Raw genomic sequence first — 115,343 nt, forward strand, 5'->3', positions numbered from 1 at the left:
GTATCGTTGTCGCCGACCATGATCGTTTCGTCTGCTGTTGATCCAAGCAACTGCATCGCTTTTTCGAACGGCTCGACGGCTGGTTTTTCTTCCGTTACGTCGTCGGCTGCGATGACCGCGTCAAAGAGTGACGTCAATCCGAACAACTCGATGCCGCGAAGAGCGACACGACGACTTTTCGACGTCACAACCGCCATCTTGTATCCTGCTTCATGCAGACGACGTAATCCGTCAAGCACACCCGGATACTCGAGCACGAGCGCGTCATGCATCGCGATGTTGTAGCTACGGTAAAAAGCGACCATCTCTTTCCACTGTTCCGCATTCATCGCCGAGAACGATTTTTCTAGCGTCGGACCGATGAACGGAAGCAATTCCGCTTCCGTGAACGTCCGGTCCGGATAATAGTAGCTGAGCGTGTGCTCGAAGCTTTTTAAAATTAATGGATTCGTGTCGATCAACGTGCCATCTAAATCAAACAGTAGCGTGCGAATCATCGATTACTTCGCCTCCTTTTTCGAACCGTCCAAGTAACGAACGGCGTTGCGGCGAACGACCATCATAATCACACCGAAGATGATCAGACAGATTGAGACGATTTGTGCCGTCCGGAGTCCATCACCCATCATCAGACTGTCCGTCCGGAGTCCTTCGATATAAAAGCGTCCGATTGAATACCAAACGAGATAACCGAGGAAGACATACCCACGGCGTGGATTGAACTTCATCCGCCAGACGATCAACAGAATGACACCGATGATGTTCCAGATGCTTTCATAGAGGAACGTCGGTAAGTAGTATGTTCCATCAATGTACATCTGATTGACGATCCAGTTCGGTAAGTGCAGCGTATCTTGTAAGTACGACCATGTCGTTTCGCCACCGTGTGCTTCTTGGTTGAAGAAGTTACCCCAGCGTCCGACGGCTTGTCCGAACAAGAGGGATGGTGCCAAGATATCAGCGATTTGCCAGAACGAGATCTTTTTCTTACGCGTATAGATAATGACCGTCAAAATCGCACCGATGATCGCACCGTGAATCGCGATCCCACCTTGGCGGATATTGATGATTTGGTCAAGATGTTGACTATAGTAGTTCCACTCGAACGCGACGTAGTAAATCCGGGCACAGATGATACTGATCGGAATCGACCAGATGACGACATCGACCGCATACTCTTCGTTAAAGCCGATCCGCTTCGACTCGAAGATTGCAATCAACAGACCGACGACCGCACCGAGTGCGATGACGATGCCGTACCAGTAAATCGGTACAGGACCGAGTTCAATCGCCACGCGGTCAAACGTTGGTTGTACAGAGGCTAAAGTTCCCATCAAAGACCACCATTCCCATCTTCAATTGCTTGCGCGAGACGTCCCGCGAATTCTTCTGCTGTGTTGATGCCCATGTTCTTCAGACGATAGTTCATCGCTGCGACTTCGATGATGACAGCAAGGTTTCGTCCGGGACGAACCGGAATCGTCAGGAATGGAATTTCCGTATCGATGATTTGGAGTGTCTCTTGGTCCAGACCGACGCGATCATAGACTTTCGATTGATCCCAAATCTCGAGGTTACAGACGAGGCTGATCTTCTTGTGCGAGCGAACAGCACCTGCACCGAACAACGTCATCACGTCGATGATCCCGATTCCGCGAATCTCAAGCAGATGTTGAATCAACTTCGGTGCCGTTCCGACGAGAATCCCGTCACCGGTTTGACGAATCTCAACTGAGTCATCTGCCACTAGACGGTGACCCCGCTTAACGAGTTCGAGTGCCGTTTCCGATTTACCGACACCACTTGCTCCTTTGATAAAGACACCGACACCATAGATATCGACGAGGACACCATGCATCGCTGTCGTTGGTGCAAGTTCCGCTTCGAGGAAGTTCGTGATCTGTGACTCGACCGATGTCGTATGCCCTTTTGTCGTCAACAGTGGTACGTTCGTCTCATCCGCGGCTTGGATGATCGCTTCCGGTACGTCAAATCCACGTGTGATCAAGATACCAGGTGTTTCATCCGTACAAAGGACATTCGCTCGTTCGCGTTGTTCCTCGTACGTTAAATTATTGAAGAACGTCAATTCTGTTTTTCCGAGAATCTGGAGACGTTCTGCCGGGTAATAGGCATAATAACCGGCAAGCACAAGGCCAGGTCGGCACAAATCAGCCGTCAGAATCGGGCGATGTAAGCCCTCTTCTCCCGTGACGATGTGGAGATTGAATTGTTTTACGATTTCAGCTGTTCGCACTTTTGGTTGCACGCTTCGTCAGCCCCTTTCACTTGAAGTATTGTACCATATTTTTATTCGATTCATGGAATTGGATTAGAAGCATGATTTCTTGGGAATGGAATAAAGAGTTAATATTTTGAAGGAGGTTTTGCCGTGATGTCAGGCGGTGGTATCGGATTGATTTTAGTCATTATCTTATTTGCGGTTCTAGCGATTGCTGGTTTCGTCTATCTCATCATCTCACTGATTGATATGTGGAAAGCGTATTCGCGTAATCAAGATCAAACTGCTCTCTTATTCTTTATCATCTCAATCATCGGAATCTTTATCAGTGGTTCATTCATTTCCTACGTCCTCGCGATCATCTTCTATTGGAATCGCGCACGCGGAAAGAGTTGGCTCGGAATCGGTCTGATTCTCGTTTCAATCGTTCTTGCAATCATCGGTGTCATTGCCTTACTCTCGTTCGGTTACGATATGAATAATATCGAGAACATGAACTTCGACGAGCCGATGATGGATCAGGATTACGATTATTGATGTAGGAACTACACCCATCTTCTTATGAGGATGGGTGTTTTTGTCTATGCAGCTGACGAAGCTCCGCTCGCGTGACTCCTACAGGAAAAAGCGCGGTCATCCGCGCTGTCAGAGACAAACGAGACCCGGCTACTCGTTCCTAGAACGACGTAGCCGCGGCTTGTGTCTCGCCTGAGGAAAGCACGCAAAGCGGATGCGACGTCATAAGAAAAGCGCAACCTCTTTTTCAAGAAGTTGCGCTGGTATGCTTATAACGTTTGTGGACTGAGGTGAACACCATGCGTGACCGAAATCGTACCTGTCTTCGTATCCGCTTCGACCTCAATTTTTGGTGAGCGACCGCGACCTGATACGAAATGGAGCTTCCGGTTGACGATCTCTTTTTGATCCCGGATTAATTCCATGTCATCGAGGTTGCAGTTGAGACCACCGAAGTTCGTCTCAAGCTCACCGTAGACTTCTGCGCCGTGCGGCAACATCAAAGCGATGCTTCCAGCAAGGGACGAAGCTTTGACCTTCGCGTTTTGCACGGTCTTCAGCTCACAGCGGACGTTTCCGTTCGCTGTTTTCAGTTCTGAACGTTCGAAGACACCTGTCGTGATGATTTGTCCGTTGGCTGTCTTCGCCTTCAAGACTTTCAACTCCGACTCTTCGATTTCAATCGAACCGTTCGCTGTCGATACTTTGACATCCTCACTGAACAGATCGCGGACGTTGACTCGACCGTTTGCTGTCATCAGTTGAGCGGATGTCGTATCAAGTGACGTCAACGAAATTTCCCCGTTCAGCGTCTGTAAGACGAATGATTCGTAATGACGGCGTGGTACTTTCAGATGGACTGTCGCACGGACACTCTTATCCTTCAAACGGATCGAGAGTGTGTTTGCCGAGACCGCGTGTTGAACAGCGGCTTGAAGTTGCTCAAGCGCTTGTTCTTCCGTCACCTGTTGGCGGCGAAGCGGACGTCCTGTCACCGTCAATTCGCATTCTTCGAGATCACTCGGTTCAACGACCAAGTTCGCATTGAACAGATCGACGTGAACCGTCTCACCGCTGAACGGGAATTGTTTGACGTAGGTGACGTTCGGACCAGACGCCTGATTAAGCGAAAGATCACTGTCCTTGATCCGGCTGACGAGATTATCGAACGCTGACATGACTTTCGTCGTCAGCGAATCGACGGAATACTGGTCGACCCGATCATACTGTTCTGGTTCATCGACGTACTTATGTTCACTGGCAGAAGTTGCACGTTCGTCGATCGCTTCGAGCCGCTCGAGTTTATCGAGTGCCTCATCAATCGTTAACTTTCCTTCTTTGACTTGCTCCAATATCAATTGACGCATATCTTGCTTCATGAACCGTTCCCTCCTATTCTTGAACCTCAAACGTGTGTTACATGATACTTTCGTTTAAGTTCCCTTAGTTCCTCCCTACGAATCCTCATCCACAAAAGTTTCACGATTCAATTCGTGCCGCATCGCGTTCAAGGACAGGTGCGAGGTATCGTCCCGTGTAGGATGCTTCAACTTCAGCGATGTGTTCCGGTGTACCGGCAGCAACGATCGTTCCGCCACCGTCGCCACCTTCAGGTCCAAGATCAATCAAGTAGTCGGCCGTCTTGATGACGTCCAAGTTGTGTTCGATGACGAGTACCGTATCGCCATTGTCGACAAGACGTTGCAACACTTTCAGGAGACGCGCGATATCATGGACGTGAAGCCCTGTCGTCGGCTCATCGAGAATATAGATCGTCTTCCCAGTCGAGCGTTTATGCAACTCGGACGCCAGTTTAACACGTTGCGCTTCCCCGCCGGACAGTTCCGTCGCGGGTTGACCGAGACGCATGTACGTCAGACCGACGTCAGCGATCGTCTGCAGTTTCCGCGTAATCTTCGGAATGTTCTCGAAGAAGGCAAGGGCATCTTCAACCGTCATCTCAAGCACGTCGGCAATCGTTTTGCCTTTATATTTCACTTCGAGTGTTTCGCGGTTGTAGCGTTTTCCGTGACAGACTTCACACGGAACATAGACGTCCGGTAAGAAGTGCATCTCAATCTTGATGATCCCGTCACCGCGACACGCTTCACAGCGTCCACCCTTGATGTTGAAACTGAAACGTCCTTTTTTGTAACCACGGAGTTTCGCTTCGTTCGTCGAAGCAAAGACGTCACGAATGTCATCGAAGACACCGGTATACGTTGCCGGGTTCGAGCGCGGTGTCCGACCGATTGGTGACTGATCGATATCGATGACCTTATCGATTTGATCCAGACCAGTGATCCCTTTATGAGCACCCGGTTTTTCTTTCGCCCGGTTCATCTCGTGCGCGATCGTCTTATAGAGAATTTCATTGATCAACGTCGATTTCCCGGAGCCCGAGACACCGGTGACGGCGACGAACAGACCAAGCGGAATGTCGACATCGACGTTCTTCAGGTTGTTTTCCGATGCTTTGTGGATATGGAGCATCCGACCGTCTGGCTCTTTGCGTGTCGACGGAACAGGAATGAACTTCTTCCCGGACAAGTATTGACCAGTCAACGAGTTCGCATCCTGCATCAACTCTTCCGGTTTCCCGGCTGCCGTGACGAATCCACCGTGATCGCCGGCACCAGGTCCGATATCGATCAAGTAGTCGGCTGCCATCATCGTGTCTTCATCGTGTTCGACGACGATCAACGTGTTGCCAAGATCACGCATCGCCTTCAGCGTATTGATCAGACGATCATTATCACGTTGGTGTAAACCGATCGATGGTTCATCGAGAACGTAGAGGACGCCCGTTAGACGCGAACCGATTTGTGTCGCGAGACGAATCCGTTGCGCTTCCCCACCGGACAATGTCCCCGCTGCGCGTGAGATCGTCAGGTAATCGAGACCGACGTTCTCAAGGAACGACGCCCGTTCGTGAATCTCACGAACAATCATCCGCGAAATCGTCTTATCCTTCTCACTTAATTTCTCCGGTAGTTCGTCGAAGAACATGACCGCTTGTTTGACAGACATCTTCGTCACTTCACCGATATGGTGGTCAGATACTTTGACAGCGAGCGATTCCCGTTTCAAGCGATGTCCTTTACACGTCGGACAGGCCTTCTTCGCCATGTAGCCTTCCATCTGTTCCCGGATATAATCAGACGACGTCTCCTTGAAGCGACGTTGTAAGTTGTTAAGGACCCCTTCAAAATAGAGGTTCGTATTTCGGACCATCCCGAAGTCGTTCTCGTAACGGAAGTGAATCTCTTCCTTCGTGTTTCCGTTCAAGATCGTTTCACGGTGTTCTTCTGACAACTGTTCGAACGGTGTATCCATATCGATCTTGAAGTGATCACAGACCGCTTTGAGCAATTGTGGATAATACTGCGAGCTTGTCGGTTCCCACGCTACGATTGCCCCTTCGTTCAATGACTTATCGGGATGCGGCACGACGAGATCAACATCGACCTCAAGCTTCGTTCCGAGACCATCACATGACGTACAAGCACCAAACGGTGAGTTGAACGAGAACATCCGTGGTTCAAGTTCGCCGATTGAGAAGCCACAAATTGGACAAGCATGATGTTCACTGAACAACAATTCGTTGCCGTCCATCGTATCAACGATGACCCGACCGTCCGCGAGGCGAAGTGCAGTCTCCAGTGAATCCGCAAGACGGGCTTCGACGTCTGGTCGCACGACGACACGGTCGACGACGACTTCGATCGAGTGTTTCTTGTTTTTCTCAAGCGTGATCTCTTCAGCGAGATCCATCGTCTCTCCGTTGACACGGACGCGGACGAAGCCTTCCTTCTTCAAATCGTCGAGCACCTTGACGTGCGTCCCTTTGCGTCCAGAAACGATTGGCGCGAGGATTTGCAGACGCGTCCGCTCCGGTAACTCCATCACTTGGTCGACCATCTGACTGATCGTCTGGCTCGAAATCTCGATTCCGTGATTTGGACAAATCGGTTTACCAATTCGTGCGTACAACAGACGCAAATAATCATAGATCTCTGTGACCGTTCCGACCGTCGAACGCGGGTTTTTACTTGTCGTCTTCTGGTCGATTGAAATTGCCGGACTCAGTCCCTCGATCGTATCGACATCCGGCTTATCCATCTGTCCGAGGAACTGACGGGCATAGGCTGATAAACTTTCGACATAACGCCGTTGTCCTTCCGCGTAAATCGTGTCGAAGGCAAGCGACGATTTCCCTGACCCGGACAAGCCCGTCAAGACGACGAGCTGATCGCGTGGGATTTCGACATCGATGTTTTGTAGATTATTGACGCGAGCGCCTTTGATGATAATCTGATTCTTCTTTTCTCCCAACTTAGGCACCTGCTTTCAATTCTAATATGAGATCGCGGAGCTCAGCAGCTCGTTCGAACTGCATGTCTTTCGCCGCTTGACGCATCTCTTGATCAAGCTGTTCAAGCAACGTTTCGCGCTCCGGTTTTTTGAGTTTGTTGAACTTCTCGAGTTTTTCGACGGTGTCGTCGCTCTCGATCGTCGTACTGATGACACCACGAACGTCTTTTTTGATCGTCTGCGGCGTGATGCCATGTTCTTCGTTGAACGCCATCTGGATTGCGCGACGGCGTTCCGTCTCATCGATTGCGCGTTGCATCGAATCGGTGACTTTATCAGCAAACAAGATGACGTGTCCTTCCGAGTTCCGCGCCGCCCGACCAATCGTTTGAATCAGCGAACGGTCCGAACGGAGGAAACCTTCCTTATCGGCATCAAGAATCGTCACGAGTGAGACTTCCGGAATATCGAGTCCTTCTCGTAACAAGTTGATCCCGACGAGGACATCGTATTTCCCGAGTCGTAAGTCACGGATGATTTCAATCCGTTCCAGCGTCTTGATCTCCGAGTGCATGTAGTTGACCTTGACACCGTTCTCTTTCAAGTAGTCGGTCAAGTCTTCTGCCATCTTCTTCGTCAGTGTCGTCACGAGAACACGTTCGTTCTTCGCGACCCGGTCACGGATGTTATCCATCAAGTAATCGATTTGTCCCGTGATCGGATGAATCTCGATCGTTGGATCAACGAGACCGGTCGGACGGATGATTTGCTCGACCATCTCTTTCGAATGTTCGAGTTCATACGGTCCTGGTGTCGCCGAGATATAGATCGCCTGACTGACTTTTTCCTCGAACTCCTCGAACCGTAACGGACGGTTGTCTTTTGCCGACGGAAGACGGAAGCCGTGATCGACGAGGACTTGTTTCCGTGCTTGGTCGCCGTTATACATCCCGCGAATTTGTGGCAACGTGACGTGTGACTCATCGGCAACGAGTAAGAAGTCCTTCGGGAAGTAATCGAGCAACGTATACGGTGTTGCCCCTTCCGGCATCAAGTTCAAGTGACGCGAGTAGTTCTCGATTCCGGAGCAATAGCCCATCTCACGCATCATCTCGAGATCGTAGTTCGTCCGTTGTTCGAGCCGTTGCGCTTCGAGCAACTGATTGTCTTCGCGTAGCTTCGCAAGCTGGACCTCTAGTTCCTTCTCGATGTTCGCGATCGCTTTCTGCAGACGGGTATCCCCCGTCACGAAGTGGGACGCCGGGAAGATCGAGATGTGCTCACGGTCCGCGACGATCTCACCTGTCAGCGGATCCATATCACGAATCCGTTCGATCTCGTCACCGAAGAACTCGACCCGGACACACTGTTCATCGCGTGACGCCGGGAAGATTTCGACGACGTCTCCGCGGACGCGGAACCGTCCGCGCTGGAAGTCGATGTCGTTACGCTCATACTGGATGTCGATTAGACGACGGAGCATCTCGTTTCGCCCCATCTCATTGCCGACACGCAGTGACAAGACGTGGTTGTTGTACTCTTCCGGGTTACCGAGACCATAGATACACGAGACAGAAGCAACGATCAAGACGTCTTCCCGTTCGAACAGGGCGGACGTCGCCGAGTGACGTAGTTTATCAATCTCATCGTTGATCGAAGAGTCCTTCTCAATGAACGTATCCGTCGATGGGACATACGCTTCCGGTTGATAATAATCATAAAAACTAACGAAGTATTCGACCGCATTGTTCGGGAAGAATTCCTTGAACTCCGAGTAGAGTTGTCCCGCTAGTGTTTTGTTATGGGCAAGGACGAGCGTCGGTTTCTTGATTTCCTTGATGACGTTCGAGACCGTGAACGTCTTCCCGGTACCGGTCGCCCCAAGCAACGTCTGATGTCGTTCGCCTTGTTTTAGCCCAGTCACCAATTTTTCGATTGCCGTCGGCTGATCACCGCCTGGCTCAAATGGTGAAACGAGTTCAAAATCCATCGTTTGCTTCCCCCTCATCACGTAAAAAATCTATTTTTATTGTACCACTTTACGAACAAACATTCGATTATGAAGTGCTTCTTTTAGGAAGTTACCCTTTTTTTCGAAAATGCAAAAGTTTCTTTTTGCTTCGAGTGTTGATCCTCGGTTTTTCTGCTCACAAAAAAATCCCCGTCACGGCTGTTCCGTGACAGGGATGTACTAATTTAATGCAAAGACCGCACTTTAGTGCGACCATGGACCGGCTCGTTGACGAACAGGATACCAAGTTCATGATGATCTTGTTCATAGAAGGCACGTTGCGCAAACCGGATGTCACCGTTATGGTTCATGACTTCAAGACGCAGATACGGTTTGTGTTTTTGGATGGCTTCGTAGAACGATGCTTCCGAATCGACCTTCTCACCATTGACCTTATAGATCGCTTCACCCGGAATCAAGCCCATCTCGGCAGCTGGTTTATCAGGTAGCGTTCCAAGAATGACGGCACCACGCGTTCCATTGAGGAACAATGGTGTCTGTGCTCGGTTCAAGCGTTTGACCCGCTGATGCAATAGGATATGCAGAACGAGCAACAAAACGATCCCGTACAGCCATTCAGCTTGTCCGGTGACGTATGCAAGAACCGTCAATAGAATCGCGACGAGACTCGTGATCAAACGTCCTTGAACGAGCGGACGCATCAATTCTTTCGGCAACTTACCCGTAAAGAGGAAGCTGAAGCCGATTGGTAACCAAAGCACGATCGGAACGAGCTCTGGGAAGCTGTAACGTGGCCACCAGGCTTCAAGCACGTCGCCCGGAACAAAGACGAGCAAAGGCAATAGCCAAAGTTTATTCGCTGACAGCCCACCGATGAAGCGACCACGCTTCGAGACGACAAGTGACGGTGACAGGCGTCGCTTTCCGCGCCACCAGACGAGGAGACATTCCGCGACGAGCGTTAACGTCGCAAGCAATAAAATCATTTTCGGCTCAACCTGACGAACCGGATCAAGACGTGCATCCATTAGGAACCAACCGGCAAGTCCAAGCAAGACGATCGGCCAAAGCGGTACGTTCAAGCGAACGATACCGACCAACAGCAAGACGCTCGAGAGTCCAAGTAACAACAGAGCGTATTGCGGCGTCAGCGTCAATCCTAGCCAGCCACTGACGACAGACAGGACGAGACCAATTAGTAACCCAGGTAAAAGTGTTTCGAGGACATCGCTTCGTTTACCGTGTGTTCGGGAGCGGAACAATCCACGTTCCCGTTTGACACGCCGGATGCCGATGACCCAACTGACAAGGAGTGCTAACCACAAGGTCGGACTGGCGATGAGACTAATCGCGGTCCAACCAATTTCATCGAGTAATTCCACGCGCATTCAGACCTCTTTCCATTCCTTATTATTGAGCAGCGACCTCAAGTGCTTTTTTCCGCTGGACGTCATTCTTATCGTCCTCGAGTTTCTTCAGGAGACGCGTCTCCATCTCACCCGCTGTCTGCTGATCGATTTTTCCAGTGACGTCAAGCTTCGCATCCTTTTGCAAGGCTTCGACGGCTTGCTTCATCGTGTCACCGAAATACCCATTTTGTCCTTTTGGCTCGAAACCGATTGCTTCGAGGACGAGGTGAGCATTTTCGACTGATTTTCCATAGTCGCCGACTGCGAGTGACTTTTGATCAGTCAAAATCTTCGTGACGTTGAAGTACGCCGGTTGCTTGACTTCAATCGTTGGCTTAACACCTTTTTTATGAATCCAGTTGCCGTCCGGTGTCAGCCATTTGTTCGTCGTTAACTTCAAATCGCTACCGTCCTTCAAATCATAGGCACTTTGGACGATGCCTTTACCGAACGATTTCGTACCGACGACCTCGGCTCCAGCTCCTTCTTTCAGACCAGCTGCCAAAATCTCAGATGCTGACGCGGATCCGCCGTCTTCGAGCACGACGATGTTATACGGTTTCTTCTCGTCTGCCTTCCCGAATTCCTGCTGACGCTCTCCCTTATTGTTCTCGACTTGATAAATCGGAACGTCCTTCGGAATGAACGGTGCAATCATGCTTGAGACAGCCGTTAAGAGACCGCCCGGATTTCCGCGAACGTCGATGACGAGTCCATCGATATTCTGACTCTCGAGTTTCGCGAGCCCCTTCTCGAACTCTTTAGCCGTCGGTTCTGAGAACTGTGTCACTTGCAAGACACCAATTTTCTTCCCGTTGACGTCCTCGGTCGACGTATAGACTGTCTCGATTGGAATCGTATCCCGTTTGATCGTGATGTCCATCGCGTCTTGTCCACTGCGTTGAATCGTCAGGACGACGTTCGTTCCTTTTTCACCACGGATTTTCTTGACCGCCTGATCCGTCTTTTGCCCTTTCGTCGACTTGCCGTCGATTTCTAAGATGACGTCACCCGGTTTGATGCCAGCTTTTTCAGCGGGTGATCCTTTGATTGGTGAGACGATGACGATCGACTCGCCCTTTTGTTCAAGCGTCGCACCAATCCCTTCGAAGGAAGACGATAGATTCGTATTGAACGATGCCGTTTCCGACTCATCCATATAGACGGAATACGGATCGTCAAGCACTTCCGCCATACCGGACAACGCACCGTCCAGCAGTTCTTTATCCGTTACGTCCTCTAGATAGTTCTGTTCGATCATTTGACGGACCTGATCAACTTTTTTCCAATCACCCGTCGCATTCGCCGACGACGATGACGTCGAGACAGAATCCGTTCCGCCAGCCGCTAGCATCCCGACGGCACCTGCCCCTAAACCAAGCCCGAAGGTACTGACCGCGATGACTGCTGTTGTAGATTTTTTCACGCTTGATTCCCCACTTCCGTTAAAAAACGCAGTATTTTTTTCAGTATAGCAAAAAAAGATAGGTTACCCTATCTTTTCGGTATTCTATGGGATGTCAAAAGATGTACGGTGCCGGGTCGACTGCATTCGGTTGTCCGACCGCCCACTCTCCCTTATGCAATTCGAAATGCAGATGCGGTCCTGTCGACCAGCCGGTTGATCCAAGTGTGCCGACGGTTTGACCAGGCATGACCGTTTGACCGGCTTTGACATCGATTGACTCCAGGTGGGCATAAACGGTCGTATAGACCTGATCATCAATTAAGTGAGTCACCATGACGACATTGCCGTACCCCGTCGCACTGCCTGCACGCAAAACAATTCCTCCGGCTGCCGCATGAATCGGTGTCCCTTTCGCATTGACGAGATCGATTCCCTTATGAATCTCCGGCTTTCCAGTCAACGGATTGTTTCGTGGACCGAACGGTGATGAGACATAGCCTTGCACCGGTAAATGAAATGGACGATTCGAATCGACGTCTGCTGGTGTATCGGGTGTTTCAGAAGGTACTTCGACTTCATGGACGGGTGGCTTCGTTTTCTCAGCATCCGCTTCCTGTTGTTTCGCTGCAGCAGCACGCGCAGCTTCGGCTTGTCGTTTGGCTTCCGCTACTCGCTTCGCTTCGGCTTGACGTGCTGCCTCGATTGCCCGTCGCTTTGCCTCTTCTTTTGCTTTTCGTTCTGCTTCTTTCAGTGCAGCCAGTTCATTTTGAATCAACTGTCGCTGATCAGCGAGAATTTCTGCCTCTTCAGCTTTTGAGAACTGCTCTTGTTGCAACGCTTTTACCTTCGTGTTCAACTGGACGACCAGCTTTCGCTTCAACTCCGATTCCGCGATGATTTGCGTCTGCAGGACAAGTAATTTCCGTTGCTCCCGCTTCAGACTTTCGAGCAACAACGCTTGATCGGATCGCTGTTCGTTCAACTGAATGACGTTCGCCTTATATGTTTGCAGGACATCATCATCTTGCTTCATGATCTCACTGACTGTGCTGAAGCGCGAAATCAAATCACCGAAGTCTTTCGCGTCAAGCAAGACCTCGATGTAGGTAACGTCTCCTTTTTGCTGGACGGCACGTAAGCGACTGCCTAGTAAATCTTCTTGTTGATGTAATTCCTTCAACGTTTCGGAAATGGCTTCTTCCGTCAGACGTAATCGTTCCTTAGATGCAACAACAGCCGCTTGTTGATCGGCTATCTTACGCGCTAAATCATCCAAACGGCTGTTGACTTCATCCAGTTGCGCACGGGCTTCCTTGCGCTGCTGTTTCGTCAAGATCAACTTCTCTGATGTCTGATTCTGTGATCGTTCCGTCTCTTTTAGACGGCTTTCGACCTCCTGTTGTTCCTTCAACAAATCTTCTTTCGACGTGGCATGAACGGACACGCTAGTTCCAATCAAAGCTAAGCTCAGGACGACAGAATAGAATCGGACTTTCATGAGAAGCATCTCTCCTCTATTTTATTTTTAAATGAATCGATTAAATCTTCAAGAAACGACCGAGTGACGTTGTCGATCCCCAGACACCGATAAATGCACCGAGACCGAGTAAGATTAAGACGACCTCTAGTGATAATTGTCCTGGCGGAATCAGTGAGAAGATTCCTTCGTTAATCGTTGCCAGTTGAGGTTGAATCACATTATACGAGGCTTCATAACCAAAGTAGACAACGACAATTGGGATGATCGCACCCAATATCCCCATCAACAACCCTTCAACGAAGAACGGTGCACGGATGAATCCGTTTTTCGCTCCTACGAGACGCATGATCTCGATTTCCCGACGACGGGAGAAGATCGTGACTTTGATCGTATTCGAAATGAGGAACATCGCCATGAACGTCAAACCGACGATCAGGATGATTCCACCGATCCGAACTCCTTCAAGGAAGTTAAACATCTTTTTAACATAGTCCTTACCATATTCGACACTATCTATATTTTCCATTTTATTGATGGAATTTGCAAGTGTTTCTGTCTCTTTTGGTGAGGTAGCTTTGACGATGTATCGATCGTGAAGCGGGTTATCTTTTTCAACAGACCGATACGCTTGTGAACCTTCGCCAAGTTGCTCCTTGAAGCGGTCCAGTTCTTCTTCTTTCGAACTATAACGGACAGAGGCGACACCCGGTAATTGCTTCAATGAATCGCCAACTGAATCAATTTTTGCTTGGTCTGCTTCCCGTTCAACAAAGACTTGGATTTCGACATCTTTTTCGACGTTATCAGAAATCTTGTTGACGTTGAACATGAGCATTGCGAATATTCCTACGAGAAGTAGTGTGACGGTAACGGCACTGACTGAAGCGAATGTCATCCAGCCGTTCCGGACGAGACCTTTTGCCCCTTCCCGTAAATGACGGAATCCATTAAACTTCATAGCCGTACATTCCTTTCTCTTCGTCTCGGACGATTTTTCCACCGTCGATCGCTAAGACACGATGACGCATCTTGTTGACGATGTCTCGGTTGTGTGTCGCCATTACGACCGTTGTCCCACGGCGATAGATCTCTTCGAATACTTCCATGATCTCCCATGCAGTATCCGGGTCCAGGTTTCCTGTCGGTTCATCGGCGATGACGAGTGACGGACGGTTGACGATGGCTCTCGCGATCGAGATTCGTTGTTGTTCGCCCCCAGATAATTCATCCGGATAGTTCCGTTCCTTATGCTTGAGCTTGACGAGATCGAGTACCTCGAGCACCTTCTGGCGGATTTGTGACTTGTCTTCTCCTACGACCTCTAATGCGAAGGCGACATTTTCATAAACCGTCAATGACGGGAGTAGTTTGAAATCTTGGAAGATGACGCCGATTTGGCGACGAAGTTCGGGGATTTGACGGTTCTTCAACTTACCGACTTCGATTCCTTTAAATAAAAATGAACCGCTCGTTGGTTTCTCTTCGCGGTACATCATTTTCATGAATGTTGACTTACCCGCACCCGACGGACCGACGATATAGACGAATTCGCCTTGATCAATCGTCAAATCGACCTCACGGAGTGCCGTGACGCCGTTCGGATAAATCTTACTGATTCGTTGCATCTTGATCACGTACTTCACATCCTTACTTATTTACTGATGCTGAATGGATAGGTCTAAAAACCTACCGACCACCATTATAACAGGGACGAAATTGAACGCACATTACAATCAAATGTCATTTCAAGCGATGATACCATAAAAAAGAGGTACGAGATGACGAACACATGTCGTGTCTGTCATCTCATACCCCATCATATCCCATAATTACTTTTTATCCGCGAGCCAGTCAGCAACGGCAACGATTTCTTCATCCTCTTTGAGGATTCCAGCAGGCATTTGCCCTTTCCCGTTCTTGATGATCTCTTGAATCTCTTCTGAAGAGTACTTCGAGCCGACCTTCGTCAGATTTGGTCCGACATTTCCTTCAAGGTTGTTCCCGTGACACGATGCACAATTGTTCGCGAAGATTTTTTCCGCATCAACAGCTGTTTCCGTCTTCGACGAATCATCGTTCATCGTCGACTCTTCCTTCGTACTTGACGAATCGCTAGAGCTGGAGTCGTCACTACCACCACATGCTGCGAGTGCAAGCGTTGTTCCTAACCCTAACGCGAGTAACAAGTTTTTCAGCTTCATCCGGATATCCCCCTCTTGTAAGTATCTAAGTAAACACTTCTGACCTAGTTAGAGTATAACCGTTATCCGGAAGAGTTAAGCATGATTTCACAAAAACTTCACGAGTTTGGAACAATTACGGCACATTCCGGTAGCGTTTGTCGTCCGTAAAACCGAGTCCCAGCACCTCATGCGCCTCGCTGACGACGAGGAACGCTGACGGATCGATGTGTTTGACGATCTCTTTAAGCGTTGTGATTTCTCCTTGGCGGACGACGACCATCAGCATCGGTTTCCGTGTCCGCGTAAACGCACCTGCCGCCTCGATCTCCGTCGCTCCGCGATCGAGCGTTTCGAAGATTTCCTTCACTAACGCTTCCCGTTGATCGGAGATGATATAAGCGAGCTTGTCGTTCGTGATCCCGAGTTGGACGACGTCGATCATCTTGATCGTGATGAACAAGGCGACGAGCGCGTACAGTCCGATCTCAAGCGAGAAGATTGTCGCTGCACTGATGACGATCGTTCCGTCGAGCAAGGCGATACAGAGATGAAGCGGCAATTTCGTGAAGCGATGCAAAATTTGCGCAATCAAATCCATTCCCCCGGTCGAGGCACGTCCCCGGAAGATTAGACCGAGTCCGATCCCGACACCGGCACCACCGAAGATCGCGGCAAGCATCGGATTCATCGTCGCAGCCGGAACATCGAACCGCTCGTAGACAAGGATGACGACCGGTAAAAAGATCGACCCGACGAGTGATTTGACACCAAAACCCATCCCGAGGATCATCCACCCGATCGCCAGCAAGACGACGTTCGCGACGAGTTGGAACAAGCCGGGTGAGATCCCGAACAGATCGTTCAAGACGATCGATAAGCCACTAACGCCTCCTGAAGCGAGTTGATTCGGTGCTAAAAATAAACTAAAGGCACTTGCGACGAACAAGGACCCGATTAACAAATACGCATAATCGCGCACGACTTCCTGACGTGTCGATGTCATGACATTCCATTTCCCCTTATCGATTGATTCTCGTGTTTCATTTTAGCGGAAAAGTCAGACAACGACTAGAGAGGCGGAACAACTCACAGTGTTCCCTTTATACCGCACTAAAGGGGGGACTGTAGCGGACGATGCCGCTGACGCTACGCAACCCATTCCGTTCGAGTGCAAGGACGAGAAAGACTTCTGGCGGAACGGGGAACGGTGGCTCAATACCGTAGTCGATCGCCCGTTCGAAACCAAACTGTGGATAGTAGCTGTCGTGACCAAGCACGACGATATGTGATTCACCGGCATCCCGTGCATCCTCGATCACTTGGCGGATCAACTCAGAACCGATGCCCTTTCGTTGCCAAGCCGGCAACACACCGACCGGCGCTAAGGCAAGTGACGGTATGTCACCGATATGGATTCGGCTCAAGAGGACATGACCGACGATTTCTCCTTTGTCGGTCATTGCGACGCGACCAAAGACCGGTTGCGCGGTTTCGTCCTCGCGTAACGCATCCACGAGGTTCGCTTCGCTCGGTTGTTCGAACGCTGCCTCATGGACAAGCCGGATTCCCGCTGCATCCTTGAAGCCTTCTTTACGGATAATCATCAGCTATTGCTCCCTTCGAGTGGTTTCGTTGCGAGTAGCGTGAACTCGGACGGGATGTTCTCACCGTTCCAGCCACGATGCTCGTCGAATCGTTCTAATGTGAATCGCGTCGCGATGACGCCGTTTAAAATCTCACTCAGCGTAAAGTAACGGACGGAGACGTCCGGAAAATCGATTTGTTCCGCGTCCGGAAAATGTGTCTTATACGCTAAGTCACCCGCTTGCAACGCTTGATCGAAATAACGCGGTCGAAACGTCAAATCCGCATCGATCCAGCGTCCGACCGGGTGAAAATCGCTAAGGATCAACTGCCCACCGGGTCGCAAGATTGTAAACAGGATCTGCAGAAAACGCTCGAGATCCGCAAAGTAATGCAAAATCCCGCCTTCTAAGTAGAGGAGGTCAAACGTATTGCGATATCGTTCAAGATCGATCGCGTAGAGATCCCCGACGACATAGTGGATTGATGTCTCAGCATGGTGCGCCAGTTCAAGCGCGTACTTGGCATTTTCCTCCGAGATATCGAACACGGTGACGTCTGCTCCGAGTAACGCTAACGGCACCGCCTTGCGTCCGTTCGAACCACAGATGTTCGCAATCGTCTTCCCGGCGATGTCCTCGAAATCATGTCGATGTTTCTTCAAGCATGCGGCTGGATCTTGTTTGATGATTGCAGCATATTCTGCCGGTGTTCCGTCACGCTTTTCCCAAAATTCATATGCCCGGTACTCCCACGCTTGTTTGTTGATCCGACTTTGCTCCTGCATCACTATTCCTCCTTTGACGGTCAAAAAACCAGTCGAACATCGTCCGACTGGTTAGTTGTCTTACATATTCATGAGACGGAGGTACGCATCGATGAAGCCCATGATGTCACCATCCATTGCCCCTTGCGTGTTCCCGACTTCGTAGTTCGTCCGGTGATCCTTGACCATGCTGTATGGGTGGAAGACGTACGAACGGATTTGGCTACCCCATGCGATATCCGATTTTTCACCACGGATCTCGTCGAGTTTCTTTTGTTGCTCTTCGATTTCGCGTTGGTAGAGTTTCGCTTTCAACATCTTCATTGCTGCTTCACGGTTTTTGATCTGCGACCGTTCTTGTTGACAAGAGACGACGACGCCTGTCGGAACGTGGGTGATCCGGACAGCCGAGTCCGTCGTATTGATGTGCTGACCACCGGCACCAGAGGCACGGTACGTATCGATCCGTAAATCTTCCGTCCGGACTTCGATGTCGATGTCATCGTTGAATTCCGGCATGACGTCACACGAGACGAACGATGTATGACGGCGACCTGACGAGTCAAACGGTGATATCCGGACTAAACGATGGATCCCTTTTTCGGCTTTTAAGTATCCATAGGCATTGTGCCCTTGAATACGGAGCGTGACCGATTTAACACCTGCTTCATCACCCGGTTGGTAGTCCATCGTTTCGACTTTCCAGCCTTGCTTGTCGCAGAAACGTTGGTACATCCGCAACAGCATCGATGCCCAGTCTTGCGACTCGGTACCACCCGCACCTGGGTGTAACTCGAGGATTGCGTTGTTTGCGTCATATTCGCCGTTCAAGAGGATTTGGAGTTCGAAGTCTTCGAACTTCTTCTTGAGGTCGCCAAGTTCTGACTCGAGCTCTTCTTGAAGATCCGCATCCGGCTCTTCCTTGATCAATTCGTACGTCAAAGCGACGTTCTCGTGACCTGCTTCGAGTTCTTTGTATTTGTCGACCATCGCTTTTAAGCCATTCGACTCATCGATGACTTTTTGTGCCGATTCTTGGTTGTTCCAGAAGTCTGGATACGTCATCTCGTTTTCAAGTTCTTCGATCCGGGCAATCTTCGACTCGAGGTCGAGTGATGCCTTATATTCGTCGAGTTTCTTTTCCATCCACTCGGCGGTGTTGCGAATTTCTGCTAATTCCATGTGTTCCACCTTCTCTTTCCGTGAAAAGAGGCAGGAATCTCCTGCCTCTCTTTCAGTCGATTCATCACTTATGCCTGACGGCCGTGACAGTTCTTATATTTCTTACCGGATCCACACCAGCACGGATCGTTGCGTCCGATTTGATCGTTTGGATTTTTCCGGACCGGCTTTTTCTTGACCGCTTTATCTTCCTTACCCGAAACCGCGACTTCGTCTTGGACGACTTTTTCGCGTTTGAGGTTTGGATCGAGATCTGCCCGAAGGACGAATTGTGTCACTTCTTCAGCAATCGCAGCGTTCATCGCATCAAACATCATCGAACCTTCCGATTGGTATTCACGGAGCGGGTCGTTTTGACCGTATGCCCGGAGGTGAATCCCTTCACGGAGTTGATCCATTTGATCGATATGGTTCATCCAGTGTTGGTCAACGGCACGAAGAACGATGACTTTTTCGAACTCATCGAATGCTTCGGCTGGTACTTCTGACCGTTTGTGCTCATAGTGTGCGAATGTCCGCTCTTTGAGCAACTCGATGATCTCTTCGCGTTCTTTTCCGAAGAGGTCGCTTTCCGTGACCTTCTCTTCGATCGCAAGCGTCTGGTTTGCCCATTCCGCAAGCGCACCGATGCTCCACTCTTCCGGTACGAACTCGACCGGCGTGTACTGATGGACGCCTGCTTCGATCGTCTGCTCAATCATCGGACGGACGATATCTGACACGGAACCCGCATCGAGAATTGCTGCCCGGTCCGCGTACATGACTTTCCGTTGGTCCGCCATGACGTTATCGTAGCCGAGGACTTGTTTCCGCGCATCAAAGTTGTTGCCTTCGACGCGTTTTTGAGCCGATTCAACGGCACGAGACACCATCCGGCTCTCGATTGGTTGCGAATCATCCATCCCAAGACGATCCATCATCGACTGCAATGAGTCTGAACCGAAACGACGCATCAACTCATCTTCAAGTGACAGATAGAATTGTGATGCCCCTGGATCTCCTTGACGACCAGCACGACCACGGAGCTGGTTATCGATCCGGCGTGATTCGTGACGTTCTGTCCCGAGGATGAAGAGACCACCTTTATCTAAGACACCTTCACCAAGCTTGATGTCGGTACCACGACCGGCCATGTTCGTTGCGATCGTGACCGAGTTCGCTTGACCGGCGTTCTCGATGATTTCTGCTTCACGCGCATGGTTCTTCGCGTTCAAGACTTCGTGACGAATGCCACGTTTCTTGAGGATGTTACTGAGTAACTCCGACGTCTCAACGGCAACCGTACCGACGAGGACAGGTTGCCCTTCGCGGTGGGCACGTTCGATTTCGTCTGCGACGGCAGCGAACTTCCCATTCATTGTCTTGAAGATTAAGTCCGGCATATCGTTTCGGACGACTGGTTTGTTCGTCGGAACCGGTACGACGTGCATGTTATAGATGTTACGGAACTCTTCTTCCTCCGTCTTCGCTGTACCCGTCATCCCGGCAAGCTTCGTATACATCCGGAAGAAGTTTTGGTACGTGATCGTCGCAAGTGTCATCGATTCGCGTTGAATCTCGACGCCTTCCTTCGCTTCGATCGCTTGGTGCAGACCTTCTGAGTAACGACGCCCTTCCATGACACGACCTGTGAACTGGTCGATGATCATGACTTCGTCTTCACGCACCATATAGTCGACGTCGCGATGCATGACGGCGTTTGCTCGCAGTGCGAGGCTCAAGTGATGGTTAAGTGAGACGTGCTCGAGACCAAACAGGTTATCGATGCCGAAATACTTCTCAGCCCGGTCGATCCCTTGCTCCGTCAACAGGACACTCTTCGTTTTGATGTCGACCGTGTAGTCTTCATCTGCTTTCATGATTTTCGCGAACGTGTCCGCTTGCGAATAGAGCGCTGTCGATTTCTCGGCAGACCCTGAGATGATGAGCGGTGTCCGCGCTTCATCGACGAGGATTGAGTCGACTTCATCGACGACAGCGTAATGGAGCGGTCGTTGGACACGGTCTTCTTTATACAGGACCATGTTGTCACGCAAGTAGTCGAAACCGAACTCGTTGTTCGTTCCGTACGTGATGTCACAGCTGTAGGCTGCTTGTTTTTCCTGACGCGACATGCTTGAGAGATTCAAGCCGACCGATAGACCAAGGGCCGCATAAAGAGGTTCCATGATGTCACGGTCACGTTTTGCAAGATATTCGTTGACGGTAACGACGTGAACGCCGTTGCCAGCGAGGGCATTCAAATAAACAGGGAGTGTTGCGACGAGTGTCTTACCTTCCCCGGTCTTCATTTCGGCGATGTCCCCGTTATGCAGGACATATCCACCGATCAACTGAACGCGGTAGTGGCGCATGCCGAGAACGCGTGTTGACACTTCGCGACAGACCGCGAAAGCTTCCGGTAAAATATCATCTAAGTCTTCTCCGTTAGCGAGACGCTCACGGAATTCAACGACTTTTCCTTCGAGTTCTTGATCCGATAATGCACCGATTTGTGTCTCGAATGCTTCCACAGCGTCTGCTGCTTTTTCGGCTTTCTTCAGGACACGTTTCGTTGGTGCAAATAATTCTTTTAGAAAATTAGCCATGCCTTACAGTCCCCTTACTTCGAACGATTCTTTGAACGAACAGAATTCCGAGATTTTTCCTTTATTCAGTGTACCGAATACGACGTCAAATTTCAACAAGCGGACCGAGTAGCGGTCTCGGTCTTTCGTCATAGAGCAAACGTATCGTGTTTAAAAATAGTTTTCCATCATATCAAAAAGGGACTCGCCCGTAAGAGCGAGTCCCTGTTGCATTCATTATTCTGGTTCAATCAAACCGTAACGACCATCCTTACGACGGTAGACGACGTTCGTGTTGCCCGTTTCTGCGTCTGAGAAGACGAAGAATGCGTGTCCGAGCATGTCCATCTGAAGAATCGCTTCTTCCGTGTCCATTGGTTTGAGTGTGAAACGCTTCGTCCGAACGAGTTCGAGTTCTGCCTCGTCCTCTTCATAGACTGGCGCTTCCGCTTCCGGTCCTTCGAGCGTTTTGAAGTACTCTCCGATGCCGCCTTCTTTAGCGCGTCCTCTCCGGTTCAACTTCGTTTTGTGTTTCCGGATTTGACGTTCGAGCTTATCGACGACGAGGTCGATGGCTGCATACATATCGCCATTGATATCCTCTGCGCGGAGCAAGAGGTTTGGCATTGGAATCGTCACTTCGACTTTTTGCTTCTCATTGTTGACTTTGAGATTGACATAAGCCGTTTGCGCTTCCGTAGGAGTTGTAAAATAACGAGTTAACTTTTCAAGCTTTTTCTCGACGTAATCCTTGAGAGCATCTGTGACGTCCAAGTTTTCACCGCGAATGTTGTAGATCATGTAAACTCCTCCTTAAGTAACCGGTTGAACCTATGAATTCGAGATGATCCAGTCGTTTCCTTCTGAATATTCGAAATTCTTTTGGTTCGTTTTTATTATAGCACGATAAGTGAAGGAAGACCATGAAAACGATGACATTCTCATGAACGTTCACTCCGATTCTTAGCGTACGATAATATTGAAGCATGTTGATGTTAACGTATATACCCGTTTCAAATAGATTCAAAACAAAAAACCGCTTTTAGGCGGATGGCCTAAAAACGGTGGCGGCTGCTATTGGATTAGATCTTTGAAACGTTCGCAGCTTGTGGACCACGATCGCCTTCAACGATTTCAAATTCCACTTCTTCGCCTTCTTCAAGTGATTTGTAGCCATCGACTTGAATCGCTGAGAAGTGTACGAAGACGTCTTTCGCGTCAGACGTTTCGATGAATCCATAACCCTTTTCAGCATTAAACCATTTGACTTTACCTTGTTCCATTCGAATTCACGTTCCCTTCGCAAACCAGAGTACGAGAGCAAGCTCTCACGAATTAGTCTATCAAAAGAAGGAATTATTGACAATTAAAAATTCTGATTATTTAGAAACCATTACCACGTAATTATCAATTTCCACCAAGACATTGTTCTATATTTCAAAAAATTACATTGTCATTACATTTGTAATATTGTATTATATCGTTAGTAATTACCTGTTTTATCCATTGTCCCATTTGAGGAGGATGTAGTCGACATGCGACCATTCCATAATGATGAAAAGTATCGAATCACGAAGCGGACCGTAGCGATCTTACCTTGCTACGACATGATGAAGCAGTCCATCATCGTGCTAGAAGATGGTTCTACCATCATGACGCCACTTCGACCGTATCAACTGTTGCAATTATCGTGCAGGCAGTACAATAGTTCTATTGAGGAACGGATCGTCACCGCAAAACGTGTCGCATCCGTGAAAGGAAAAGTCCCGATTGTCATCGAACCGTCACTCGGCCTCGTCTTTTTCCCTACCAAATCACCGAAACGTGATGATTGCGAATGGTACGCTTGGAGTCATATGATTGATGTCCTCGAAGAGGATGGACAGACTAAGCTGAAGACCCGCAATGGCATGATCCTTCCCGTGAACGCCTCTCCTTACATCGTCCGCAACCAAATGAAAGCAACAGGTGAGCTTATGGCTCGCTATCAACAATTGAACGCGATGACATTAGAGGAACGCTTTAATGCAATCAAATCTTGAAAAAACGAAGGTTGGGCGATATTTTCGCTCAACCCTTTTTCGTTTCTGCCGATATATAATAAGATGATGTATTTTGAAAAAAGGAGGACGTTTGATGAATATCCAGTTGAATCCAGCTCGTTCGACGGTACCTGCCGGACAAACCGTTCTTTCGGAGACGAAGACATATAAAGGAACCGTCTTGGAACAAACCGGACCGCATACGGCGCTCGTTCAGGTCGGACGGGATAAAATCGAGATGACATTCACTGGAGAAGTTCCGACAGGTGATTTCCAGTTTAAAGTAAAAGGTCAAACGGCAGAAGGTTATCTGATCGAACAGCTACCAGCTGTCTCAGGAACTGACGCTGAAACACCGTCCGCCGTCTCGATTCCGTCAAACGTCGATCCTGCTTTACTCGAAGGCGTGCCAGCAGAACTGAAACCGGCTGTCGCAAAACTTCTTGCGAGCGGTCAGTTGCCTCAAACACCGGAAGTCGTCGCCCAACTGGTAACGGCCCTTCAAGGCAGCTACAAGGATCTTGTCCTTGAACTCGTCTCGCGTCCTGACCACACGCTCCCACCAGAAGCGGAACTATTGATCGATAGTCTGTTAGCGACGACCGAAGAATTCGTCGATGTTCTTCCGGAACGCGACGCCTTACGCGACCAACCGACATTCGAAAAAGCCGTTGCGCTTGACGTCGCACGCGCTACTTTACCGACGCAGCGTGATATCGAAGACGCAACACCATTGCATATGCGTCAGTACATTGAACATTTACCAGCGAAGGAACGCCCCGCACTCATTACAGCGCTTGATCAAGGGGACGTCGAAACGGTCCGAAAACAACTGACGCCTCACTTCCCGCAAGCTCCACTTGAGCCGAAGACGAGTGTCCGCGAACAATTGATTGGTCTGACGGCGCGTGCCGCAAGTCCGGTCGATCCCGCAACGGCAACTGCGACGCGTTCAGCTCTGACGCTCGTCCGAGAGGTGACGCCTCGTTTAGCGGAAGTGACGAACGACTTCAAGAGCCAACAGCGAACGATCGTGTCACAACTACGACAAATCGAACCACTCGTCGAGTCCCGTCCGGTGCAAATGGTTGCTGTCATCGAAAGTACAGCACATCGCTTGAAGCAGATGTTCCAGCAAACGGACGCGATGTTGCATACGACGATGCGGGATGAAAAACAGTTGATTCACTTCTTATCGAAGCTCGAACGCGGCGCTGAACTCGCTTCCCTCGGTCGAGGAACAGAAGCGAAGGCACTACTGAAAGAAGTCCGGACGGGCTTTGAAGCCTTCCGCTACGCGCCAGCGAACGTCCGTCCGACCTATTTACCGGAATGGAACGCACCAAGCACACGAACGCCAAACGACGCACCGGCAAAGCTCATACCGTATGAGCCAAAACAAAATAGTCCACGGGTTCTACAAGAAACGGTTCAAAAAGCACTACAGCTGCAAAGCGCCGAGTTGAAGCTCGCTGCCCCAACTCTCAATCCGGAGGCTTCGAAACTTCAGTCATTCTTGACGACGCAACAGCAAATCAATAAGCCTGACAATCAACAGCAGTTGAATCAGATTCTGTTGTCGCTCCCAGTCCAGATCGTCGAAGCGACAGCCGGTCTTCATGTTCACCTTCAAAACAAGCGACCGGATGAAGTGATCGACTGGGAAAACAATACGTTGTACGTCCAACTGAATACGAAACGCCTCGGGGATATAGGCGTACGTGTCGAAACCGTCAACCGGAAGATGCAAATCACGATTGAAAACGATCTGCCGATTCTCGAGCGACTTGCTGCACCGTTCCTCGAACGAACGACGGATGCCTTAGAAGCGACCGGTTATCAGGATGTCCGGATCCAGTTCCGACCGTTCACGAAAGAAGAACGACAAGATGTCGCCACGCAAAAAGATGAGACACCAAACGGGTACGATTACCGGATTTAAAGGAGGAAGCCATGTACCAGAAAATCGATTTGAAGCACCGAAAATCTGCTGCCGTTCTGCGTTACGATGAAGCATCCGGACAAGCACCTGTCGTTGTTGCTCGCGCGACAGGACAAGCGGCAGACCGGATCTTGCAGGAAGCTCGCGCCAACGGAATCGCTGTTGAACACGATACCTCGTTACTCGGTCACCTGCTCAATCTCGACCTCGGGACCGCGATTCCACCGCAACTCTATGACGTCATGGCAGAACTCCTCTTATTGATCGAAGAACTGGACCACGCGAAAGGACGACAGACATGACAGAACAAGAACTGTATCAGATGACCCCACAACAATTGACGGAAAAGATGTTACAAGGACTCGTCTTTCAGTATGAACAGGCGATCACGGCGATTGAAGCAAAAGCGTTTGATCACATGAATGAACGTCTTCAAAAAGCCTATGCGCTACTGACGAAGCTCTCAGAAGGACTGCATGACGACGGCGGAATTATCACGTCTCAACTCGAAGCGTTGTACTTCTACCTCGGTCAACAGACACTGCTTGCTTACACAGAACATCACGTGCTCACAGAAGCACTTTTTCTTGCTGAAGAACTGCTGGTTACATGGCAAGCAGCAAGTACAAATAAGCGCCCGCTCGCTCGGGCAGCCCATCATGCAGGATATGAAAGGATGGCATACGAATGAAAATCTCAAACAATGTCCAAGCACTAAAGGCGTATCGTAACCTGACGGCGAATCAATTGAGTATTAAGACGACGATGGACAAACTATCGAGTGGACAAAAAATCAATCGGGCTGCGGACGATGCAGCTGGTCTCGCTCTTTCTGAAAAGATGAGGAATCGCTTGCAAGCCCTCGATAAAGCGGAACAGAACGTCCTTGACGGAATCTCGATGGTACAAACGTTAGAAGGTGGTATGACTGAAACACATAGTCTCTTGCAACGGATGCGCGAACTTGCCGTCCAAGCAAGTAACGGAACACTTGCTCCTGAAGACCGTTCTTCACTTCAATCAGAAATTGACCAGTTGACGAATGAAGTGACGCGCATCGCGAAGACGACTCAGTTCAACGGAAAAGATATTTTGACGGGTGACTTCAGTGAAGGAAAGAATGCTATCTTCATTCAATCGAATGCTGGTGCAAATGAAGGAATTTCAATCACTGTAGAAGACATGCGTGCATTATCACTTGGAATCAGTACCACAGTACGCCCTTCACCAACAAGTGCACAGCTATCAGAGACAAGTGGTTCGATAGAATACTCACTGAGTGTAATGACTCGTGAAAGTGCTGATTCAGCTATTTCTTTATACACCAAAGCGATTGATAGTGTCTCCAATCAACGAGCAAAACTTGGGGCTATCCAAAATCGCTTCGAAGCAACAAACTCCGTCCTCGGAATAAGTCGTGAAAATCTGACAGCATCTGAGTCGCGAATTCGCGATACCGATATGGCACAAGAAATGATGGAGTATGCAAAATATAATATCCTCAACCAATCCGGTATGGCCATGATTGCGCAAGCGAACGCGTTACCACAAGGCGTCTTGCAACTACTCAACTAAGAAGGGAGTGTCAGTTATGGACATTCGCCGCATTCAAGAAACCCAACGGCTCCAGGTAGCTCGGTCCGGTACTCGGGAAGTCGAGGCATCGACGACCTTCTCTGCCTTAATGCAGGATAAACGAGAACATAAAGGTTATGAACGTCTTCAGCAAAAGTTACTGCTTGTTGAAGAACATGGTCAACTCCTCGCTGAGAGTCATACGATCGAAAACCTAGAGAGCTACAAGGAGAAGATCAAGGACTTCCTGAAGGATGCACTGGATCAGTCACAACAACTAGAAGAGAAACGCGGCTTCAATCGTCGCGGACGAACAAAAATCTATAAAGTCGTCGAACAAGTCGATACGAAACTATTGCAATTGACGGACACCGTCTTATCCGGAGAATCAAGACGACTTGATATTTTAGATCAAGTCGGTGAAATCAAAGGCATGCTTGTCAACGTCTTTGTCTAATCCGACAACACGAGGAGATTATCCATGCCTGAGTTATATTCAAAAAAATGTAAGTGTACGTATTGCTTAAAAGAAACAGAGACGAAGCGTGTCTTGTCGCGTCATATTCGGGTCGAGCGAACGGATTTTGATAGTTTCGTCCATTACCAAGGATCGAACCCCTACCTGTACGAACCGATTCAGTGCTCCCACTGCCGCTTCATCTTTCATGAGTCGTTTGAAAAGTTGCGGACGGACGTGCGTCAGACGCTCGAAGAGCAAATCTTGCCGACGCTCCCAGTGTTACCGTTCGCAGCCACAGAACGAACGATTGAACAAGCTTTACAGTTGTATAAATTAGCACTCTATACCGCCCAAGTAACGGGACAAAAAGAAGCGATTCTTGCCATGCTCGGCGTCCGGATCGCTTGGATGTACCGGATACTCGGTGACGAAGCACAAGAATTGCAGTGGATGGAACGATCGGTCACAAAGTACGAAGCCCTGTATCTCAACTATACCGATGCGGTTCGTACCGGCATTCCCCACGATGTCCTGTTATTACGCATCAGTGATTTGTATGCTGTCTTAAAACGGACAGATGATGCAAAACAATGGTATGGTCTCATCTTCCAAAGTAAGATCGTGTCGGACCGGACAAAAAAAGAAGCACGGGAACATTGGGAATTGTACCGTGAAACACATAACGTCTAACGAAACTACATAAAAAGGAGGATCACGCATGCGACACATGTCTCGCGTCCAGTGGTATGTCATCGTTACCTACATTGCCATTCTCGGATCAAGCTGGTTTCATGCTGGTCCGATTTTTGCTGTCTTCAGTACGATTGCTGGACTCCTCTACTGCTCATGGGTAGCTCGTTCGTCCGGTACGTTACCGATTATCCGGCGAGCAATCGAGTGGTTCACGATCGGTATCACCTTGAACTTTGCCTTCAGCTTCTTACCAACTGCCTGGCATCCACCGGAGCTCGATACCGTCGTCAACCTGACGATTACCGGCTTTTTTATCCTGACGGCACGGACATTCGCGAAACAGATTAATTGGACGACGGTCCGGCGCTTACCGCTTCTTTACGTCGACGGGATTTTACTCTTCGGTATGACATTCGTCTTCGGCTATACGATCATCTTACGGTATATACCGGATATTGCTCGTTCTTCCATTGAACTCGTTGGGATGAGCGGTTTTGCACTTAGCTTCATTGCACAACTGTTCTTTTTCTTCTTACTTTATACGACCGGCTTACACAATAAATCGCATCGGTTACTGATTCAATCGATGCTGTTGTTCATCTTTGCAATTTTCGGTTACTATACGTTTTTCATCCGGAATCAGCTCGACATCGCCAGCTGGTTCTTCCCGTTGTATCCGGTCAGCTTATACGGTCTCTTGCAGTATTATCGAAAAACACACTCGCCCGAAGCCTCTGAACGATGGACAATCTCGTATCTTCCCTACCTCAGTCTCTTAATCGTCGTCGGTGGGATCTCGTATGTGTCGATCCCATCTACCATCTACTGGAGTAGTCTCATTGGTCTCTTCTCGCTCTTTTTCGTACGCCAATTTTTCTCCGAGCGTCAAAACACACGACTCTTGCGTGAGTTGGGCCTCTCGGAAAATGAGTTGTTGCAACGCGTCAACGAAAAAACGGAGCGCCTTGAACTGCGAAAGGAAGAGTACCGACGGCTATTTTTGAATCATCCGTACCCAATCGTTCGGATGGATGCCAACGGTCATGAAAAAGCGATGAATCCGATTGCGGAACAGTACTTTCCTGCCGGACAGCTTCCGGATCAACTGATGGAACAGATCGTTCCGATCAGTTGGCAAGGAACACCAATCGAACATCAACTAATGCAACTCGACGACGGGCGCGCTTTTGAAGTGACCGTCATTTCGATTCCGCGCGAGCATGACTTCTACATCATCTTAGCGGACCGAACACATGCTTTGACAGAAGAACGGATGCTACGTTCGCTCGGATACCAGGACGCGCTCACTGGATTACCGAATCGTCGTTACTTCGAGGAAGTTCTATCAAATGAATTACCACATTGGCAAGAAGGATCGTTATTGTTCATCGACTTAGATGGCTTTAAAGACATCAATGATCAGTTCGGTCATGACGCGGGGGACTTCGTTCTACAAGAGACCGCAAGACGGCTAGAAGCGGACCTACAGGAAGCGGAGATGGCAGCACGGCTTGGCGGTGACGAATTCATCGTCTTCTTGCATCGGAATCGAGCGGACACGATCCATTACGCAGAAAGTATTCTCAAGCATCTGAATGAGGTATTCCTTTATCAAGCGCAGACGATGCACGTCACGCCTTCGATCGGGATCGCACGTTACCCGGAAGATGGAACGACGACGAGTCTTCTACTGATTCGTGCTGACGAAGCGATGTACACCGTTAAACAAGCAGACAAAAATGCCTATCGCTTCAAATAAAAAGAACGGAATCCGCAGATTCCGTTCTTTTTATCGTGTCATGATTCACGGCGATACTTTTCTTCCTCATACACATCCGGTTGTTCCGAAATCGGACGCTCGAGCGCTTCCCACGATTCGGTCTCGACATCCGGTTCAATGAACTGATCATACGAACCGTCCGATTGGAAATAGGTTTGTGGGACACGGCGTTTACCCTGCTCTTGTTTCTTCACGAAAGATTCCTCCCTCACGCAAAAACATTACTGACGCGAATCAAAATACGGTGAAATCGTACCCTCGACCTCTTCATAGGGGTCAACATAAGACCGACGATTTGTTTGTTTCTTTCGAATGCGACCTAATTGTAATCCTAATTTAGCTGTTTCAGCAGATAATTTCAAGTCAATTTGTCGACTATCATCAACTAGCTCCTGAATGATCGTTTGATTGGCTTCAGCCAACAAGTTAGAATGTGCTGCAATAAACGCTTCGCGTTCATCAAGTAAATGTTGAATCTTATTGATCCAGTCATCATAACTTTCATCGTTAGGTATTTGATCAAGTAATTCCATTAGTCGTTTCGTCTTGAGGCGAAGCGGATCAAGCGGGCTCATCGTTGCTTCGCGAGTTTCATCGCTTCTTTCCAAGTCTCACGGAATTCTTCTGCAAATCCAATGACTTCATCAATCGCAACGATATCATTCTTGATATTCGCATCGATTAATCGTACTTGCATATAATCGTATAAAGCATTTAAATCTTTTGACAGTGCAATCGACTGATTAAGCGTCAATTGAAGTTCACTGATGATCGCTTGCGCCTTTTGAATATTTGTATTTTTTTGTTCAATCATTCCTTGTTCAATTGCTTGCTTTGAAAGCATCGAAAATTTAATCAACCCTTCGTATAACATAAGCGTTAAATCTTGAGGTAACGCAGTAGTTACTGAGTTTGTTTGATAGGATGCGTATGGGTTCATCTAATTCTCTCCTTACTGTCCTAAATAGGAAGCTAACGATGCAGATTGGCTATTCGCCTGATTCATTGCTTTCTCCATAGCTGCAAAACGACGATAATAGGAATTTTCTTTAGTGGTCAACATATCATTTAATCGTTTAATTCGTGAATCCATTTCAGTCATTTCACGTCCCATGGAATACGTAGGCGATCCAGCCCCTTCGAAACCAGCAATACGCGTAATATTAGTTCGTGCGTCAGCAGCTGCATCGCGTATTTGAGGAAGTAGACCTTTTTCTGGATTCGTAAATAATTGATAAACCTCTTCAGGATTGCGTTCAATCGCAGCTTTCAATTTTTCTTCATCTAATTCAATTTTGCCGCCATTCGTAAAATCAGAACCTGTCGCTAAACCAATTTGATACAATTGACTTGCTTCTTTACTGTTTGTCGTTGCTGTAGATGAAGTCCATTTTCCTCTTAACGAATCCATGGCACCTCGAACGATCGTATCACTTTTGAGCATGCCACTCATTGCTTTCTCTTCCCATTTTTTTATCTCGTCTTCAGATAGTTCGTCTCTTTGAGCCTTTGTTAAAGGCGTAAAAGTACGATAGCGCTCTTCACGTGTTTTTTTGTTCATCAAATCAATTGATTCATTATACTTATCAACGAAACCTTTGATATTATCAAAAATCTTTTGAGTATCAGTCGCTGAAGATAAATTTACTGCCTTTCCATCTGTAAATGCTGATTTCAGTGAAATCGTCAGATTATCGATGATGAAGGTATTTGATGATTGGATTAGATCAATACCATTGATCTTCACTAATGCATCTTTTCCAGTAGTATTCGATGGTAAATTGAATAATGTTTTCGAGGCACTATCCGTGAATTCAATAATTGAAGAAGACCCTGTCGACTTCCCGGTAATGGATATCTTTCCTGATGCTTCATCAAAAAAAGCACTAACACCCGTTTTAGCTCCGTTTAAAGCACTAATTACATCTTTAAATGTAGCATCTTGATCAAGAAAAACAGCTTGTGGCTGTCCCGTAGAAGAAGTACGTAATTGTATCTGATATCCGGCTTCATACTGAACAGTTGCCCCTTCTGGAATAACGACTCCATCATCAAATGTTATTTTCCCAGTTGAAGCATCAAATGTATGGGCAAGCGTTAACGCATTTCCATCTTTATCCTTAAAAGAAGGAGCATTATTTGGTAAAGGCTTAATGGTAATCTCCTTTGCGGAAGTAGATAATACCTGACTTCTTTTCCCAACATCTAATCCTAGTGTAGAAACTGCTGTCGTATTTTTAACAGCATTTCCTCCATTGCTCACCGTCTCTACATGCGATGGTGATGTTGCTAATTGTGTAACAGAATCAATTGAGATAGCGGTGTTTCCACTAGATGGTCCACTGACGACCGTAGCTTTACTTTCATCTGAAGAAGTCGCTTTTTTAGCATAAAAGTTACGGCTAAATATCAAATCAACTGCACTACTACGCAAAGTCAAGAGGGAACGATTGATTTCACGATAAGCGTCTCGCTTCCATTCTGTCACTTGCTTTTTCTGCTCTAAGCGATCGACTGGAACACGCTCCGCCTGCATTAACTGCTTAATTACACTATCAGTATCAATTCCACTTGCTAAACCACCGAATCGAATAGGTGATGACATAGTACTCCTCCTTTTGATGTGTTAAATTCGCTGATCAAAAAGATGATTGAATTCCATAAAAGCAGCAAAAAAATCCAACGACTTCTTACTAGGAATTTCACGAATCACTTCGTTTTTTGAATCAACAATTTGAATATAGTAATCGTTTAATTTTTCATGTTTTACGAATTTCAAACCAGTACGTTGCTGTTCTAATACGCTGTTCGCTTTTTCCACAGCTGTTTCTAGTTTTGTAATATGCTGTGGAGTAGGCAACACGATGACTCCTTCTTCAGCGAGTCGATCCTGATTTGCCTCAACAAACACACTTTTAGTTTGTTCATAAGGTAAAACGGAAGACGGTAAATGGAGCCTTACTTCAGATAAGGTCGGATTCATAGATTTCTCCCTCACGTTTTTATTCTCATGTTTTATATCGACCAAAATGTAATTTTTTTAAGTTTTCTTTTTAGTTATCTCAATCAGTGAAAATAAAAAAAGTGATATGCTCCCCAAAGAGTAGACAGTTGAAATATCAAAAACTGTCCACTTTTGAACTGAACCAGAAAAGTTAGACAATAAATAATTTAATCATTTGTCAGGCGACCTTGAGGACCTGAGTCCGGTATTCCACCGGGCTCAGGTTTTTTAGTCGTCTGTTGATACGAAGATGGTTATAGTACTCGATGTAACGCTCGAGCTCACATTTGAAGTGGTCCATGTCATTGAACTCCTTGAGGTACAGGAGCTCTGACTTGAGCACGGCGAAGAAACTTTCGATGGCTGCGTTGTCGAGGCAGTTGCCCTTACGGGACATGCTTTGCGTAATGCCGTGCTCGTGAAGCGTACCGACGAACGCTCGATATTGATAATGCCACCCTTGGTCGGAATGCAGAATCGGTCGGGCTTTCCCGTCGAGCTTCCCGATTGCCTGATCCAACATTTCACCAACGAATTGATAGGTAGAGCGGTCCGATAGGGTATAAGCAATGATCTCACGGTTTCCCAAGTCCATCATCGGCGAGAGGTAGAGCTTCTCCCCGAACAGGTGAAACTCAGTGACGTCAGTCACCCATTTCTAGTTCAGACCGGTGGCCTTGAGTCACGTTGGAAAAGATTCGGTACGACCTCTCCGACTCGTCCTTTATAGGAGCGGTATCGTTTCATGCGGACGGCGTACGGTCTTCGGATCGTGCCGGAAGCCTTGGCGTTCGAGAAGTGCGTGGATGCGACGATAGCCACATCGTCCCTCGTGTTCGTGGAAGAGGGTATGGATAGCTGTCTTCACCTTCGCATACTTGTCCTCGCCCGTCAGGCGCGTCCGCCAATAGTAATAGACGCTTCGTGCCATGCCGAGCACGCGAAGGAGTCCCGGAACAGGATAGACTGACCGCAATTCGTCGATTACTTGTGCCTTGATCCGGTTCGTCGCGCATTCTCTTCTTGAACCAAGGCTTTCAATTTTTTTAACGCAGCGTTCTCCATCTCGAGATACTCGATCCGCTCTTTGAGCTTCTCGACTTCTGTCATCTCTTCAAATTCCTTCTTCTTGCGTCTCGCCATCGGGGCACGTCCTTTCGGTCTGGCTACCAGACCTGCGGTCCCTTCCCGTTCATACGTCGATCGCCATCTCGAGATCATCCCCGAGGAAGAAATTCGGTATTTTACGACCGTCTCTCTATTGGATAGCTTATTGGTCGCCATGTCGTTTAATACCTCCAGTTTAAATGCCAGCGAGTGTGTTGTATAGGAAGGATCGAAGATCGTTTCCCCCAACGCTCATAGAGACGTGACCACTCACGGACCAGGTTACGCGCTATCCCAAATTCTTTCGCCACACCTCGGTATCCGTCTCGTCCTGTCAGATAACGCTCAGCAACCTGGACTTTAAACGTCTTCGTATATTTGACCATAAAAAACACCCCATAAAAGTTGGATTTTTATGTCCAACTTTTATGGGGCAGTTCAATTACGAAATGAGGGTTTATCTACAATCTGAGAAGTAGAATCTACCTCTCTAAAAGATATAATTTATATTTAGTTAATCTGATCCCATTGCAGAGGAGTTCCACGTTCGATATCAAATCGCGCTGTTTTTCCAATAATAGAATTCATGTATTTAGGAGGTAAACCGTGTCCTGGCCGAATCGATCTAATATTTCTTTTGGTAAACTTTTCACCAGATTTGATGTTCTCTACTATAAAAAGTGAACGAGAAAATTTGCGACTTTTAATTTTCTTTTCACTTAAACTATAGTCAACTTTTCCAAGTGATGCTTCTGCATCACGTACAGCATCTACCATAGATTTAAATTCTTCAGGATCAAGAGAAAATGAAGCGTCTGGACCTCCAATTGCTTTATCCAAAATAAAATGCTTTTCGATTACTTTAGCACCTAATGTTGTCGCAACGACTGGTGCTATAATTCCTAGCGTATGATCAGATAAACCAACTTCTACTTGAAACGTTTCCTTCATATTCTGCATAGTTTTTAAATTTGCTTCTTCGATTTTAGCTGGATATTCAGAAGTACACTGTAATAAAATAATTTGGTCATTATTCATTTTACGACATGCTTCAACGGCATCATTAATATCATTTATACTAGCAAGTCCAGTAGAAATCAAAACGGGTTTTCCTTTTGAAGCTACATGTTCAATTAATGGTAGATCAAAAATTTCAAACGATGCAATTTTATAAGCAGGAACATTCAAATTATCTAAAAAGTCAACTGCAGAAATATCAAAGGGACTCGAAAAACAAATAATCCCAATCTCTTTTGCATAATTTATTAACTCTTTATGCCATTCCCACGGTGTATATGCTTCTTTATATAAATCATATAGATAAGTACCATCCCAAATTGAACCATTATTTAACTTAAAGAAATCATTATAACAACGCAATGTAATTGTATCTGCAGTATAAGTCTGTAGTTTTATGGCATTTGCTCCAGACATCTTAGCAGCATATATAGTCTTTTTCGCAATATTTATATCTTTCCCATGGTTAGCCGATAATTCTGCAATTATGAAGGTATTTCCATTATTTATAAGAAAATTATCAATTTTCATAACAATTCACGACTTTCTATTATAGTATTCTGATATTCCATACAGGGTTGATTTCTTCTATTTCCTGACCTAATAACCTCAAGAGCATTTTCGAATCCTATATTAAATAATAAATCTAAAATACTTAGATAAGGAATAAATCTACCTTTATTTTGATCATAAATAGGATGCTCATAAGAATGATAATATAATTTTATATCATTACTCTCGATTTTACCTCCCGGATTTTTCGCCTCTATATAACATGCAGAACCTTTAGGTGATAAATAAGCTTTAGATCCAATAGATTTACAAATAGAAGCTAACAATAAATCCTTATCTCCATATTTATTATCAATTTCTGAGGATTTTTTCATATTTGTATTAATTCCAATTTCTTTACAAATATTAACAATTATATATATATTAAAATCAGCCAAATTACCTTTATATCCTAATATTTTTTCGGTGAAAAAAGGAAGTACTAAATCATAAAATTTTGTTTTTTGATAACAGTGCATAATTGACTTGATATGTTGAATTCTCCACGATATGTCATCATTCGGTTCTGCATTGTTGATGTAAGTGTCTTCCCTCGTTCTTTTTTTCTTAATAGGTACAGTCAACATTAGTTCGCCATTTGAATCTTTGATTTTATTTCTAACTTGCCAACTTCTTTTCGTTAACTGCACATCATCTAAAAATACAAATGTATCTACTTGATCAATCATAGAAAAATATCCTAACCAAGGTAAATATGTAGGTTGCATAATTGCACAAATCATTTTATACCCTCCTTAATTAACCACTCCTCTTTCAATATAGAATATCTAACCTGATTTTTGTAATTATTTTTATAATAGTGAGATTCTCTTTCAATACCCTCTTTAGTAAATCCTAAATTTTCATATAAAGAAATCGCTTTATAATTTGTTGAAAAAACATTTAACCATAAACGATGAAATTTGAGGTGATGAAATACAAAATTCATCATTACAATTAATGATGATTTTGAGAGTCCTTTTTTTCTATATCTTTTATCTCCTATATAAATTTGAAAAAATGCAGATCGGTGATTAGGATTTTTAAATAAAATCAAATTTCCACAGTGTTCATTTGATTGTTTCTCATAAATAGCCCATAAGCAAACATTATTTTGATCCTGTAACCACTTACGATGTTCTTTTAAAGTTATATTTTTTGTTAACCCAAAATCGTGTTTAGTTTCACTATCATTAAGCCATTTTACAGTTTTCTTATTATGTTTTTTATTATATGGAATTAATTCAACATTATCATTGGATAAATAATAATTCACAAATATTCTCCTTAAAATCTTAATATGGAAGTTAAAATTCTATTTGTCCCTAATCCGTCGACACTATTTTGACCAATAACAAACATTTCATTAAGTACTTTTTTTTGGTTAAGAAAAATTCTTGCTTTCAATAGAAAATCTTTTGAATTTATTTTTGAAGCATCTCCTATATAGAAACAAAAGTGATCACTAGATAAATTCTCTAAGATTTTTTTTTGATTTATATTCGTGTATAAATAAGCAGAAGGTAATCCTATACAAGCTCTTTCCCAAGTAGTTATTCCAGGAGATCCGATGGCAACATCACATTCCGACATATATTTAGCCATATCTGAAACATTATGTTCTATTTCAATTTTTTCACCATAAATACTTTTTATATAATCCAATTCTTGACTATACGTATATCCAGACGCGGTAACAACCTTTAAAACTACTTCGTCTATGTTTTTAAGAATCAATTCACTAAATTTACATGTATAATTATTAATATCATTGCCACCAAAAAAAACGTGAATTTTTATTGGCTTACTAATTGTTAAATACTTTTTTCTATATTTTATAAACTCTGGCTTTAAAATAGCGTATTCAGTTCCACATAACAATTTTACATTCTCATCTACTAAGCTATCGTATCTTTTAGTGTTTTTAGAATATGTAGAATCGATAAGCAGATCACATTCATGTTTTCTATCGGCCAAGTCATCTATAACCAATATTTTCCCTGTATGTGGTCTGACTATTTTTTCCCATTCAAAATCTATCATATAATGGTCTACAATTATCCAATCTACAGTTTTAGTTTGTTTTTTTATTATATCGATTGTGCGCATTGCATCAATATTAGCATTAGATACATTTTTATTTTTATTTTTTTCAATTTCCAAATTATTTATAATAAAAACTTTAAAACCTTTACTTTGAATGAATTCTATCAAGTCGCCTATACTTTTTTTACAAATAAAAGAACACTCTATACCGTTTTTAGTTAATTCCTCTGCCAATGTTAAGCATCTTGCTACATGACCAGTACCTATCTTTAGTGATGCATCTACTCTGAACTGAATATACATAAAAACACCTTTTGAACTTTAGATTTTTTTTTGTTCAACATGACAATTGACAAGTAATAAGTTAGGATTATTTTTCAGAAAATTTAGGACATCGTCCAGAAAAAAATTATGCTGTCCATGATATAGTTTTAAATAAATTTTTTCTAATAAATTATAATCTTCCAAAGTATCTAAAGTAAGTCTTAAATTAGAATGATTTACGTCAGACTTATAGATATCAGTTGAGTTACTATTTTCATATATATAAGGAGTAACATGTTCTAATTGATATTTTTTATATGCATTATGAAATGCTTTTTCCAAACTTTCGAAAGGAAAAATTTCCACATCAAGACCTCTTGGATATGTTCTTTCATTTACGTTTACACCCGTATTATTCATTATATCAACATTAATCATTTTATATTTACATATGATATCGTCAATAATTTTATGATCAATTAAAGGACAATCCGAAGTAATCCTAACGATATGATCAGCATCACTTGATACTGCAGCTTGGTAGTAACGTTCTAGTACGTTTTCAGAACTTCCACGAAATACCTTTACCCCATAACGTTTGGCTTCTACTTCCACTACATCATCTTCTTTTAAAACTGTAGTTGCTACAATAATTTCATCTATTTCTCTCGATTGTTGTACGCGTTCAATCACATGATTCAAAACCGTCTTCTCTTTTAACTTCATCATGATTTTTCCAGGTAACCGTGTTGATCCCATTCTAGCTTGAATGATTGCTACTGTTTTCATCAGACCTCTTCACTTTCTATACTGATTCAGAATTTTTATAACTGCGATAATGACATCATTAATATCATCTATACTCATTTTAGGAAAAAGTGGAAGTGTCAAAATTTCTTCGTATAATTTCTCAGCAATTGGATATGTCTCTTTATCGTAACCAAGTTGCTGATAGTAAGGCATCTTGTGAACAGGGATATAATGAACGTTGACCCCGATATTTTCTTTCATTAGTTCTTCGTAGATCACTTTTCTAGAAACTTTCATTTTTTCTGTTTGAAGTCGAATGATGTATAAATGCCAACTTGAATCACCGTCAGGATGTTGAGCAGGAATACGAATCTCATCCCTACTTTCAAATGCTTCATTATATAAAGAAACATAATGTTTTCTTCTCGATAAGAAGCGATCTATCTTTTTTAATTGATTTGCTCCAAGAGCTGCTTGTATATCTGTCATTCGATAATTGAAACCTAAAGACTGCATTTCATAGTACCAAGACCCATGAGATTCGGTCATTAACTGCTGATCTTTGATAATGCCATGTGAACGGAATTGTAATAATTTTTGATAATAGCCGTCATCGTTAGTCGTAATAACACCACCCTCACCCGACGTGATGTGCTTTACCGGATGGAAGCTAAACATCGTCATATCACTTAATCCACCAATGCGCTTCTTTTTATACGAAGCACCTAACGCATGTGCAGCATCTTCAATAACGACTAAATTGTGTTCTTGAGCGAGACGATGAATTTCATCCAACTCCGCTGGTTGTCCAGTAAAATGGACTGGAATGATTGCTTTCGTTTTTGATGTGATTTTTTCTTCAATTTGCTTAGGATCTATATTGTAGGTACTATCATCGATATCAGCAAATACTGGAGTTCCTCCCTGATAGAGTACACAATTCGCACTTGCAGCGAACGTCATAGGGGTCGTAATAACTTCATCCCCTTCTTGAATTCCTGCCGCAAAGCATGCGCCATGTAAAGCTGCCGTTCCATTCGAAAAAGAAACTGCATACTTTGCTCCAACGTAATTAGCAACTGCTTCTTCAAACTCCAATATGGCAGGTCCTGTTGTCAGAAAATCACTTTTCAATATCTTTACGACAGCCTCGATATCATCATCTTCAATCCATTGTCTACCATAAGGTAAAAATGTATCTCTTACTGGTACTTGACTCACTGTAAACATCTCCTCATCAAGCTATTCAGTCTGTCACTAGTGCCCGTAGATCTTCTACACTCAACCAGTCATCGTTCACATTACTTATGTAAGTAAAACCTTCTGGAAGAGATGTGCCGCCATTCATATGTTCATTACTCCACCATGGGAATTCTGGTTGAATTACAAAATGGTCCGCATATTCTAGTGTATGGCGAGCATCATCTTCGGTAATCATTGCCTCATGCAATTTTTCTCCAGGTCGAATACCTACGATTTCAGTAGTACATTCCGGCGCAATCGCTTTAGCTAAATCGAGAATATTCATACTTGGGATTTTAGGAATGAAGATTTCTCCACCTTTCATTCGTTCTAGACTATCAATCACGAATTGTACACCCTGATCCAAAGTGATCCAAAAGCGTGTCATGCGCTCGTCTGTAACCGGAATGATCGTCGCTCCATCCTCTTTCAATTTTTTAAAGAACGGCACCACGCTACCTCGACTACCAACTACATTTCCATAGCGAACTACAGAAAAACGAGTTTCTTTATCCCCAGCGTATGAATTCCCAGCAACGAACAATTTATCAGAAGCTAATTTCGTTGCACCATATAGGTTGATTGGACTCGCCGCTTTATCTGTACTTAAAGCAATGACCTTTTTTACACCACGATCAATAGCAGCTTCTATGATATTTTGTGCTCCATGAATATTTGTCTTAACTGCCTCAAATGGATTATATTCGCATGCTCCGACATGTTTTAACGCTGCCGCATGGACAACAATGTCGACGCCATCAAAAGCACGATATAAGCGATCCTTGTCTCGAACATCTCCGATGAAAAAACGAACTCTCGAATCCGTAAATTCTTGAGCCATTTCATACTGTTTTAATTCATCACGACTAAAGACAATGACTTTTTTTACGTTTTGTTTAAGTACTGATGCTATAAACTTTTTACCAAATGAACCTGTTCCACCCGTAACTAATATTGTTTGATTTGTAAACACCTTTAAATACTTCCTTTCTAATCTAGAGTGGCGCGATTGAACGTTTTATCTTTTATTTTTTGCGTAATTGTTATCCACATAGGTTTGCTTAATCGTATAAATCTGATTTTCGAGTTCTTGAATCGCGTCAAACATTTGCGATAAAATTGACAAGCGCATTGCACTTGTTTGATTATACCGATTATGGAGTTTAATTTTATTTTGTATTATCAATAAGTTAACCAGCTGAAGGGGCATAATGTGTGAGCGAAAAGATGGTGTTTCAATCATCGCATCCCAACCACGTAGTACTTTTTCAAATTCATTAACAGTCACTGCTTTTTGATTCATTATGCGATACAACTTTTGTTTTAAGTTCTGTAATCGTTGAATGACGCTATTTAACAAATCTTGTACATGCTCAATAGGAATGTATATTTCCTTTTCTTCGACTTTTTCGATATTCTGTTTCTGAATCGGTTCTTCTTTAAGCGTTTCAAGAGGTTCGTAAGTAACACCTTCAATAACTGCACCTTGTTCAGCATAATTGATTAACTTTCTAGAAAGTCCAGGATATGTCTTAATTAAAAACTGATAATTACTTAAAAAGCCAAATAAAACTGGAGTCGTTTTTCCTATATCCCCATTATTTAGTTCGATGTCGTATAACATATCATGAAATTGACCATCTGTAGAGGAAGCTTGTTTGACTGATGCACTATAATATTCTCCATTTCTTAATGCTAGATCTTGTCCTATCAGTCCAATTGAATCAAATCCCAAATGGTATGAAAAAGCAACGGCAGCCAAAGCTACAGTTGGATAAGTATTAAACTTTGTTTTCGAGTAAGCTAATAATTCTTTTGTAATTTGTGAATCAGCGTATGGAATAAGAACTCCTTTTGATTGCTTTGGAATTTGATGATTTACTTGTAAAGAATAGACAAGAGGCACATCTAGTTCAATATCTTTAAAAAAGTAAGCATTAGCTTCTCCAGCATCTGTTGATATAACAAAATCAGGTCGAATACCATTTTCAGTTAATGCTTTAACAGTCTGTCCAATAGCAACAATGTAATAAGAATTCTGCGCTTTTTGTAAATAAGGGATAGCTTCCTCTAATGATGGCCCCCCTGCAATCATAAGAGCTTTAGTCCCATTATATTTCTGTTTTAAATAATCGATATTTACAAGACGATCGGTATTTTCTTTTAAGAAAATAGTATTATAAAAATATTCAACATACCATTTTTCTGTATATAATTTCCTAGTGTTTAAATCTATATGGCACTCATTTAAATAGCTTCGGACAAGCTTCAATAATTCTAGTAATTCTAAAGTATTCTTATAAAGAGGATGCTTAATAACCTCAGTTTTCAAGCCAACAAATGATTGAAATTGTGATTGTAATATTGATTTGTTATTTTTTCCAGACTCAATAAAAGATAGGACAGAAGTACTTTTAACTATAGATGGTAATTTAAACGGATCAATTGTTAATACATGATAATTTTTCGACAATCTTTCGTGTAATGTTCCACTTCCATAACCTATTAAAATAATAGCTTCAGTTTCATTAGAAATTGTTGACTTTAAGCGCTCAAATTCTAAGTCTACTTCGTTAAGAAAATAGTAGTTCTCATCATGTTGTTTAACAACTGCCATTTTATTCCCAAGATATACGAAAGGAAACACAATTTGATTTTTATGCTGTATAGCTATTAGAGATTCATACTCCTTAATTAATAATTGTAAATTATCATAAACAATGTTAGCAAATAGCTTCTTATTATCTTTTTTTATATTTTGAAGTTTAAACACATCTTCTTTAGTTCGAATCCCGTTAGAATGTATATTTTCCCCGAACAATCGAATCATCTCAACAATCTCATCGAATACATCCCATGATTCATTTTCGACAAGTAGAACAATTTGATTAGAGATATCACGAAGCTCTTTCATGATGTTTTGTAATTGAGACATAAGGTACTCCTTTATTTTTCAATATATATATATATTATACAATTTTAATATATGAATATCGATAGACTGATCATTTTATTTAAAAGGGGAACAGACAGTGTCTGTTCCCCTTTTAATGTGACTTTAACTTAAACTTAACGTAACAATTGAAGAACAGCTTGTGGCTGTTGGTTAGCCTGAGCAAGCATAGCTTGAGCAGCTTGGTTCAAAATGTTATTTTTCGTGAAGTCCATCATTTCTTTTGCCATATCTACGTCACGAATACGTGATTCAGCAGCTTGGAGGTTTTCTGCACCAACGTTTAAGTTATTAATTGTATGTTCTAAACGGTTTTGTGTAGCTCCAAGTTTAGATCGTTCAGAAGAAACTGTTCCAATTGCTGTATTAATTGTAGTAATCGCTGCGTTAGCACCTGTTTGAGTTGCAATCGTAACTGCGCCTACTCCTAAACCAGTAGCTGTCATGTTCGAGATACGTAGTGAAATATTTTGCCCCGCATTAGCTCCGATATGGAATTTAACGCCTGCAGCTGTAGCTGCGAAAGCACCACTCATTAAAACTTTTGTATTGAACTCTGTATTATTAGCAATACGTGTAATTTCGCTAGTAAGCTCTGATACTTCTTTTTGAAGTTCTGTACGATCAGCATTTGTGTTTGTATCATTTGATGATTGAACTGCAAGTTCACGCATCCGTTGAAGAATCGAGTGTGTTTCGTTTAATGCACCTTCAGCTGTTTGGATGAGCGAGATACCGTCTTGAGCGTTACGTGAAGCTTGATCAAGTCCACGAATTTGTCCACGCATTTTTTCAGAGATCGCAAGACCAGCTGCGTCGTCACCTGCACGGTTAATACGAAGACCCGAAGAAAGTTTCTCCATTGACTTCCCTGAGTTTGCAGTGTTTACTGTCATGTTACGGTGAGCATTCATTGAGTTAAGGTTGTGATTGATAATCATTGTAATTTCCCTCCATAGGATAAGTTTTTTGTCTCTTCGAAGATCCGTCTTCTCCGAGATGTGCCCCCTGGCCGGCCCAAGGGCGACACGATAGAATTAGTCGATGACTGCTTCCACCCTATATATCGTCGTCCCTTCGAAATGTTTAATGCTTTTTTCAAAAAAATCCAAAAAAAATCGTACATCCTGTTTTAGGATGTACGATTTCTCATTACTTAAAGACGCGTCGCGCCTGTTTCTTCCTGTAATTGCTCGGCTACCGCAACTAGTTCTTCCATCGCCCCGTTAACTTCACCGAGCGAAGCTGCTTGATGGCTTGATGCTTGTAAGACTTGCTCTGCGTGTTTTGATGCTTCCTCGACCATCGCGAGAATGTTCGCTGTCGTTAGACCGACTTGATCAATCTCTTGATCCGATTTGACGACGAGTTGGTCGACTGATTTCACGCGTGAGTAGACATGCTCCGTTGAATGATGGATCTCTTCAAATGACGAACCAGCTTGTTCGACGAGTCCGACGCCTGTCGCGACTTCATTTTGGACATCCGTCATCGCATTCGCCGTATCATTAACGAGACGTTTAACGCCTGAAATCAAATCCGTGATTTCTTTTGCTGACGTCGCGGTTTGTTCCGCGAGCTTCTTAACTTCTGCTGCAACGACAGCAAAACCACGACCTGCTTCACCCGCACGCGCCGCTTCGATCGAAGCATTCAAACTGAGTAAGTTCGTCTGAGCAGAGATATCACTGATGACGTCCGTAATGCGTGAGATTTCTCCTGTCATGTCCGTCAATCGACCGTTGAGCGTCGCCGACTGTTCCATCTTCTTCGAAATCATATGCATCGCTTCGACCGAATCCGTCGCAAGTGTTTTCCCGTTCTGCGCTTCCGTCTGCATGACTGTCGCTGATTTCAACGCTTCGTTCATTTCTGCTGCGACTTCATCCATCGTCCGCTTGACCGCACCGAGTGCGTCCATTGATAGATAGGCTTGATCAACGTTTTCGTTCATTTTGGCGGATAGTTCTGCCATCGCTGAACGAATGCTTTCGCCAGACGCGTTACCTTCTTGAACAGCCGCTGCGATTTCTTGCGCTGAAGCCGTCAGTTTATCGCTGGAGTTGCCCATCTGCGTTGCTTGTTTGCGGATATGTAAGACCATTACTTCGAGCTCATGCATGAGCTGATCGACTTCATCTCCACGTTTCGCTTCTTCAAAATCAACATCGAAGTTGCCGTTTGCGACTTCGCGTGCTGTCTCAGTCGCCTTTTCGATCGCTTTGATCGGTTGACGGAGAATGAGTTGTGTCAACGTCGTTCCAATCAATGAGAGGAGAAGACCGATACCGGCTCCGACCCAGATCGCATTCGTATCCGCGACATCGAGCCCTCGGTGTAGATATAAGACGAGTTGTGCTGAGATACCACTTGTGACGGCTGAGATCACCAATACCCAAAAGAACAATCGTAACTTCAAGTTTCTTCGAAATCTTTTCATAACTGCGACTTCCCTTCTTGGTTCTTCTTTTCACCGTTCTCTCTATCGGTTGATAATGAAAGCGATTTTAGTGAATTGACCTGATTTCAGAATAAAATTACCAAATCTCTCCCATACAAAAAATCCTCTTTCCCTTGTGTTATCAGGAAAAGAGGATTCGAGTATCAGTTACGATTGATTTCGACGTATTTATAAGAAATATCCGTTCCGACATTGTGTCGCGCGAGATTTTTCACTTCTGTATTTTGTAAGAAAGCATTCTTTCGTTGATAGACCGGTGAGATCGCTTGATCGTCGAGCAATACGCTTTCGGCTTTACTGAGTAACGCGAGGCGTTTGTCTTGATCAAGTTCACTTTCAGCCTGCTTCAAGAGACGGTCATACTGCTTGTTCGAGTAGTCCATCATGTTGAACGGGTTACCGGTCGTGAACAAGTTCAGGTATGTCGTTGCATCCTGATAGTCTGGTGCCCAGCTCGCGAGTGACAGATCGTAATCCCCTCGCCCTTCACGCGCGAGACGTTCTTTCTTCGGAAGTGACAACAGTTTGACGTCGACGTTCTGTTTCTTCAACGCGCCTTGGATATACTCACCGATTTTTTTCGAGACATCATCGTCTTCAATCAACATCGTCAATTCAAGGTTTTGTTTTGTGAGCACCTTGCTTGCAGCTGCTGCATCATACGATGATTCGATTTGACGCGCGTTGTCATACTTCGGATCGAGTTCTTGCGGCACGATGTAGTCCGCTGGCAGTGATCCGTTTCCGAGCAATGTCTCCGTCAACGCCTTTTTATCGTACGCCGCGTCGATTGCTTGACGTGTTTGTTTATCTTTCAACGCATCCGTCTTTTCGTTCATCCGGATGAAGAACATCCGCGAATCGCTGAACGTGTTGTACTCTTTTTTGCCTTTGTACGTCACGACGTTCTCCGAGTTGAGTGGTGCGACATCGAGTTCACCTGACTCGAATAGGTTGATCGCAAGCATCGGATCCTTGATGATTTTAACGTCGACTTCATCGATTTTGACGTTTTTCCGGTCTGCATATTCAGCGTTTTTCGCAAGCGTATAACCTTGTTCCGCTTGATATTTCTTGAATGTGAACGGTCCGTTGTAAACGTTCGTCTTTGGATTCGTTCCGAACTGGTCGCCTTCAGCTTTGACGATGTCTTCCCGGACTGGCATATACGTGCCAAACGTCGTCATGCTGAGGAAGTATGGTGTCGGACGTTTCAATTCGATCCGGAGTGTCTCATCGTCGACCGCTGTCGTTTTTTCGACCGGCTCGAGCAAGTAAGCGAACGGTGAGTTCGTTTTGATGACGCGCTCGAACGCATAACGGAAGTTCTCTGCTGTGACAGGCTTTCCGTCAGACCATTTCGCATTCGGATCAAGCTTGAACGTATAGACTTTTCCGTCTTCAGACACGCTATGCGATTTTGCTGCCGCCGGAACGAGTTCATTGTTCGCGTCAAAGCGATAAAGTCCTTCGTAGATTTGGTTGAAGATGTTTGACGTGATGGCATCTGCCGGGTCAACCGACAGGAGGTCGTAACTCTCCATCGTATGCAGTACCTTCTTGTCCGCTTGTTTGTCTTCTGCTGGTTCTGTCGTTGCACATCCTGCGAGTAAAACTGCCGTGCTCGCCGCTGCGATCAATGTTTTTTTCATGTGTCGTGCCTCCTGAGAAATATGATGAGCGTTGGATGATTCGGCATTTGACGTACAAAAAAGACGCCCTCTACGCATAGCTAAATAGCTGATGCATAGAGGACGCCTATATCCGCGCGGTGCCACCTCTGATTGAGACGAAGAATCGTCTCCACTTGTCGCTGGTCCAACAACCAGCTAGCCCGGTAACGGGGGCAACCGTCCTGTCTACTCGAAGGTTCAACAGGCTCTCAGCGGTCCATTCTCGTTCAGCTTACCGTGTCAGGCTCTCACCATTCCTGACTCGCTTGGTCGGCAGTGTTGACGATACTTACTCCGCGTCGTCGATGTAATTGATATGGCTTAACTTGTTTTTTACTTTACACGGCTTGTTTTTTACTGTCAACGAAAACAACTCAGAACGGATGGTCTTCTTGTTTTTCTTGTTCCCGACGGACCGGACGTGGTCGAATCGGTTCGACATGTTTGACATGTGTTCGTGTGACGATTCGGTTTCCGAGTGCCGCATCGACGAGAATCGTGATTGCTGCTGCCATGTGTAAGAACATCCCGACGACCGGAATGACCCCGACCGTTGATGCGACGATCCCGACGATGTTCCCTTTTGAGACATTCCCGGCACGTGCCGTCAATACGACGACGACGATATGAAACGCGAGCATTAACCAAAGGGCATTGTAACCTGAGAAAAAGACGATTGAACCACCTAGGAGCGGAATCCCAAGCACCGCTTCCATTCCACCTGATACCCACTTCAACGTCCGCAATGAATCCTGTCGACTCTCCATGACGTCGCCTCCTCTTTTTTTCCATATGTCTAGTATACGACGGATTAAAGAAAAGGTTCCAACGTTTTTGTTTAGTTTCTGTAATAATATCCATAAAAAAGAACGATCCGGAGACCGTTCTTCGATGAGGCTTCACACGTCCACTCGACTCCTACAGGATAAAAGCGCAGTTGCGCTGTCGGAGACAAACAAGACCCGGCTCTGCGTCGAAGACGACAGCGCCGCGGCTTGTGTCTCGCCTGAGGAAAGCGAGTGGAAAAGTCGTGATGCTCATTTCAATTAAACCGCCAGCACGTGGAACTGATAGCCACGATGCACGACGAATCCTGCCTCTTTGTAAAGATCGAGTGCCCGATCATTATCCGTCTCGACGTCGAGCTCGAGTTGTGTCCGACCTGTCCGGAACAACGCTTGAACCATCAGCTTCAGCATCTTTTTCCCGTAACCATTGCCCTGTGCTTCTGGACGAACGGCGAACGCATGAATGCTCGCTTGTGTATCGGAAGCGAGATAAGCACGGATGACACCGACCGATTTGCCTTTCGCAACACCGATGAACGTAATCCGGTCGTCAGATTCGATCGCTTGATAGATCGATTCGGCTTCTTCATCCGTGTTCCCGAACGATTTACCGAGCGTCTCAACGATGAACGGACGATCGTCCGTTGTCGCTTCACGTAATTCGAAATCCGGATCGGCTTTTAAGAACAACTGCGCCTTTTTTAGAATCATGTTGTACTCGGTCATCCGGTACTCGGCACCTAATCCTTCAAGGACAGCTTGACCTGATTCACTTGCGTCGTCAATAACGAACGTGAATGCTTCGACGCCCGCTTCCGTCGCGCGCGTACGTGCCGCTTGAACGAGTGCTGTGAAGATACCTTGTTTCCGGTAATCCGGATCAACGAAGACGTTTAGTTCCCATTCCGTCGGTAAGTACGCGAACGCTTGTAAGTACCCGACGAGTTGCTCACCATCATAGATCGCGAAATCGTTCTCGCCAACCCAATCGGCTGCGACTTTTAATTCAATGCCATCGTGATCGTTGACACATTTTTCGAGTTGTAATACATCTGTTGTTTGTTTGACGTCTGTGACGTTCCATTCCATATTCATTCACCTCATTTTCAACTATACCGAACGAACAAAAGAAGCACTAGCAAAAGCTAGTGCTCATTGCAGTTTAAATGTCTTCATCATCTGCGGGACGTCCTTGACGATCAAGTTCTCAATCGCTTTCTTGCCGACAGCGCCTTTGACGGCTTCCGTCGGTAAGACGTAGTAGTACGTTTTACTCCCTTTCGTCCCGAGATATGTACCATATCCGATTTCACGGTCGAACTGTTTTTTCGAGAGCTTCTTCGGCTCATAGTTCAAGTTGACGAGCAGTTGGTCCGCTCCTTTAACTTTATAGTACAACGCGAACGTGCCGCTCCGCGTGATGACACCGTATTTTGATTTGACTGTCTTGTTCTTGACGAACTCAACTTTATCTTGTTGGATCGCCTTTTTCAAAACATCTGTCGTCTTGACGGTATAGCCGAATGTCTTGTTTTCGACGACTCCTTTGCTATACGTCACGTTACTTGCGGCAAATCCCGTCACCGGAGTCAGACATGCTCCGAGTAAGACCCCTGTCATTGCGATTCGTTTCATGCTGACTCCCCCTAAAATGATTGATAGTAATGGATTCCCTTTTGTGAAATAGGTAAACTCTATTCTCGAAAAAGATTTGACGGAATTGTCTAAATTTCTTACGATAGGGATAACGAAACGAAATGGGGTTAAAGCGATGACTGAACAAGAACAATTAACGCAAGAACAGCTCGATAACTTGCTCAAGAATGCGTTTGCAATGCAGGTTCCGATCCTCGAGAAGTTCATGAAGGATACACACGATCGCTATGCACTTGCAACGACGTCGTTCAAGCGTGATATGGAAGCGATGAAAGAGACGGAATGGCATCAGTTCTTCGCGAGTAAACTGTTACCACACTTCTTCCTCGAACACCTCGGATTCGGTGCCTCGTTCCGCTTCAACGGACACGATAAGGAAGTCGATCTTCCGGAAAACGTCGTACCGGTCCGTAATGATGCCGATGAGCAAATCGATAAAGTCGTCCTTGGGGTCAAAAAGGCGATGCAAGACGAGCATATCAAGAACCACGATCTCGTCGCGAACTTCTATAAAGAAACACTCGAACTCGCTTGCCAGATGGGCAGTCGTGTCGGGATGAGCGATGAGTTCTATACTCTCGTTAAACCAAGTCTCGTTCATGCGAACGAAGGCGAATAATCGTTGAAATTCAAGAGAGGTCAGTTCCGGAAAGCTTTCCGAGAACTGACCTCTCTTTTTGTGTAACGAATTGGTCCAATCAAAACCGAACGTAGAACACCGCTCCCCCACCACTCCGGTCTCGAACACCATAATCAAATTGATGACTATCAAGTATCATCCGACTGATCGCAAGACCAAGTCCATGACCGGCACTGCCTTCTTGTTTGACGTAGACGTCCCAAATCGTCGCCCGGTCTTCTTCTCGGACTCCCGCTCCTTCGTCCTCGACCGTCAATTCGTCATGCGTTAAGCGAACGGTAACCGTCCCGCCGACGGGTGAAGCAAAATGGGCGTTCATCAGAAAGTTCATCAAGACGCGTTCAAACATGCGTAGATCAAGGGACTGCCTAACCGGTTGCAACTCTGTCGCCAGCGTCAGTCCTGCTTGCGTGAACGTCCCGCGCAGGCGTTCAACTGTCGCAAGCACCAGTTCATCGAGTTCCACATCCGTTCTTTCAAGCGGCATTCGTCCACCAGCAAGCTTCGAATAAAGCAACGTCTCATCAATCAGATGACCGAGTCGATCCGTCTCCTCGATGATGCTCGTCGTCACGTCGGGCAGTTCAGCGACGGGAATGACACCTGCCGCGAGTGCCTCGGTCTCGTTTCGAATGATCGCAAGCGGCGTCCGCAAGTCATGGGTGATGCCAGCAATGAACGTCTTCTGTAGATGATCCTTTTGTTTCAGTTGTGTCTGCATCTCGTCGACCGCGTCAATCAACTCTCCGACTTCATCCTTCGGTCGCGCCGGTAAGACGACATCTGTCTCGCCGGCACCAATCTTTTGAGCAACAGACCGAAGCGTCACGATCGGTCGCGTCAGGTGCCGTCCCATGTAGTAAGCAAGCAGTGATGCGAGCAGCAACGTCACGAGTAACGCGAGTCCAATCGCGATATAGACACCGTCGAGGGCGCTACTTGCAAGTGGTGCTTGTCGAACCGTCGTGATGCGCGTTCCGTCAACGGTCAGCTGATACGTCAGCAATCGTTCGTCTTGTACTTCGATGACGTCTTCCTTCTTAAGACCGTCGAGAAGCGGTAACCGTCCGGCCGGTCCGCGCGCACCGATCCGTTGCGTTAATCCATCGGTCGTCAAAAATCCTTGGATGTCACGCGGAATTGGCGTGTCGGTTTCAAGCGCTTGTTTGATGATGTTCGCTTCCCGGGCGAGTTGATCGTACCGTTCACCTTCTGCGAACCGATTGACGAGGAACGCCGTCAAGATGAAACTGAGGATCCCCATCACGAGCAACGGACCCACGACAGCGTATAAAAACTTACGCATCAAAGAACGTCGTTTCATTCGATCGCCTCCAATCGATAGCCGACCCGATGGACCGTCTTCAATTGTCGTTTAATGATAGGCAGCTTATCCCGCAATTGTTTGACGTGTGTATCGACGGTCCGGGTATCACCACCAAATGCATACCCCCAGACATCGTCGAGAATCTGATCCCGACTGAGTGCCTCCCCGAGGTGTTCAATAAAATAGAGCAACAATTCAAACTCCATCTTTGCGAGACTGACCGCGCGTTCACCGGCTTTGACTTGGCGTCCCTTCTCATCGATCGTCAAGTCACCGAATTCATGGCGAGCGACCGGCCGGACTTTTAATGCCCGTTCAAGCCGGATCGTCAATTCCTTCAGGACGACTGGTTTGACGAGATAATCATCGGCACCGAGTTCAAGTCCGAAGACGCGATCATCCGCCTCTCCACGCGATGTCATCATGAAGACGACCGGCGGTTGAACTTGTGATTTGATGCCTGGCACGAGCGACCAACCGTCACCGTCCGGTAAGCGGACGTCAATCAAGACAGCGTCAAACGCTGTCGTCAGATATTGTTTCGCCTCTGCTAACGAACCAGCAATCGTCACCTCATACGCATGGTGCCGAAGGAAACGTGCCGTCACCTGCGCTAATTTTTGTTCATCTTCAATCAATAGTACGTTCATCATCATCCCTCCACTCTTAGTGTAGCGCCTTTTTGCCTTCATTTGCCTTTCTTCGCAGTTTCTTTGCAACTTCCTCACAACTTCTCTTTCGTGACCCTCTACCATAAAAGGTGAAAGGAGTGATCATCCCATGACATTCAAAAAACAATGGATCACTGCATTGACAATTAGCGCATTAACGGTCGGAGGCGCGTCAGCATATGCTGCGACGAACGACGACTCGAGCACGACAAAACAAGCGAAACACGGGCACCACTTCGAAGGTATGAAAAAGCACGACATGACGTTACTGTTGAAAAAATTGAACCTGACACAAGCTGAGGCAGACGCTGCCCGCGAGAAAGGACAATCGATCGCCGATCTCGCGAAAGCAAAAGGGATCTCGTTCGCTAATTACAAGAAGGCGGAACTCGCAGCAGCGAAAGAACAACTGGCAAGTCTCGTCAAATCAGGCGACTTAACGCAAACGCAAGCAGACGACATGCTGAAGCGTCAAACGGACCGGTTCAGTGGCGTTAAGAGCTACGATGAACTCAAAGACAAAATGCCGATGGGTCGCCACGGTGGATCCGGTTTCTTCAATGAATCATTGATTGCTGACGTCCTGAAAGCACTCGGACTGAGCCAGTCGAAGTTCGACGCAGCGAATCAATCGCTTGCTGCTTATGCGAAGGCACAGTCGATCAAGTTCGCCGACTATAAAAAAGCATTGCTTGCGGCGCAGACGAGCGAACTCAATCAACTCGTCAAAGACGGGAAGATGACGAAAAAACAAGCAACGGAAATCAAGTCTCGTCTAACAGAGGAATATAAGGACGCGAAGAGCTACGACGATCTTCCGGAGCGCGGCGAACACGGTAAGCGCGGTGACCATGGACCAGGTGGCGTATTCGGCGACTCGACGTCAGCGATTCTAAAAGCACTTGGACTCGATGAAGCGAAGTTCAAGGAAGCGAATCAACCCTTACCTGAATTCGCGGAAGCAAACAAGATTGCTTACGCCGATTTCGAGAAAGCCGTCCTGACAGCACAAACTGCTGCGATTGATCAACAAGTCAAAGATGGCAAGCTGACAGAAAAACAAGCGAAACAGATTAAGGAACACATCCAGTCCCGCGCAGATGATGTCTCAAGCTACGCTGACCTCAAAAAAGGTCCAGCACGCGATGGTCATGGTCCAGGACACGGACATGGTCCGGATGGTGACATGCCAGGCGCACCGGATCAAGGAGCAGATGCGGATCCGAACGCCAGTGACACTTCGGTCGATTTAGCGATTTAACATATAAAACGAAGCTCATACCGTTGAGCTTCGTTTTTTGTCGTACTTGACCTCTTAATTTCGAAATAAAATTGCATCGTTTTCTAACTTTCCATTCGTTTTTTTGAAATAATAGTCTATTGTTTAAGGAATCATTGCAACGATTCTCCCCTTCATCCGATAGTAAGACTGAAGCGTTACTACGTATGGAGGTGAAGAGATGGCGTTTTTTGAGGCCATGAAAACAATCCGACGATCAGATACGGCACCGATTCATATCGGTGGGCTTGAAGTATCTCGTCTTGAACAATCAGAAGCCTTTTTCCATCATCAAACCGATGCGATTTTTGTCTTTGATGCTGCTGGTACGATCATCTATTTCAATGAACATCTTCCAGAAATCCTAGGATACTCGGAACATACCTTATACGAGCACTTTTCCGTGTTTAATCCTCCGGATCAAATGGAGGCGGTCTCGCAATTTTTCCAGCGTGCGTTACAAGGGGAAACGGTTCATTATACAGCAAGAGGGTTGCACGCAGACCAACATCTCGTCACCTTAAAGATTACGAATATGCCGATTGAACAGGAAGGACATGTCATCGGTGTCTATGGCGTCGCACGTGATGTGACACGCGAAAAACAACTCGAAGAAGACGTCTCGGAAATTCGCTCCCAACTGGAGCTGACCGAGCAAGTGCCTGAGTTAGTCTTATTCTATTATGACTTACGGTCGCATCAAATCGAGCCTTCACCGTCACTTCTCAAGTTTCTCGGGCTAAGGGAAGAACAGTCATCAATCGAGCAACAACGGCTACTCGAACGGATTCATCCTTGGGATTTTGACCCACTCCGCTTTGAGATCGAGCGCATGGCAGCCGGAAAGCAGGACCAGTTCGAACAAGAACTGTCCTTGCTGACGTCAGACGGTTCGTATCAATTGTTACGCTTGAAGGCAGTACGTCGCGCAGGCCATGCGCATCAGGCTTCAATCGTCTTGTATGACTTATCGGAAATCGATGCGGCCCGTCAACAATTGAAGATGGAACGCGCACAAGCCCGTGACATTTATGAGGCTGTGAACGCGGCGATCTCACAAATTGATTTGACGACCGGACGGATTTTATTTCATTCGCAAGGTTTTTTGCACATCTACGAGGAGTTACCAAAAAATTTGATTTTAAATGATACGTGGTTATTGTCGCGAATCGATCCTCGAGATCACGATATGATGCGAAAGTTCATGCAACGCTTGTTACAAGGGCATGCCGGAACACTTCAGTATCGCCTCCGTTTTCCCGATGGGCGGATCAAATGGGTCGAGGATCAACAAATTCCAATCTTTCATTCTGACGGATCAATTGCGTATTCTAACAGCATCTTGCATGATATCACGTTACAAAAAGCGTACGAAGAACAGTTACGGCAACTCGCTCTCCGAGACGTCGTGACCGGTCTCCCGAATCGCCAAGCACTGATTGAGACGATTGAATCGTGGCAAGCACGCACTGTTCCTTTTTTCGTTCTCTCGGTTTCTTTCAACCGCATTACGGAGATCAATAACGCGTTCGGTCACGGTTCCGGCGATCAGTGGCTCCAAGCGACTGCTGCCCGCTTAAACGATGTCAAACCGGACGAGGTCTTTCTTGGTCACCTCGGTGGGGATGAATATGCACTGCTCGTCTCGACCGACTATGAACAAGATGTCACGCCGTGTGCGGAAAGACTACTTACGATCTCGACACAACCAATTTCAATTGAACCCTACGCCTTGTTCGCCCGGGTTTCGATCGGTATCAGTCGCTATCCTCAAGACAGCACGGACGCCGTTGAGTTATTAAAGCATTCTTACACAGCACTCCGCCGCTCACGACGCGACGATCACAGTGCGTTTCATCATTATGCTTCGAATCTCGATATTGACTATTATCGGCGCTATCGTTTGGAGCAAGACTTGCATTATGCCATCGAACGTGATCAGTTATTCCTCGAGTACCAACCAAAGGTCGATAGCTGGACGGGAAAGATCGTTGGAATGGAAGCCTTGATCCGCTGGCAACATCCGGAATGGGGACGAATCCCGCCGAACGACTTCATTCCGCTTTCAGAAGAAAGTGCGCTGCATATCGACATCGGGGACTGGGTCCTCGAAGCAGCCTGCCGTCAGATGAATGAGTGGTCCAAGACCGGTGCCTCACTCGTCCCGATCTCGATCAATGTCTCACCAAAGCGGCTGTTGATTCCAGGATTCGAGCATCAAATCGAACAGACCTTAACACGATATGCGCTCGACCCGGCCCTGCTTGAACTTGAGATCACAGAAGCGGCCCTCATCATGGATGATCCGATGACGAGTCGGACACTTGAATCGGTCAGTGCCCTGGGTGTCCGGATCGCCTTAGATGATTTCGGTAAAGGTTACTCTTCGATGGTCTATTTGCAACGTTATCCGATTGACGTCATCAAAATCGATCGTCAGTTCGCGACGCACATTTACGATGATGCGAAAGCGCAAGCGATCGTTAAAAGTATCTTGTACATGGCGAACGAATTTAACCTATATGTCGTAGCAGAAGGCATCGAGACGATTCAGCAGCTCGATACGTTTCGGATGCTCGAATGTCCACGCATCCAAGGATATCTCTTCAGTCGACCGGTTCCGAGTGATGTGATGGAAGGATTTTTAATCCGCGAAATCCTCTATCCAATCGAGGCTTGTGCCCTGTCGAGTGATACAGTTCCACGGTTTTCCGTTCCCGGAAAGATCCGGATGCTGACGCATCATACGGAGTCCTTCACGCTTGCTTTTTCTGACTTACAGGCACATCAGACGAGTACGAAGGTCTTGTATTTCTCGACTGAGACACCCCTTCCTTCACATGCAGCGACGTGTGAGATTCGATTAAACGAAGGGCTGCAACTCGTCACCTGTACTGTCACGATCATCGGTCAGCAAGACGGACAATATATGGGGGAATATACGAACGAAACGGAAGCCGAACAGATCATGCGCTTCTTCCAATCGTTACGTTACACCCCTTGACTCACTCACGAAGACGTTCACAGACGTCTTCGTGCTTTTTTGTTATAGTAATCTTAAAGTAATTTACTCTAGATGGGAGGAATGACATGCAGTCCCCACTACCGATAAAACATCGTCGTTCGACGAAAGGTCAACTCTTTCGACGTCTCCTCATGCTAACGATCGGTGCCATCATCTTTGCAATCGGTCTGAAAGGATTCTTAGTTCCGAATAACATCATCGATGGCGGAATCGTCGGGATCTCGATCATCGGCTCGAAAGTCACGGACACGACCCTCGCCTTTTGGTTATTCTTCCTGAATATCCCGTTTATCTTCTTCGGCTACAAACAGATCGGGAAGACGTTCGCCCTATCGACGTTATACGCGATCTTCATCATGGCGATCGCAACGAAACTCCTCGAACACATCGGTCCGTTGACAAGCGTCGACTTACTCGCGACCGTCTTTGGTGGATTGATTCTCGGAATCGGTGTTGGCATCGTCATCCGTTCGAGTGGATCACTCGACGGAACGGAGATTCTTGCTGTCTCGTTTAGCCGATCGACACCGTTTTCAGTCGGAGAGATCGTCATGTTCTTCAACGTCTTCATTTTAGGAGCCGCTGGTTTTGTCTTTGGATGGGACCGAGCAATGTATTCCTTGATTACATATTTCGTCGCTTTCAAGACGATCGACGTCGTCATCGATGGACTCGATCAATCGAAAAGCGTCTGGATCATTTCCGAGAACTATGAAGAGATTGGTCTTGCGATCATGGATCGTCTCGGACGAAGCATGACATACTTAAATGGAGAAGGTGCCTTTACGGGTGATGGGAAGAAAGTGATTTTTTGTGTCATCAGTCGCTTGGAAGAATCAAAGTTGAAAGACATCGTTCGTGACTTTGATGAACAAGCCTTTATTGCGATCGGCAACATCCATGATGTCCATGGCGGTCGCTTCAAGAAAAAAGATATCCATTAACCGAACGAAAGGAAGGAACGCGGGTGTGGAAAAAACATCGTAAAAAAATCATCGCTACCATCATCATCATCGTCACCTTAGTCGTCGTCATCATCGTTGGTATTTCCGGTTATGTCGGCTCATCCTTGACACAACCGGAGCGCGAGGCATTGACGACAAATCCGAAGAAGGCAGAAAATCTAGACTATGAGGACGTGACATTCCGGTCCTATAAAGATCGGACCCGCTTATCCGGCTGGTGGATGCCGAGTGAGGATGCAAAGTTAACAATCGTCTTTGCGCATGGATACGGGAAGAACCGAGAGCAAGAAGATGTTCCGGTTCTACCGCTCTTTAAGAAATTTCATGATGCCGGCTATAATGTGTTGACGTTTGATTTCCGGGGTTCCGGTGAATCGGACGGCAAACGCGTCACTGTCGGAGCCAAGGAGCAAGACGACTTGTTGACGGCTGTGCGGTACGCGAAGTCACGTTCGGCGAAGCCGGTCGTGCTCTATGGTATCTCGATGGGCGCGGCGACTTCGCTCGTCACCGCTCCGAATGCCGATGTCGTCGGCGTCATCGCCGATAGTCCATTCAGTGATTTAGAAAACTATCTCGCCACGAATCTTCCGGTTTGGAGCGGGCTGCCGAACTTCCCGTTCACACCAATCATTCTAGAAATCACACCTCCGTTGACAGGACTCAATCCCGAACGCGTCAAACCGGTCGAATCCGTCCGGCGGATTGATTACCCGATTCTGTTGATCCACGGGAAAGATGACGATGCGATTCCAGTGACGGAAAGTATGAAGATTCAAAAGGCAGCGCCACGATCGGAACTTTACGTCACAGAAAACGGCGGTCATGTCCAGTCGTATGCCCACGATCGCAAAGCCTATGAAGAGAAGGTGCTCGCGTACTTAGCTGACTTGCACTGATAGGAGGAAATCGGAATGCAGCAACTCTCCGTGTTCTTGACGTTTTTCATCGCACTGACGGTCATGGGAATCGGTTTACTCATTTCGCGTCGCGCTGGGTATCGCTTCCCTTACGGACGAGCGGTTCTTCTCATTTGGATTGGTTCCGCACTGATTGGATTGACGATGTATATCTTACGATGACAGACAAAAACAGCCGCCCGCTTCCTCTATGGAAACGAGCGGCTTGTTCGTTTGTGCTTATCGTTTTAGTACAGCAGCTCCGACGATCTTCAAGACTTCCGGACGACTCAGTTTCTCCTTCCCTCTTGCAAGGGCATCCAGCGTTCCATGCGCGAGTGCAAGTGGAATGTGACAGAATTCATAAATCGTCGTCTCCTTCGGAATGGACGCAAGGTAGGCGTCGGCTTCTGCGAGATTCTCACGCGCATAAGCAAACATCGTATCCGTCGTCCAACCAGGTGGGAAGTAACCGACACCACGCTCCGCATCCTCCTGTTGGTTACGCAGAATGTTGACGGCTTGTAAACCACGACCAAATCCAATCGCTTGTTGCTTATCCGTGACAATGCCTGCTTTCCAGTACCAAATGTCTGACAGCATCACACCGACAAGTCCAGCGACATAATACGTGTACTCATCGAGATCCGCTTCTGTTTTGACTGTCCAGTCGCGCTCTGCCCAGACCGCCATTCCTTCTGCCATCTCCGCCGTCGAATCGAGGACCTTCGGACGAATTGCGGCCGGACAATAGGCGATCCACTCCGGTAGACGGAGTGTCACTTCCGGCAGATGCGCCGTGTAAGGCGCGATCAACTCGAGATAGGCCGTAGCGGAGAACGTGCCACGCATCATCAATGCCGTCTCACGTAGTAACGTCGTCTTGATGTCCGTCGCTAGTTCTTCATGGTCTTCGATCTCATCGATGGCACGCATGCATAGATAAGCAGCACCGACCGCTTCCTGTAAGTCTTGCGATAGTCGACTAATCGGGATATAGAAGGTGCGACTCGTCGCTTTTAGTACACGGTTCGCGTCTTTTTTCAGCTGCTTCGTCTCATTCATTCCTGACAACTCCCTCTTTGATTCAAAAGGTTTCTTTTCTTCTCCATTTACTATACACGATTCAACGCGTTTGAGCATTTATTTCATGATAAGAAAGACTCCCTGCACTCGTATGATACGTGCAGGGAGTCGATTTGTATTCTTTTTTCCAGAGAATGCCTGAATCACGAGAGGATACACTGGCATTCACTTGACCTTACTTTTCTTGTTGTTTCAAGAGTTGTCCGATCAACCCTGTACTCCGTGATGCTTCCGTATTCTCTTCTTGGATGGCTAAATAGACTTCCTTCCGATGGATGTCGACTTGTCGCGGAGCACGGATTCCGAGCTTAACTTGATCTCCTTCAATTGCAAGAATCGTCAGTTCGATATCGTCTCCGATTTGAATCGCTTCGCCGTTCTTTCGTTTTAATACGAGCATCAGCGTCCACCTACTTCTGTCAGACTTCCAATCTTTTGACGATTCGGATATGTATCTTCTAAGATGATTTGTTTCGCGAGCCGCTGTTTCGTTTCCATAACGAATGGTGCACGTAAATTTGTCGTCGATTCCTGGAAAGGCTCACGTAACGTCACCGTCGTGTATACAGCGACTTGCGCTGTTTCTTCGATACTCAACTGTTCTTTTGCAGAATCCGTTAATTCAAAGACATAGTCCGGATCGATCCAAAACGGATTCGTGACGATGAATGCGCATTCCGGCTGATCAATGGATTGGAAGGACCAAAACGGTACCCCTTCTCCAAACGGCAACAAGACAAATTGTTTGGCATCCGGAAACCCCGGTAATTCAGAAGCGAAGGTAATGATCTCACTTGGCTCGATCGTAATCACCCCAAAAAAATCTGTTTCGATTTGCATAATATTATCCTTTCTCGTCGTATATGCCACCCACTGGCCACATATCTAGCTGATTTCGTTCCCGAAGGAAAATGTCTGTTTTCCCTTCTGTGACCTCTAGTTCCGGACGATGCGTCGTGACATCGATGACCGGCTTACGAGCAGTGTAACGAACATTCACTTCAGCCGGTGTGAAATTAATTTTGACCCGGTCCAAACTCCGAGGAATGAAGCCCATCGTCGTCACTTCTGCTGGAGGCGTATCGTTCATCTTCGCAATCCGCGCGATGACCTCGCCTTTTTGCTCGATCCGCATCAATTGATCTCCTTCACTCGCGACGCGTCCCGTTCCTTCACGTACCATTTGTTGACCAAGATCCGCATACCGTCTGACGGATTCGAATGCTGGGATTCGTCCCATCTCGATCCAAGCTTGCGACGAATCGATTTCGAGACGAGCCGCTACAGTTTCAATCGTTAGCTCCCCTTGCGGTTGTTCAATCGAAAGATCAGCCGGACGTTGCGTTTGCCGCATCTCAAGTGGTGTCGTCTGCATACCGATTTTAGCAGAGGTCTGTCGCATCTCTAAGTGAGGAAGATTCATCCCGATTCACCCCTTATCGAAGAAAATCAAGTAACGATGGTTGGATGATGCGTGCTCCGGCACTGAGTGCAGCACGGTGCAACGTTTCATGTGACTTCAGTTCCATGATGACCTGTTCGGTTTCGATGTCTTCGTTATCAGACATGACGGTTTTTGCGATGATTTCTTGATCTTCCAAGCGCGACGCATTTAGTTCTAGTCGATTCACGCGTGCCCCTAAATCCGAACGTACTTCGACCGTTTTGTTCAACATCGCTGTTAAATCTTTCAACATGCCGGATAATTCGGTTCCGTTATTTGTGCTACTGCCAGGACTTCCATCTGCTTTTGTACCACCAAGTGCATTAAATAACTTCTTTAGCGTCGTGAACGTTTCTTTTCCAAACACACCACCGTCACCACCATCTGTAGGTGTGACGTTGACTTGTACCTTGATCCCTGAAGACACTTCATACTCGATCTTTCCGTCACTTGTTCCGAGGGTTTCTGTAAAAATCTTATCAACGTCTGCGGTATTTACAGTGTCTTTTAAAAATGCTTTCAGTTCTTCCATATTGATGAACGGTTGATCCGTTTGTGTACCGTTAAAGATTTGCTTCTCGTTATATTTCGTATTCGCCAGTGTCCCGATGTGTTCAACCAACTGTCCAACTTCGCTTTGGATGGCTTTCCGCTGTGTGCCATCATACGTATCGTTTGCTGCTTGTGTCGTCAATTCGTTGATCCGGCGCATGGCAGACGTCACTTCATCTAAAGCAGAATCGGTTAGGTCCATCCAGCCTGTCGCTTCATCGACATTTTTCTTGAACTGATCGACTTCCCGGACTTCTGTCCGGTACCGGATCCCCTGCATTGCAACGACTGGATCTTGAGACGGCTTTTGAATTTTTTTACCGCTAATTAGTTGTTCTTGTAACGTACTTAGTTTTTGGTAACTCGAAGATAAATGACCAATATTCGTCTTCGTCAGCATCGTTTGTGTGACCCGCATGTCCTCATTCCTTCCTTATCAGCGACCGACTAATCCCATACCGTTAATGATTTTATCGAGCATTTCATCGACCGTCGTGATGTTTCGCGCCGCTGCGTTATATGCATGCTGGTACTGAATCATCATCGTCATCTCTTCGTCGAGTGAGACTGCTGAGACTGACATTCGGCGTTGATCGGCATTCTCCATCAAAACACTAGCATTTTTTCCTAGGTCAATCGTTTGGCTTGTCGCTACCCCCATGTCACCGATGATCGATTGATAGAACGAACCGATCGGAGCACTTAAATCACTCAATGATGTTGTTTTGATGTTGGCTAAGATCAATGCCCCAGAACCATCCCCGATATTTCCGTCTCGTGAACTCATAATGTTCGAAAGGTCTTTCCAAATCGTATCTCCGACTGAAATCGTTCCGGCCTTGACCGTTCCACCATCTGAAGCAACAAAAAATTCATTTGTCCCATACGTATTGCTGACAGTTCCAGAAGCATCCTTGGATTTAATGAAGTTTTTTGAATGAGCATCATTAAATTCCTTCGCAAAAGCAGCAGCCATCTTATCTAGATTATCGAGCATCTTAGGATATTCACCTGTCAGTGTCGTTTCACCATCTCTTTGGTAACCGTGCATTTGTAATAAAGCCCAAAGTTTACCGTTTGAAAAGCTATTTGATGCTGTGAATAAAACTGGTCCTGTTGTAGTGTTGTATCCAGTGATTGCTTTTGTCGTAGGATCCTCCGTGAATGTAAGAGAACGTGCTTGTGTGATTGACATATCAACCGCATGTAATGACGAACCTCCCGGAACGATGATTTCCACATCCATACGTCCTTCAGCAATCTTTGAAGCATTCCCCATGCCTCCACTTGTAATAGCAGTTGCATCAATCGGCACTTTTTTAAAATCCACATATGTCGATAATTCATCGAAGTAACGATCACGTTCATCGTATAAGTCGTTTGGCAAGACGCCAATCGGTTCAATTTCGTGAATTTGTGTATTGACGTTATAGATTTTCTGAAGGAGATCATTTACTTTTTTCGTCGAGACGTCTAGTTCATTCTTTAAGTCCCCTTGTACCTTCGTCAAAGAAGTCGCTAAGTAGTTGAATGTCTTTGACACGGTATCCGCTTGCTGCCGAACGACGCTTCGCGCTCCCGAGTCTTGCGGGTTCTTTGACAATCCTTGTAACGATGCCCAAAAACTATCAAGTGTTTTCGCGAGCCCCGTTTCAGACGGTTCGTTGATGATATCTTCCATTCGACCGAATGCTGCTGCTTTCGTTGAATAGTACGCATACTTCGTCGATTCATCGCGATATTGTTTATCAACCATTACGTCACGTAATCGCTCGACGAGTTCTCCACGGACACCGGTTCCGAATTGAACGTTTTTTCCGCCGCCTAGGGAGACCGAAAGTTGTTCCGTTGTCGCTTGGACGAGACGCTGTCTTGAAAATCCTGCTGTTCCGGCATTTGATACGTTATTTCCTGTCGCTTGTAACGCCCATTGACTCGTCGTCAGCGCACGACGTCCCGTTTCAAGCCCCATGAATGTTGAACCCATTCGACTTCCTCCTTATGCATTTCGATTGAAGTGTGTCCGGTCAAACGTCGATTGACCATATGTAAAGTCATCCGCTTCCGGTACGAGCAATTGCAAATGCCATTCGATGTAATGTAACGATTGTTCTAATAACTCTGCGTTCAGCGCGTTCGCTTTTCGCAGTTGCCCCATCGTCGATAAGAGAGCTCGAAGCGTTTCGACATCTTCAGGGTGCGACGCGATCCACTCCGTCATCGTCACGGTTCCCATGGATTCGATGCGCTCTTGCTCTAATGTCGCGATGCGTTTTAGCAAAACGGGTTCTTCCTTGACGATTTTCGAAAGGCGACTCATGTCGTTTTGAATCAATGCCTCTTTTTTCGAAAAGGCGAGCGCTAATAATGCTTCATGCGCCTCCGTCAACTGTCGGATGATTTCCATATCGTGTTTGCTCCTTTTATCATGAGTCCGACTACTTTACTACCTTGCTATCGTTTCATATAAAAAGCGACCCGCGCATCCGTGCCCCGAGTCGCTTCTAATGTCAGTTTCATTCACCTTATTACAAGTTCAAGAAACGTTCCGCGATTTTGTTCGCATCCGGTTTATAGGTTCCATCCTGAATGGCTTGTTTAAGGGAGGCAATTTTATCTGCCCGCGATGAAGTCGTTCCTTCGAAGCGCACGCGTGCTTCTTTTGAAATCGTCACTTCGTCTGTTCGATTCATTCGTTTTGTTTCTGTTCCTTCTACGGGTTGATTTCTTTCATACGTCTTGGGCATGTTCACCCATTTAGTCGAATCAATTCGCATGTGAACACCTGCTTTCTAGATTACGAGATTCTTGATTTAAGTTCGATACGTTCTCGGTTTCGAAGGGTCCACAGAATCTTGCATCGCTTGGGCGAGGTCACGTCGCAATTTATCACGACAGTCAGCACAAATCGTCCCTTCATGAGAGGGTTTTCCGCAACTCTCACACGTGATTTCCATTTGAGAAATCTCAGAAATCAACAAGCGCCCTTCCTTGATATAACGAAAGACGGTTTCGCGTTTGACTCCTGTTTGCATCTCGACATCATTCGGTGAAGTTCGGACTTTTCGCCGCTCTCGCAAGAATTCGCGTACCTTTTCGAAATTCAGATGATCTTGACGCATACACGTCGGACAAAGATCAGAAGATTGTTTTACAAAAATTTTCCCGCAAGATTTGCAGTTTACTACATCCATTTCCTTCACCTCATTCAGAGTATCGGCAGGAATGATGAAATATTAAATACTCCGAAATAAAGTTACTGCAGAAATTTCACTTGCGCCCGCTTCCTTGAGACGCACCATCGCTTGCCGGAGTGTTATTCCTGTTGTGTAGACATCGTCGACCAGCAAGATATTTTTCCCTGCAACTTCTTTCGTGACATGAAATGGATTCGATCGTTTAAGACGTTCTTCTCTTGATTTCCTACTCTGCGGTGTCCCTTCGTCGCGCTTTAATGCTAAGGTGACCTTCCCATTCATTCGTCTAGCGATCTCTTCTGCTTGATTGAATTTTCGTTCAGACAAGCGGTCACGGCTAAGCGGAATCGGAACGATCCATCCTCTTCTCATTTTTACCTTCTTCAACTCATCAGTAAACATCCGAATTAGGACAGTATCTCCTAAAAATTTATAACGATACATGAATGTCTTTGCTTCTTCATTGTAAAGATACATCGTACGGGTATGAAGTGGTAAACCGAGATTTTGCCATCGTCGACAGTCCTGACAGAGCTCGATACCTGGTTTGCCACAGTCCACACATCCACCACTTTTTACAAATTTCATTTTACAGGGATTACAAATGTTTTGGCTAGTCCACATATTACTCAGTTCCCAGTTAGGTATAAAGTCATGCTGACAGCATAAACACTTCATGAAGTCGTCCATCGATTCGCTTTTTGAATCTGATGGATGGCATAAAATAGGGCATCCGACCGATCATTGGCGAAAAATGAAATATCCCCGTCCGGGTAAGCCGCATCTCGTCCGACACGACCACTGATTTGAATCAAGGCTTTCGTACTAAACCCTTGATCAGCATCCAGGACGGCCACTTGTACGTTAGAGATCGTCACGCCACGCTCTAAAATCGTCGTCGTGAGCAAAATACCGTTCGTCGTACGAAATGCTTGGATTTTCTCAATGCGGTCCGGATCTTCCGCATGGACGGTCGTCACATCAATACCGACTTCTTTCAATCGTGTTTGCCATGCTTCGAGCGCTGCGATTCGGGGGACGAACACGAGACGCGGTTGCTGTTCATACTGATGCAACCACTCAACGATCGACTGCATCGTAAACGGTGACTTCAATCGTGGAACCGGTAAGGGATGTCCATGATAACGCCGCATTAATCGTACTGTCGGATAGCGACGATGCCACATCGATGGCGTCGCACTTAATAAAATCAACGCTGCTTTTTGCGTCATCGCCCGTTTGACGTATCGATGTAGCGTCCAGTTCATATGAAACGGAAAGGCATCGACTTCATCTAATAAGACGACATCAAAACAAGACCGGTAATGAATCAGTTGATGTGTCGTGCTGACCGTGATTTCACCTAAGAGAAGACGATCCGCTGATCCACCATATAAAGATACGACGTGAGCAGTCGGAAATGCCTGTTTGATATGATGCGTCAATTCACGGACGACATCCGCACGTGGCGCCGTCACAAGAACACGCTTTCCGTTCGCCAATGCTCTTTCGATACCGGGGAAGAACATCGGTGTCTTCCCTGCTCCACAAACCGCGTGAACTAGCAACCTTCCACCACGGAGAATCGTCTGTTCAATTGTCCGCGCGACAGTCGTTTGAGCAGGTGTCAAACGAACCGGTCGATGCTGAGCGGGGCGTACGGGATCGAGCGGACGGGTATCCGTAATGAGCTGATCACATGTGCGCAACTTCCCATAAGCGATGCATTGTCGACAATAATAGCAACGTTTTCCGCACGTGCAAGGGCCTTTGACCGGAAAGGCTCCACACCGCTGACACGTAAACGTCACGGCTGGAATGAGTTGATGCGTCGACAATCGGGTTTCCATCTGTTTTGCTGAAATCCATCTCCCGCGTATATCCATTGCTTCACTTCCTTCGTTTCCCATTTGCTTCATCTTGACGGACGAATGGGAAAATCGACAACGTATGCTGTATAAGAGATGTATGGATGGAATACGCAGTTTCTCAAAAAATAGTTTTGCTACCTCATATATCTGGACAAGAAAAAACACATTGACGATAGACTCCATCAATGTGTTTTCATCTTATTTTTTGTACCATGTGATACCGATTGCACCCGGTCCGAGGTGTGTACCGATGACAGGACCAAATACACTCATCTCGATTTGCGCATTTGGAAACTTCGTCTGTAAGGACGCAATCTCCTGTTCTGCTTTCGTAGAATCTTCTGCATGAATGACGCCGATCGTATACCCGGTTCCGTCTCCCTCGATATCTTCGTGCATCATCTCTTCGATTCGGTTGACGGCTCGCTTGAACGTTCGAATTTTTTCGAACGGAACGATTTTTCCGTCAACGAAATGAAGAACGGGTTTAATCTTTAAGAACGAACCGACGAATGCTTGCGCGACACTGAGACGACCTCCGCGTTGGAGGTGTTCGAGATCATCCACGACAAAATACGCACGAATGCGTTCTTTTAGTTCCTCTAAATGATGGACGATCGTTTCCGCCGTGGCTCCTGCATCTCGCAAACGAACCGCTTCTTGGACGAGAAACGCTTGCGGCATACAGGAAATACGTGAGTCGATAGGATGGACGTTCACATGATCAATCATCATATTGATCGTGTGCAACGCTTGATATGTCCCACTGATCCCGCTTGAAAGGGTGATGCCAATGATATCCGTTCCTTCTGGCAGTTGTTCAAACGTCGCAACGAGATCTCCAATATTCGGCTGTGAAGTTGTCGGAAGGCTACCCGTCCGAATCCGTTCATAAAAATCAGCAACCGAGATATCAAATCCTTCCCGATAAGCCTCCCCTTCAAAGATGACGCTAAGCGGTGCGACGTGCACTTGATGTTCTTCACAATACGTTGTTGGCAGATAGGCAGTGCTATCCGTTACGATCACAATCTGACTCATCCGTGATTTCCTCGCTTTTATAGTTCCGTCGTGACGTATACTTTCATACGTCACAATCGTTTATAAGTGTAGCACTTCTGAGTGGATAAAAAAAGGAAGATGGGAGTCCTGCTCCCGTCTTCCTATCCGTTCATACGACGACGACCCATCCACGGCGAATCGCTTCGACGACCGCACCGGTGCGGTCTGGAACGTTCATTTTCCGAAGAATCGAAGATACGTGGTTTTTAACTGTCTTTTCACTGATATATAATGTATCGCTAATCGCACGGTTCGAGAATCCATCTGCCAGTAGCTGCAAAACTTCACATTCACGCCGTGTCAATACGTGCAGTGGTGCTTCAGCCACCTGACGTTCAACGGGTTGTGACGCCATCGTTTGTTTCATCTTCATGAGACGTCTGTATTCCTGAAGTAGATTTGGTGTCACTTTCGGGTGTACATATCCACCTTCACGATAGACGGAACGAATCGCGTTGACGAGTTCATCCGTCGCCATCTCCTTCAATAAATATCCGACGGCTCCCGCTCCTAAGGCGTGCATGACATATGTCTCATCATCATGGATCGATAAGATGATGACCCGAACTTCCGGGTGTACTTCCATTAAACGTTTCGTTGCATCGACACCGTTGACTTGTGGCATATTGATATCCATCAATACGATGTCTGGTTGGTGTGCTTCGACGAGAGGAATGACATCTACGCCGCTCTCTCCTTCCGCTACGACTACGAACTCTTCCTCGAAGTCAAGAATTCGTTTTACTCCCTCACGGAATAACTGATGATCGTCAATGATGACTACTTTCACTTGCTCGTTGTTCACAGTGTTTCCCCTCTCGCTTCGGATTCCTCGATCGGAATCTTTACCTTGATGACCGTCCCGCCCCCAGGGTACGTTTCGACCTCGAATTCTCCATCGATCAATTCAATGCGTTCACGCATCCCGATCAATCCAAACGACTCGTCATGTGAGTCGACGATCGAGTCGAAGTCGAATCCGACTCCGTTATCCTTTACGTGAATGCGAATGGAATGTTGATATTGTTCTATGATAATACGAATGTCCTTTGCATTGGAATGCTTCACGGCATTTTGGACAGCTTCTTGAACGATCCGGAAGACCGCGACCTCATAGGTGGAGTCAATCCGTTCGCCACCGCCTAGATATTTAAATTGAATCTCAATATTCGAAATTTCTTGCATATGTCGTAAATACCGCTCAAGCGTCGGGACGAAACCAAGATCGTCCAACGTCATTGGACGGAGATCATAAATAATGCGACGAATGTCCGCTAATCCGTCTCGAATCAAGACACGAAGACGATGAATTTCCTCAAAAGCAGCTTCTGCTCCATTGTGTTGATGAATTTTTTCAATCAGATCCGCCCGAATTAATACGTGCGCCAATGTCTGCGCTGGACCATCATGCATTTCGCGAGATAACCGCCGTCGTTCGTTTTCAGCAGATTGAAAAACTTTTAAGCCCATTTCCTGTTTTTGCATCGCTTTTTCGTACTTCTCATTCATGACTTGCATATCGTCCGTCAAAAAATTCAAGACAACGGATACACGTCCAATCAGCATATCCGCTCGTTCGATTGTTTCGTCTAACTGAATGAGACGACGTTCCAACTCATCACGCCGCTTCCGGCAATTCATCTCATCCCGTTGATTGATAAACGACTCCAGTTGTAGTGAGTTCGCTGTTTCATAGGCTTTCCGAACATCTTGCTCCGAATAGTTTTCGAAATTTTTGCTGACGATGACTAGTCGTGTCTTGGCATCCTTAATATGACGTTCTAGTCGCTCTGCTTCTTTTATATAATCATGGACACGAACTTTCAAGTCGCGCAATTCTTGCTGGATTTCAGCATATTGCTCTCTCGAATCCTCCGTAATCCGAACGATTTCTTCGCGACTTTCCTCTACGACACCAATGATGTTTTGTACGATATCATTCAACGACAGTCGCTCCTTCATTTCATGCGTCATCGTGACTCCCTCCGGTCCTTACCACTCAAATGGTTGTCTCTCTCTCTGAACGTCGTTATGCTAGAAAGAACTAGTCAACGAGGAGGACATTAATAGTATGACATTATCTCATTATTATACAGTAAAAGAAAACGGTTTCCACGAAATCATTATTCAAAAGTCTCGATTCATTACATATATTTCTCGCATTTCTTCCGAAACAGAGGCACAAGACTTCATTGCGCAGATTAAAAAGAAGCATCATGATGCAAATCATAACTGTTCTGCGTATGTCATCGGGGAACAAAATCAAATCCAAAAAGCGAGTGATGATGGTGAACCTAGCGGAACAGCAGGCGTCCCGATGCTTGAAGTACTGAAAAAAAGAGATTTACGCGATACCGTTGTTGTGGTCACACGTTATTTTGGCGGCATTAAGCTTGGTGGCGGTGGATTAATTCGTGCCTATGGCTCAAGCGTCTCGGAAGCATTGAATGCAATCGGCGTCGTTGAACGGATTCAGCATCAAGTGGTAGAAGTGCACATTGACTATACGTGGCTTGGAAAAATTGAGAATGAACTTCGATCAAGCATTCATCCGATTGATCAGATTCATTATTTGGATCAAGTTCAAGTCGATGTCTTAGTCAAAACGGCAGATGTTCCTACCTTTATTGAATGGATGACAGATCTGACGAATGCGCAAGCCCACTTCCAAGAAGGTGCTTTTCGCTACCTCGAACGTGACATTCTTTCCTGACCTGCTATACTGATTGTAAAGATTCCGAAAGTTTTTTAATAATTCTGTTAAGTAAGGAGTACTTGAAATGGATGAACCGATACGATCACGGTCAAAGAAAAAAAAGAAGCGTTCTTGGTTCAAGCGTCTTGTTTTTTTATTTTTGATCATTTTAGTAACTGGCGGTGCAGCATTCGCTTACGTCGCCAACAAGACTCTTCAAACGGCTAATGAGACAAAAGTCGACTTAGCACGTGGAGACAAGTCAGAAAAACGTGAAGCGGCAGTCGACTTGACGAAGGACCATTTCTCCGTCTTGCTTGTCGGAACGGATGAACGTCCCGGAGACACTTCTTCTCGCGCTGATACGATGATCATCGCCACATTCAATAAAACAGATCAAACCGTAGACATGGTCAGCATCCCTCGAGATTCTCTCGTACAAATCCCTTCTGTCGGATATGAAGATAAAATCAACCATTCGTATGCTTATGGAGGAATTGATTCAACGATTGAGACAGTCGAAACGTTGTTTGATATTCCTGTAGACTATTACGCCTCCATCAACTTTAATGGTGTCGTTGCTATCGTCGATGCGCTTGGCGGTATTGATGTCGACGTCAAACTACCGATCGACACACTCGACTCTTCCGATAAACGAAACAGTATCAAACTCGAACCTGGTCAGCAGACACTCAATGGGGAAGAAGCGTTGGCCTACGCCAGAATGCGTTATGAAGACCCTGAGGGTGATATCGGACGTACAAAACGCCAGCAACAAATCGTACAAGCGATTATCGAACAGTCGACTTCCTTCGGTTCGATCACGAAACTCAATGACTTGATGGATGCTACAGGCGATAACTTCAAAACGAATATGTCACTAACGGAAGCCTTCCAGCTACAACCGTTCGTCAAATCACTCGGATCCATTAATCGTATTGATTTAACGGGATCAGATACGAAAATCAATGGCGTCTATTACTATCAAATCGATCCACTTTCACTTGCCGAAGCTAAAACAACATTAAAAGAACAGCTCAATTTACCTGCTGATGACGCTACTGACATGACGACATCAGAAGAGGCGACGGATGATACGACGACTACGATCAACTGATCATGCAGCTTTGCTAGAACTTCAACGTCTTGCTTATCGAATCGAAGCGCGTCTACTGGAAACAGTAGACTTTCCACCTTTATCGGAAACGATCGATGACATCGAAGCGGAGCAACCGAACGGGTTCGTTTATCTCTTGCATGATAGCGTAGTCGGTGCGATCACATATGTTGATGGAACGATCACGCGCCTCGTTGTGAATCCGGAATATTTTCGCCAAGGCATCGCCCAATCCTTACTGCACCACCTGCTTCAGCATGATCACGTGAAGCATGTCATGACAGGTGCGCGTAATCTTCCTGCCCTTACGCTCTACGCTCGTTTTGGCTTTACGGAAGTCCAACGTGAGTGGCGCCACGATATCGAGCTTGTCTTTTTGACTCGAATTTAAAGCTTCATTAAGCGAAAACAAAGAAGCAGCAGACGCATGTCTGCTGCTTCTTTGTGCGGTTTAAAAGAATAGGAATCCGAGAACGGCTCCAATCAACACGATTCGTAACGGCGACTGTTTATAAAAACGAAGTAAACAGAACAAACCGAAGGCAATCAAGAAATCAAGACCACTCTTGATGCTTGACGTAAAGATTGGATCATAAAGAGCGGCAAGCAAGATACCAACGACGGCAGCATTGACGCCCATCAAGATCCGACCGACCGATTGATTCTTCCGAATACGATCCCAGTACGGTAAAACACCGATGACGAGTAGGAATCCTGGTAGGAAGATCGCGAGCGTCGCAAGAATTCCTCCAGAAACACCAGAAACGATCGTACCGAGATACGTCGCGAACGTAAAGAGTGGTCCTGGTACCGCTTGTGCAGCGGCGTAACCAGCAAGGAACGTATCCGTGTTCATCAATCCAGGTACGAGTGTCTGCTCAAGGAATGGCAAGACGACATGTCCGCCACCAAAGACAAGGGCACCGGCACTGTACATAATACTCGTCAGTTGGACGGTTCCCGTCGTTGCTTGAGCGAGAAACGGTGTGACGGCAAGTAAGACGAAGAATAAGACGAGTGCCGTGATGCTAAGTAGGCGTGGTACGCGAATCGACAAGGACCCACCCGTCTCCGTCTCTTCTTTAAACCAGAAGAACGCAAGAAGACCTGCGAGCAACAAGACACCGACTTGTGCCAGTGGATGTGTGATCAAGAGTACGCCTGCTAGCGCCAGTAGCATCAACGTCATCCGTTTGACGCCTGTCGCAAGTTTCATTCCCATGCCAAGGACGGCGTCAGCAACGATTGCAACCGCAACGAGTTTCAAGCCATGAATGAATCCGGCTTCTGCGACATCGAACTGTGTCGCAAGAATCGCGAACAGAATCAAGGCGATACTCGACGGTAACGTAAAGCCGACGAAGGAAATAATCGCCCCTGCTACGCCTCCACGGATCAAACCGATTCCCATTCCGACCTGACTCGAAGCGGGACCCGGGAGGAATTGACAGAGCGCAACTAAGTCAGCATATGCTTTCTCATCAATCCATTTTTTCCGTTTGACATATTCTTCATAAAAATACCCGAGATGGGCGACCGGACCTCCGAACGACGTCAGTCCGAGCTTGAACGATACAAGAAAGATTTCAATTAAACGATGCATGTTTCACCTCCATCCTTCATTCTACATAAAAGATGTTAAGTTCTTGTGAACTTCAACTGTTTTTCTTTCCATAAGTCCCTTTTCGCCACAATTTCTCCATGGGACCTTGTGGATGAGACTGGAGATATCTGTTTGAAGCAACACCTTGTGCGATCAAAAGCAGGAAAACGAGTAACAGTCCTTGCCATAACGGTGTCGTTCCATGTTGTCCACTGAAGAAGACGAACACGGTAAAGACGACTGTATGCATCAAATAATTCGTCAATGCCATCCGTCCCAGTCCAGCAAACCATTGCATGCGTCCAGCACGAACGAGTAGCGCAACGGCACAAGCATAGGTGATCGCAAGCGTGCGTCCTGAGAGCCAGACGTAAAATAGATTGATGGATCCGTCTGGTACGTCAGCATGCGCCTGTATGATTCCTGCAAATGATGGAAGTGTCAGGAGTAAACTAATTCCAAGCGTCCACCACAGGAAACGATTCGTCGGTGGCGCTGCGCTGAAGCGTTCCATCAAATAGGCTCCAATCAAGAACAGGGATAAAATTTCTGGCCAAATGACACCAGAATTCATGAGGGCTTCCGGTAATTGAACTGTCGCGTGATGTGATAAAAATCCGAGGAGATCGCGCGATGCGACGAACGACTGAAGTGTCTTATCTAGCTCGACGACGGGAGTGTCGCCCAATTGACGAGCCCCAAAGAAAATAAGTAGGTAGAGCAAAAGAGCATAGATTTGAAATGCTGCCGCAAACAAGAGCTTCGTGATCGGCTTTGTTTTTATAAATAACAATAAGATAAAACCGGTCAACGCATACGTATGTAAAATATCTCCCTGCCAAATACATAAGTGTAGTAGTCCAATGACGAGAAGAATCCCGAGACGTCGTGCAAAAATTGTCTTCGGTAATCCTTTTTGCTGCAAACGCTGGATGAACAGATAAAAACCTGCTCCAAACAAGACACTAAACAGCGTATAGAATTTTGTCTGGATGAAGAGGTCAAACACCAAACGAATCGCTTGATCGACGTCTCCCATCATCGCATTCGGTCGATCGCCAAGAAAACTTGGCATGTTGACAAATAGAATGCCACATAAAGCAAATCCCCTCAAAATATCCAAGTACTGAATGCGTTCATTTTTATTTATTTCTTGCATTTTCTCATCTCCCTTAAAAAAAGACCGCACATTGAGATGAGCGATCTTTTTAAATCATTTCGTTGTAAGACGTTCTAATAGTTTGAGAATCGGTCGATATTTATCCCCTAACAAACCCAATGATTCGACTAAAATATCTAGTACGATCAATAAGATAACGAGAGAAATAAAAGCACCGAGCGAATTCGTTTGCGAAAAGAGGATTGCCGTCATTCCGAACACACCACAAAGTCCATAAATCACTAAAACGGCTTGTCTCATCGTAAATCCTAAATCGAGTAAGCGGTGATGCAAGTGCTCTTTATCGGGTGCGAACGGCGGTCTCCCTTGTAACATACGACGCACGATAGCGAACAGCGTGTCTGAAATCGGAATCCCGAGCAAAATGACTGGTACAGCAAGTGAGAATAAAGTTACATTTTTGAATCCAAGTAGGGAAAGTACGGCCAGCATATATCCAAGATACAGCGAACCCGTGTCTCCCATGAAAATTTTTGCCGGATAAAAATTATGAAACAGAAAACCGAGCGTACTCATAAGCAAGAGGATCGCAACGATCGTCACGTAGACGTTCCCTTGAATCACAGCTAAACTAATTAGCGTCAACAAGACGATACTCGATACGCCAGCAGCTAGTCCGTCTAAACCATCAATCAAATTGACGGCATTCGTGATACCGATGACCCACAGGAAGGTCAATGGCACACTCCACCACCCGAGATACAGCTGTTGATCAAACGGCAAATTGATGAATTCGATTCGAATCCCACCATTTAAAACAATGACTGCCGCTACGATTTGTCCCATTAATTTCAGCCTAGCATTCAGTTGAAAACGATCATCTAACATACCGGTCATGATGATCACGAAACTACCGACTAATATATGAGTCGCATATGGACTCGATGGTTGTAAGATAAAGTATCCGATCATGAATGAGATATAAATCGCAAGCCCACCTAGACGTGGCATGATTCGAACATGTACTTTTCGTGCATCCGGACTATCCACCGCGCCCACTGCAATGGCAAAACGTTTGACAACGGGGGTAATCAGCAATGCAGCGATGAAACAGACAATGGACGCTGTCCATAACATAATAACATCACGCTCCTGCGCGAATTATACCACATTCTTCTTCCAAAAATCGTTCGTTCCCATTCTGTAAACAAAAAGCATAGGCTTATGCTTGTGCGACTCGGAATTGCAACACGTCTTGGTCTTGCCACTCCGTCACGTCTAAGACGACTTTGATTGCAAGGGTCGTTTTAGCTTCGATTGGGGACGTTAACGCTACCTGCAATGTCTGCAAGATTTGTTCCCCGTTCATAAGTTGTAACGGAAGCGTTCCGAGTTGAATCGCCTGTTCATATCCGTTTCGAATCAAAAACAATCCTGTCATCCTATTTTCGTTCTTCTCGTTCCAAACATTCATGACATTGACTTCTTCATTCTTCAACGTCGGGGTTGAATAGAATGTCTGACGTACACGTCGCGCTTCAGCATCAAGGAAGTCCGGTGGAATCTCGAGATCATGCGTCTCTTCTAAACTAAATAAGAGACGAATCTTTTCCGGGAAATTTTCTTCTTCCGTTAAGAAAAGTTCTTCCTCGGAAAAATCAAGCCAACATGGCATACTACTCATCGGTACGAACTCCGGAATATCTTCCGTCGTCAAAACCTTTCTGCCAATCAGACGATTGGCTTCGTCTAACACGAGTAATGGAAGACCATCTACATGAAAACTATTTTCTAATGTATTTCGAAACAACGCGACGATTGAAATCGGCGAGGAGGATAGGTCCACTTGCAGCGCTTCGACGGACAGTTGATTTAACTCCAAGTCTGGCAATTGATTAGCATGGTAACGGAAAAGATATTCATCTTCTTTCTCGATCAACATATCTTCTGTAAAAATCAATCGAGGCTTATACAGTCCTGTATTTTCTGGTGTCTCTGCTTCTAAAATGATTTGTTTTCTGCGATTAAACATCTAACTCCATCTCCTCGATTTCTTCATCTAGCATGATATATTCGGACAATCGTTGTAAGACATAGGCAACGGGATACTCGATTTCAGCAATCGTGTAGTTAAAGATTTCAAAGCCTTCCTTTTCGTACATCCGAACAGGCTGTTCCTGACCGTAACTCCGAAGATGAATGCCTTCTTTTAGCGTATTCATCGTCGTCAAATGTTCCGTCCAGTGCTCTTCGATCGATGCCAATAGCTGATCTCGGATCAGCTCGTCTACTGCAGGATTCTTTAGTTCCTCTATCCATTTTTCACGACGAGCGGAAACAATGTTCACATAATACGCTTTGACCTCTTCCGGCTGTTCTAAATCATCTGGAAGTGGTACTTCGTCGTTTAGTAATTCGTCCATCGCGAACTGGAACTCTTCCTTTGGCCACTCTTCCGGTACGAGTTCTGCAGAAAGATAACGATCCACGATACGTTCGATCGTCCGCTCGACCATTGGTAGTACCATATCTTGAATGTCTTCCGCATCTAGTACTTGGTTACGGATCGCATAGATGACAAGACGGTGCTGATGAAGGACGTCATCGAGTTTAACAAGTTCCTCTCGAATCGAATAACCTGTCCCCTCGCATGTTTCTTGCGCATAGCTCAATAACGCTTGTGCTTCTTTTAACGTAACCGGTTCATGCTGACTCGTCTTCACTTTTTTCAAGACTTTCTCCAGTCGATCCTTTGCAAAACGCCGGACGAGGTCATCTTCGAGTGATACGATGAATTGACTTTTACCTGGATCTCCTTGACGTCCTGAACGTCCTCTTAGCTGGTTATCAATCCGAACCGACTCATGACGCTCGGTACCGATGACAAACAACCCACCTGCTTCTTTCGCAATCTCATCCAACGTAATATCTGTCCCTCGGCCTGCCATGTTCGTCGCAATCGTGATGCGTCCGTGTTGCCCGGCTTCACGAATGATGTCAGTTTCTTGGTCGACCGTCTTTGCATTCAGGATTTGATACGGTAACTGATGTGTATCTAAAGCTTCAGCTACAGCAAATGATTGTTCGATGGACGTCGTTCCGATCAATACGGGTTGCCGTCTTGCATGTGCTTCCTTCGTCGCACGCGCCACAGCTTCATATTTCTCCTCTTTCGTCGCGTAAATGATGTCAGAAGCATCTTCACGGAGTTTCGGGCGATTGGTCGGGACTTGTACGACATCCATTCCGTATGTCTTTAGAAGCTCTTGTCGTGAAGTTTGTGCCGTACCTGTCATGCCTGAAACGAGCTCATACATCCGGAAATAATGTTGGATCGTAACTTGGGCCGTCGTTTTATTTTCTTCCGTGATGTCAATGCCTTCTTTTGCTTCAATGGCTTGATGGAGCCCATCCGACAAACTTCGTCCTTCCATGATGCGTCCTGTAAATAAATCAACCAACTCGATTTTCCCATCTTTTACGATGTAATCAACGTCTCGTTTCATGACGATGTGAGCACGCAAGGCTTGAACCATGTAATGATAAAGTACTTGATGCTCAGCTGCGAAAAGATTATCGATGGCGAAGTTCTCTTCGATGATCGAAATTCCTTTATCCGTAAGCGAAACTGCTTTGATCTCTTCGTCGTATTCGTATGCATCCGCAGGAAACTTTGATACGATCAGCTTCGCGACGGTTTGTAATCCTTCATGCACCGAGCCCTTACCTGCCATGATGAGTGGTGTTTTCGCTTCGTCGATTAAAATACTATCGACTTCATCGATGATGGCAAAGTGATGTTTTCGTTGTACACGGTCTTCCTTCCGATTGACGAGATGATCGCGCAAGTAGTCGAAGCCAAATTCTGTACCGACTCCATATGTAATATCTGCGCCATAGGCAGCACGTTTCTCATCAGGTGACAGATCGGGAACATTTAGTCCTACTGTTAAACCAAGAAAACGGTGAATTTCTCCGATCTGATCCACGTCTCGTCGTGCCAAGTAGTCATTGACGGTGATGACATGAACCCCTTTACCACTTAAGGCTTTTGTAAAACTCGGTAACGACGCGACTAATGTTTTTCCTTCCCCCGTCGCCATTTCTGCGATATGACCGTCTAGTAACGCAAGACCACCAATCAATTGAACATCGTAATGACGCATGCCTAACGTACGAACACTTGCCTCTCGGACAAGAGCAAATGCCTCCGTCTTTAGTTGATCAATCGTCTCACCGGCTTCGATGCGTTCCTTTAGGTGGATTGTTTGATTTTTTAATTCATCATCCGTCATCGCTTGATAACGACTTTCTAACGCATTGATTTCTTTTACGATTTTCATATAGTTCTTCAGTCGCTTAGACTGTTCGTTGAATGTATTTTTTACGAGTTGAAGCACTGTTTTTCTCCTCTCCCCACGTCCACGTGACGTCAGGTCCGACAATTTTTTCATCTACGTATCCATTATATCAGTTAAAAAATGGAACAGAAGAGATAAAAACCATTTTTAAGAAAATCATTTACTTATTTTAAAAATAAATCTTTATTTTGGAATTCATTCAACAAAAAAAACGCCTTTCTTTAAAAAAGAAACGACGTTTTTTGAAAAAACTACATAAAAATCGGAACTTCTGCCGATGAATCATATGTATAGATTCCACGACCCACTTTTTGAATCGCCGGGTTTGCCTGTTCAACTTTCGCCATAAGCTGATAAATGTTACTGATTTGGTGACGATAACGAAGTTCGAGTTCCATCTGAATATCTCGTGCTGACATCGACTCGCGTTCGCGCATCAAATCACTGATTTGGTGTACGTAAACTTCCAGTGGATATCGCTGATTCACTCTTCGTTGTTTCAATGGACGCTCTAGTGCAACAGAAACTTCCTGTGCATGATCTTGATTCGTTCGACTTAATTCAGCTACTAAGTACTCTGCTCTTCGTTGAAGACGGCGATATTCTTCTTCGATTTCCATCAGCTCTCTGTAAATATGTTCATTCGGATCCATACTTTTTACCTTCTTTCTTGTATTGATGACACAATAATATTTCAATTATGTTTCAATTGTATGTTTTTTGAAATAATATTACCATTTATTTACCTTTTTGTTATATGATTTCTATGTTATTTTAATTTTTTTGTAATATTGGCAATTTTTTATCTGTTGCTGATTTCCATTTTTATCTTAACAGAAAGGAGCGAACCTAGAACATAAAATTATTGTTTTTAATATATAATTTTAAATCTTTCTTCATTTTGTCATTTTTATATCCTGTTTTACAATACTAAATTTAAAAGGAGAGCACACTATGCCTACTAAAACTTCCGTCTTGATCGCAAGTATTGCTTCGGCCGTACTTTTCACGGTAGCCGCCCCAACACCCGAGGCATCTGCTGCTTCTATCACGAAAGCTACTTATCAAACAACAGATGCACTAAATCTTCGCGCTTCTGCTACTACTTCCTCTAAAAAATTGTTGACGATTCCTAAAGGAAAATCAGTCGTTTCTTCGTATAAAACAGGAAACTGGTACAAAGTCTCTTACAGTTCTAAGACGGGTTATGTCTCAGGAAGTTACTTGAAGAAGAAAGCGGCCGTTAAAGCTAGTACTGTCGGTACATCCTTTACGAAGACGAACTACACGACGACGGATTCGTTGAGCCTTCGTAAGTCTGATTCTGCTGCTTCGACTAAATTATTGACGATTCCTAAAGGAACAACACTTTCCTCTTCTTACAAGAAGGGAAGCTGGTATAAAGTATCTTACAAATCAAAAACTGGTTATGTTGCTGGTTCTTACTTGAAAAAGAAAGCGGTCGTCACAGCAAGTGCTACCGGTACGACATTCGCGAAAACGAACTACATTACGTTGGACGCTTTGAATTTACGTACATCGAATTCTGCTACCTCAGCTAAACTACTAACGATTCCTAAAGGAAAGATCGTTACCTCTTCGTATCGGAAGGATAACTGGTACCAAGTGTCTTACGGTAGTAAAAAAGGCTATGTCTCAGGAAGTTACTTGAAGAAAACGACGTCTTCTTCTGCTTCTTTACCACCTGTCGGATCTGCAGCTGATTATTCAGGTACGACAATGTATGTTCTCGTTCCTTTTAATGATTCATTGACATTACGGTCTGGTGCAAGTTCGATCAGCCCTTCTATCGGTACACTGCCACGTGGTTCCGTTGTTACGGTAACGAATGCTTTACATAAGACAAAAGGATTCGTCGCTGTCAAAACATCTGATGGACGTTATGGATATGTCGAAGCGACGTATCTCTCGCTCTTCCAGCCTTCTATGTCTGCTCGTCCACTCGTCGTCTTAGATCCTGGGCATGGTGGACATGATGTTGGTGCCGCACGATACGGTATTTATGAACGTGATATCGTCATGTCAGTCGCTAAACTCGTAGCCGAGCGCCTATCTAAAACAGTCGATGTGAAGTTGACACGTTATACGAATGATTACTATCCTTCGTTAACAGATCGTAGCGTCATCTCGAACGCCCATAAGACAAACATCTTCGTCAGTATCCATATTAATGCTGCATCTTCAACAAGTGCTTATGGCGCTGAAAACTTCTATTACAGAGGTAATGCATCTGTTGCTCTATCACGAAATCTCCAAAACAATCTTGTTAACTCGATTGGATTACGTGATCGTGGTATTAAATTCGGGAACCTCGCTGTTCTTCGCGGTACGAATGCACCCGCTACATTAACGGAACTTGGTTTCCTATCCAATGCTAATGACCGGGCGAAACTCGTTTCTCCTTCTTATCAGCAACGCTATGCTGATGCAGTAGCAAACGCGATTCTTTCTTCCCTCTAACCAAAAAATAACGCTCAGCCGAATCATACGGCTGAGCGTTATTTTTTTGAAAAAGAAGAGATTCAGGGAAATCACTTCTTTTTCTGACACATAAAAGAAAAGAGAGGTTGATTGCGATTCAATCATCAGGGAATGAATGAATCTCAGTTAGCGACTAGCGAGGATTTGCTCAAGGGAAAGCAAATCTGTCGAATCGACACGATAGTCTGCCTCATGGAGCGCCGACTCCGGTCCTACACCGACGGCATACATACCGGCAGCGTGGATGGCAGTGATGCCCGCTGTCGCATCTTCTACACCGATGCAACGGCTTGGTTCGACGTCGAGCGCTTCCGCAGCACGGAGAAACACTTCAGGGTGTGGTTTCGATTGTGCAACAGTTGCAGCATCTACGATGTCATCGAAGTAATGTCGAACCTTTAATGCCTCGACGACCATCAGCGCATTTTTAGAAGCGGACGCCATCCCGATTTTCAGCCCAGCGTTTCGGATTTCATCAAGGAATGCAGTGATTCCAGGAAGAAGATCCTGTTCAGAGATGTGCTGGATCAATGTGACATAGTGTTCGTTCTTCTTCGCAGCGAGTGCTAGCTTCTCGTCTTCCGAAAAAGCATCCTGTTTTCCACCAAGCGCAAGGATACGCTCGAGTGAATCCATCCGGCTGACACCTTTTAATGTCTCATTGAATTCCCGGTCGAACGGGATATCCAAATCCTCTCCTAATTGTTTCCACGCTAAGTAGTGATACTCTGCTGTATCCGTGATTACGCCGTCTAAATCAAAAATGACCGCTTCGATCGTTGGTGCCATCCGACATCCATCCTTTCATACATCGTCCATGAAAGGCAAGAAATCGAATGACACGTTGTGCAAACGATTGCACTTGCCTCACAAACAATTTTACTAATTCTCTCATCTCTTTGCAAGCGTTATCAAATGTTTTACTTAAAAAGAAAAACACCTTGCGATTTCAGCAAAGTGTTTTTCGTCCTGTTATCCTTTTAAGAGACCAATCACTCGGACGTTGATTGCTTTCGGTTGGAACGCGAGCATGTTCTCCATGTCTTGCGCAATCCGTTCCTGCACTTTCCCCGCCGTCTTGATGATCGACATTCCGTACTTGATATGAACAGACAAACTGATCGTAATCTCGCCGCCGACATCCTCGACCTTCACGAGTTTAACCATCTGTTTCTCTTGCAGTTTTGAATCATCTGCTGTGAAGGCGATCCCTTCCGTTTCTTGAACAGCTACGCCTGCGATGACCTCGATGACTTGTTGCGAGACGTTCACGACACCGTCTGCGTTGTTTAAATTATATGACATTCCTTCCACGCCCTTCGTCTTGTAATCCATCTATCTTAAAGTGTAAAGCATTCCGTCTTATTTTGAAAGGTCTTCCCGTTTCTCGACGATTGGACGAATATCAATCTCAATCAAAGGACGGAGGACACGGACGACGAGCGGGTGTATGATGATACCGACGATCAGTAAGGCAACGCCGATCATGATCAGTAACGCTAGCCACGGTTGTGGTACGAATGCATCCGTCACATACTGGCGCCACGCCATGACGAAAAAGACGTGAAGCAAATAGACATAGAGGCTGAGTTCCCCAGCCCGTGTGATGAGCGGAAGGCGACGCATCGGAATCAACATCATGAAACCAAGGGAAGCCGCAATCGATAAGAAATAGATGACACTATGTTTGATGACACCTAACCAGGCATCACTATCGTATTGATCAACATAAGGGAAACGATGCTTGAAGGCATTCGCGAAATCAATGATCTCTTGTGGTGTGTCACGCCATGCTTCAAATAACAAAAAGCCCATGACGGCCACAAATGTGATCCCACCGATTAGACGGACATTCATCCGTCGTTTAAAGTTTTTCGGCATTTCAAAGATCCGGATGAATTCGTGTTCTGATAAATAATTTCCGAGTAAGAAGTACGGATAGAACATGATCAACTTACGAAGTGCTAAGAAGCCTGTATTCTCAAGCTCAAAACCATATAATAGAGCGAACGCGAGACCGAACCAGACGTAGCCGCGTAAATGGACGACATAAGGCGTCACGATATACCAGACGACCATGACGAATAAATACCAAAGTGCCCAGTATGGCCGTAATAGATGCGTTCCAATGTTTTCTCCTGAGAAAATCGGGTTTCCTTCCCCGAGTGTCGCCCAAGATCCGATCAAGATCTGCCAGACACAATACACCGCGAAAAGCTGGATGACACGTAAATACTTGTTTTCGCGGAAGAAATAACCGCTTAAAATAATGAATAATGGCATATGAAACGAATAAATCAATAGATAGACCGTTTCGAGTAATTTTCCATCATAATCAAACCGTAAATCTGTCAGCATGTGACCGATGACGACGAAAATGACAAGAAAACCTTTAATATTATCAAACCACGGATTCCGATTCATGTTACACTACCCCTTATACTCCCTCGAAAGGAACGAATGTTTATGAAAAAGACACTCCTGATTCTATCCATCGTCTTGAACGTCGTTCTCCTTGCATTGTTACTGGGACGTAAACCGCTCGAACTGTTCGAAAGCGTCTTACCTGCAACGAGTACGACTCCAGTCACGACATTCCAATACGATAAGAATCCGAACTATGTCCGTTTGAATAGTCTATTCCATACTTATCAATACCCAAAATCAGCGAACGCTGTCATGTTAGGTGACTCGATGACGAATTTTGCCGATTGGCGCATCTTGATGGATGATCCGACAATTATTAATTTCGGGATTCCTGGCGATACGACAGAAGGCTTTTTGACTCGTCTCGACCTGATTCTCGAGATGAAACCAAAACGCGTCTTCCTGATGGGTGGTATTAATGATATCCGTCACTATACGCCGATTCCACAAATTACCGAGAACATGACGACGATCGTGACGACACTTCGAAAAAATAACATTGACGTCGTCGTTCAGTCAACCGTTCCTGTGGCACCGAAGTATTCAGACTCCGTCCGAATCAACCGTGATGTCGAAGCGTTGAACCGGAATTTACAAAATCTCGCTCAATCGCTTAAGGTTCCATTCGTCGACTTACGACCTGTCTTGACGAATAAACAAGGATATCTTCAGAATCGCTTGACGTATGATGGATTACATCTCGTCGGTGGCGGTTATCTACGCTGGAGCGATGCCCTGAAACCTTATGCATTGCAAGCAGATATAACAGCAAACAAATAATCGATGGCACATCAAAAAAACGGCTCATCCCGATGATCGGGATGAGCCGTTTTTCGATTCTTAATCTTCTTGGTTCTTGACACCCATGTACGCTGCGACACTCGATGCTGAGAAAACCGCAACGGCAACGATACCGACAGCAATCCAAATCACTTGATCCATCATTTCTTTATATCCCCCTTTATGTAACCGCTCACTTCTACATTTAGCGTACACGAATTTCGTCAAGAAAGAAACACATTTTCCATGTCTAATGACTAGACGATTCGGGAAAAAGTAACTATAGTAGAAGGACAACTACAAATTGTCAGAAAATTCGATTATTTAACAAGGAGGTGTTTCTGATGGCCACTTCATTGCTTACGCCGAAAGTGACGTTACGACATCGAAGTACTCTCAACTTTGGATATTGGCTTGTCATCGGATGCATAGGATGGGGGATGCTTGCCCTCGTCACGAATGTTGGTACCGTTATTAGTCGTCTTCCTTTATATGAAAGCATTCCCCTCGCCATCCTTGTACTTGGCCTCACAGGTGTCGTACTAAAAATGGCGCGTGACGAGTGGTGGATTCGTTATCTCGAACGTCAGACCCAGTATTACATCGGACACGAGACCGTGACCGGTTGGTGTACGACGATTGATAGCATGTGGCTGATCCGTAAGACGATGCGCCGTGAACTTCGCTTGCTCTACCGACAACTTGCCAAGACGAAAGCATCGGAAGAAGTGAAACAGACGCTCGCCCTCCAGCTCGTCGAACGTGGTGTGCTCATCGTCTATTCTCGACCAAAAAGTGATCATCCTGCTTGAAACGAAAAGAGGACTGCCCCATCATCTTCTATGAAAGAAGAAGATGGGACAGCCCTTTTTTTTACTATTTCAGCCAATCCGTTGCTGCTTCAATCGTTGGCATGACGAGTTGGTGACCATAATTCGACCACGTGACGTCGACTGATGCACCAGCTTGTTTCAAGAGCGCTGATAACTCTTCCGTTTCCTGAGCCGGACAGATCGGATCATTGCTTCCGGCACCGATGAAGACGCGCACGTCCGATAGGTCAGGTAACGTCACACCACGACGTGGTACCATCGGATGCAACAGAATCGCTTGTTTGAACAAAGCTTCTTCGAACAACATGTTCGCCGCGATGTTCGCCCCGTTCGAGTATCCGACTGGAATCAGACGATCGAGATCAAAACTACGCTCTGCTGCTTGATCACGTAAAAACTGAATTAAACGTGCTGTCCGTAAAGCGAGGTCTTCTTCATCGAAGATGCCTTCCGCGAGTCGTTTGAAGAATCGTGGCATCCCGTTTTCCGAGACTTCTCCGCGGACGGACAAGTAGCCCGCTTCCGAATCGAGCAACGAGACGAGTCCGACGAGATCTTGTTCCGTTCCACCTGTGCCATGTAAGAATAAAAAGATCGGTGCGTCTGCTGTTTTTGGTGCTTGGTATAAATGAATCATACGAGTCTCCCCTTCGGTACAGTAATAGGTGTTACATGATTTGTGATCGCCGTGCGATGTGCTTCGAATTGTTCCGGCAACTTCAAGTCTTCTCCGAGCATCTCAAACGCTTCATCGATTGCGAATCCTGGATTGTCGGTCGCAATTTCATGGAGGATCCGACCGCGGTCATGGAAATAGATTGATGTGAAGTAATGGCGGTCCTTCACTTCAGTCGTCAGCAAACCGAACGCGTTGATGGCGTTCATCCAGTCGAGTTGTTCCTTTTGATCCGTTGCCCGCCACGCGATATGGTGAACCGTTCCCGTTCCCGGACGACCGACTGGCATTTGACCATGAACGACGTCAACGACATTCCCGAACTCGCCTTCTGCGATATATCGGTCAACGGTTTCCGTCCGTTTACTGAGTGTCAGCCCGAATGTGTCTGTCAGTAATTTTGCTGTGTCTGATGGATCCCGCGACAGTAACGTCGCTCCGGCGAATCCTTTGATCGCAACCTCACGCGTGATGCCATCGATTTCATAGCGACTGTCTGATCCCGCCTCGCGTTCGACGAGTTCAATTTGGAGACCATGTGGATCTTCGAAGGCGATCTGCTGCTCTCCGAAACGAACCGTCTCTTCAAACGAGACGTTTTTTTCTGTCAGTCGCGCTTTCCAAAAATCTGCTGCACCGACCGGAATCGCGTAAGCTGTCGTTCCGACTTGTCCGGCACCGACTTTCCCTTTTGCCATGCCTTTAAACGGAAAGAACGTGATGATCGTTCCCGGTGCTCCGGATTCATTTCCAAAATAGAAGTGGTATGTTCCTGGATCATCGAAGTTGACCGTTTTTTTGACGAATCGTAGTCCGAGAATGGTTCCGTAAAAATCGAGATTTTCTTGTGGATCGCCGACCATTGCTGAGATATGATGGATGCCTTGCGTTTTCATATGATGCGTTCCTCCTTCAGTCGTATCTATTAACACAATAATAGTAACTAAAGAACAAAAAGTAAACTAATAAGCCTTTCCTCGTTTTTCTGGAACCTTTATCCAATTTAAACCGTAGGACACTAGGTAACAATGATACACTTGTCGTGCAACAGACGTCTTTAAAGGAGGTTCATATGTTAGAAATCAAACACATCACGAAGCGTTTCGGCGATTTTACAGCCGTAGATGCTCTGACGATTGAGGTGCCACGCGGGCAAATCTTTGGTTTGCTTGGTGCGAACGGTGCCGGGAAGACGACGACCTTCCGGATGCTGCTCGGTCTACTGCAACCAACTGAAGGATCGATCACCTGGAACGGAGAGCGCATCCCGACTTCAAAAATCGGATACCTTCCGGAAGAACGAGGGCTGTATCCAAAAGTCCGCGTTGATGAACAACTTTTGTTCCTCGCAGAACTCCGCGATATGAAACGGAAGGATGCGAAACGAGCGTTGACGGAATGGCTCGAGTATTTCCAAATTCCGCAGTATGAAAAAATGCGCGTCGAACAACTCTCAAAAGGAAATCAACAAAAGATTCAGTTGATCTCTGCTGTCCTACATAAACCTGAACTGCTGATTTTAGATGAACCATTCAGCGGACTCGACCCGGTCAATGCGGAACAATTAAAACGTGCCGTCAAAAAGTTAACCGTCGACGGAACGACGATCGTCTTCTCGAGTCACCGGATGGATCACGTCGAAGAACTCTGCGAACACGTCGCAATCCTCGATCACGGAAAACCCGTCGTTGCTGGCTATCTTCCTGACATCAAGGCAAGCTATGGAAAAACACGTGTCCTTTTGACGACAGATGCCCCACCACTCCTATGGGATAGCTTACCGGGTGTCCTACAAGTCGAGTCAGACAACAATGGGCATATCGTCCAAGTCTCTTCAAAAGAAACGGCTGATCAACTTCTCCAACATATCGTCAGTCAAGGACACCATGTCGATCGTTTCGTCTGGGATCAGTTATCCCTGCAGGATATCTTCATCGAGGAGGTCGGCAAACGTTATGAACCGTAAATTCCTGACTTTATATCGCTTCAATCTACTACAAAAATTACGTGCTAAAAGCTTTTTGATTTCGACGGTCCTAATGGTCCTGTTCCTCGTCGGCTTTGGCAATATCGAACGGATTCTCGACTGGTTTTCTGGTGACGATCCGAAAGTTGCTCTCGTCAGTGAATTGTCGACCGATCTTCGTCCGGCCTTGAAGAAGGCTGGTGTCACTTCAGACATCACGACGAAGGAATATACAGTCGCACAAGCACGAAAGGCAGTCGACCGCGGTACATTCGATGCCGTGGCAATCGTTCAGGATTCGTATGACGTGACACTCGTCAGTGCTAGTCCTGAGTCTGAATTACAGACACAGGTCGCAACGGTCGTCAAACAAGTCCGTGACCAAGCCGTCATCACGGATGCTGAAATCGATCCGAACGTCCTTGCTTCGCTCGCTGAACCTGTTCCTGTCAAACAGGAGTTGACGTCGACGGGTGGGAAAAGTGAGGATGAACTCTTTGCTGCCTCGGCGCTCGTCTATGTGTTGCTATTCTTGATGTACTTCACGATTGCGATTTACGGTGGGATGATCGTCACAGAAATCGCGAACGAAAAGTCATCCCGTGTCATGGAATTGCTGATTTCAGCCGCGAGTCCGATTCAACATATGCTGGCGAAGATCCTCTCGATCGCTACGGTCAGTCTCGTACAATTATCGATTCTCGTCGGTGTCGGCTACTACAGTGCTCAAAACAGCAGTTTATTCGATCAGTTATCACTCGATTCCTTGAGTGCTCGGACGATCATTTATCTGTTCGTCTTCTTCCTGCTCGGATACTTCCTGTATGCGACGCTTCTCGCGGCACTCGGTTCGCTCGTCAGTCGGGTCGAGGATGCGCAGCAAGTGACATTACCAGTCATCTTGTTGATCGTCGCAGCTTTCATGATTTCGATGTTTAGTCTGAATGCACCGACGAACCAAGCTGTCGTCGTCCTGTCGTTCGTGCCGTTCTTTACACCGATGGTCATGTTCCTGCGCGTCATGTTGACCGATGTACCGCTATGGCAAGTGTCGATTTCGCTCATCTTGATGCTGATCAGCATCTCGCTTGCCTTATTCGTCGGAACGAAATTCTACCGGGGTGGTGTTCTGTTCTATGGATCGAATCCACTCAAACAGTTGCGCCGGATCTTAAGCGGTCGCCGGTAACAGTTTACAAGACGAATCGTTTCCGCTATCGTTAGGTGAGAAAAAGCCTTTAGGAGGAACTACGTTATGCGGTCTCGTTTTTGGGCAGCGATTCTTTTCACAGCTGCTGCCATGGTCTCGTCACTTGTCATGTTCACGAAATTTCCGCAGGCGAGTGCGACATGGGAACTCGTCCTTGCTTACGGTGGGATGACGTTCGTCGCCAGTCTATTTTGCTGGTCCTTCGTCGCGGTGCGCCGTCAATCTTCTCGCTTATACGGAAGTTGGGTTGGTGTCTTCATCGCTGGATTGACGGTTTTACTTGTCTGTATCGCACGCTTCGTCTTGCGTGGTGATTTGATGATGATTTTCAAATGGCAAGCGATGCTCGGTAGCTTAACCCTCAATTTCGGCTATGTCGGTTGGGTACTCGTCATCGCGAATGCAATCATTGGATTCATCATCGGTCGGACACGTATTAAGAATCCACGTTTACGTCAGATGTCACAAAACAATACACGTTAAAAAAAGTCGCTGTCTTCTGAACGTCAATCAGAAGACAGCGACTTTTTATTTGCGATGATAACGTGAACGGCTTTTCCGGTCACTATAATCCGTGTAATATGTCGAACGAGCTAACGATACACCTTCTGTCATTCGGTCGAGATATTCGTCGAGTTGCATCATGGCTGGAAGTTTATCCTCAAACAGTTCAAACGTCTCTTCTGCTTGATCCCGTTGTAACTCTCCTGCTTCCATCACAGCATCGACCAGTTCATGAAAGATGCGTTGCTCGGTTGCGCTCATCGTCTGCTCGATCCGTTTGACATCTTCGTCGTACATCAGGTCAAACAGGCGCATTCGCTCTTCAAGCTGCTCTTCGACCCATGTCCCGTCTTGTCCGAGCGTCTGCTCATAAGCAAGTTTCATCTCTTCAAGTGGCGTCTTCTGTTGCATGATGAACTTCAATGATTCTCCTGTCCAGATGTGACGAGCCAAGTAACTCGCATCGATGTTCAAAGCTTCAGCCAGTGCCTCGATGTACGCTTTTGTTGGATAGACTTCGCTGAGTTCCGTTCGACGAATGAAGTACGGTGCGACACCGAGTCGTTCTGCCAGCTGCTCGATCGTAACCCCGGCACGCTCTCGTAAAATACGAATTCGGTCACCGTAGCCTCGATATGGTGAATGGTCTAGCATACGTTTCCCTCCCTTGTTCCTATGGTATCATCATACCCTTGAATTCGGTGTTGGATACATCGAACTTTCGGATGATTTCCGGAACAGATGGCGCGGGTACCGTAGCCAAATCGGTAAGACACTTAAGAAGTATCCAACGGTGACGATACTGATCCAAAACATAGCGAGATTAAGAAAAGGTTTCATTTCAAGTCCAGCCTGTGTCACGACGACTTGGAACAACAAAAAGGCATGAAAAACAGAAATCAGATAGGGAATGAGTAAGACCGCACCATACTTCATGAGCAAGTAACGACGAATGTTTCCGGATCCGAATCCGAGCGCAAACAATGTCTTCATCCGTTTTTGTTCCTGTTCCGCCGTCATCTGCATCCATACATGCAGGAAACTCGCATTGATGACGAACAACCAGATCGTCAGAAGGATGACGACGAACGTGACGAGTCGTACGATCCGGATCCCGTCGATCTCATCTTCCGTCTCATTGATCAACTGATAGGGAACCGGCTGCTTCTCATCCAGCTTGGCTGCGGATTGAATATTGCGAACGATCTTCATCCACTGCTTCCAGTCCCTCGTTCCATAATCATGGTAGGCTGGCGTATCGAAGACGACGATTTGCCGAACAGGTTGTTTAAGTGTCGGGAAGACCGCGTCGCTGACGACGAATATCGTTTCGATCTGATAGTTATAGCCGAACACTAAATCATGGGAAGACGGCGAGAGCAGCTTAAACCCTTCTCGTTTCATCGCCTGTTCCGCCTTTTTCATCGTTGGTGTATTCTCTTCGAGTTGCACCGGTCGCGCGGGTACGAAGAAACTCTGTCGACCGGTCGCCTTCCGCTCCTCAAGGTGCAATTGACGCATCATCTTGTTGTAGGCAGAAATCGGTAAAAAGATACGCTTCCCTTCTGCCTTCACTTCAATATCTTGCTGATAGCGATCCGGAAATGCGTCCGTCATCGTCTGTTTAATATCCTTCAATCGCTTCGTCGGCTGAGCGGATTCTTCATAATAGACGAGACCAAATTGATTTTGGGACGAGAGATCGAGTCCGATCAATTGAAACAAGAAGACAAGTCCGACTGCCGTCAGCGCACATGACGTCAAGATCGTCCCGAGGGCAATCAGCGTACTATTCGTTCGTAACTGATTGGCGATCTCCGAAACGATCAGTTTCCGAAGAGACAACCGACATGGACGATATAGCTGGATCAACCACGGTAAGATATAGCGGCAAATGAAAAAGGAACCGATGAAGATGACAAGCGGGAATAACATATAAAATCCATACATTCGAACGAACGCGAGGACATATCCGTAAATCAAGAGCAATAGAGCGAGGACTTGTGTCAGAATCCAAACTCTTCTTCGAAAAAGTGAACGGGAACGGACCGGTCGATCCGGACGAAAACGGTAAATCGCCAGAACGGTCGCGATCAGTAAAACAAGGAAGGCGCCACCAATCAAGGCAAGAATCGCATAAAACGACAGCTCAAACTCGATCGGTGGCAAGAACATGATTTTGACGACAGAAAGTAACAGCATCTTCGTCAAGACATTTCCAAGTATCATCCCCGCCGTGATCGCTAATCCGCCGACGATCAGAACCTCAATCAAAAAATACTTCAAGAAGTGCGATAATCCACTACCGAGCGTCCGCATCGTTCGGAGATCGTTCTTCCGGTGCTCAAGCATCGTATAGGTCGTCGAATAGATGAACAGGATACTAAAAAATAGGATGATCAGTTCTGCGATGAAGACGAACAAGATCGTCATCTCGATGACTTGGTTCAATTGGCTGAGTATCTTAGCGACGTTTTGAAACGATCCGTTCGTCAGCAAGTTCCAGTAACTCGTCACGATCGTCATCGCGACGATGATCGTCAAGGCATACCCATAGTACAACCGCTGGTAGCGCCGGATATTACGTAGGGCGTATTGCAGATAATTGATGCTCATCCCCTCCTAACAACGATAACGACTCAATGACACGTTGAAAGAAGATCCGTCGTGGCTCATCACGGAATAACTCGGTTTGCACGCTACCGTCCTTTAAAAACAAGACATGATTACAATACGAAGCGACTTGCGGATCATGCGTCACGATGACCATCGTCATCCCCGTCGCGTTCAGTTCTGCTAATACATCCATGACATGTTTTGTCGCTTGAAAATCAAGTGCTCCGGTCGGTTCGTCCGCAAGTATCAGACGCGGCGTATGAATCAAGGCGCGACCGATCGCTGTTCGCTGCCGTTGTCCACCACTTACTTCGTCCACCTGCTTATCGAGCAAATCATCAATCTGAAGGCGACGAGCCAACTGCTCCATCTCTTCACGCGCCAGTTTTGCTTTTTTCCCAGACAACATCAATGGAACGAGCATGTTCTCACCGAGCGTCAAGGAGTCGAGTAAGTTGAATTCCTGAAAGATGATCCCAAGTGTCTCGCGTCGGAAGCGTGTCATCTCTTTTCGCTTAAACGTCGCTGTATCGACGCCATCAATCAGAATCGATCCCCAACTTGGCTCGTCGAGTGTCGCAAGCAAGTTGATCAGTGTCGATTTGCCACTACCGGACGGTCCCATGACTGCGACCATCTCGCCTTCTTCAACTCGGAAGTTCACATCCGTCAACGGCTGTTCCGTCACCTTTCCGGGATAGACCTTTCCTAATTGTTTCACCTCAATCATGTGCGCGACCTCCTACTAAACGAATCCGACATGTCGTCCCGATGCCTTCCTCACTCTCAAGTTCAATCTCATGTCCGAGTTTCATCGAGACCTGCTGGACGAAATACAGTCCCATTCCGGTCGATTCCCCGTAACGTCGCCCATTCTCACCGGTAAAGAACGCATTAAAGACGCGTGGGACATCTCGTCTTGGAATCCCGACGCCGTCGTCTCGAATCGACAAAACGACCTGCCCATTTATCTCCTCCGCCTTCAAGACGACTTCTCGTCCGTGACCTGTCGTATATTTAATCGCATTCGTCACAAGCTGTAAGACAAGGAATCGAAACCACTTCGCATCCGTATAGACGTACATATCCTCCGCGATATCGAGTTTCGGAAAAACCTGATTTTTGACGAATAGTCGTTTTTCCTGATTAATGATGCCGGTAATAAGTGGCTTTAAGGATAACTGCTCTGCCTTCAGATCCGTCTCGATCGCTTCTAGACGTGACGAATAGAGCATCTGGTCGAGTCCACTGCGCAGCCGATCGACCTCTTGGCGCAAATCAGCTTGATAGTGCTCCCCCGGATGTTCGAGAATCAGTTCGATGACGGATAACGGCGTCTTCATTTGATGAATCCACTGGTCGACATACCGATGCCGCTCTTTTTCCTTCCGTCGCTCAGCAAACAGACTGTTTCGAAACAAGGTCTGTTGCCGTTCTAAAAATTGTTCGACAGCGACGGAAATCGGTTCTTCACTATCACTGCGAATCGGTTCTGCGACCGATTGGACCGGCTGTTGCATCCGTCGCAGCAACGGAAGCATGCTGAAGAAACGATAACTGAGATAAATCAAGAGACCGATACTGTTCAAGAGCACGATATAAAAGAAGGCTGCTGGGCGATAAAGATCGTAGAGCCATAAGACGGCATATAAAATCAGCATTTGTCCAGTAAAGAAGATGATACCTGGTATCGCGTGCCGTAAAAAGAGCTTCATGGTTCAAGAACCAGTTTATAACCGACGCCTCGCACCGTCTCAAGTCCAGCGACACCGATTTCGGCAAGCCGTTTGCGGACACGCGTGATATTGACGTTCAACGTATTCTCATCGACGAATGCTTCGTCATCCCAAATCCGTTCAAGTAGATCGCCCCGACTGACGATTCGTGGACTTGCCGTCAGCAACATCTCAAGGATCAGTCCCTCTTTTTTTGACAGCTCGATCGACTGTTCCCCGTACTCGACGATATAACGGTCCAAGTACAGCGTGACACCTTCTTTCGTCACCGTCCGCTCATCCGTCTCGTTTGAAAGCGTGCCATAGGCCCGGCGAATCTGACTTTTAATCTTCGCGATGACGACCGCTCCTTGGAACGGCTTAACGATGTAATCATCCGCTCCGTATTCAAGCGCCATGACTTGATCCATCTCCCCGACCCGTGCTGAGATGAACAGGATGGGTGCCCGTGTCTTCATCCGCAATTGTCGACACCAATAGAAACCGTCAAACTTCGGTAAATTGACATCTAATAGAATGACGTCCGGATTCGTCTCTTCAAAGACCGCAACGACATCTCCTCGCCCATCTTCAACGACGACTCTAAAATCATAGCGTTCAAGTAGTTCTTTCAATAATGTAGCAATCTTCATGTCATCTTCGACTAATAAAATCGTATGCATCGTTCCTATCAACTCCTTCTCCCTTTATCATAACGAACTCAAAAAGGACTGGAAACGATTATTCCGTTTCCAGTTCTGTGTACCCTATTTAGTTCATCACGTGACGATGCGGCGATACGCACGAACCGTGACGATATAGTAGATCAGATAGACGATCGTATAACAAACAATCGCAAGTAATGTCGGACGAACGATGTTGTAGTTCAACAGTTTCTGCAAGACTTGCATCGCAACTAAACTATGAACGAGTCCAAGCACGTACGGTAAGGAGAAGACGAATCCGACAAGACGACGAATGATACCCGTCTGTTCCTTCTCATCAACACCGATCTTCTGGATGATGGCAAACCGTTGTTTCGATTCTTCTGCTTCCGCGAGCATCTTGAAGTAGATGATTGAACCCGTCGCAAGCAAGAAGACGAGTCCGAGGAAGCCGGCAGCAAACGCGAGTAAGCCTGTCGTTGCTGTCGTCATCGTATAGACAGGATAATACGCTGCCATCTCCGTGTCCGCTTGTTTTCCATATAGTTGTGTCAACTGTTTCATCAATCCATCGTCATGACGTTCATCTGAGAACTGATAATTCGTCAGCGTGAAGCCTTTTTCCGGCATCTTCGCGAACGCATCATCGTTTACGACGAAGGCGAGACGCTGTTTCTCATAAAGTTGAGCGATCGGTAGATTCGTCGCAGCGGTGATGCGAAAGGACTCATGAACGTCCTTGATTTCAACACCGACCGGCGATTTGACTTTCATCTTCAACAAATCGTTTCCTTTGAATGTCTCAAGGACGATCGCTTCGCCTTGTTTCGGTTCTTTGATGACCGTTTTCCCGTTCGCTTTCGCGAGCTTGACGTAGTCCGAATAGTTGACGTAGCTGAATTGTCCCGGCTGGTCTTCATACGCATACGTCGCGTAGTAGCGCGTGAACGTCAGCGGGTTCGGCAGATCGGTCATCTGATGGTCGACGTTCTTGACGTTGACCATCGTCCGGCTGTCGATCTTTTGGTCAGACTTTGCAATCAGTTGTTCCGCTTCAGATTGTTTACTCGCAATCGATAGGCTGTACGGAACTTGCTCCTCGACGGTCTGATCGATGAAATAATAAATCGATGTCGCTGTACCGACTGTCGTCAATGTGACGGCAGTGATGACTGTGATCGTCGACAGCATGACGGCATTCGATTTGATTCGTGACAACAATTGCCCATGCAAAATCAAATTCGTTCCTTTGAAGTGTCGCGCTTGGTTACTTAAGACGCGCAATAAGAAGATCGTGAAGTAACTCATCGTTCCGAACGTTCCGAGAATGACGCAGAGCATCAAGAGTGGGGCAACGATCGTAAAGTGATCCATCAACGGTTGTCCGGTCAAATAGTACCCAACACCGATCAAGACGACCGAAAGCACGGCTAGGATCGGATGGACTTTCGGAAGCGATTCCGCTTGTTGTTCTGCCTTGAACAATTCGATTAATGTAAAACGATAAATCGTCCGAGCCGAACGTAAGGCGATGATCAAGAAAATCAACAGGAAGACACCGATCGTCTGCAGGACGGAAGCTCCGCTGATCGTAAAGGTCGCATCGACTTGCATCGCCATGACGGAAGCGAGCAACTGTACGAAGTATTTCGAAGCGACGGTACCAATCGCAATTCCGAGAATCAGACCAATCACTCCGTACCCCATCGTCTCAAGGAAAATCAGGCGGGCGATCTGCCCCCGCTCTAGACCGAGCAACGCGTAGAGTCCGATTTCCTTCTTACGACGACGTAAGAAGAAGTCACTTGAATACCAGATGAAGATGGCAGAAAAAAGCGCTAGAATGACACTTGCTCCCGTAAAGACCGTTCCCAGTTTCCCGTACAATTCGTTCGCCTGAAGCATCGATTCATTCGATCGAATCGCGAGAAACGTATAGTAAATCAGAATCGCAAACGTGACGGCACCGAGGTACATCACGTTTTGACGGATGTTCTTCAAATTTTGAAACGCCAGTTTAGACAAGCTCACGGACGGCACCTCCGAGTTCGCGTTGGACTTCCATGATCTGCTCGAAGAATTCCTTCTGCGAACCGAAGCGATGGACTTCCTTGAACAGCTCTCCATCCTTGACGAACAGAATCCGTTCCGCATAAGACGCTGTCATCGGATCATGCGTTACCATTAAAATCGTCGCGCCTTCGTTGTTGAGCGATTGCATCGCTTCGAGTAACCCTGTCGCTGACTTCGAGTCAAGCGCACCGGTTGGCTCGTCGGCTAAAATGAGTGACGGATCATGAATGATCGCACGCGCGGCAGCCGTCCGTTGTTTTTGTCCACCCGATAGTTCGACGGGACGTTTATCGAGTAAGTCGTGGATACCAAGTTGACGCGCCACACGATCGACACGTTCTAAAATCATTTTTTTATCGACGTTCGCGAGTGAGAGCGGTAAGGCGATATTTTCCCGAACCGTCATCGTATCGAGGAGATTGAAGTCCTGGAAGATGAAGCCGAGTTGTTCCCGACGGAAACGTGCTAATTGTTTTTCCTTCATCGCCGTCACGTCTGCTCCATTGATTAGAATCGAGCCATCCGTCGGCTGATCGATCGTCGACAGTAAGTTAAGCAACGTCGATTTCCCGGCACCGGATGGTCCCATGATGCTGACGAACTCTCCTTCATGGACGCTGAGCGTCGTCGGACGCAGTGCTTCGTGGCGCGCTGTTTTCGTTTGATACGTTTTTGAAATCTGTTCTGCTTGTAAGATTGCTTTCATCTGTATTGCCTCCTGTGTTTGATTCGTTACACTTAGTCTAGCCCTTCCCTGCTTTTCTCAAAATGGACTTTGCTTTCACTTCTCTTACAAAACGGTAAGACACGGGAGGAGACGACAAAAAAGCCCCCATCCGCAAGGAATGGAGGCGTATCGTATCTTATTTGTGTGTTGCTTTGAAGAGCTCTGTGTCGCCTGCGACAACAGAAGTTCCTTCAGCTGGTACAGCTGAAAGCGTGAATTGATCGTGGTTCGTCACGATGATCGGTGTGATCGTCGATGGTGCGTTCGCACGGATGTAGTCAAGGTCGAACTCGACGAGGACGTCTCCTGCTTTAACTTTGTCACCTGACTGGGCGTGAGCCGTGAAGCCTTCACCTTTAAGGTTAACTGTATCAAGACCAACGTGGATCAACAGTTCAAGACCATCTTCACCTTTTAGACCGATTGCGTGTTTTGTTGGGAAGATCGTTTCAACCGTTGCGTTGATCGGCGAGACGACTTTACCTTCAGTTGGTTCGATCGCGACACCGTCGCCCATCATTTTTTGAGAGAAAACTTGATCGGGTACGTTCTCGATGTTGACGATTTTACCTGTAAGTGCAGAAGCGATTTTTGCGTTTCCTGCGTCGTTACCACCAAACAATTTTTTTAAGAATCCCATGATACTATCCCTCTACTTTCTCGATCGTTTTTCTTCCGAATGGAAGTTTCGATTTTTTATAGGAGTAAGCTGTCAGACAGCTCGCTCACGTTCTCACAAAAAGCATACGTTTGTCCCTCTGGTTTTGCAAGTATTTTTGTGTGATAATAGTTAGAAATCATAAGGAGGCGCTTACATGTTACCATTTTCAGAAATTACATATGTCCGTCCTGACCTTGCCTTGCTTGAAACATCCATGAATCAAGCGATCGCTCGACTGACGGAAGCCACACAGGTAGATGAAGCAAACGCAGCCATCACTGAGATTAATACCCTCAGAAATCAATTTGAAACGGCAAGCCAGCTCGTCGAGATCCGCCACACGATCGATACACGCGATACGTTCTATGAGACGGAACAAGGATTCTTTGATGAAGCGAGTGCGATCTATCAAGGATATGTCTCAAGCTATTATCAAGCGTTGACGACGCATCCACTCCGCAGTGAACTCGAACAGACGCAAGGCAAACAGTTATTCCTGATTGCTGAAGCGAGCCTGAAGACGTTCTCAGAAGAGATCATTCCGAAACTCCAAGAAGAGAACCGTCTCTCGAGTGAATATACGAAACTGATGTCTTCTGCTCAAATCGAGTTCGATGGCAAGACGCTCAACTTATCACAGTTCGGCCCCTATCTTCAATCACCTGATCGTGATGTCCGTAAAGCAGCTTCAGAGGCACGCTTCGGCTATTTAAAAGAACAAGGCGAAGCAATCGATACGATCTACGACAAACTCGTCCGCATCCGGACCGAGATCGCGAAGACACTCGGTTTCCCATCGTTCGTCGAGCTCGGATACGCACGGATGCTCCGCGTCGATTATAACCAATCGATGGTCGAACAGTACCGCGAACAAATCCGTGAGACGATCGTTCCGCTCGCGACACAACTTAAAGAACGCCAGCAACGACGGATCGGCGTCGATCAGTTGTATTACTACGATGAAGGATTTGCCTTCAAGTCTGGTAATGCGACACCGAAAGGCGAAGAGTCGTTCATCATCGAAGGCGGCAAAAAGATGTATGCAGAGATGTCACCGGAGACGAACGAGTTCTTCAACTACATGCTCGACCGGGAAGCACTCGATTTAACGGCGAAACCTGGGAAAGCCGGCGGTGGGTATTGTACCTACATCGCAGACGAAAAACTCCCGTTCATCTTCTCGAACTTCAATGGAACGGCAGGCGACATCGATGTCCTGACGCACGAAGTCGGACACGCCTTCCAAGTCTATGAGAGCCGTCACCTGACAGCTCCAGAGAGTGCTTTCCCAACGTATGAAGCGTGTGAGATTCACTCGATGTCGATGGAATTCTTCGCTTATCCTTGGATGGAAGAGTTCTTCGGTGAAGAGACAGCAAAATACAAATTCAATCACCTCGCAGGAAGCGTCACATTCCTTCCGTACGGCGTTGCGATTGACGAGTTCCAACACGTCATCTACAACCAACCGGAATTGACACCAGCTGAGCGTCGCGAAGCATGGCGGACGATTGAGAAGAAATACCTGCCGCATCGTGATTACGAAGCAAACGATTATCTCGATTCAGGTGCATGGTGGCATCAACAAGGACACGTCTTCGGCAGTCCGTTCTACTATATCGATTACACGCTCGCTCAAGTCTGTGCCTTCCAGTTCTATGCTTGGATGGAACAAGACCGGGAAGCGGCTTGGAAGTCATATCTAGATCTCTGTCGTGCCGGCGGCTCGGAAAGCTTCCTTACGCTCGTCGAACGTGCTGGATTGAAGTCTCCGTTCGCACCAGGTACGGTCGAGGCAGCAGTCGCACCGGTCAAAGCGTATCTCGAACAAGCAGACGACCTCGTACTCGATCGCGTCTAATTATTCGTTTTCATCAATTTATCCAATGAAAAAGGTGAGTTTCCGGACGGAAACTCACCTTTTCTATTTTAAGAGACCTCAATCTTTAGACTGTAACTAGTGATTCATTCAGATAAAAGCGTTTCATGATACTTTCCGTACCAGACGCGGAACTCGTCTGCCGGGATTGGTCTTGAATAATAAAAACCTTGTGCATACTCGCAATCCAGCTGTTGCAGATGATTCGCCTGCTCCAGTTCCTCGATGCCTTCGGCGACAACATCATATTTCAATGTATGCGCCAGTTTAATGATCGTCTCGATGAGCGGTGCGTTCGAACAGGCATCCGGACCGCTGATGAACGAGCGATCGATTTTCAGTCGCTGAATAGGCAATCGACTCAAGTAGGACAAAGACGAATAACCAGTACCAAAGTCATCGATCGCCAGACGATAACCCATTTGGTGTAACGTCTGAAGCGCCTCGAAGACACGTCCGTCCGAAAAGACACCGAAAGATTCCGTGATTTCGAGTTCCATCCGGTCTTCAATTCCAGGATGAATTTCTCGGACGCCCGTCAGGTAATCCACAATCCGACCAGAGACGAGCTCTTTTACGGATAAGTTCGCTGAGACGCGAAGCGATCCGAGCTCCGTTTCTTTCCACGCCTCTACTTGGCGAACCGTTTCAGCAACGACCCACATCCCAATCTCTTCGATGAGCATCGATCGCTCGGCAATTGGAATGAAGACTGCCGGACTGATCATGCCACGTTCTGGATGGAACCAGCGCAAGAGCGCCTCACAACCATCCACCTGCCGTGTCGCAAGGTTGATTTGCGGTTGGTAGAACAATTGTAACTCGTTCTTTTCAATCGCATCCCGTAACTCCCCTTCCAATACGACCGATTCCAGATATTCCGCACTCATCCAAGGTTCGAACCAGACCGGTCCACCTTCTGTCTGTTGTTTCGCATGTTGCATCGCGATATCGACAGAGGATAATAACGAAGTGACAGCTACTGCATCGTCCGGATAGCGGACCATACTCATACTGATGCTGACGTTCACGAATTCTCCGTTAATTTCATAAACATGTTCGATGACTTGCTTTAATTTCTCGTAATCAACGATATCCTGTTGCGCGACTAATACAGCGAATTCATCTCCACCAATACGTGCTGCTTGTCCCGTTCCGATGAAATGATGCTTCAGTCGATTCGCGAGATCCTTTAAAATCTGATCTCCTGCCCCATGACCGTAAATATCATTGATTCGGCGGAATTGACGAATGCTGATAGTGACGAGCTCGCCTGTTTGTGGTGCTCTCAGTGCATCCTGCATCTTTTGTTCAAATCCATTTCGATTCAGTAACCCCGTCAACATATCAAAAAGCGCAAGTTGTGTAATGCGTTCTTCTCGCCGAAACTGATCTGTCTCATCATGACAAGAGAGATATAAGGCAACACCTGTTTCATCCTCTTTGTTCGGAACGTGAATGATGTTGACGAACATATTTAAAATATCTTCGTCAAATAACATTTTACAGCGAATCGTCTGACTGTTCCCTTCGATGGCTTGTTGAAGTGCTCGTCGCATTCGATTCAAATCAGCTGGATGCACCAATTCTTCAATCGTCCAACCCGAAGTGGCATGCGTTAACTGTCGAAAACGATCATTTCCATTTAAAATCGTATAGTCCGACGATAAAGCAAGAATTGGATCTGTATTTTGAGAAAAGAGAGATTCGATTTCGGCTTTCTTCTGCTTAATCTCTTTTGTATTCGCATCACTATGATCGAGTAATCCAGCTATGATTGCTGTCATCGTCCGGAAGGCTTGAACGACTGGCTTGAAGTCATTTCTTTCGTGTACATGATACCCAGATTGCCGTCGATCCTCAGCAAACGTATTCGCTTCGTTTTGTAGTAAGGAAATATCTTTTCGAAAAGCACGTAATAATAACCAATTCAATATTAATAATGCCGCAATGACAAGAATGATTGTTGCAAATAGCAGCCAAGCATTTTGAATGATCTGCGATCCTCGGTGCTGCATTTCTTGTTGTACCTGTTTTAACTTTTGATCATATATCTGGTACATGCTTGTTTCATATTGTTTAGACTGATTAGCTAGTTTCGCATAGTTTTGATCGTTTGATGTACTCAACAGTTCATCTAGCGTTTCTGTGTAATTTCGCATCTGACTTCTCATGTTTGCAATTTCTTGGCGCCCTGTGTCGTCTTGTAACGAAACTACCTCATACAAGGCATTCATGAGCGATTGTTGTCGAATGGGCAAGTCGATCCGCATTTGTTGGATGCGTAATCGATCAATCGAACTGATTTCGTTGTCCCGACGTGCTTCTCGTAGAATCTGTGCCGATTTTCCAAGCTGCTCTTCCATCATGATAAGATGCGAGAACACATCGTAGTATGAACCAGTCTCTTTACTTAAGACGAGTTGATTAAAAATCACTTCACTTTTAAAATTCGTAGAGGCTGTGAAAAAGCGATGATTGGACTCGTATCCTTGACGCTCTAATTTCGTGAGTTCCTCCAACAACTCTTTACGTGCTGGGCCAATCGCTTGCTCTTCCTTTAGCTGTTCATATAAGTGGAAGAGAGAGGTCTCTGCTTGTTTTGTTACTTGTGGTTCCTCAACCTGTTTCTCTAAGGAAGCAAGATAATAAGACGTTAAATCTTGAGTTGCATGATTTGCTGGGATCACGATGTCAATCGCTTTTGCCGCCTCTTCGAAACGTTTTCCTTCTTCGAGTGTTTTGTTCAATTGGTGTAACGCAACGATAATCGCAAGTAGACCGATGACTGCAATCATCCACGAGAACGTTTTATAGTAGGATCGTCTTCGAAAAGCTTCTTCGATGAAGACTGGTGATAAACGTCGCAACACATCGTCCTCCCTAAAATGTCATTATGCTTCTATATCGTCTCTTTTTGCTGTATGTTGAAGTCGATTTAAGTCAATAAAAAGCACTTCTTCTCACATTTCGTGAAAATAAGTGCTTTCTTTACTAGTTTTATATTTTTTAGTAACTGACATTTTCGCGCGCTACTTTTTTCGCGAAATAATCGATGATATCCCGACGACGAATGATTCCGATAAAGTGCTTTCCATCATCGATGACAGGAACGAAGTTTTGGTCCGTGATGACCTCAATCATCTCTTCCATTTGCGCAGTAATCGAGACTGGTTTATAACGAACACGTTGTTTAATATCCGTTAACCGTGTTTGCAAGACGTGATCGTAGTCTGCATGCTCTAGATTAGCCTCGAGCGCCCACAAGACATCCCCTTCCGTTAATGTCCCTGCGTATTTACCTTTATTATCGACGAGCGGAACGGACGTAAATCGATGATGTTTCATCTTTTCTAATGCCTGTCTGACCGTCGATTCAGGATCTAAATATTTCACCTCATCTTTTGGTAGTAAGAAAAAAGCAATGTTCATTTCTGTTCCTCCCTAGCCACTCTGTGACACCTTCTTCATTTTATCACGAAGCCTCACTGGATTCATTTCTCAAATGATGAAAATCTCTACATAATTCCTTCATATTTATCCGTACCCTTCCGATAGTCAGAATAGACAGATTTTAAAGACTATTTAGGATAGGAGAATTCATCATGCGCCTCCCGATCACCCGTCGTTTGTTCATCGGGCTTATTTTGTTGCCTGCTCTTACTCTCGGTGTTTCCACTTGGTTTTCGTATGACCAAACAAGCCGAACTGTCGATCAACTGGTCGACTCGACATCCCAAACTGCTTTAAAGCAACTCGAACAATCGTTTTCCCGCATCATCGATGATACTAAAAAAGATACAACACTCCTTGCCGGACTCCCTTCCAACCGTGAAGACGGTACTCTACCGAACTACATAGATACAACCAAACAACCCGATGCTTCGGAGGCTCCTTCTCAAAAAGCAACAGATATCTATAATGTCCTTGAGAAATATGGCTCCTCAAAAATCGAAAATTCATTTATCCAATACGCTGATACGAAAGGCGGCTATCTTAACTGGCCAAAACAAGACGTCGCACCTGGATACGATCCTCGAAAAGAGATTTGGTATAAACAAGCGCTGGAGAATTCAAGCACTGTCGCCATGAGCGAGCCTTACTATGATAGCGCGACGAAATTATCCATCATCGGTTTCTCTAAGGCGACACTAGATGCTCAAGCGAACATCAAAGGTGTATTGTCTGTTTATAAAAGCATCAATCGTCTTGCTGAAGATATGAAACGGATTGAAATCGGACAAAAAGGATTTGTTTTCAGCTACACACAAGACGGTAAGGTCGTCACGCACCCGAACCGAAATTATTTCTTCAAAAAAATCAATCAACTACGTGAAGACGGAAAAGCATATTTCTCTGCTCCAAAGTCCATGTTAGAGCAAGAATCCGGTACGAAGATCATGGACGTCGCCGGAAAAAAATCGGTCGTCATTTGGCAAACTTCTTCGAAAACAGGATTCAAACTAGCCGTCGTACTGGATTACGCTTCCTTGTATGCGCCTAAAGAAGCCATGCTCAATCAGTCATTGATCAATTTCGTCGTTGCGATCGCCCTCGCGACATTGATCGCTTGGTTGATCGGGCGTTCGATCAATCGCCCGCTGTCGATGCTCCGTCGTGAAGCATTAGCAATCGCATCAGGTGATTTGCGAACACAGCATCGTCCTAAACGATTCATCCGGGATGAATTAACAGACCTCAGTGCAAACTTCGACGCGATGCGCGCGCGCCTGCGACAAACGATTCTAGCGATGACTACATCCGCTACGACCGTTCGCGATGCGTCAGAAGAGCTCTCAAACAATGCGACTCATGTACAAAAGGCTTCACGTCATATCGGACAGACAATGGAAGAAATCGCTGCTGCTGGTGAAACTCAAACGAAACAAGCCGAACGTTCTTCCCATGCTGTATACGGTGTCAAGGAACGTTCTACAGCAATGCAACAGGTCGCGTCCACGACACTTTCTGAAGTCGCTTCCGTCGCTTCCGCTGCGACACGAGGAAGTGACGTGACGAAACAGACGATTTCTGATCTATTGAGCCATTCGGACTCATTGGAAAAAGAAATCGAGAATACTTCTGATTTCTTAGGCAAACGTTCTGATGAGATCGGAAAGATTCTTGGAACGCTGCAAGCCATCTCGAGTCAGACGAATTTACTCGCCCTCAACGCAGCAATCGAAGCCGCACGTGTTGGTGAACAAGGACGTGGATTTGCTGTCGTCGCGAGTGAGGTAAGAAAACTGGCCGAGGAGAGCGACGAATCCGCTAAACAAATCAAACAGCTCCTCGATAATATTCAACAAGAAACACATACTGCCATGAGTGCGATGCACCATGTCATGAGTGATTTGAAGCTGTCTCTTGAGTCTGTCAAAACGACAGGCGATGACTTCGAGCGCATCGCAGGATCCGTACATCATGTCTCGAATCGAACAGAAGTATTGACTGGTGACATCGAGGCGCTGACGCTTGCTACGGAAGAAGTATCCGATGCCATGGGAACCATTCTTGCTTTAACGGAAGAGAATGCAGCAGGTCTTGAGACAAGCGCTGCAAGTATTCAAGAAACGAACGCAACACTTGAATCCGTGACGACGGCAGCGGCTCACCTCGCTCACATCGCAGGTGATCTCCATGCGCTCACATTGGAATTCCAGTTAGACGAAACCGTATCTGACGAACATTCGGTCGAAGAACAAGAAGACGTCCTTTCATCAGAACCCGACACAAGCCATTCTGCTGACGATGCCTACGCGGAAGTCGCAAGCACAGAATTGACGGAGCACGATATCGAAACGAATGATCCTGAAGTCGAGACGGGGCACGAGGAGGATCCAACACCTGAGTCCTCTCCGTCTCCTACGAATCCATAAGCCTATCGATCCGGAGTCTTGAAGAAAGACTTCGGATTTTTTCATTCCCTACTCGACTATCGATTGCCGAGCACATACACTAGATACAATCGATGCATCATTCGAAAGGAGTCGCTTCATGAATCCCTTAAGCCCCTCAGACTTGACACAAATCGCGGAACATTTGTTTGGGATGACTGGTTTTTTTATTTCCTATCAAGATCAAGAGCATGTCTCAATCGAGTTACGTCCTTCCGCCCCCAAGCATCCGGCTAATCTATTGATTGAAGATACGTGGCCTACTTTAAAAAATCATCGCCCTCTACTTCATACCTTAAAAGACGGAACGGCTTATCTGTTCGTAGACGTTCCTGACCAAGGCATGTACCGGATCGGTCCCGTTCTCTTACAGTCAGCACTTTTTCGGGCTCATATTCAAGATGAGACCTATCATCAATTTTATAAAGTTCTACCCCGAACGACGGAAAATCGTCTGATCGACTGTGCTCATTTGCTCTATCGCCTTCTACATGGTGAAGGATTGTCTTCTCGTGACATCGATCATGTTTCAGATATACAGGAAGAGGAAATTCCTTTAGTGTCTGAAGCCCCTTCGCACACAGGTGTGACCGCCTATCGAAAAGCTTGGCAACGCGAGCAACAAATCATCGACTGGATCTCATCCGGACAGAGCGAACGGTTGGCGACGACCTATTCTCTTCCCGCATACGGTGAGTTCGGAACACTCGCACGTCACCAACCACTCCGAGCAGAAAAGAATCTACTTCTAGGAACGGTTCTTCTGAGCGCACGTGCCGCTATTCGTGGGGGACTCGAACCAGACGAAGCCTTTTCGCTTAGTGATCGGATGATTGAGACGATCGAAGCTGCGACGAGTATTGCAGAATTGCGAAATCGTCACGTTCGGATCACGGTATCTTTTGCGGAAGCCGTCAAAGAAATACAGGCGTTGCGTCATTCGCCACACGTCTTAGCTGCCATTCGATACATTCAGCAGCATCTCTACGATCCTTTATCGGTCTCGTCCATCAGTCAGGCGATTCACGTATCCTCCAACTATTTATCCGTTTTATTTAAAGATGAAACGGGTTTACCGCTGGCTCGTTACGTCATTCGTGAACGGATTCGCGAAGCGAAAAGATTGCTACGTTCATCTGACGACTCGCTATTGACGATTTCAAACCGACTGCACTTTTCAAGTCAAAGTCATTTCAGTCAGGCCTTTAAACAAATCACGGGCGAGACGCCTACTCATTACAGACAAAAGACAGATTTTTAGGAACACTGCTACCTTTTTCAGATTTGTGATATCCTATTCAACAGAATACAATTTTGCCGAATCGAATCTTTTTCGATTCTTTCATCAAAAGGAGAGTCAACATGAATTCAATTAGTGTGATCATTCCAGTCTATCAAACCGAATCTCAAGCAAAAGCTGCGATTCAATCCGTTCTCGACCAACACGTTTCGATTCCTGTAGAAATCGTCGTTGTCTTTGATGGACCAAGTTCTTATGTCGATGATATTCGTGCACTATATCCAACGTGTACCATCATCGAACAATCACATCAAGGTGTGTATGCGGCTCGACGTAATGGAGTTCAAGCTGCTTCAGGAGACTATGTCATCTTTTTAGATAGTGATGATATTCTTGCTCCCCGTGCGCTTTACACATATATCAAGGCATACGAGAAGTCTCGTGGGGAAGTCATCATCGGTAAGATCTCCCCTGTTTATAATAAGAAGAAATGGCTGATGCCGATCGATGACGATCGTTACTTCTTTTACTCGCGCACGAAGTTTAATTCGCGTCACTTGACGACGATCCATGGATGGATGATCAAAAAAGAATTGCTTCAGACATTGCCTAGCTTCGAAACGACATGGTTTGCGGATACGCTCATCGCCCATACTGTCATTTCGCAGTTAACGAACATTACTTCCGTCAACTACATCGTGTACGGACGGAATTCAAGAAGTACACCACTGGATGGTCAATCGCTCTTCCAACTACGTGACATTACGACACTCTCAGATATCTCTCGAATTTATGGCATATTATCAGCAGAGACAAAAGATGAAGAAGTCCAAAAATTCTTAAATACATGGTATAAACGGTTCATTTCAAAACGTGGACGTACATTACTCGAACGGAGTTCGTCTAATACTCAACAAGCAGAAGTCTTCAATCATGTCGCTTACGACTTAAAGCGGATGCCATCAAAGAGTAAATATCTACAAGCCTGGTCAACGGGATCGTATGCGATGTTCAAGCTGTATATTACTGCTGTCAAAACAAAACGTTCCTTACGTACGGCGCGTCGTAAAAAAATTAAAAATGGTCTTATGCTGTATCGACTATTCCAGAAGATGCCGATCAAAGACAATCTCGTCTTATTCGAAAGTTTCTTAGGGCGGAGCTACTCGGACAATCCGAAGGCACTTTACCTTCACCTAAAAGAAAAACATCCGGAACTAGAACTTGTTTGGATTTTCGCTCAAGAACCTTCTGATGAAGTGAAGGAAGCATGTCCGAATTGGGTACTTCGAAACAGCTTTACGTACTATCAATACATGGCTCGTGCGAAATACTGGATTTTCAATACGCGTCAGCCGCTCAGCTTGAAAAAACGCGAAGAAACCATCTATCTTCAAACATGGCACGGTACGCCATTAAAACGACTCGGTCTTGATATGGAAGATGTGCATATGGCTGGAACGAATGCGATTCGCTATAAAAAGAATTTCTATAACCAAGCGCAAGAATGGAACTATCTGATTTCGCCAAACGCGTACTCGAGCGAAATCTTCAAGAGCGCATTCGGGTTCCAAAATACAATGCTTGAAACGGGCTATCCTCGTAATGATCTCTTATATGCCGATAATCAAGCGGGTCTCATTAGTGAAATCAAAACACGCTTAAATATTCCGGCTGATAAAAAGATCGTTCTTTATGCACCGACATGGCGAGATGATGAGTTCATCGCGCGAGGAAAATACCGATTCGACTTGCAATTGAATTTAAATGAGATGCAAGCACGCCTCGGTGATGAGTACGTCGTCCTTTTACGGATGCACTACTTGATTGCTCAAAACATGGATATCAGTGGACACGAAGGATTCGCCTACGATGTCTCTTCATACGGTGATATCGCAGAACTCTATCTGATTAGTGATATCCTGATCACGGACTACTCATCTGTGTTCTTCGACTATGCACACTTACAACGTCCAATGATCTTCTTTACGTACGATCTAGAGAAGTATGCTTCAACGTTACGCGGATTCTACTTCGATTTCGAAGAAGTCGTCCCTGGACCACTTCTGAAGGAAACAGATCAAGTCATCGATTATATCGAACAAATCGATACGAAGTCCGTCGCTTACCAAGAAAAATACGACCGCTTCCTCGAACGGTTCTGCAGCTTAGATGATGGTACGGCGAGTGAACGCGTTCTTGCTGAATTGTTCCCAAGTACAGCACAATCGACGGTTGAGGACGAATCAACAGAAACGGAATGATAAATCAAAAAGTGCCTCCTTCCTTAACTGGAAAGAGGCACTTTTAATTTAGTTACGGACGAACAAGGCAACGCTTTCGACGTGTGTCGTATGCGGGAACATATCAACAGGCGTCACTTCGACGAGTGTATACCCGAGCTCTGTCAATAGCTTCGCGTCACGCGCTTGTGTCGACGCATTACATGAGACGTAGACGATCCGCTTCGGTGCGACATCTGCAGCAGCACGTAAGAACTCTTCGTCACAGCCTTTACGGGGTGGGTCGACGACGATGACGTCCGGTTGGATACCGGCTTTAACAAGATCTGGCATGACCTTCTCAGCTGCACCATACTCGAACGTCACGTTCTCGATCCCGTTCGCTTGTGCGTTCCGACGTGCATCATCGATCGCTTGCGGTACGATTTCGATGCCGTAGACGTGCTTCGCTTGTTTAGCGAGTGATAAGGAAATCGAACCGATCCCACAGTACGCATCGACGACTGTCTCATCGCCTGTCAACTGAGCGTACTCGAGCGCTTTCGCGTAGAGTTTCTCTGTTTGCAGCGGATTGACTTGGAAGAACGAATGCGGTGAGATCTCATACGTCAATCCAGCGATTTGATCGCGGATGACGGACGGTCCGTACAAGACGATGTTCTTTTTCCCAAGGATGACGTTCGTATCATCCGGGTTGATGTTGTGCTGGATCGAAGTGACGTTTGGTAACGCCTTTAAGATTCCTTCAACGATCTTATCGATGCCACGCAGTTGTTTGACCTTCGTGACGAGAACGACCATCAACTCGTTTGTGTGGTACCCATGACGTGCCATGATATGACGGATGACACCTGCTTTTTTCTTCTCGTCGTACGCTGGGACTTTCAAATCAGCGAGGACTTTACGAACCGCTTGGACGGCTTCGTCGTTTTCTTTGTTTTGGATCAAGCAGTAGTCCATATCGATGATCCGGTGACTCCGTTTTTGATAGAAGCCAGCCATCAATTTGTTCGATTGGAAGGCGACCGGTACTTGTGCTTTGTTACGGTAACCCCAAGGATCTTCCTCCCGATCGTCTCGTGAACGGGGATTTCAAGACCTGCTAGGCGCGCGAAAGCGTCACGGACACGGTTGTGCTTGAACTTGAGTTCTGCATCGTATGATAAGTGTTGCAATTGGCAACCACCACACTGGTTGTAAACCGGACAAGGCGGCTCGACACGATCGACACTCTTCGTCTTTTGACGGATGATGCGACCGAATCCGTAAGACTTCGTCGTTTTCGTGATCTTGATCTTGACCTGTTCCGTCGGCAATGCGCCCGGGATGAAGACCGTATATCCATCGATGCGCGCGACCCCTGACCCTTCATGTGTCAGGTCGACGATCTCGACGACGTGTTCATCGTTCTTTTGTACTGGAATCATGAATATCCTCCTTAAAAACCTCGCTTCACGCGAGGTTCGTTTCTGCTTCTTGTAGTTGTGTATTGATTTGTTCCATCTCTTCGATCCGGAACTTTGGTGTCATGACTTCGAAATGAGAGCGAAGATTCGTCATCTCGCCTTCGCAAATGCCGCCAAACTCACCATCGATGTTCAAACTCATCTCTGATGTATTCTTCATGCGGACGAATGAGGTCGTGACATGCTCGATGCAAGGGTCCGAGAAATGATCCCCTTTTAAGGCAAGACGCATGACACGAATCAGTTCGACGAGGTTACATTTCTTGAGAATGAAGAGATCGAACCGACCATCATTGAGTGACGCGTTCGGTGACAGCTTCTCGAACCCACCGACGGAGTTCGTGTTCGATGTCAAGAACAGCATGACTTCTCCTTTGAATATACCCTTTTCATGCTCCAGTTCGACATATGTCGGTCGGATTTGCGGAAGTTTCTCCATCCCTTTGACGTAGTACGCGAGCTGTCCGAGTGCCGTCTTCAGCTTCGAAGGCACTTCGTACGACAGTTCTGTCATGATGCCACCACCAGCGATGTTGATGAAGTAATGGACGCCTGCCGATCCTTCGATCTTACCGATATCGACCGGCATCGTATGTCCTGTGCAAATGACATCCATCGCTCCTTCGATCGTCAATGGAATACGCATCGCCCGACCAAAGTCATTCGTCGTTCCAACAGGTAGTACACCAAGCTTCGGACGTTTGTTGTAGGCAGCCATTCCGCTGATCACTTCGTTCAACGTACCATCGCCGCCTGCTGCGACGACGAGATCAAAGTCTGCTTCGCATGCTCGTGCTGCTTCATACGTCGCATCGCCGACCGCTTTCGTCGAGTAGACAGATGTCTCATAACCCGCTGCTTCGAGTCGGTCGAGGATATACGGTAAATTTCGTTTAACCATCTCTTTCCCGGAAGTCGGGTTATAAATCACGCGCGCTCTAGGTCTCATAAGATTTTCTCCTTTTTGACTCAACCGTTCATTTGATACATAACTGTTTTATTTTACATGAACTCTCGAGACATTACAAAGCCAAAAAAGACAGCGTCCGTTTCCTCGCAGAAGTAAAGGAGGAACGAACGCTGTTTGATCAGGTACTTATTTTAATTTTTCAAGCTCTTCATAGAAGAGTTGATCAAGGAGGGCAGGGTTCGCCATTCCTTTTGTTTTCTTCATGATTTGACCGATGACGAAGCCTTTCTTCCGGTCACGTCCACCGAGTAATTCCTCGACGACGGCTGGGTTCGCTTCGAACATCTCGACGATGAGACCACGTAGCAATCCTTCGTCTGAAATTTGTGCAAGACCGTTTTCTTCGACGTATGCACGTGGCTCGACACCTTCTTCGATGACGGCTGTGAAGACTTGTTTGGCGATTTTTGAAGAAATCGTACCGCTTGCGATCAAGTCGATCATCTCTGCCAGACGAGCTGGTGTCATCTTGACTGTTTCGAACGTTTCCGTCGATTTATTCAAGTGACCTTGGATCTCACCGATCGTCCAGTTGGCTGCTGCTTTTGGCTCTGCGCCTGCTGCCAGTGTCGCTTCGAAGTACTCTGCCATCTCACGTGTAACTGTCAATTGCTTCGCATCATACGCCGAAAGACCGAGTTCTTCTTGGTAACGAACGCGACGTGCATCTGGAAGTTCCGGGATACCGGCACGAATCGCTTCTTTCCAATCGTGATCAAGTACGAGCTTGACGAGGTCAGGCTCTGGGAAGTAACGGTAATCCGACGCCCCTTCTTTGACACGCATGAGAACGGTTTGTTTTTTCGTCTCATCGAAGCGAAGTGTTTCTTGACGCATCACACCACCTGCAAGCAACAACTTACGGTGACGATCTTCTTCGAACTCAAGACCTTTTAAGACGTTTCCGAATGAGTTCAAGTTTTTAAGTTCTGTTTTTGTACCGAACTTCTCTTGTCCGTATGGGCGAACGGAGATGTTACAGTCACAACGAAGTGATCCTTCTTCCATCTTGACGTCCGAGACGCCTGCATATTGCAAGACTTCCTTGAGACGTTCGAGGTAGGCGACTGCATCTTTCGGTGAACGCATGTCCGCTTCACTGACGATCTCGATGAGCGGCGCACCTGTCCGGTTGAAGTCGACAACTGAGTGATTAGCACCCGTGTGGTTCATCTTACCAGCATCTTCTTCCAGATGGACACGTTCGATTCGGAAACGTTTCGTTTCGCCATCGACTTCCGCATCAATGTAGCCATCGAAGCCGATCGGTTGATCGAACTGTGAGATTTGATACGCTTTTGGCGTATCTGGATAGAAATAGTTCTTCCGGTCGAATTTCGTTTGATCGGCCACTTGGCAGTTGAGTGCCATAGCTGCACGCACAGCGAGCTCAACGGCTTTTTCGTTGATTTTCGGCAAGACGCCCGGATGTCCAAGACAAATCGGACACGTTTTCGTGTTCGTCTCCGCGCCGTATTCCCGCGCACAACCACAGAACATCTTCGTGTTCGTGCTCAGCTCGGCGTGGACTTCGATCCCGATGATCGTTTCAAAGTTCATGATACATTCGCTCCTTATAACTTCGGAAGCGCGAATCCACCTGTCGCAAGCTCAAACGCATGCGCAGCGCGGTAGATCGTCGCCTCATCGAAATGTTTTCCAATGATTTGTAAGCCGACCGGAAGACCGTCGACGAATCCAGCTGGAACCGAGATGGCTGGAACACCTGCTAAGTTGATTGGAATCGTCAGAATGTCATTCGCATACATCGTGACGGGATCATCGAGCTGTGCACCGAGTTCAAATGCTGGTGTCGGCGCTGTTGGTCCGATGATGACGTCATAGTTCGCGAGGACATCGTCGAAGTCCTTTTTGATCAACGTTCGAGCTTGTTGTGCTTTTTTATAGTACGCATCGTAATAACCTGAGCTGAGCGCGTACGTTCCGAGCATGATCCGGCGTTTGACTTCGTCTCCGAATCCTTGTGAGCGAGAATACTTGAAGACATCTTCAAGTGCGTCCGCTTCCGCACGAACTCCGTAACGAATACCGTCAAAGCGCGCGAGGTTCGATGATGCTTCGGATGAAGCGAGTAAGTAGTAAGTCGCAAGCGCATATTTCGAGTTCGGAAGTGATACTTCATCAACCGTCGCACCGAGTGCTTCGAGTTTTTGGATTGCTTCACGGATGTTAGCTTTGACACCTTCACTGACACCCTCACCGAAGTATTCTTTCGGAACAGCGATCTTCAACCCTTTAATATCACCTGTCAACGCTTGTGTGTAATCCGTTGCGGCGACATTCGCAGACGTCGAATCCATCTCACAGTGTCCTGCGATCGCGCTCAAGAGATACGCGTTGTCTTCGACTGTTCGTGTCAACGGACCGATTTGGTCAAGCGACGACGCGAACGCCACAAGACCGAAGCGTGAGACGAGACCGTATGTCGGTTTCAACCCGACGACACCACAATAGGCAGCCGGTTGACGAATCGAACCACCTGTATCCGAACCAAGGCTGAACAAGACTTCGCCTGCTGCGACAGCTGCTGCTGAACCACCTGAAGAACCACCTGGAACGTGTTTCGTATTCCATGGATTGCGAACCGGTTTGTACGCTGAGTTCTCGTTTGAAGAACCCATCGCGAACTCATCCATGTTCAATTTCCCGATCGTGACCGCCCCTGCTTCATGCAGACGCTCGACGACCGTCGCGTCATGCGCTGGTACGAAGTTCTCGAGGAATTTCGAACCACATGTCGTCGTCATCCCTTTTGTGACGATGTTATCCTTGACACCGATTGGAAGACCAAACAATGGATTCGCTTCATGTTTCGCGACATCATCCATTCGTTTCGCTTGCTCGAATGCTTCTTCGTTCAATGAAAGAAACGCACCGATTTTTCCATCGACGCGGTCGATTTGATCAAAGGATTCTTGGACGAGTTCAGAAACTTTGACTTCGCCATCCTGAATGAGTGTGTGTAGTGTTTTGACACCATGTTCAAAAAGTGACATCGGGTCATTTCCTCCTTATTCGAACACCGCTGGGACGCGGACTTGTCCGTCTTCCCAATCGGGTGCGAGTCGTTCTACTTCCGTACGCGGAAGTGATGGACGTACTTCGTCCTTACGTAGGACGTTCTTTAAATCGAGGACATGAGTCGTCGGTTCGACGCCTGTCGTATCGAGTTCATTTAATTGTTCAGCGAACCCAAGAATCTTCTCGAGTTGTCCTGTGAATTGTGCTACTTCTTCATCTGTCACGGCAAGGCGTGCCAAATGCGCCACGTGGCGGACTTGCTCCTCATTAATCTTTGCCATGTCATTCCACCTCCGGAACTTTTGCGATATATTTTACACTATTTCTAATCATAGCACTTTTCGTCCAGACAAAAAAGACGATGGTGCATCGGGGGGAGGTCCGCACCATCGTCCTTATAGGGGTAGCAAAGCTTCCGGGCGGAAAGCTTCTAGTTATGAAATACCCGCTTTAAATCAGACGAAACAAAAATACTGAATATTCATACTAATACATCGACGAGCAGATAGACATTGAAGACGATGACGATCGAGACGATCACCCATGCCAACGCGTTCATGAACCGACTATTCCGGTGTTCTCCCATGTACCGCTCACTTGCTGTCGCCCGAATCAACGGAATCAGAGCGAACGGAATCCCGAACGATAAGGCGACCTGGCTGAGAACGAGTGCCCGTGTCGGATCAAAACCGGAGAACAGCAACAAAAT

Annotated in this window: 112 protein-coding genes, 2 pseudogenes and 1 other annotated feature (2 of these 115 only partly in view); of the genes and pseudogenes, 28 read left to right on the forward strand and 86 right to left on the reverse strand. The window is 46.2% G+C overall.

Translation table 11 applies throughout. The features are described 5' to 3' along the window. The 3 genes in view from ppaX to hprK are tightly spaced (at most 3 nt apart) and all read right to left on the reverse strand, a layout consistent with a single transcriptional unit that may run on beyond the window. Nucleotides 1–497, reverse strand: partial view of a pyrophosphatase PpaX gene (gene ppaX / locus U719_RS12965; protein ID WP_023469229.1) — the 5' portion only. The gene continues 160 nt to the left of window position 1, outside the view; only the first 497 of its 657 coding nucleotides appear in the window; its start codon is at nt 495–497; its stop codon lies off the left edge, out of view. A gap of 3 nt (nt 498–500) precedes the next feature. Continuing rightward, the gene (gene lgt / locus U719_RS12970) at nt 501–1,334 is read right to left on the reverse strand and encodes a prolipoprotein diacylglyceryl transferase (RefSeq protein WP_023469230.1); all 834 of its coding nucleotides are present in this window, start codon (nt 1,332–1,334) and stop codon (nt 501–503) included. Then, on the reverse strand, nt 1,334–2,269 hold the full coding sequence (gene hprK / locus U719_RS12975; RefSeq protein ID WP_023469231.1) for an HPr(Ser) kinase/phosphatase: 936 nt from the start codon (nt 2,267–2,269) through the stop codon (nt 1,334–1,336). Before hprK ends, lgt begins: the two co-directional genes overlap by 1 nt. Nucleotides 2,270–2,395: 126 nt before the next feature. Here hprK and U719_RS12980 point away from each other — a divergent pair, with 126 nt between their 5' ends. Continuing rightward, nucleotides 2,396–2,779: a hypothetical protein gene (locus U719_RS12980; protein WP_023469232.1), complete on the forward strand. Its 384-nt coding sequence runs from the start codon at nt 2,396–2,398 to the stop codon at nt 2,777–2,779. 248 nt (nt 2,780–3,027) lie between these two features. Here the strand turns inward: U719_RS12980 and U719_RS12985 are convergent, their stop codons facing one another. The 17 genes from U719_RS12985 to U719_RS13060 all read right to left on the reverse strand — a co-directional run bounded on the left by U719_RS12985 (nt 3,028) and on the right by U719_RS13060 (nt 22,906). Further along, nucleotides 3,028–4,137 carry a DUF4097 family beta strand repeat-containing protein gene (locus U719_RS12985; protein ID WP_023469233.1) on the reverse strand — a complete coding sequence of 370 codons (1,110 nt, stop codon included), beginning with the start codon at nt 4,135–4,137 and terminating at the stop codon, nt 3,028–3,030. A gap of 100 nt (nt 4,138–4,237) precedes the next feature. Next, nucleotides 4,238–7,093, reverse strand: a complete 2,856-nt coding sequence (gene uvrA, locus U719_RS12990; protein ID WP_023469234.1) for an excinuclease ABC subunit UvrA — start codon at nt 7,091–7,093, stop codon at nt 4,238–4,240. A 1-nt stretch (nt 7,094) separates the two neighbouring features. After that, entirely contained in the window at nt 7,095–9,062 is a 1,968-nt protein-coding gene (gene uvrB, locus U719_RS12995) for an excinuclease ABC subunit UvrB (RefSeq protein WP_023469235.1), read from the reverse strand. Nucleotides 9,063–9,268: 206 nt separating this feature from the next. Further along, nucleotides 9,269–10,432 (reverse strand): PDZ domain-containing protein, encoded by a 1,164-nt coding sequence (locus tag U719_RS13000; protein WP_023469236.1) that lies wholly within the window; start codon nt 10,430–10,432, stop codon nt 9,269–9,271. Nucleotides 10,433–10,454: 22 nt separating this feature from the next. After that, nucleotides 10,455–11,879, reverse strand: coding sequence for a S41 family peptidase (locus tag U719_RS13005; RefSeq protein ID WP_023469237.1), 1,425 nt, complete (start codon nt 11,877–11,879; stop codon nt 10,455–10,457). Between the two features lie 94 nt (nt 11,880–11,973). After that, nucleotides 11,974–13,359 (reverse strand): M23 family metallopeptidase, encoded by a 1,386-nt coding sequence (locus tag U719_RS13010; protein ID WP_023469238.1) that lies wholly within the window; start codon nt 13,357–13,359, stop codon nt 11,974–11,976. A 40-nt stretch (nt 13,360–13,399) separates the two neighbouring features. Then, entirely contained in the window at nt 13,400–14,299 is a 900-nt protein-coding gene (gene ftsX / locus U719_RS13015) for a permease-like cell division protein FtsX (protein ID WP_023469239.1), read from the reverse strand. Beyond that, a complete protein-coding gene (gene ftsE, locus U719_RS13020; protein ID WP_023469240.1) occupies nt 14,289–14,975 on the reverse strand; it encodes a cell division ATP-binding protein FtsE in 687 nt (228 codons plus the stop codon). The genes ftsX and ftsE overlap by 11 nt, the downstream gene beginning before the upstream one ends. Before the next feature lie 195 nt (nt 14,976–15,170). Then, nucleotides 15,171–15,542, reverse strand: coding sequence for a cytochrome c551 (cccB, locus tag U719_RS13025; RefSeq protein WP_023469241.1), 372 nt, complete (start codon nt 15,540–15,542; stop codon nt 15,171–15,173). A 115-nt stretch (nt 15,543–15,657) separates the two neighbouring features. After that, the gene (locus U719_RS13030) at nt 15,658–16,527 is read right to left on the reverse strand and encodes a YitT family protein (protein ID WP_023469242.1); all 870 of its coding nucleotides are present in this window, start codon (nt 16,525–16,527) and stop codon (nt 15,658–15,660) included. A 97-nt stretch (nt 16,528–16,624) separates the two neighbouring features. Continuing rightward, nucleotides 16,625–17,128, reverse strand: a complete 504-nt coding sequence (locus U719_RS13035; protein WP_023469243.1) for a GNAT family N-acetyltransferase — start codon at nt 17,126–17,128, stop codon at nt 16,625–16,627. Further along, nucleotides 17,128–17,895, reverse strand: a complete 768-nt coding sequence (locus tag U719_RS13040; RefSeq protein WP_023469244.1) for a bifunctional 2-polyprenyl-6-hydroxyphenol methylase/3-demethylubiquinol 3-O-methyltransferase UbiG — start codon at nt 17,893–17,895, stop codon at nt 17,128–17,130. The genes U719_RS13035 and U719_RS13040 overlap by 1 nt, the downstream gene beginning before the upstream one ends. 60 nt (nt 17,896–17,955) lie before the next feature. Beyond that, nucleotides 17,956–19,056, reverse strand: a complete 1,101-nt coding sequence (prfB, locus tag U719_RS13045) for a peptide chain release factor 2 (RefSeq protein WP_023469245.1) — start codon at nt 19,054–19,056, stop codon at nt 17,956–17,958. Nucleotides 19,057–19,124: 68 nt separating this feature from the next. Next, nucleotides 19,125–21,644: a preprotein translocase subunit SecA gene (gene secA, locus U719_RS13050; RefSeq protein WP_023469246.1), complete on the reverse strand. Its 2,520-nt coding sequence runs from the start codon at nt 21,642–21,644 to the stop codon at nt 19,125–19,127. A 3-nt stretch (nt 21,645–21,647) separates the two neighbouring features. Further along, nucleotides 21,648–21,776 carry a hypothetical protein gene (locus U719_RS17080; protein WP_255343755.1) on the reverse strand — a complete coding sequence of 43 codons (129 nt, stop codon included), beginning with the start codon at nt 21,774–21,776 and terminating at the stop codon, nt 21,648–21,650. An 84-nt stretch (nt 21,777–21,860) separates the two neighbouring features. After that, complete coding sequence (hpf, locus tag U719_RS13055) at nt 21,861–22,424, reverse strand: ribosome hibernation-promoting factor, HPF/YfiA family (RefSeq protein ID WP_023469247.1); 564 nt, start codon at nt 22,422–22,424, stop codon at nt 21,861–21,863. A 281-nt stretch (nt 22,425–22,705) separates the two neighbouring features. Further along, the gene (locus U719_RS13060; protein ID WP_023469248.1) at nt 22,706–22,906 is read right to left on the reverse strand and encodes a cold shock domain-containing protein; all 201 of its coding nucleotides are present in this window, start codon (nt 22,904–22,906) and stop codon (nt 22,706–22,708) included. 252 nt (nt 22,907–23,158) lie between these two features. Between U719_RS13060 and U719_RS13065 the strand changes: the two genes are divergently transcribed. From U719_RS13065 to U719_RS13100, 8 genes are all read left to right on the forward strand, one after another. Continuing rightward, nucleotides 23,159–23,665, forward strand: a complete 507-nt coding sequence (locus tag U719_RS13065) for a competence protein ComK (protein WP_023469249.1) — start codon at nt 23,159–23,161, stop codon at nt 23,663–23,665. 94 nt (nt 23,666–23,759) lie between these two features. Beyond that, nucleotides 23,760–25,607, forward strand: a complete 1,848-nt coding sequence (locus U719_RS13070) for a hypothetical protein (protein WP_023469250.1) — start codon at nt 23,760–23,762, stop codon at nt 25,605–25,607. Nucleotides 25,608–25,618: 11 nt separating this feature from the next. Continuing rightward, complete coding sequence (locus U719_RS13075) at nt 25,619–25,909, forward strand: EscU/YscU/HrcU family type III secretion system export apparatus switch protein (protein WP_023469251.1); 291 nt, start codon at nt 25,619–25,621, stop codon at nt 25,907–25,909. Continuing rightward, nucleotides 25,906–26,298 (forward strand): flagellar export chaperone FliS, encoded by a 393-nt coding sequence (gene fliS / locus U719_RS13080; RefSeq protein ID WP_023469252.1) that lies wholly within the window; start codon nt 25,906–25,908, stop codon nt 26,296–26,298. The genes U719_RS13075 and fliS (U719_RS13080) overlap by 4 nt, the downstream gene beginning before the upstream one ends. Beyond that, nucleotides 26,295–27,182 carry a flagellin gene (locus tag U719_RS13085; RefSeq protein WP_023469253.1) on the forward strand — a complete coding sequence of 296 codons (888 nt, stop codon included), beginning with the start codon at nt 26,295–26,297 and terminating at the stop codon, nt 27,180–27,182. The genes fliS (U719_RS13080) and U719_RS13085 overlap by 4 nt, the downstream gene beginning before the upstream one ends. A gap of 16 nt (nt 27,183–27,198) precedes the next feature. Further along, nucleotides 27,199–27,639, forward strand: a complete 441-nt coding sequence (locus tag U719_RS13090; RefSeq protein ID WP_023469254.1) for a YaaR family protein — start codon at nt 27,199–27,201, stop codon at nt 27,637–27,639. Between the two features lie 24 nt (nt 27,640–27,663). Next, the gene (locus U719_RS13095) at nt 27,664–28,332 is read left to right on the forward strand and encodes a DUF2225 domain-containing protein (protein WP_023469255.1); all 669 of its coding nucleotides are present in this window, start codon (nt 27,664–27,666) and stop codon (nt 28,330–28,332) included. A gap of 28 nt (nt 28,333–28,360) precedes the next feature. Beyond that, nucleotides 28,361–30,094 (forward strand): GGDEF domain-containing protein, encoded by a 1,734-nt coding sequence (locus U719_RS13100; protein ID WP_023469256.1) that lies wholly within the window; start codon nt 28,361–28,363, stop codon nt 30,092–30,094. Nucleotides 30,095–30,132: 38 nt separating this feature from the next. On the opposite strand, the gene U719_RS16960 is transcribed toward U719_RS13100, so the two are convergent. The 23 genes and pseudogenes from U719_RS16960 to U719_RS13200 all read right to left on the reverse strand — a co-directional run bounded on the left by U719_RS16960 (nt 30,133) and on the right by U719_RS13200 (nt 49,607). After that, complete coding sequence (locus U719_RS16960; protein ID WP_023469257.1) at nt 30,133–30,309, reverse strand: hypothetical protein; 177 nt, start codon at nt 30,307–30,309, stop codon at nt 30,133–30,135. A 27-nt stretch (nt 30,310–30,336) separates the two neighbouring features. Then, a complete protein-coding gene (locus U719_RS13105; RefSeq protein ID WP_023469258.1) occupies nt 30,337–30,690 on the reverse strand; it encodes a hypothetical protein in 354 nt (117 codons plus the stop codon). Next, nucleotides 30,687–31,055, reverse strand: coding sequence for a flagellar export chaperone FliS (gene fliS, locus U719_RS13110; RefSeq protein ID WP_023469259.1), 369 nt, complete (start codon nt 31,053–31,055; stop codon nt 30,687–30,689). The genes U719_RS13105 and fliS (U719_RS13110) overlap by 4 nt, the downstream gene beginning before the upstream one ends. A gap of 12 nt (nt 31,056–31,067) precedes the next feature. Next, a complete protein-coding gene (fliD, locus tag U719_RS13115) occupies nt 31,068–32,720 on the reverse strand; it encodes a flagellar filament capping protein FliD (RefSeq protein WP_023469260.1) in 1,653 nt (550 codons plus the stop codon). A 21-nt stretch (nt 32,721–32,741) separates the two neighbouring features. Further along, nucleotides 32,742–33,098, reverse strand: a complete 357-nt coding sequence (locus tag U719_RS13120; RefSeq protein ID WP_023469261.1) for a flagellar protein FlaG — start codon at nt 33,096–33,098, stop codon at nt 32,742–32,744. Nucleotides 33,099–33,297: 199 nt separating this feature from the next. After that, entirely contained in the window at nt 33,298–33,771 is a 474-nt protein-coding gene (locus U719_RS16760) for an IS3 family transposase (protein ID WP_144080704.1), read from the reverse strand. Nucleotides 33,772–33,843: 72 nt separating this feature from the next. After that, on the reverse strand, nt 33,844–34,095 hold the full coding sequence (locus tag U719_RS16765) for an IS3 family transposase (protein ID WP_144080705.1): 252 nt from the start codon (nt 34,093–34,095) through the stop codon (nt 33,844–33,846). Nucleotides 34,096–34,103: 8 nt separating this feature from the next. Beyond that, nucleotides 34,104–34,262 (reverse strand): hypothetical protein, encoded by a 159-nt coding sequence (locus U719_RS17055; protein WP_235147593.1) that lies wholly within the window; start codon nt 34,260–34,262, stop codon nt 34,104–34,106. 18 nt (nt 34,263–34,280) lie between these two features. Continuing rightward, nucleotides 34,281–34,475: pseudogene (locus U719_RS17130) on the reverse strand (helix-turn-helix domain-containing protein); the annotation flags it as partial. A gap of 261 nt (nt 34,476–34,736) precedes the next feature. Further along, nucleotides 34,737–35,774 carry a pseudaminic acid synthase gene (gene pseI / locus U719_RS13135; RefSeq protein WP_023469263.1) on the reverse strand — a complete coding sequence of 346 codons (1,038 nt, stop codon included), beginning with the start codon at nt 35,772–35,774 and terminating at the stop codon, nt 34,737–34,739. Continuing rightward, nucleotides 35,771–36,538: a WbqC family protein gene (locus U719_RS13140; protein WP_023469264.1), complete on the reverse strand. Its 768-nt coding sequence runs from the start codon at nt 36,536–36,538 to the stop codon at nt 35,771–35,773. Before U719_RS13140 ends, pseI begins: the two co-directional genes overlap by 4 nt. Beyond that, nucleotides 36,535–37,071: a GNAT family N-acetyltransferase gene (locus tag U719_RS13145; RefSeq protein ID WP_023469265.1), complete on the reverse strand. Its 537-nt coding sequence runs from the start codon at nt 37,069–37,071 to the stop codon at nt 36,535–36,537. Before U719_RS13145 ends, U719_RS13140 begins: the two co-directional genes overlap by 4 nt. Before the next feature lie 11 nt (nt 37,072–37,082). Continuing rightward, complete coding sequence (gene pseG / locus U719_RS13150) at nt 37,083–38,144, reverse strand: UDP-2,4-diacetamido-2,4,6-trideoxy-beta-L-altropyranose hydrolase (protein ID WP_023469266.1); 1,062 nt, start codon at nt 38,142–38,144, stop codon at nt 37,083–37,085. Nucleotides 38,145–38,162: 18 nt separating this feature from the next. Beyond that, the gene (locus U719_RS13155; RefSeq protein ID WP_023469267.1) at nt 38,163–38,894 is read right to left on the reverse strand and encodes a cytidylyltransferase domain-containing protein; all 732 of its coding nucleotides are present in this window, start codon (nt 38,892–38,894) and stop codon (nt 38,163–38,165) included. Between the two features lie 9 nt (nt 38,895–38,903). Beyond that, nucleotides 38,904–40,085: a UDP-4-amino-4,6-dideoxy-N-acetyl-beta-L-altrosamine transaminase gene (pseC, locus tag U719_RS13160; protein ID WP_041255190.1), complete on the reverse strand. Its 1,182-nt coding sequence runs from the start codon at nt 40,083–40,085 to the stop codon at nt 38,904–38,906. A 16-nt stretch (nt 40,086–40,101) separates the two neighbouring features. Then, nucleotides 40,102–41,070 carry a UDP-N-acetylglucosamine 4,6-dehydratase (inverting) gene (gene pseB / locus U719_RS13165; protein ID WP_023469269.1) on the reverse strand — a complete coding sequence of 323 codons (969 nt, stop codon included), beginning with the start codon at nt 41,068–41,070 and terminating at the stop codon, nt 40,102–40,104. A 45-nt stretch (nt 41,071–41,115) separates the two neighbouring features. Then, nucleotides 41,116–43,032: a motility associated factor glycosyltransferase family protein gene (locus U719_RS13170; RefSeq protein ID WP_023469270.1), complete on the reverse strand. Its 1,917-nt coding sequence runs from the start codon at nt 43,030–43,032 to the stop codon at nt 41,116–41,118. 134 nt (nt 43,033–43,166) lie between these two features. Beyond that, nucleotides 43,167–43,991, reverse strand: coding sequence for a flagellin (locus U719_RS13175; protein WP_023469271.1), 825 nt, complete (start codon nt 43,989–43,991; stop codon nt 43,167–43,169). 215 nt (nt 43,992–44,206) lie between these two features. Further along, nucleotides 44,207–45,490 carry a methyl-accepting chemotaxis protein gene (locus U719_RS13180; RefSeq protein WP_023469272.1) on the reverse strand — a complete coding sequence of 428 codons (1,284 nt, stop codon included), beginning with the start codon at nt 45,488–45,490 and terminating at the stop codon, nt 44,207–44,209. 164 nt (nt 45,491–45,654) lie between these two features. Then, nucleotides 45,655–47,163: a peptide ABC transporter substrate-binding protein gene (locus tag U719_RS13185; RefSeq protein WP_023469273.1), complete on the reverse strand. Its 1,509-nt coding sequence runs from the start codon at nt 47,161–47,163 to the stop codon at nt 45,655–45,657. Between the two features lie 95 nt (nt 47,164–47,258). After that, nucleotides 47,259–47,496, reverse strand: a binding site (T-box leader). 62 nt (nt 47,497–47,558) lie between these two features. Then, nucleotides 47,559–47,951: a hypothetical protein gene (locus tag U719_RS13190; RefSeq protein ID WP_023469274.1), complete on the reverse strand. Its 393-nt coding sequence runs from the start codon at nt 47,949–47,951 to the stop codon at nt 47,559–47,561. Between the two features lie 279 nt (nt 47,952–48,230). Continuing rightward, on the reverse strand, nt 48,231–49,061 hold the full coding sequence (locus U719_RS13195) for a GNAT family N-acetyltransferase (RefSeq protein WP_023469276.1): 831 nt from the start codon (nt 49,059–49,061) through the stop codon (nt 48,231–48,233). A gap of 63 nt (nt 49,062–49,124) precedes the next feature. After that, nucleotides 49,125–49,607: a hypothetical protein gene (locus U719_RS13200; protein ID WP_023469277.1), complete on the reverse strand. Its 483-nt coding sequence runs from the start codon at nt 49,605–49,607 to the stop codon at nt 49,125–49,127. 136 nt (nt 49,608–49,743) lie between these two features. On the opposite strand from U719_RS13200, the gene U719_RS13205 reads away from it, so the two are divergent. Beyond that, nucleotides 49,744–50,247 carry a hypothetical protein gene (locus tag U719_RS13205; RefSeq protein WP_023469278.1) on the forward strand — a complete coding sequence of 168 codons (504 nt, stop codon included), beginning with the start codon at nt 49,744–49,746 and terminating at the stop codon, nt 50,245–50,247. Between the two features lie 79 nt (nt 50,248–50,326). On the opposite strand, the gene U719_RS13210 is transcribed toward U719_RS13205, so the two are convergent. Further along, nucleotides 50,327–51,592 carry a HAMP domain-containing sensor histidine kinase gene (locus tag U719_RS13210; protein ID WP_023469279.1) on the reverse strand — a complete coding sequence of 422 codons (1,266 nt, stop codon included), beginning with the start codon at nt 51,590–51,592 and terminating at the stop codon, nt 50,327–50,329. Continuing rightward, nucleotides 51,589–52,245 carry a response regulator transcription factor gene (locus U719_RS13215; protein WP_023469280.1) on the reverse strand — a complete coding sequence of 219 codons (657 nt, stop codon included), beginning with the start codon at nt 52,243–52,245 and terminating at the stop codon, nt 51,589–51,591. Before U719_RS13215 ends, U719_RS13210 begins: the two co-directional genes overlap by 4 nt. 130 nt (nt 52,246–52,375) lie before the next feature. On the opposite strand from U719_RS13215, the gene U719_RS13220 reads away from it, so the two are divergent. The 5 genes from U719_RS13220 (at nt 52,376) to U719_RS16870 (ending at nt 58,617) form a co-directional block, all read left to right on the forward strand. Next, nucleotides 52,376–53,527 carry a hypothetical protein gene (locus U719_RS13220; protein WP_023469281.1) on the forward strand — a complete coding sequence of 384 codons (1,152 nt, stop codon included), beginning with the start codon at nt 52,376–52,378 and terminating at the stop codon, nt 53,525–53,527. Nucleotides 53,528–53,744: 217 nt separating this feature from the next. Beyond that, nucleotides 53,745–56,549: a GGDEF domain-containing phosphodiesterase gene (locus U719_RS13225; protein WP_235147594.1), complete on the forward strand. Its 2,805-nt coding sequence runs from the start codon at nt 53,745–53,747 to the stop codon at nt 56,547–56,549. Between the two features lie 86 nt (nt 56,550–56,635). Further along, the gene (locus tag U719_RS13230) at nt 56,636–57,514 is read left to right on the forward strand and encodes a YitT family protein (RefSeq protein ID WP_023469283.1); all 879 of its coding nucleotides are present in this window, start codon (nt 56,636–56,638) and stop codon (nt 57,512–57,514) included. A 23-nt stretch (nt 57,515–57,537) separates the two neighbouring features. Next, a complete protein-coding gene (locus tag U719_RS13235; RefSeq protein WP_023469284.1) occupies nt 57,538–58,434 on the forward strand; it encodes an alpha/beta hydrolase in 897 nt (298 codons plus the stop codon). Between the two features lie 15 nt (nt 58,435–58,449). Beyond that, complete coding sequence (locus tag U719_RS16870) at nt 58,450–58,617, forward strand: hypothetical protein (RefSeq protein WP_023469285.1); 168 nt, start codon at nt 58,450–58,452, stop codon at nt 58,615–58,617. Nucleotides 58,618–58,674: 57 nt separating this feature from the next. On the opposite strand, the gene U719_RS13240 is transcribed toward U719_RS16870, so the two are convergent. The 14 genes from U719_RS13240 to U719_RS13305 form a co-directional block, all read right to left on the reverse strand. Further along, the gene (locus U719_RS13240; RefSeq protein ID WP_023469286.1) at nt 58,675–59,499 is read right to left on the reverse strand and encodes a squalene/phytoene synthase family protein; all 825 of its coding nucleotides are present in this window, start codon (nt 59,497–59,499) and stop codon (nt 58,675–58,677) included. A gap of 196 nt (nt 59,500–59,695) precedes the next feature. Then, a complete protein-coding gene (gene csrA, locus U719_RS13245; RefSeq protein WP_023469287.1) occupies nt 59,696–59,920 on the reverse strand; it encodes a carbon storage regulator CsrA in 225 nt (74 codons plus the stop codon). Then, a complete protein-coding gene (fliW, locus tag U719_RS13250) occupies nt 59,920–60,360 on the reverse strand; it encodes a flagellar assembly protein FliW (protein ID WP_041255192.1) in 441 nt (146 codons plus the stop codon). The genes csrA and fliW overlap by 1 nt, the downstream gene beginning before the upstream one ends. Nucleotides 60,361–60,364: 4 nt before the next feature. Next, nucleotides 60,365–60,943, reverse strand: a complete 579-nt coding sequence (locus U719_RS13255) for a DUF6470 family protein (protein WP_023469289.1) — start codon at nt 60,941–60,943, stop codon at nt 60,365–60,367. A 13-nt stretch (nt 60,944–60,956) separates the two neighbouring features. Next, nucleotides 60,957–61,934: a flagellar hook-associated protein FlgL gene (gene flgL / locus U719_RS13260; RefSeq protein WP_023469290.1), complete on the reverse strand. Its 978-nt coding sequence runs from the start codon at nt 61,932–61,934 to the stop codon at nt 60,957–60,959. Between the two features lie 18 nt (nt 61,935–61,952). Beyond that, nucleotides 61,953–63,503: a flagellar hook-associated protein FlgK gene (flgK, locus tag U719_RS13265; protein WP_023469291.1), complete on the reverse strand. Its 1,551-nt coding sequence runs from the start codon at nt 63,501–63,503 to the stop codon at nt 61,953–61,955. A gap of 12 nt (nt 63,504–63,515) precedes the next feature. Continuing rightward, nucleotides 63,516–63,923 (reverse strand): flagellar protein FlgN, encoded by a 408-nt coding sequence (locus tag U719_RS13270; RefSeq protein ID WP_023469292.1) that lies wholly within the window; start codon nt 63,921–63,923, stop codon nt 63,516–63,518. 121 nt (nt 63,924–64,044) lie between these two features. After that, on the reverse strand, nt 64,045–64,293 hold the full coding sequence (flgM, locus tag U719_RS13275) for a flagellar biosynthesis anti-sigma factor FlgM (RefSeq protein WP_023469293.1): 249 nt from the start codon (nt 64,291–64,293) through the stop codon (nt 64,045–64,047). 36 nt (nt 64,294–64,329) lie between these two features. After that, nucleotides 64,330–64,638 carry a hypothetical protein gene (locus U719_RS16875; RefSeq protein WP_145981725.1) on the reverse strand — a complete coding sequence of 103 codons (309 nt, stop codon included), beginning with the start codon at nt 64,636–64,638 and terminating at the stop codon, nt 64,330–64,332. A gap of 114 nt (nt 64,639–64,752) precedes the next feature. After that, a complete protein-coding gene (locus U719_RS13285) occupies nt 64,753–65,301 on the reverse strand; it encodes a ComF family protein (RefSeq protein ID WP_235147595.1) in 549 nt (182 codons plus the stop codon). A gap of 86 nt (nt 65,302–65,387) precedes the next feature. Beyond that, a complete protein-coding gene (locus U719_RS13290; protein WP_051353612.1) occupies nt 65,388–66,599 on the reverse strand; it encodes a helicase-related protein in 1,212 nt (403 codons plus the stop codon). Nucleotides 66,600–66,782: 183 nt separating this feature from the next. Then, on the reverse strand, nt 66,783–67,625 hold the full coding sequence (locus tag U719_RS13295) for a DegV family protein (RefSeq protein WP_023469297.1): 843 nt from the start codon (nt 67,623–67,625) through the stop codon (nt 66,783–66,785). Nucleotides 67,626–67,755: 130 nt separating this feature from the next. Beyond that, nucleotides 67,756–68,451, reverse strand: a complete 696-nt coding sequence (locus U719_RS13300) for a response regulator transcription factor (RefSeq protein ID WP_023469298.1) — start codon at nt 68,449–68,451, stop codon at nt 67,756–67,758. Then, nucleotides 68,448–69,620 (reverse strand): sensor histidine kinase, encoded by a 1,173-nt coding sequence (locus U719_RS13305; protein ID WP_023469299.1) that lies wholly within the window; start codon nt 69,618–69,620, stop codon nt 68,448–68,450. The genes U719_RS13300 and U719_RS13305 overlap by 4 nt, the downstream gene beginning before the upstream one ends. A gap of 97 nt (nt 69,621–69,717) precedes the next feature. Here U719_RS13305 and U719_RS13310 point away from each other — a divergent pair, with 97 nt between their 5' ends. The 3 genes from U719_RS13310 (at nt 69,718) to U719_RS13320 (ending at nt 71,849) form a co-directional block, all read left to right on the forward strand. Beyond that, nucleotides 69,718–70,359, forward strand: a complete 642-nt coding sequence (locus tag U719_RS13310; protein ID WP_023469300.1) for a YigZ family protein — start codon at nt 69,718–69,720, stop codon at nt 70,357–70,359. Nucleotides 70,360–70,426: 67 nt separating this feature from the next. Further along, on the forward strand, nt 70,427–71,458 hold the full coding sequence (locus U719_RS13315; RefSeq protein ID WP_023469301.1) for an LCP family protein: 1,032 nt from the start codon (nt 70,427–70,429) through the stop codon (nt 71,456–71,458). Then, nucleotides 71,433–71,849: a GNAT family N-acetyltransferase gene (locus U719_RS13320; RefSeq protein ID WP_023469302.1), complete on the forward strand. Its 417-nt coding sequence runs from the start codon at nt 71,433–71,435 to the stop codon at nt 71,847–71,849. Before U719_RS13315 ends, U719_RS13320 begins: the two co-directional genes overlap by 26 nt. Before the next feature lie 60 nt (nt 71,850–71,909). Here U719_RS13320 and chrA read toward each other — a convergent pair whose 3' ends face one another. The 6 genes from chrA to U719_RS13350 form a co-directional block, all read right to left on the reverse strand. Then, entirely contained in the window at nt 71,910–73,061 is a 1,152-nt protein-coding gene (chrA, locus tag U719_RS13325; protein WP_023469303.1) for a chromate efflux transporter, read from the reverse strand. A 52-nt stretch (nt 73,062–73,113) separates the two neighbouring features. Next, nucleotides 73,114–74,136, reverse strand: a complete 1,023-nt coding sequence (locus U719_RS13330; protein ID WP_235147596.1) for a DUF418 domain-containing protein — start codon at nt 74,134–74,136, stop codon at nt 73,114–73,116. Between the two features lie 138 nt (nt 74,137–74,274). Then, nucleotides 74,275–75,318, reverse strand: a complete 1,044-nt coding sequence (locus U719_RS13335; RefSeq protein ID WP_023469304.1) for a glycosyltransferase family 4 protein — start codon at nt 75,316–75,318, stop codon at nt 74,275–74,277. Nucleotides 75,319–75,403: 85 nt separating this feature from the next. After that, nucleotides 75,404–76,213, reverse strand: a complete 810-nt coding sequence (locus U719_RS13340; RefSeq protein WP_023469305.1) for an SLAP domain-containing protein — start codon at nt 76,211–76,213, stop codon at nt 75,404–75,406. Beyond that, entirely contained in the window at nt 76,206–78,581 is a 2,376-nt protein-coding gene (secA2, locus tag U719_RS13345; protein WP_023469306.1) for an accessory Sec system translocase SecA2, read from the reverse strand. The genes U719_RS13340 and secA2 overlap by 8 nt, the downstream gene beginning before the upstream one ends. A 212-nt stretch (nt 78,582–78,793) precedes the next feature. Beyond that, nucleotides 78,794–79,162 (reverse strand): hypothetical protein, encoded by a 369-nt coding sequence (locus U719_RS13350; RefSeq protein WP_235147597.1) that lies wholly within the window; start codon nt 79,160–79,162, stop codon nt 78,794–78,796. Between the two features lie 334 nt (nt 79,163–79,496). Here U719_RS13350 and U719_RS13355 point away from each other — a divergent pair, with 334 nt between their 5' ends. Continuing rightward, nucleotides 79,497–81,023: an N-acetylmuramoyl-L-alanine amidase gene (locus U719_RS13355; RefSeq protein ID WP_041255198.1), complete on the forward strand. Its 1,527-nt coding sequence runs from the start codon at nt 79,497–79,499 to the stop codon at nt 81,021–81,023. A gap of 147 nt (nt 81,024–81,170) precedes the next feature. Here U719_RS13355 and pgmB read toward each other — a convergent pair whose 3' ends face one another. From pgmB to U719_RS13370, 3 genes are all read right to left on the reverse strand, one after another. Next, a complete protein-coding gene (pgmB, locus tag U719_RS13360; protein ID WP_023469308.1) occupies nt 81,171–81,833 on the reverse strand; it encodes a beta-phosphoglucomutase in 663 nt (220 codons plus the stop codon). A gap of 183 nt (nt 81,834–82,016) precedes the next feature. Next, nucleotides 82,017–82,349: an Asp23/Gls24 family envelope stress response protein gene (locus U719_RS13365; RefSeq protein ID WP_035396186.1), complete on the reverse strand. Its 333-nt coding sequence runs from the start codon at nt 82,347–82,349 to the stop codon at nt 82,017–82,019. A 57-nt stretch (nt 82,350–82,406) separates the two neighbouring features. Next, nucleotides 82,407–83,468 (reverse strand): acyltransferase family protein, encoded by a 1,062-nt coding sequence (locus tag U719_RS13370; protein ID WP_023469310.1) that lies wholly within the window; start codon nt 83,466–83,468, stop codon nt 82,407–82,409. A 42-nt stretch (nt 83,469–83,510) separates the two neighbouring features. Between U719_RS13370 and U719_RS13375 the strand changes: the two genes are divergently transcribed. Next, a complete protein-coding gene (locus U719_RS13375) occupies nt 83,511–84,251 on the forward strand; it encodes an SGNH/GDSL hydrolase family protein (protein ID WP_023469311.1) in 741 nt (246 codons plus the stop codon). A gap of 344 nt (nt 84,252–84,595) precedes the next feature. Next, nucleotides 84,596–85,063: a hypothetical protein gene (locus tag U719_RS13380; RefSeq protein WP_023469313.1), complete on the forward strand. Its 468-nt coding sequence runs from the start codon at nt 84,596–84,598 to the stop codon at nt 85,061–85,063. A gap of 64 nt (nt 85,064–85,127) precedes the next feature. Here the strand turns inward: U719_RS13380 and U719_RS13385 are convergent, their stop codons facing one another. After that, a complete protein-coding gene (locus U719_RS13385; protein WP_023469314.1) occupies nt 85,128–85,721 on the reverse strand; it encodes an alpha/beta hydrolase in 594 nt (197 codons plus the stop codon). Further along, on the reverse strand, nt 85,718–86,656 hold the full coding sequence (locus U719_RS13390; RefSeq protein ID WP_023469315.1) for a VOC family protein: 939 nt from the start codon (nt 86,654–86,656) through the stop codon (nt 85,718–85,720). The genes U719_RS13385 and U719_RS13390 overlap by 4 nt, the downstream gene beginning before the upstream one ends. Nucleotides 86,657–86,832: 176 nt before the next feature. On the opposite strand from U719_RS13390, the gene U719_RS13395 reads away from it, so the two are divergent. The 3 genes from U719_RS13395 to U719_RS13405 all read left to right on the forward strand — a co-directional run bounded on the left by U719_RS13395 (nt 86,833) and on the right by U719_RS13405 (nt 89,419). Further along, nucleotides 86,833–87,726: an ABC transporter ATP-binding protein gene (locus tag U719_RS13395; RefSeq protein WP_023469316.1), complete on the forward strand. Its 894-nt coding sequence runs from the start codon at nt 86,833–86,835 to the stop codon at nt 87,724–87,726. Next, nucleotides 87,716–88,915: an ABC transporter permease gene (locus tag U719_RS13400; protein WP_023469317.1), complete on the forward strand. Its 1,200-nt coding sequence runs from the start codon at nt 87,716–87,718 to the stop codon at nt 88,913–88,915. Before U719_RS13395 ends, U719_RS13400 begins: the two co-directional genes overlap by 11 nt. 66 nt (nt 88,916–88,981) lie before the next feature. After that, nucleotides 88,982–89,419, forward strand: coding sequence for a hypothetical protein (locus U719_RS13405; protein WP_023469318.1), 438 nt, complete (start codon nt 88,982–88,984; stop codon nt 89,417–89,419). Between the two features lie 45 nt (nt 89,420–89,464). Here the strand turns inward: U719_RS13405 and U719_RS13410 are convergent, their stop codons facing one another. The 8 genes from U719_RS13410 to U719_RS13445 all read right to left on the reverse strand — a co-directional run bounded on the left by U719_RS13410 (nt 89,465) and on the right by U719_RS13445 (nt 97,876). Continuing rightward, nucleotides 89,465–90,094: a helix-turn-helix domain-containing protein gene (locus tag U719_RS13410; protein WP_023469319.1), complete on the reverse strand. Its 630-nt coding sequence runs from the start codon at nt 90,092–90,094 to the stop codon at nt 89,465–89,467. Nucleotides 90,095–90,124: 30 nt separating this feature from the next. Next, nucleotides 90,125–92,056, reverse strand: coding sequence for an FtsX-like permease family protein (locus tag U719_RS13415; RefSeq protein ID WP_023469320.1), 1,932 nt, complete (start codon nt 92,054–92,056; stop codon nt 90,125–90,127). After that, the gene (locus U719_RS13420) at nt 92,022–92,786 is read right to left on the reverse strand and encodes an ABC transporter ATP-binding protein (protein ID WP_023469321.1); all 765 of its coding nucleotides are present in this window, start codon (nt 92,784–92,786) and stop codon (nt 92,022–92,024) included. Before U719_RS13420 ends, U719_RS13415 begins: the two co-directional genes overlap by 35 nt. After that, a complete protein-coding gene (locus U719_RS13425; protein WP_023469322.1) occupies nt 92,779–93,771 on the reverse strand; it encodes a HAMP domain-containing sensor histidine kinase in 993 nt (330 codons plus the stop codon). Before U719_RS13425 ends, U719_RS13420 begins: the two co-directional genes overlap by 8 nt. Beyond that, complete coding sequence (locus U719_RS13430; protein ID WP_023469323.1) at nt 93,768–94,454, reverse strand: response regulator transcription factor; 687 nt, start codon at nt 94,452–94,454, stop codon at nt 93,768–93,770. Before U719_RS13430 ends, U719_RS13425 begins: the two co-directional genes overlap by 4 nt. Nucleotides 94,455–94,550: 96 nt before the next feature. Further along, the gene (locus U719_RS13435) at nt 94,551–96,467 is read right to left on the reverse strand and encodes an ABC transporter permease (RefSeq protein ID WP_023469324.1); all 1,917 of its coding nucleotides are present in this window, start codon (nt 96,465–96,467) and stop codon (nt 94,551–94,553) included. After that, the gene (locus U719_RS13440) at nt 96,454–97,215 is read right to left on the reverse strand and encodes an ABC transporter ATP-binding protein (RefSeq protein ID WP_023469325.1); all 762 of its coding nucleotides are present in this window, start codon (nt 97,213–97,215) and stop codon (nt 96,454–96,456) included. The genes U719_RS13435 and U719_RS13440 overlap by 14 nt, the downstream gene beginning before the upstream one ends. 157 nt (nt 97,216–97,372) lie before the next feature. Next, nucleotides 97,373–97,876 (reverse strand): PTS glucose transporter subunit IIA, encoded by a 504-nt coding sequence (locus tag U719_RS13445; protein ID WP_023469326.1) that lies wholly within the window; start codon nt 97,874–97,876, stop codon nt 97,373–97,375. Nucleotides 97,877–98,051: 175 nt separating this feature from the next. Here U719_RS13445 and U719_RS13450 point away from each other — a divergent pair, with 175 nt between their 5' ends. Beyond that, nucleotides 98,052–99,758 (forward strand): M3 family oligoendopeptidase, encoded by a 1,707-nt coding sequence (locus U719_RS13450; protein WP_023469327.1) that lies wholly within the window; start codon nt 98,052–98,054, stop codon nt 99,756–99,758. Between the two features lie 104 nt (nt 99,759–99,862). Here the strand turns inward: U719_RS13450 and U719_RS13455 are convergent, their stop codons facing one another. Then, nucleotides 99,863–102,649 (reverse strand): bifunctional diguanylate cyclase/phosphodiesterase, encoded by a 2,787-nt coding sequence (locus U719_RS13455; RefSeq protein WP_041255200.1) that lies wholly within the window; start codon nt 102,647–102,649, stop codon nt 99,863–99,865. A gap of 136 nt (nt 102,650–102,785) precedes the next feature. Continuing rightward, the gene (locus U719_RS13460; protein ID WP_023469329.1) at nt 102,786–103,208 is read right to left on the reverse strand and encodes a CBS domain-containing protein; all 423 of its coding nucleotides are present in this window, start codon (nt 103,206–103,208) and stop codon (nt 102,786–102,788) included. A 173-nt stretch (nt 103,209–103,381) separates the two neighbouring features. On the opposite strand from U719_RS13460, the gene U719_RS13465 reads away from it, so the two are divergent. The 3 genes from U719_RS13465 to U719_RS16675 all read left to right on the forward strand — a co-directional run bounded on the left by U719_RS13465 (nt 103,382) and on the right by U719_RS16675 (nt 109,177). Further along, nucleotides 103,382–105,655: a methyl-accepting chemotaxis protein gene (locus U719_RS13465; RefSeq protein ID WP_023469330.1), complete on the forward strand. Its 2,274-nt coding sequence runs from the start codon at nt 103,382–103,384 to the stop codon at nt 105,653–105,655. Nucleotides 105,656–105,797: 142 nt separating this feature from the next. Next, nucleotides 105,798–106,934 carry a helix-turn-helix domain-containing protein gene (locus tag U719_RS13470; RefSeq protein ID WP_235147598.1) on the forward strand — a complete coding sequence of 379 codons (1,137 nt, stop codon included), beginning with the start codon at nt 105,798–105,800 and terminating at the stop codon, nt 106,932–106,934. Nucleotides 106,935–107,035: 101 nt separating this feature from the next. Then, the gene (locus U719_RS16675; protein ID WP_023469332.1) at nt 107,036–109,177 is read left to right on the forward strand and encodes a bifunctional glycosyltransferase family 2 protein/CDP-glycerol:glycerophosphate glycerophosphotransferase; all 2,142 of its coding nucleotides are present in this window, start codon (nt 107,036–107,038) and stop codon (nt 109,175–109,177) included. 48 nt (nt 109,178–109,225) lie between these two features. Here the strand turns inward: U719_RS16675 and rlmD are convergent. The 6 genes and pseudogenes from rlmD to U719_RS13505 form a co-directional block, all read right to left on the reverse strand. Continuing rightward, nucleotides 109,226–110,583, reverse strand: a pseudogene (gene rlmD / locus U719_RS13480) (23S rRNA (uracil(1939)-C(5))-methyltransferase RlmD). Nucleotides 110,584–110,608: 25 nt separating this feature from the next. Continuing rightward, nucleotides 110,609–111,571: a diacylglycerol kinase gene (locus U719_RS13485; protein WP_023469333.1), complete on the reverse strand. Its 963-nt coding sequence runs from the start codon at nt 111,569–111,571 to the stop codon at nt 110,609–110,611. A 147-nt stretch (nt 111,572–111,718) separates the two neighbouring features. Next, nucleotides 111,719–113,152 (reverse strand): Asp-tRNA(Asn)/Glu-tRNA(Gln) amidotransferase subunit GatB, encoded by a 1,434-nt coding sequence (gatB, locus tag U719_RS13490; RefSeq protein WP_023469334.1) that lies wholly within the window; start codon nt 113,150–113,152, stop codon nt 111,719–111,721. A 14-nt stretch (nt 113,153–113,166) separates the two neighbouring features. Further along, on the reverse strand, nt 113,167–114,609 hold the full coding sequence (gatA, locus tag U719_RS13495; protein ID WP_023469335.1) for an Asp-tRNA(Asn)/Glu-tRNA(Gln) amidotransferase subunit GatA: 1,443 nt from the start codon (nt 114,607–114,609) through the stop codon (nt 113,167–113,169). Nucleotides 114,610–114,624: 15 nt separating this feature from the next. Beyond that, entirely contained in the window at nt 114,625–114,915 is a 291-nt protein-coding gene (gene gatC, locus U719_RS13500) for an Asp-tRNA(Asn)/Glu-tRNA(Gln) amidotransferase subunit GatC (RefSeq protein WP_023469336.1), read from the reverse strand. 200 nt (nt 114,916–115,115) lie between these two features. Further along, nucleotides 115,116–115,343: the 3' end of an Nramp family divalent metal transporter gene (locus tag U719_RS13505; RefSeq protein WP_081706935.1), read on the reverse strand. The gene runs 1,017 nt beyond the window's last position; only the last 228 of its 1,245 coding nucleotides appear in the window; the start codon falls outside the window, past its right edge; the stop codon is at nt 115,116–115,118.

Source organism: Exiguobacterium sp. MH3 (genome assembly GCF_000496635.1).
Taxonomy (GTDB): Bacteria; Bacillota; Bacilli; order Exiguobacteriales; family Exiguobacteriaceae; genus Exiguobacterium_A; species Exiguobacterium_A indicum.

Bases quoted from the DNA above. Each gene is read 5' to 3' on its own strand.
- lgt (WP_023469230.1), bottom strand. From the start codon at position 1,334: ATGGGAACTTTAGCCTCTGTACAACCAACGTTTGACCGCGTGGCGATT.
- U719_RS12980 (WP_023469232.1), top strand. From the start codon at position 2,396: ATGTCAGGCGGTGGTATCGGATTGATTTTAGTCATTATCTTATTTGCG.
- U719_RS12985 (WP_023469233.1), bottom strand. From the start codon at position 4,137: ATGAAGCAAGATATGCGTCAATTGATATTGGAGCAAGTCAAAGAAGGA.
- uvrB (WP_023469235.1), bottom strand. From the start codon at position 9,062: ATGGATTTTGAACTCGTTTCACCATTTGAGCCAGGCGGTGATCAGCCG.
- U719_RS13000 (WP_023469236.1), bottom strand. From the start codon at position 10,432: ATGCGCGTGGAATTACTCGATGAAATTGGTTGGACCGCGATTAGTCTC.
- U719_RS13010 (WP_023469238.1), bottom strand. From the start codon at position 13,359: ATGAAAGTCCGATTCTATTCTGTCGTCCTGAGCTTAGCTTTGATTGGA.
- ftsX (WP_023469239.1), bottom strand. From the start codon at position 14,299: ATGAAGTTTAATGGATTCCGTCATTTACGGGAAGGGGCAAAAGGTCTC.
- cccB (WP_023469241.1), bottom strand. From the start codon at position 15,542: ATGAAGCTGAAAAACTTGTTACTCGCGTTAGGGTTAGGAACAACGCTT.
- U719_RS13030 (WP_023469242.1), bottom strand. From the start codon at position 16,527: ATGACATCGACACGTCAGGAAGTCGTGCGCGATTATGCGTATTTGTTA.
- U719_RS13035 (WP_023469243.1), bottom strand. From the start codon at position 17,128: ATGATTATCCGTAAAGAAGGCTTCAAGGATGCAGCGGGAATCCGGCTT.
- U719_RS13040 (WP_023469244.1), bottom strand. From the start codon at position 17,895: ATGCAGGAGCAAAGTCGGATCAACAAACAAGCGTGGGAGTACCGGGCA.
- prfB (WP_023469245.1), bottom strand. From the start codon at position 19,056: ATGGAATTAGCAGAAATTCGCAACACCGCCGAGTGGATGGAAAAGAAA.
- secA (WP_023469246.1), bottom strand. From the start codon at position 21,644: ATGGCTAATTTTCTAAAAGAATTATTTGCACCAACGAAACGTGTCCTG.
- U719_RS17080 (WP_255343755.1), bottom strand. From the start codon at position 21,776: ATGACGAAAGACCGAGACCGCTACTCGGTCCGCTTGTTGAAATTTGAC.
- hpf (WP_023469247.1), bottom strand. From the start codon at position 22,424: ATGATCTACAACATTCGCGGTGAAAACTTGGACGTCACAGATGCTCTC.
- U719_RS13060 (WP_023469248.1), bottom strand. From the start codon at position 22,906: ATGGAACAAGGTAAAGTCAAATGGTTTAATGCTGAAAAGGGTTATGGA.
- U719_RS13065 (WP_023469249.1), top strand. From the start codon at position 23,159: ATGCGACCATTCCATAATGATGAAAAGTATCGAATCACGAAGCGGACC.
- U719_RS13070 (WP_023469250.1), top strand. From the start codon at position 23,760: ATGAATATCCAGTTGAATCCAGCTCGTTCGACGGTACCTGCCGGACAA.
- U719_RS13075 (WP_023469251.1), top strand. From the start codon at position 25,619: ATGTACCAGAAAATCGATTTGAAGCACCGAAAATCTGCTGCCGTTCTG.
- fliS (WP_023469252.1), top strand. From the start codon at position 25,906: ATGACAGAACAAGAACTGTATCAGATGACCCCACAACAATTGACGGAA.
- U719_RS13085 (WP_023469253.1), top strand. From the start codon at position 26,295: ATGAAAATCTCAAACAATGTCCAAGCACTAAAGGCGTATCGTAACCTG.
- U719_RS13090 (WP_023469254.1), top strand. From the start codon at position 27,199: ATGGACATTCGCCGCATTCAAGAAACCCAACGGCTCCAGGTAGCTCGG.
- U719_RS13095 (WP_023469255.1), top strand. From the start codon at position 27,664: ATGCCTGAGTTATATTCAAAAAAATGTAAGTGTACGTATTGCTTAAAA.
- U719_RS13100 (WP_023469256.1), top strand. From the start codon at position 28,361: ATGCGACACATGTCTCGCGTCCAGTGGTATGTCATCGTTACCTACATT.
- U719_RS13105 (WP_023469258.1), bottom strand. From the start codon at position 30,690: ATGAGCCCGCTTGATCCGCTTCGCCTCAAGACGAAACGACTAATGGAA.
- fliS (WP_023469259.1), bottom strand. From the start codon at position 31,055: ATGAACCCATACGCATCCTATCAAACAAACTCAGTAACTACTGCGTTA.
- fliD (WP_023469260.1), bottom strand. From the start codon at position 32,720: ATGTCATCACCTATTCGATTCGGTGGTTTAGCAAGTGGAATTGATACT.
- U719_RS13120 (WP_023469261.1), bottom strand. From the start codon at position 33,098: ATGAATCCGACCTTATCTGAAGTAAGGCTCCATTTACCGTCTTCCGTT.
- U719_RS17055 (WP_235147593.1), bottom strand. From the start codon at position 34,262: ATGGCGAGACGCAAGAAGAAGGAATTTGAAGAGATGACAGAAGTCGAG.
- pseI (WP_023469263.1), bottom strand. From the start codon at position 35,774: ATGAAAATTGATAATTTTCTTATAAATAATGGAAATACCTTCATAATT.
- U719_RS13140 (WP_023469264.1), bottom strand. From the start codon at position 36,538: ATGATTTGTGCAATTATGCAACCTACATATTTACCTTGGTTAGGATAT.
- pseG (WP_023469266.1), bottom strand. From the start codon at position 38,144: ATGTATATTCAGTTCAGAGTAGATGCATCACTAAAGATAGGTACTGGT.
- U719_RS13155 (WP_023469267.1), bottom strand. From the start codon at position 38,894: ATGAAAACAGTAGCAATCATTCAAGCTAGAATGGGATCAACACGGTTA.
- pseC (WP_041255190.1), bottom strand. From the start codon at position 40,085: ATGTTTACAGTGAGTCAAGTACCAGTAAGAGATACATTTTTACCTTAT.
- U719_RS13170 (WP_023469270.1), bottom strand. From the start codon at position 43,032: ATGTCTCAATTACAAAACATCATGAAAGAGCTTCGTGATATCTCTAAT.
- U719_RS13175 (WP_023469271.1), bottom strand. From the start codon at position 43,991: ATGATTATCAATCACAACCTTAACTCAATGAATGCTCACCGTAACATG.
- U719_RS13180 (WP_023469272.1), bottom strand. From the start codon at position 45,490: ATGAAAAGATTTCGAAGAAACTTGAAGTTACGATTGTTCTTTTGGGTA.
- U719_RS13185 (WP_023469273.1), bottom strand. From the start codon at position 47,163: ATGAAAAAAACATTGATCGCAGCGGCGAGCACGGCAGTTTTACTCGCA.
- U719_RS13190 (WP_023469274.1), bottom strand. From the start codon at position 47,951: ATGGAGAGTCGACAGGATTCATTGCGGACGTTGAAGTGGGTATCAGGT.
- U719_RS13195 (WP_023469276.1), bottom strand. From the start codon at position 49,061: ATGGAATGGAACGTCACAGACGTCAAACAAACAACAGATGTATTACAA.
- U719_RS13200 (WP_023469277.1), bottom strand. From the start codon at position 49,607: ATGAAACGAATCGCAATGACAGGGGTCTTACTCGGAGCATGTCTGACT.
- U719_RS13205 (WP_023469278.1), top strand. From the start codon at position 49,744: ATGACTGAACAAGAACAATTAACGCAAGAACAGCTCGATAACTTGCTC.
- U719_RS13210 (WP_023469279.1), bottom strand. From the start codon at position 51,592: ATGAAACGACGTTCTTTGATGCGTAAGTTTTTATACGCTGTCGTGGGT.
- U719_RS13215 (WP_023469280.1), bottom strand. From the start codon at position 52,245: ATGAACGTACTATTGATTGAAGATGAACAAAAATTAGCGCAGGTGACG.
- U719_RS13220 (WP_023469281.1), top strand. From the start codon at position 52,376: ATGACATTCAAAAAACAATGGATCACTGCATTGACAATTAGCGCATTA.
- U719_RS13225 (WP_235147594.1), top strand. From the start codon at position 53,745: ATGAAAACAATCCGACGATCAGATACGGCACCGATTCATATCGGTGGG.
- U719_RS13230 (WP_023469283.1), top strand. From the start codon at position 56,636: ATGCAGTCCCCACTACCGATAAAACATCGTCGTTCGACGAAAGGTCAA.
- U719_RS16870 (WP_023469285.1), top strand. From the start codon at position 58,450: ATGCAGCAACTCTCCGTGTTCTTGACGTTTTTCATCGCACTGACGGTC.
- U719_RS13240 (WP_023469286.1), bottom strand. From the start codon at position 59,499: ATGAATGAGACGAAGCAGCTGAAAAAAGACGCGAACCGTGTACTAAAA.
- csrA (WP_023469287.1), bottom strand. From the start codon at position 59,920: ATGCTCGTATTAAAACGAAAGAACGGCGAAGCGATTCAAATCGGAGAC.
- fliW (WP_041255192.1), bottom strand. From the start codon at position 60,360: ATGCAAATCGAAACAGATTTTTTTGGGGTGATTACGATCGAGCCAAGT.
- U719_RS13255 (WP_023469289.1), bottom strand. From the start codon at position 60,943: ATGAATCTTCCTCACTTAGAGATGCGACAGACCTCTGCTAAAATCGGT.
- flgL (WP_023469290.1), bottom strand. From the start codon at position 61,934: ATGCGGGTCACACAAACGATGCTGACGAAGACGAATATTGGTCATTTA.
- flgK (WP_023469291.1), bottom strand. From the start codon at position 63,503: ATGGGTTCAACATTCATGGGGCTTGAAACGGGACGTCGTGCGCTGACG.
- U719_RS13270 (WP_023469292.1), bottom strand. From the start codon at position 63,923: ATGGAAATCATCCGACAGTTGACGGAGGCGCATGAAGCATTATTAGCG.
- flgM (WP_023469293.1), bottom strand. From the start codon at position 64,293: ATGCGAATTGATTCGACTAAATGGGTGAACATGCCCAAGACGTATGAA.
- U719_RS16875 (WP_145981725.1), bottom strand. From the start codon at position 64,638: ATGCGTCAAGATCATCTGAATTTCGAAAAGGTACGCGAATTCTTGCGA.
- U719_RS13285 (WP_235147595.1), bottom strand. From the start codon at position 65,301: ATGAAATTTGTAAAAAGTGGTGGATGTGTGGACTGTGGCAAACCAGGT.
- U719_RS13290 (WP_051353612.1), bottom strand. From the start codon at position 66,599: ATGGATATACGCGGGAGATGGATTTCAGCAAAACAGATGGAAACCCGA.
- U719_RS13295 (WP_023469297.1), bottom strand. From the start codon at position 67,625: ATGAGTCAGATTGTGATCGTAACGGATAGCACTGCCTATCTGCCAACA.
- U719_RS13305 (WP_023469299.1), bottom strand. From the start codon at position 69,620: ATGACGCATGAAATGAAGGAGCGACTGTCGTTGAATGATATCGTACAA.
- U719_RS13310 (WP_023469300.1), top strand. From the start codon at position 69,718: ATGACATTATCTCATTATTATACAGTAAAAGAAAACGGTTTCCACGAA.
- U719_RS13315 (WP_023469301.1), top strand. From the start codon at position 70,427: ATGGATGAACCGATACGATCACGGTCAAAGAAAAAAAAGAAGCGTTCT.
- U719_RS13320 (WP_023469302.1), top strand. From the start codon at position 71,433: ATGATACGACGACTACGATCAACTGATCATGCAGCTTTGCTAGAACTT.
- chrA (WP_023469303.1), bottom strand. From the start codon at position 73,061: ATGCATCGTTTAATTGAAATCTTTCTTGTATCGTTCAAGCTCGGACTG.
- U719_RS13330 (WP_235147596.1), bottom strand. From the start codon at position 74,136: ATGCCAAGTTTTCTTGGCGATCGACCGAATGCGATGATGGGAGACGTC.
- U719_RS13335 (WP_023469304.1), bottom strand. From the start codon at position 75,318: ATGTTATGGACAGCGTCCATTGTCTGTTTCATCGCTGCATTGCTGATT.
- U719_RS13340 (WP_023469305.1), bottom strand. From the start codon at position 76,213: ATGTTTAATCGCAGAAAACAAATCATTTTAGAAGCAGAGACACCAGAA.
- U719_RS13350 (WP_235147597.1), bottom strand. From the start codon at position 79,162: ATGGAAATCGAAGAAGAATATCGCCGTCTTCAACGAAGAGCAGAGTAC.
- U719_RS13355 (WP_041255198.1), top strand. From the start codon at position 79,497: ATGCCTACTAAAACTTCCGTCTTGATCGCAAGTATTGCTTCGGCCGTA.
- pgmB (WP_023469308.1), bottom strand. From the start codon at position 81,833: ATGGCACCAACGATCGAAGCGGTCATTTTTGATTTAGACGGCGTAATC.
- U719_RS13365 (WP_035396186.1), bottom strand. From the start codon at position 82,349: ATGTCATATAATTTAAACAACGCAGACGGTGTCGTGAACGTCTCGCAA.
- U719_RS13370 (WP_023469310.1), bottom strand. From the start codon at position 83,468: ATGAATCGGAATCCGTGGTTTGATAATATTAAAGGTTTTCTTGTCATT.
- U719_RS13375 (WP_023469311.1), top strand. From the start codon at position 83,511: ATGAAAAAGACACTCCTGATTCTATCCATCGTCTTGAACGTCGTTCTC.
- U719_RS13380 (WP_023469313.1), top strand. From the start codon at position 84,596: ATGGCCACTTCATTGCTTACGCCGAAAGTGACGTTACGACATCGAAGT.
- U719_RS13385 (WP_023469314.1), bottom strand. From the start codon at position 85,721: ATGATTCATTTATACCAAGCACCAAAAACAGCAGACGCACCGATCTTT.
- U719_RS13390 (WP_023469315.1), bottom strand. From the start codon at position 86,656: ATGAAAACGCAAGGCATCCATCATATCTCAGCAATGGTCGGCGATCCA.
- U719_RS13395 (WP_023469316.1), top strand. From the start codon at position 86,833: ATGTTAGAAATCAAACACATCACGAAGCGTTTCGGCGATTTTACAGCC.
- U719_RS13400 (WP_023469317.1), top strand. From the start codon at position 87,716: ATGAACCGTAAATTCCTGACTTTATATCGCTTCAATCTACTACAAAAA.
- U719_RS13405 (WP_023469318.1), top strand. From the start codon at position 88,982: ATGCGGTCTCGTTTTTGGGCAGCGATTCTTTTCACAGCTGCTGCCATG.
- U719_RS13410 (WP_023469319.1), bottom strand. From the start codon at position 90,094: ATGCTAGACCATTCACCATATCGAGGCTACGGTGACCGAATTCGTATT.
- U719_RS13415 (WP_023469320.1), bottom strand. From the start codon at position 92,056: ATGAGCATCAATTATCTGCAATACGCCCTACGTAATATCCGGCGCTAC.
- U719_RS13420 (WP_023469321.1), bottom strand. From the start codon at position 92,786: ATGATTGAGGTGAAACAATTAGGAAAGGTCTATCCCGGAAAGGTGACG.
- U719_RS13425 (WP_023469322.1), bottom strand. From the start codon at position 93,771: ATGAAGCTCTTTTTACGGCACGCGATACCAGGTATCATCTTCTTTACT.
- U719_RS13430 (WP_023469323.1), bottom strand. From the start codon at position 94,454: ATGCATACGATTTTATTAGTCGAAGATGACATGAAGATTGCTACATTA.
- U719_RS13440 (WP_023469325.1), bottom strand. From the start codon at position 97,215: ATGAAAGCAATCTTACAAGCAGAACAGATTTCAAAAACGTATCAAACG.
- U719_RS13445 (WP_023469326.1), bottom strand. From the start codon at position 97,876: ATGGGATTCTTAAAAAAATTGTTTGGTGGTAACGACGCAGGAAACGCA.
- U719_RS13450 (WP_023469327.1), top strand. From the start codon at position 98,052: ATGTTACCATTTTCAGAAATTACATATGTCCGTCCTGACCTTGCCTTG.
- U719_RS13460 (WP_023469329.1), bottom strand. From the start codon at position 103,208: ATGAACATTGCTTTTTTCTTACTACCAAAAGATGAGGTGAAATATTTA.
- U719_RS13465 (WP_023469330.1), top strand. From the start codon at position 103,382: ATGCGCCTCCCGATCACCCGTCGTTTGTTCATCGGGCTTATTTTGTTG.
- U719_RS16675 (WP_023469332.1), top strand. From the start codon at position 107,036: ATGAATTCAATTAGTGTGATCATTCCAGTCTATCAAACCGAATCTCAA.
- U719_RS13485 (WP_023469333.1), bottom strand. From the start codon at position 111,571: ATGAGACCTAGAGCGCGCGTGATTTATAACCCGACTTCCGGGAAAGAG.
- gatB (WP_023469334.1), bottom strand. From the start codon at position 113,152: ATGAACTTTGAAACGATCATCGGGATCGAAGTCCACGCCGAGCTGAGC.
- gatA (WP_023469335.1), bottom strand. From the start codon at position 114,609: ATGTCACTTTTTGAACATGGTGTCAAAACACTACACACACTCATTCAG.
- gatC (WP_023469336.1), bottom strand. From the start codon at position 114,915: ATGGCAAAGATTAATGAGGAGCAAGTCCGCCACGTGGCGCATTTGGCA.